Source organism: Candidatus Pelagibacter sp. HIMB1483 (genome assembly GCF_052048135.1).
Lineage (GTDB): Bacteria > Pseudomonadota > Alphaproteobacteria > Pelagibacterales > Pelagibacteraceae > Pelagibacter.
In genome coordinates this window covers 575,356-690,698 of the sequence record NZ_JBNAIM010000002.1, presented here as the reverse complement: position 1 = coordinate 690,698, position 115,343 = coordinate 575,356, and the positions used below count along the sequence as shown (strand labels likewise).

At 28.5% G+C, this 115,343-nt stretch carries 118 protein-coding genes and 6 tRNA genes (2 of these 124 only partly in view); 27 read left to right on the top strand and 97 right to left on the bottom strand.

The window, feature by feature from the left end:
• The 3 genes in view from ACTTAV_RS04295 to ACTTAV_RS04285 are tightly spaced (at most 14 nt apart) and all read right to left on the bottom strand, a layout consistent with a single transcriptional unit that may run on beyond the window.
• A protein-coding gene (locus tag ACTTAV_RS04295; protein WP_440670452.1) for an Ldh family oxidoreductase crosses the window boundary here: on the bottom strand, window positions 1-955 show its 5' portion. Its footprint begins 44 nt before the window's first position; the window shows 955 of its 999 coding nt (coding positions 1-955); the start codon lies at window positions 953-955; its stop codon lies off the left edge, out of view.
• A 14-nt stretch (window positions 956-969) separates the two neighbouring features.
• The gene (locus tag ACTTAV_RS04290) at window positions 970-1,434 is read right to left on the bottom strand and encodes a hypothetical protein (protein ID WP_440670451.1); all 465 of its coding nucleotides are present in this window, start codon (window positions 1,432-1,434) and stop codon (window positions 970-972) included.
• Entirely contained in the window at window positions 1,434-1,799 is a 366-nt protein-coding gene (locus ACTTAV_RS04285; protein ID WP_440670450.1) for a Fur family transcriptional regulator, read from the bottom strand. Before ACTTAV_RS04285 ends, ACTTAV_RS04290 begins: the two co-directional genes overlap by 1 nt.
• 88 nt (window positions 1,800-1,887) lie before the next feature.
• Between ACTTAV_RS04285 and ACTTAV_RS04280 the strand changes: the two genes are divergently transcribed.
• Window positions 1,888-2,109 (top strand): DUF6552 family protein, encoded by a 222-nt coding sequence (locus ACTTAV_RS04280; RefSeq protein WP_440670449.1) that lies wholly within the window; start codon window positions 1,888-1,890, stop codon window positions 2,107-2,109.
• Here ACTTAV_RS04280 and phoB read toward each other — a convergent pair.
• The 10 genes from phoB to ACTTAV_RS04230 form a co-directional block, all read right to left on the bottom strand.
• Window positions 2,106-2,786: a phosphate regulon transcriptional regulator PhoB gene (phoB, locus tag ACTTAV_RS04275; RefSeq protein ID WP_440670447.1), complete on the bottom strand. Its 681-nt coding sequence runs from the start codon at window positions 2,784-2,786 to the stop codon at window positions 2,106-2,108. The two genes, ACTTAV_RS04280 and phoB, sit on opposite strands and share 4 nt — an antisense overlap.
• A gap of 4 nt (window positions 2,787-2,790) precedes the next feature.
• Window positions 2,791-3,483, bottom strand: a complete 693-nt coding sequence (phoU, locus tag ACTTAV_RS04270; protein WP_440670446.1) for a phosphate signaling complex protein PhoU — start codon at window positions 3,481-3,483, stop codon at window positions 2,791-2,793.
• A 3-nt stretch (window positions 3,484-3,486) separates the two neighbouring features.
• On the bottom strand, window positions 3,487-4,248 hold the full coding sequence (pstB, locus tag ACTTAV_RS04265) for a phosphate ABC transporter ATP-binding protein PstB (protein ID WP_440670445.1): 762 nt from the start codon (window positions 4,246-4,248) through the stop codon (window positions 3,487-3,489).
• A complete protein-coding gene (pstA, locus tag ACTTAV_RS04260; protein WP_440670444.1) occupies window positions 4,249-5,511 on the bottom strand; it encodes a phosphate ABC transporter permease PstA in 1,263 nt (420 codons plus the stop codon).
• A complete protein-coding gene (gene pstC / locus ACTTAV_RS04255) occupies window positions 5,504-6,907 on the bottom strand; it encodes a phosphate ABC transporter permease subunit PstC (protein WP_440670442.1) in 1,404 nt (467 codons plus the stop codon). The genes pstA and pstC overlap by 8 nt, the downstream gene beginning before the upstream one ends.
• Before the next feature lie 114 nt (window positions 6,908-7,021).
• Window positions 7,022-8,041, bottom strand: coding sequence for a substrate-binding domain-containing protein (locus tag ACTTAV_RS04250; protein WP_440670441.1), 1,020 nt, complete (start codon window positions 8,039-8,041; stop codon window positions 7,022-7,024).
• A 108-nt stretch (window positions 8,042-8,149) separates the two neighbouring features.
• Entirely contained in the window at window positions 8,150-9,307 is a 1,158-nt protein-coding gene (locus ACTTAV_RS04245; protein ID WP_440670439.1) for an ATP-binding protein, read from the bottom strand.
• A gap of 3 nt (window positions 9,308-9,310) precedes the next feature.
• A complete protein-coding gene (locus ACTTAV_RS04240) occupies window positions 9,311-10,501 on the bottom strand; it encodes a sugar phosphate nucleotidyltransferase (protein WP_440670438.1) in 1,191 nt (396 codons plus the stop codon).
• Complete coding sequence (gene ilvD, locus ACTTAV_RS04235) at window positions 10,501-12,219, bottom strand: dihydroxy-acid dehydratase (RefSeq protein WP_440670437.1); 1,719 nt, start codon at window positions 12,217-12,219, stop codon at window positions 10,501-10,503. The genes ACTTAV_RS04240 and ilvD overlap by 1 nt, the downstream gene beginning before the upstream one ends.
• Window positions 12,219-14,846, bottom strand: coding sequence for a valine--tRNA ligase (locus tag ACTTAV_RS04230; RefSeq protein ID WP_440670436.1), 2,628 nt, complete (start codon window positions 14,844-14,846; stop codon window positions 12,219-12,221). Before ACTTAV_RS04230 ends, ilvD begins: the two co-directional genes overlap by 1 nt.
• 118 nt (window positions 14,847-14,964) lie before the next feature.
• Here ACTTAV_RS04230 and ACTTAV_RS04225 point away from each other — a divergent pair.
• Together ACTTAV_RS04225 and ACTTAV_RS04220 are read left to right on the top strand one after the other, a co-directional pair.
• Window positions 14,965-15,038 (top strand) — tRNA-Cys (locus tag ACTTAV_RS04225).
• A 50-nt stretch (window positions 15,039-15,088) separates the two neighbouring features.
• A tRNA-Asn gene (locus ACTTAV_RS04220) sits at window positions 15,089-15,164 on the top strand.
• Window positions 15,165-15,168: 4 nt separating this feature from the next.
• On the opposite strand, the gene ACTTAV_RS04215 is transcribed toward ACTTAV_RS04220, so the two are convergent.
• The 10 genes from ACTTAV_RS04215 to ACTTAV_RS04170 form a co-directional block, all read right to left on the bottom strand.
• A complete protein-coding gene (locus ACTTAV_RS04215; RefSeq protein ID WP_440670434.1) occupies window positions 15,169-15,540 on the bottom strand; it encodes a helix-turn-helix domain-containing protein in 372 nt (123 codons plus the stop codon).
• A gap of 164 nt (window positions 15,541-15,704) precedes the next feature.
• Complete coding sequence (locus ACTTAV_RS04210; RefSeq protein WP_440670433.1) at window positions 15,705-16,439, bottom strand: amino acid ABC transporter ATP-binding protein; 735 nt, start codon at window positions 16,437-16,439, stop codon at window positions 15,705-15,707.
• Between the two features lie 6 nt (window positions 16,440-16,445).
• Window positions 16,446-17,888 carry an amino acid ABC transporter permease gene (locus tag ACTTAV_RS04205; protein ID WP_440670432.1) on the bottom strand — a complete coding sequence of 481 codons (1,443 nt, stop codon included), beginning with the start codon at window positions 17,886-17,888 and terminating at the stop codon, window positions 16,446-16,448.
• Window positions 17,888-19,039 carry an amino acid ABC transporter permease gene (locus tag ACTTAV_RS04200; RefSeq protein ID WP_440670430.1) on the bottom strand — a complete coding sequence of 384 codons (1,152 nt, stop codon included), beginning with the start codon at window positions 19,037-19,039 and terminating at the stop codon, window positions 17,888-17,890. Before ACTTAV_RS04200 ends, ACTTAV_RS04205 begins: the two co-directional genes overlap by 1 nt.
• Window positions 19,040-19,113: 74 nt before the next feature.
• Window positions 19,114-20,154 carry an amino acid ABC transporter substrate-binding protein gene (locus tag ACTTAV_RS04195; protein ID WP_440670429.1) on the bottom strand — a complete coding sequence of 347 codons (1,041 nt, stop codon included), beginning with the start codon at window positions 20,152-20,154 and terminating at the stop codon, window positions 19,114-19,116.
• Between the two features lie 179 nt (window positions 20,155-20,333).
• A tRNA-Arg gene (locus ACTTAV_RS04190) sits at window positions 20,334-20,410 on the bottom strand.
• Window positions 20,411-20,442: 32 nt separating this feature from the next.
• A complete protein-coding gene (locus ACTTAV_RS04185) occupies window positions 20,443-21,729 on the bottom strand; it encodes a potassium transporter TrkG (RefSeq protein WP_440670427.1) in 1,287 nt (428 codons plus the stop codon).
• Between the two features lie 124 nt (window positions 21,730-21,853).
• Window positions 21,854-23,245: a Trk system potassium transporter TrkA gene (gene trkA, locus ACTTAV_RS04180; protein ID WP_440670426.1), complete on the bottom strand. Its 1,392-nt coding sequence runs from the start codon at window positions 23,243-23,245 to the stop codon at window positions 21,854-21,856.
• Between the two features lies 1 nt (window position 23,246).
• Window positions 23,247-24,602 carry a sigma-54-dependent transcriptional regulator gene (locus ACTTAV_RS04175; protein WP_440670425.1) on the bottom strand — a complete coding sequence of 452 codons (1,356 nt, stop codon included), beginning with the start codon at window positions 24,600-24,602 and terminating at the stop codon, window positions 23,247-23,249.
• On the bottom strand, window positions 24,577-26,376 hold the full coding sequence (locus tag ACTTAV_RS04170) for an ATP-binding protein (RefSeq protein WP_440670423.1): 1,800 nt from the start codon (window positions 26,374-26,376) through the stop codon (window positions 24,577-24,579). The genes ACTTAV_RS04175 and ACTTAV_RS04170 overlap by 26 nt, the downstream gene beginning before the upstream one ends.
• A gap of 26 nt (window positions 26,377-26,402) precedes the next feature.
• Here ACTTAV_RS04170 and ispF point away from each other — a divergent pair, with 26 nt between their 5' ends.
• From ispF to ACTTAV_RS04155, 3 genes are read left to right on the top strand one after another with little or no spacing between them, the layout of a single operon-like run.
• The gene (gene ispF, locus ACTTAV_RS04165; protein WP_440670422.1) at window positions 26,403-27,509 is read left to right on the top strand and encodes a 2-C-methyl-D-erythritol 2,4-cyclodiphosphate synthase; all 1,107 of its coding nucleotides are present in this window, start codon (window positions 26,403-26,405) and stop codon (window positions 27,507-27,509) included.
• Window positions 27,502-28,005: a phosphatidylglycerophosphatase A family protein gene (locus tag ACTTAV_RS04160; RefSeq protein ID WP_440670421.1), complete on the top strand. Its 504-nt coding sequence runs from the start codon at window positions 27,502-27,504 to the stop codon at window positions 28,003-28,005. The genes ispF and ACTTAV_RS04160 overlap by 8 nt, the downstream gene beginning before the upstream one ends.
• The gene (locus ACTTAV_RS04155; RefSeq protein ID WP_440670420.1) at window positions 28,005-28,466 is read left to right on the top strand and encodes a CinA family protein; all 462 of its coding nucleotides are present in this window, start codon (window positions 28,005-28,007) and stop codon (window positions 28,464-28,466) included. The genes ACTTAV_RS04160 and ACTTAV_RS04155 overlap by 1 nt, the downstream gene beginning before the upstream one ends.
• Here the strand turns inward: ACTTAV_RS04155 and ACTTAV_RS04150 are convergent.
• Genes ACTTAV_RS04150 through tpiA form a run of 8 tightly spaced genes read right to left on the bottom strand, consistent with a single transcriptional unit; the run spans window position 28,443 to window position 34,893 of the window.
• On the bottom strand, window positions 28,443-28,901 hold the full coding sequence (locus ACTTAV_RS04150; protein ID WP_440670419.1) for a type II toxin-antitoxin system RatA family toxin: 459 nt from the start codon (window positions 28,899-28,901) through the stop codon (window positions 28,443-28,445). The two genes, ACTTAV_RS04155 and ACTTAV_RS04150, sit on opposite strands and share 24 nt — an antisense overlap.
• Window positions 28,901-29,821 carry a lipoyl synthase gene (gene lipA / locus ACTTAV_RS04145; protein WP_440670418.1) on the bottom strand — a complete coding sequence of 307 codons (921 nt, stop codon included), beginning with the start codon at window positions 29,819-29,821 and terminating at the stop codon, window positions 28,901-28,903. The genes ACTTAV_RS04150 and lipA overlap by 1 nt, the downstream gene beginning before the upstream one ends.
• Entirely contained in the window at window positions 29,811-30,113 is a 303-nt protein-coding gene (locus ACTTAV_RS04140) for an FtsB family cell division protein (RefSeq protein WP_440670416.1), read from the bottom strand. Before ACTTAV_RS04140 ends, lipA begins: the two co-directional genes overlap by 11 nt.
• On the bottom strand, window positions 30,113-31,369 hold the full coding sequence (eno, locus tag ACTTAV_RS04135; RefSeq protein WP_440670415.1) for a phosphopyruvate hydratase: 1,257 nt from the start codon (window positions 31,367-31,369) through the stop codon (window positions 30,113-30,115). Before eno ends, ACTTAV_RS04140 begins: the two co-directional genes overlap by 1 nt.
• Entirely contained in the window at window positions 31,370-32,194 is an 825-nt protein-coding gene (gene kdsA, locus ACTTAV_RS04130; RefSeq protein WP_440670413.1) for a 3-deoxy-8-phosphooctulonate synthase, read from the bottom strand. It lies immediately after the preceding gene.
• Entirely contained in the window at window positions 32,191-33,807 is a 1,617-nt protein-coding gene (locus ACTTAV_RS04125) for a CTP synthase (protein ID WP_440670412.1), read from the bottom strand. The genes kdsA and ACTTAV_RS04125 overlap by 4 nt, the downstream gene beginning before the upstream one ends.
• Before the next feature lie 40 nt (window positions 33,808-33,847).
• A complete protein-coding gene (gene secG / locus ACTTAV_RS04120; protein WP_440670411.1) occupies window positions 33,848-34,150 on the bottom strand; it encodes a preprotein translocase subunit SecG in 303 nt (100 codons plus the stop codon).
• A gap of 5 nt (window positions 34,151-34,155) precedes the next feature.
• The gene (gene tpiA, locus ACTTAV_RS04115; protein ID WP_440670410.1) at window positions 34,156-34,893 is read right to left on the bottom strand and encodes a triose-phosphate isomerase; all 738 of its coding nucleotides are present in this window, start codon (window positions 34,891-34,893) and stop codon (window positions 34,156-34,158) included.
• A 55-nt stretch (window positions 34,894-34,948) separates the two neighbouring features.
• Here tpiA and ACTTAV_RS04110 point away from each other — a divergent pair, with 55 nt between their 5' ends.
• The 7 genes from ACTTAV_RS04110 to gltX all read left to right on the top strand — a co-directional run bounded on the left by ACTTAV_RS04110 (window position 34,949) and on the right by gltX (window position 42,362).
• Entirely contained in the window at window positions 34,949-36,367 is a 1,419-nt protein-coding gene (locus ACTTAV_RS04110) for a SurA N-terminal domain-containing protein (protein WP_440670409.1), read from the top strand.
• On the top strand, window positions 36,364-37,824 hold the full coding sequence (trpE, locus tag ACTTAV_RS04105; protein ID WP_440670407.1) for an anthranilate synthase component I: 1,461 nt from the start codon (window positions 36,364-36,366) through the stop codon (window positions 37,822-37,824). Before ACTTAV_RS04110 ends, trpE begins: the two co-directional genes overlap by 4 nt.
• Complete coding sequence (locus ACTTAV_RS04100) at window positions 37,821-38,390, top strand: anthranilate synthase component II (protein WP_440670406.1); 570 nt, start codon at window positions 37,821-37,823, stop codon at window positions 38,388-38,390. Before trpE ends, ACTTAV_RS04100 begins: the two co-directional genes overlap by 4 nt.
• Window positions 38,391-38,395: 5 nt before the next feature.
• Window positions 38,396-39,388, top strand: coding sequence for an anthranilate phosphoribosyltransferase (trpD, locus tag ACTTAV_RS04095; RefSeq protein WP_440670405.1), 993 nt, complete (start codon window positions 38,396-38,398; stop codon window positions 39,386-39,388).
• Window positions 39,381-40,172 (top strand): indole-3-glycerol phosphate synthase TrpC, encoded by a 792-nt coding sequence (locus ACTTAV_RS04090; protein ID WP_440670404.1) that lies wholly within the window; start codon window positions 39,381-39,383, stop codon window positions 40,170-40,172. The genes trpD and ACTTAV_RS04090 overlap by 8 nt, the downstream gene beginning before the upstream one ends.
• A gap of 89 nt (window positions 40,173-40,261) precedes the next feature.
• Complete coding sequence (gene lexA, locus ACTTAV_RS04085; protein ID WP_440670403.1) at window positions 40,262-40,939, top strand: transcriptional repressor LexA; 678 nt, start codon at window positions 40,262-40,264, stop codon at window positions 40,937-40,939.
• Window positions 40,940-40,961: 22 nt separating this feature from the next.
• A complete protein-coding gene (gltX, locus tag ACTTAV_RS04080) occupies window positions 40,962-42,362 on the top strand; it encodes a glutamate--tRNA ligase (protein WP_440670402.1) in 1,401 nt (466 codons plus the stop codon).
• On the opposite strand, the gene lpxB is transcribed toward gltX, so the two are convergent.
• The 42 genes from lpxB to ACTTAV_RS03870 all read right to left on the bottom strand — a co-directional run bounded on the left by lpxB (window position 42,339) and on the right by ACTTAV_RS03870 (window position 84,099).
• Window positions 42,339-43,475, bottom strand: coding sequence for a lipid-A-disaccharide synthase (gene lpxB / locus ACTTAV_RS04075; RefSeq protein ID WP_440670400.1), 1,137 nt, complete (start codon window positions 43,473-43,475; stop codon window positions 42,339-42,341). The two genes, gltX and lpxB, sit on opposite strands and share 24 nt — an antisense overlap.
• Complete coding sequence (lpxI, locus tag ACTTAV_RS04070; RefSeq protein ID WP_440670398.1) at window positions 43,472-44,257, bottom strand: UDP-2,3-diacylglucosamine diphosphatase LpxI domain-containing protein; 786 nt, start codon at window positions 44,255-44,257, stop codon at window positions 43,472-43,474. The genes lpxB and lpxI overlap by 4 nt, the downstream gene beginning before the upstream one ends.
• Window position 44,258: 1 nt before the next feature.
• Window positions 44,259-45,041 carry an acyl-ACP--UDP-N-acetylglucosamine O-acyltransferase gene (gene lpxA, locus ACTTAV_RS04065; RefSeq protein ID WP_440670396.1) on the bottom strand — a complete coding sequence of 261 codons (783 nt, stop codon included), beginning with the start codon at window positions 45,039-45,041 and terminating at the stop codon, window positions 44,259-44,261.
• The gene (lpxD, locus tag ACTTAV_RS04060) at window positions 45,041-46,018 is read right to left on the bottom strand and encodes a UDP-3-O-(3-hydroxymyristoyl)glucosamine N-acyltransferase (protein ID WP_440670394.1); all 978 of its coding nucleotides are present in this window, start codon (window positions 46,016-46,018) and stop codon (window positions 45,041-45,043) included. Before lpxD ends, lpxA begins: the two co-directional genes overlap by 1 nt.
• 51 nt (window positions 46,019-46,069) lie before the next feature.
• Window positions 46,070-46,519, bottom strand: a complete 450-nt coding sequence (fabZ, locus tag ACTTAV_RS04055; protein WP_440670392.1) for a 3-hydroxyacyl-ACP dehydratase FabZ — start codon at window positions 46,517-46,519, stop codon at window positions 46,070-46,072.
• Window positions 46,516-47,028, bottom strand: coding sequence for an OmpH family outer membrane protein (locus ACTTAV_RS04050; RefSeq protein ID WP_440670390.1), 513 nt, complete (start codon window positions 47,026-47,028; stop codon window positions 46,516-46,518). Before ACTTAV_RS04050 ends, fabZ begins: the two co-directional genes overlap by 4 nt.
• Window positions 47,028-49,274, bottom strand: coding sequence for an outer membrane protein assembly factor BamA (gene bamA, locus ACTTAV_RS04045; protein WP_440670388.1), 2,247 nt, complete (start codon window positions 49,272-49,274; stop codon window positions 47,028-47,030). Before bamA ends, ACTTAV_RS04050 begins: the two co-directional genes overlap by 1 nt.
• Window positions 49,275-49,279: 5 nt before the next feature.
• Entirely contained in the window at window positions 49,280-50,440 is a 1,161-nt protein-coding gene (locus ACTTAV_RS04040; protein ID WP_440670386.1) for a 1-deoxy-D-xylulose-5-phosphate reductoisomerase, read from the bottom strand.
• Window positions 50,440-51,096, bottom strand: coding sequence for a phosphatidate cytidylyltransferase (locus tag ACTTAV_RS04035; protein ID WP_440670385.1), 657 nt, complete (start codon window positions 51,094-51,096; stop codon window positions 50,440-50,442). Before ACTTAV_RS04035 ends, ACTTAV_RS04040 begins: the two co-directional genes overlap by 1 nt.
• The gene (uppS, locus tag ACTTAV_RS04030; RefSeq protein WP_440670383.1) at window positions 51,096-51,770 is read right to left on the bottom strand and encodes a polyprenyl diphosphate synthase; all 675 of its coding nucleotides are present in this window, start codon (window positions 51,768-51,770) and stop codon (window positions 51,096-51,098) included. Before uppS ends, ACTTAV_RS04035 begins: the two co-directional genes overlap by 1 nt.
• Window positions 51,767-52,318 (bottom strand): ribosome recycling factor, encoded by a 552-nt coding sequence (gene frr / locus ACTTAV_RS04025; protein WP_440670381.1) that lies wholly within the window; start codon window positions 52,316-52,318, stop codon window positions 51,767-51,769. Before frr ends, uppS begins: the two co-directional genes overlap by 4 nt.
• Complete coding sequence (gene tsf / locus ACTTAV_RS04020; RefSeq protein WP_440670380.1) at window positions 52,319-53,170, bottom strand: translation elongation factor Ts; 852 nt, start codon at window positions 53,168-53,170, stop codon at window positions 52,319-52,321.
• Between the two features lies 1 nt (window position 53,171).
• Window positions 53,172-53,981 carry a 30S ribosomal protein S2 gene (gene rpsB / locus ACTTAV_RS04015; protein WP_440670378.1) on the bottom strand — a complete coding sequence of 270 codons (810 nt, stop codon included), beginning with the start codon at window positions 53,979-53,981 and terminating at the stop codon, window positions 53,172-53,174.
• Window positions 53,982-54,111: 130 nt separating this feature from the next.
• Window positions 54,112-57,528 carry a DNA polymerase III subunit alpha gene (dnaE, locus tag ACTTAV_RS04010; RefSeq protein WP_440670376.1) on the bottom strand — a complete coding sequence of 1,139 codons (3,417 nt, stop codon included), beginning with the start codon at window positions 57,526-57,528 and terminating at the stop codon, window positions 54,112-54,114.
• Entirely contained in the window at window positions 57,521-58,198 is a 678-nt protein-coding gene (locus ACTTAV_RS04005; RefSeq protein WP_440670375.1) for an ABC transporter ATP-binding protein, read from the bottom strand. Before ACTTAV_RS04005 ends, dnaE begins: the two co-directional genes overlap by 8 nt.
• Window positions 58,191-59,423 (bottom strand): lipoprotein-releasing ABC transporter permease subunit, encoded by a 1,233-nt coding sequence (locus ACTTAV_RS04000; protein ID WP_440670373.1) that lies wholly within the window; start codon window positions 59,421-59,423, stop codon window positions 58,191-58,193. The genes ACTTAV_RS04005 and ACTTAV_RS04000 overlap by 8 nt, the downstream gene beginning before the upstream one ends.
• The gene (proS, locus tag ACTTAV_RS03995) at window positions 59,420-60,754 is read right to left on the bottom strand and encodes a proline--tRNA ligase (RefSeq protein ID WP_440670371.1); all 1,335 of its coding nucleotides are present in this window, start codon (window positions 60,752-60,754) and stop codon (window positions 59,420-59,422) included. Before proS ends, ACTTAV_RS04000 begins: the two co-directional genes overlap by 4 nt.
• A gap of 1 nt (window position 60,755) precedes the next feature.
• Entirely contained in the window at window positions 60,756-61,001 is a 246-nt protein-coding gene (locus ACTTAV_RS03990) for a DUF1467 family protein (protein WP_440670369.1), read from the bottom strand.
• A complete protein-coding gene (locus ACTTAV_RS03985) occupies window positions 61,001-62,659 on the bottom strand; it encodes a ribonuclease J (protein ID WP_440670367.1) in 1,659 nt (552 codons plus the stop codon). The genes ACTTAV_RS03990 and ACTTAV_RS03985 overlap by 1 nt, the downstream gene beginning before the upstream one ends.
• 1 nt (window position 62,660) lies before the next feature.
• Window positions 62,661-63,398, bottom strand: a complete 738-nt coding sequence (locus tag ACTTAV_RS03980) for a type III pantothenate kinase (protein ID WP_440670366.1) — start codon at window positions 63,396-63,398, stop codon at window positions 62,661-62,663.
• A complete protein-coding gene (locus ACTTAV_RS03975; protein ID WP_440670364.1) occupies window positions 63,399-63,935 on the bottom strand; it encodes a biotin--[acetyl-CoA-carboxylase] ligase in 537 nt (178 codons plus the stop codon). It abuts the gene before it with no gap.
• A complete protein-coding gene (gene nuoN, locus ACTTAV_RS03970; protein WP_440670362.1) occupies window positions 63,932-65,353 on the bottom strand; it encodes an NADH-quinone oxidoreductase subunit NuoN in 1,422 nt (473 codons plus the stop codon). Before nuoN ends, ACTTAV_RS03975 begins: the two co-directional genes overlap by 4 nt.
• On the bottom strand, window positions 65,353-66,837 hold the full coding sequence (locus ACTTAV_RS03965; RefSeq protein WP_440670361.1) for an NADH-quinone oxidoreductase subunit M: 1,485 nt from the start codon (window positions 66,835-66,837) through the stop codon (window positions 65,353-65,355). Before ACTTAV_RS03965 ends, nuoN begins: the two co-directional genes overlap by 1 nt.
• Window positions 66,837-68,750: an NADH-quinone oxidoreductase subunit L gene (nuoL, locus tag ACTTAV_RS03960; protein WP_440670359.1), complete on the bottom strand. Its 1,914-nt coding sequence runs from the start codon at window positions 68,748-68,750 to the stop codon at window positions 66,837-66,839. Before nuoL ends, ACTTAV_RS03965 begins: the two co-directional genes overlap by 1 nt.
• A gap of 1 nt (window position 68,751) precedes the next feature.
• Window positions 68,752-69,063: an NADH-quinone oxidoreductase subunit NuoK gene (gene nuoK / locus ACTTAV_RS03955; RefSeq protein WP_440670357.1), complete on the bottom strand. Its 312-nt coding sequence runs from the start codon at window positions 69,061-69,063 to the stop codon at window positions 68,752-68,754.
• Complete coding sequence (locus ACTTAV_RS03950; RefSeq protein WP_440670355.1) at window positions 69,056-69,685, bottom strand: NADH-quinone oxidoreductase subunit J; 630 nt, start codon at window positions 69,683-69,685, stop codon at window positions 69,056-69,058. Before ACTTAV_RS03950 ends, nuoK begins: the two co-directional genes overlap by 8 nt.
• A 3-nt stretch (window positions 69,686-69,688) precedes the next feature.
• On the bottom strand, window positions 69,689-70,174 hold the full coding sequence (gene nuoI / locus ACTTAV_RS03945) for an NADH-quinone oxidoreductase subunit NuoI (protein ID WP_440670353.1): 486 nt from the start codon (window positions 70,172-70,174) through the stop codon (window positions 69,689-69,691).
• Window positions 70,175-71,173 (bottom strand): NADH-quinone oxidoreductase subunit NuoH, encoded by a 999-nt coding sequence (nuoH, locus tag ACTTAV_RS03940; protein WP_440670351.1) that lies wholly within the window; start codon window positions 71,171-71,173, stop codon window positions 70,175-70,177.
• Window positions 71,174-71,176: 3 nt separating this feature from the next.
• Window positions 71,177-73,210: an NADH-quinone oxidoreductase subunit NuoG gene (gene nuoG, locus ACTTAV_RS03935; protein ID WP_440670350.1), complete on the bottom strand. Its 2,034-nt coding sequence runs from the start codon at window positions 73,208-73,210 to the stop codon at window positions 71,177-71,179.
• The gene (gene nuoF, locus ACTTAV_RS03930; protein WP_440670348.1) at window positions 73,203-74,531 is read right to left on the bottom strand and encodes an NADH-quinone oxidoreductase subunit NuoF; all 1,329 of its coding nucleotides are present in this window, start codon (window positions 74,529-74,531) and stop codon (window positions 73,203-73,205) included. Before nuoF ends, nuoG begins: the two co-directional genes overlap by 8 nt.
• Window positions 74,524-75,132 carry an NADH-quinone oxidoreductase subunit NuoE gene (nuoE, locus tag ACTTAV_RS03925; RefSeq protein ID WP_440670346.1) on the bottom strand — a complete coding sequence of 203 codons (609 nt, stop codon included), beginning with the start codon at window positions 75,130-75,132 and terminating at the stop codon, window positions 74,524-74,526. The genes nuoF and nuoE overlap by 8 nt, the downstream gene beginning before the upstream one ends.
• Complete coding sequence (locus ACTTAV_RS03920; RefSeq protein ID WP_440670345.1) at window positions 75,129-76,304, bottom strand: NADH-quinone oxidoreductase subunit D; 1,176 nt, start codon at window positions 76,302-76,304, stop codon at window positions 75,129-75,131. The genes nuoE and ACTTAV_RS03920 overlap by 4 nt, the downstream gene beginning before the upstream one ends.
• Window positions 76,288-76,893 (bottom strand): NADH-quinone oxidoreductase subunit C, encoded by a 606-nt coding sequence (locus ACTTAV_RS03915; RefSeq protein WP_440670343.1) that lies wholly within the window; start codon window positions 76,891-76,893, stop codon window positions 76,288-76,290. Before ACTTAV_RS03915 ends, ACTTAV_RS03920 begins: the two co-directional genes overlap by 17 nt.
• 1 nt (window position 76,894) lies before the next feature.
• A complete protein-coding gene (locus tag ACTTAV_RS03910; RefSeq protein ID WP_440670342.1) occupies window positions 76,895-77,410 on the bottom strand; it encodes a NuoB/complex I 20 kDa subunit family protein in 516 nt (171 codons plus the stop codon).
• A gap of 8 nt (window positions 77,411-77,418) precedes the next feature.
• Window positions 77,419-77,787, bottom strand: a complete 369-nt coding sequence (locus ACTTAV_RS03905) for an NADH-quinone oxidoreductase subunit A (RefSeq protein WP_440670340.1) — start codon at window positions 77,785-77,787, stop codon at window positions 77,419-77,421.
• A gap of 124 nt (window positions 77,788-77,911) precedes the next feature.
• Window positions 77,912-77,988: transfer RNA gene (locus ACTTAV_RS03900), tRNA-Asp, on the bottom strand.
• A 14-nt stretch (window positions 77,989-78,002) separates the two neighbouring features.
• A tRNA-Val gene (locus ACTTAV_RS03895) sits at window positions 78,003-78,078 on the bottom strand.
• Between the two features lie 50 nt (window positions 78,079-78,128).
• A complete protein-coding gene (gene lon / locus ACTTAV_RS03890) occupies window positions 78,129-80,507 on the bottom strand; it encodes an endopeptidase La (protein ID WP_440670339.1) in 2,379 nt (792 codons plus the stop codon).
• Between the two features lie 61 nt (window positions 80,508-80,568).
• On the bottom strand, window positions 80,569-81,837 hold the full coding sequence (gene clpX / locus ACTTAV_RS03885; protein ID WP_440670337.1) for an ATP-dependent Clp protease ATP-binding subunit ClpX: 1,269 nt from the start codon (window positions 81,835-81,837) through the stop codon (window positions 80,569-80,571).
• An 89-nt stretch (window positions 81,838-81,926) separates the two neighbouring features.
• Window positions 81,927-82,538, bottom strand: coding sequence for an ATP-dependent Clp endopeptidase proteolytic subunit ClpP (clpP, locus tag ACTTAV_RS03880; RefSeq protein ID WP_440670335.1), 612 nt, complete (start codon window positions 82,536-82,538; stop codon window positions 81,927-81,929).
• Window positions 82,539-82,570: 32 nt separating this feature from the next.
• A complete protein-coding gene (gene tig / locus ACTTAV_RS03875; RefSeq protein WP_440670333.1) occupies window positions 82,571-84,004 on the bottom strand; it encodes a trigger factor in 1,434 nt (477 codons plus the stop codon).
• A 10-nt stretch (window positions 84,005-84,014) separates the two neighbouring features.
• Window positions 84,015-84,099, bottom strand: a tRNA-Leu gene (locus ACTTAV_RS03870).
• An 89-nt stretch (window positions 84,100-84,188) separates the two neighbouring features.
• Here ACTTAV_RS03870 and ACTTAV_RS03865 point away from each other — a divergent pair.
• From ACTTAV_RS03865 to ACTTAV_RS03855, 3 genes are read left to right on the top strand one after another with little or no spacing between them, the layout of a single operon-like run.
• Window positions 84,189-84,440, top strand: a complete 252-nt coding sequence (locus tag ACTTAV_RS03865) for a DUF1289 domain-containing protein (protein WP_440670331.1) — start codon at window positions 84,189-84,191, stop codon at window positions 84,438-84,440.
• Window positions 84,433-84,603 (top strand): hypothetical protein, encoded by a 171-nt coding sequence (locus tag ACTTAV_RS03860; protein WP_440670329.1) that lies wholly within the window; start codon window positions 84,433-84,435, stop codon window positions 84,601-84,603. Before ACTTAV_RS03865 ends, ACTTAV_RS03860 begins: the two co-directional genes overlap by 8 nt.
• Window positions 84,590-85,012, top strand: coding sequence for a hypothetical protein (locus tag ACTTAV_RS03855; RefSeq protein WP_440670327.1), 423 nt, complete (start codon window positions 84,590-84,592; stop codon window positions 85,010-85,012). The genes ACTTAV_RS03860 and ACTTAV_RS03855 overlap by 14 nt, the downstream gene beginning before the upstream one ends.
• Here ACTTAV_RS03855 and ACTTAV_RS03850 read toward each other — a convergent pair.
• Both ACTTAV_RS03850 and ACTTAV_RS03845 read right to left on the bottom strand, forming a co-directional pair.
• Window positions 85,009-85,134 carry a hypothetical protein gene (locus ACTTAV_RS03850; RefSeq protein WP_440670325.1) on the bottom strand — a complete coding sequence of 42 codons (126 nt, stop codon included), beginning with the start codon at window positions 85,132-85,134 and terminating at the stop codon, window positions 85,009-85,011. The genes ACTTAV_RS03855 and ACTTAV_RS03850 overlap by 4 nt on opposite strands.
• 6 nt (window positions 85,135-85,140) lie before the next feature.
• On the bottom strand, window positions 85,141-85,698 hold the full coding sequence (locus ACTTAV_RS03845) for a histidine phosphatase family protein (RefSeq protein ID WP_440670323.1): 558 nt from the start codon (window positions 85,696-85,698) through the stop codon (window positions 85,141-85,143).
• A gap of 2 nt (window positions 85,699-85,700) precedes the next feature.
• Here ACTTAV_RS03845 and ACTTAV_RS03840 point away from each other — a divergent pair, with 2 nt between their 5' ends.
• Window positions 85,701-86,381 (top strand): uracil-DNA glycosylase, encoded by a 681-nt coding sequence (locus tag ACTTAV_RS03840; protein WP_440670321.1) that lies wholly within the window; start codon window positions 85,701-85,703, stop codon window positions 86,379-86,381.
• On the opposite strand, the gene ACTTAV_RS03835 is transcribed toward ACTTAV_RS03840, so the two are convergent.
• Window positions 86,371-86,793, bottom strand: coding sequence for a YbgC/FadM family acyl-CoA thioesterase (locus ACTTAV_RS03835; protein ID WP_440670320.1), 423 nt, complete (start codon window positions 86,791-86,793; stop codon window positions 86,371-86,373). The genes ACTTAV_RS03840 and ACTTAV_RS03835 overlap by 11 nt on opposite strands.
• A gap of 57 nt (window positions 86,794-86,850) precedes the next feature.
• Here ACTTAV_RS03835 and ACTTAV_RS03830 point away from each other — a divergent pair, with 57 nt between their 5' ends.
• Window positions 86,851-86,991: a hypothetical protein gene (locus ACTTAV_RS03830; RefSeq protein ID WP_440670318.1), complete on the top strand. Its 141-nt coding sequence runs from the start codon at window positions 86,851-86,853 to the stop codon at window positions 86,989-86,991.
• Here ACTTAV_RS03830 and ACTTAV_RS03825 read toward each other — a convergent pair whose 3' ends face one another.
• The 6 genes from ACTTAV_RS03825 to ACTTAV_RS03800 all read right to left on the bottom strand — a co-directional run bounded on the left by ACTTAV_RS03825 (window position 86,992) and on the right by ACTTAV_RS03800 (window position 93,213).
• Window positions 86,992-87,642 (bottom strand): DUF3047 domain-containing protein, encoded by a 651-nt coding sequence (locus ACTTAV_RS03825; RefSeq protein WP_440670317.1) that lies wholly within the window; start codon window positions 87,640-87,642, stop codon window positions 86,992-86,994.
• A 220-nt stretch (window positions 87,643-87,862) separates the two neighbouring features.
• Complete coding sequence (locus tag ACTTAV_RS03820; protein WP_440670316.1) at window positions 87,863-88,615, bottom strand: SDR family NAD(P)-dependent oxidoreductase; 753 nt, start codon at window positions 88,613-88,615, stop codon at window positions 87,863-87,865.
• 4 nt (window positions 88,616-88,619) lie between these two features.
• Window positions 88,620-90,077: a cytosine permease gene (locus tag ACTTAV_RS03815; RefSeq protein ID WP_440670315.1), complete on the bottom strand. Its 1,458-nt coding sequence runs from the start codon at window positions 90,075-90,077 to the stop codon at window positions 88,620-88,622.
• A 25-nt stretch (window positions 90,078-90,102) separates the two neighbouring features.
• Window positions 90,103-91,437 carry a TRAP transporter large permease gene (locus ACTTAV_RS03810; RefSeq protein ID WP_440670313.1) on the bottom strand — a complete coding sequence of 445 codons (1,335 nt, stop codon included), beginning with the start codon at window positions 91,435-91,437 and terminating at the stop codon, window positions 90,103-90,105.
• A complete protein-coding gene (locus ACTTAV_RS03805; RefSeq protein ID WP_440670311.1) occupies window positions 91,434-92,048 on the bottom strand; it encodes a TRAP transporter small permease subunit in 615 nt (204 codons plus the stop codon). Before ACTTAV_RS03805 ends, ACTTAV_RS03810 begins: the two co-directional genes overlap by 4 nt.
• Window positions 92,049-92,118: 70 nt before the next feature.
• Window positions 92,119-93,213: a TRAP transporter substrate-binding protein gene (locus ACTTAV_RS03800; RefSeq protein ID WP_440670310.1), complete on the bottom strand. Its 1,095-nt coding sequence runs from the start codon at window positions 93,211-93,213 to the stop codon at window positions 92,119-92,121.
• A gap of 132 nt (window positions 93,214-93,345) precedes the next feature.
• On the opposite strand from ACTTAV_RS03800, the gene ACTTAV_RS03795 reads away from it, so the two are divergent.
• From ACTTAV_RS03795 to ACTTAV_RS03780, 4 genes are read left to right on the top strand one after another with little or no spacing between them, the layout of a single operon-like run.
• Window positions 93,346-94,956, top strand: a complete 1,611-nt coding sequence (locus ACTTAV_RS03795; RefSeq protein ID WP_440670308.1) for a GMC family oxidoreductase — start codon at window positions 93,346-93,348, stop codon at window positions 94,954-94,956.
• The gene (locus tag ACTTAV_RS03790) at window positions 94,956-95,549 is read left to right on the top strand and encodes a TerC family protein (RefSeq protein ID WP_440670306.1); all 594 of its coding nucleotides are present in this window, start codon (window positions 94,956-94,958) and stop codon (window positions 95,547-95,549) included. The genes ACTTAV_RS03795 and ACTTAV_RS03790 overlap by 1 nt, the downstream gene beginning before the upstream one ends.
• Complete coding sequence (locus ACTTAV_RS03785) at window positions 95,549-96,316, top strand: SDR family NAD(P)-dependent oxidoreductase (protein ID WP_440670305.1); 768 nt, start codon at window positions 95,549-95,551, stop codon at window positions 96,314-96,316. Before ACTTAV_RS03790 ends, ACTTAV_RS03785 begins: the two co-directional genes overlap by 1 nt.
• On the top strand, window positions 96,301-97,104 hold the full coding sequence (locus ACTTAV_RS03780) for a M23 family metallopeptidase (RefSeq protein WP_440670303.1): 804 nt from the start codon (window positions 96,301-96,303) through the stop codon (window positions 97,102-97,104). The genes ACTTAV_RS03785 and ACTTAV_RS03780 overlap by 16 nt, the downstream gene beginning before the upstream one ends.
• A gap of 40 nt (window positions 97,105-97,144) precedes the next feature.
• Here ACTTAV_RS03780 and ACTTAV_RS03775 read toward each other — a convergent pair whose 3' ends face one another.
• Complete coding sequence (locus ACTTAV_RS03775) at window positions 97,145-98,449, bottom strand: NAD(P)/FAD-dependent oxidoreductase (RefSeq protein ID WP_440670302.1); 1,305 nt, start codon at window positions 98,447-98,449, stop codon at window positions 97,145-97,147.
• Between the two features lie 47 nt (window positions 98,450-98,496).
• The gene (xsc, locus tag ACTTAV_RS03770; RefSeq protein ID WP_440670301.1) at window positions 98,497-100,278 is read right to left on the bottom strand and encodes a sulfoacetaldehyde acetyltransferase; all 1,782 of its coding nucleotides are present in this window, start codon (window positions 100,276-100,278) and stop codon (window positions 98,497-98,499) included.
• Window positions 100,279-100,393: 115 nt separating this feature from the next.
• Here xsc and ACTTAV_RS03765 point away from each other — a divergent pair, with 115 nt between their 5' ends.
• Both ACTTAV_RS03765 and ACTTAV_RS03760 read left to right on the top strand, forming a co-directional pair.
• Window positions 100,394-100,678: a UxaA family hydrolase gene (locus ACTTAV_RS03765; protein ID WP_440670300.1), complete on the top strand. Its 285-nt coding sequence runs from the start codon at window positions 100,394-100,396 to the stop codon at window positions 100,676-100,678.
• Between the two features lie 4 nt (window positions 100,679-100,682).
• Window positions 100,683-101,849 carry a UxaA family hydrolase gene (locus ACTTAV_RS03760; RefSeq protein ID WP_440670299.1) on the top strand — a complete coding sequence of 389 codons (1,167 nt, stop codon included), beginning with the start codon at window positions 100,683-100,685 and terminating at the stop codon, window positions 101,847-101,849.
• A gap of 8 nt (window positions 101,850-101,857) precedes the next feature.
• On the opposite strand, the gene ACTTAV_RS03755 is transcribed toward ACTTAV_RS03760, so the two are convergent.
• The 12 genes from ACTTAV_RS03755 to mnmA all read right to left on the bottom strand — a co-directional run bounded on the left by ACTTAV_RS03755 (window position 101,858) and on the right by mnmA (window position 113,291).
• Window positions 101,858-102,943, bottom strand: coding sequence for a sulfite exporter TauE/SafE family protein (locus ACTTAV_RS03755; protein ID WP_440670297.1), 1,086 nt, complete (start codon window positions 102,941-102,943; stop codon window positions 101,858-101,860).
• Between the two features lie 203 nt (window positions 102,944-103,146).
• Complete coding sequence (locus ACTTAV_RS03750) at window positions 103,147-103,497, bottom strand: hypothetical protein (protein ID WP_440670296.1); 351 nt, start codon at window positions 103,495-103,497, stop codon at window positions 103,147-103,149.
• Between the two features lie 17 nt (window positions 103,498-103,514).
• The gene (aprA, locus tag ACTTAV_RS03745; RefSeq protein ID WP_440670295.1) at window positions 103,515-105,374 is read right to left on the bottom strand and encodes an adenylyl-sulfate reductase subunit alpha; all 1,860 of its coding nucleotides are present in this window, start codon (window positions 105,372-105,374) and stop codon (window positions 103,515-103,517) included.
• Entirely contained in the window at window positions 105,374-105,844 is a 471-nt protein-coding gene (aprB, locus tag ACTTAV_RS03740) for an adenylyl-sulfate reductase subunit beta (protein WP_440670294.1), read from the bottom strand. Before aprB ends, aprA begins: the two co-directional genes overlap by 1 nt.
• Before the next feature lie 34 nt (window positions 105,845-105,878).
• Window positions 105,879-106,673, bottom strand: a complete 795-nt coding sequence (locus tag ACTTAV_RS03735) for an adenylyl-sulfate reductase (protein ID WP_440671029.1) — start codon at window positions 106,671-106,673, stop codon at window positions 105,879-105,881.
• A 102-nt stretch (window positions 106,674-106,775) separates the two neighbouring features.
• Complete coding sequence (locus ACTTAV_RS03730) at window positions 106,776-107,174, bottom strand: HIT family protein (protein ID WP_440670293.1); 399 nt, start codon at window positions 107,172-107,174, stop codon at window positions 106,776-106,778.
• Window positions 107,171-107,950, bottom strand: a complete 780-nt coding sequence (locus ACTTAV_RS03725) for an aminotransferase class IV (RefSeq protein WP_440670291.1) — start codon at window positions 107,948-107,950, stop codon at window positions 107,171-107,173. The genes ACTTAV_RS03730 and ACTTAV_RS03725 overlap by 4 nt, the downstream gene beginning before the upstream one ends.
• Entirely contained in the window at window positions 107,913-108,470 is a 558-nt protein-coding gene (locus ACTTAV_RS03720; protein WP_440670290.1) for an aminodeoxychorismate/anthranilate synthase component II, read from the bottom strand. The genes ACTTAV_RS03725 and ACTTAV_RS03720 overlap by 38 nt, the downstream gene beginning before the upstream one ends.
• On the bottom strand, window positions 108,467-109,621 hold the full coding sequence (locus ACTTAV_RS03715) for a chorismate-binding protein (protein WP_440670289.1): 1,155 nt from the start codon (window positions 109,619-109,621) through the stop codon (window positions 108,467-108,469). Before ACTTAV_RS03715 ends, ACTTAV_RS03720 begins: the two co-directional genes overlap by 4 nt.
• Window position 109,622: 1 nt before the next feature.
• On the bottom strand, window positions 109,623-110,843 hold the full coding sequence (locus ACTTAV_RS03710; RefSeq protein ID WP_440670287.1) for an MFS transporter: 1,221 nt from the start codon (window positions 110,841-110,843) through the stop codon (window positions 109,623-109,625).
• On the bottom strand, window positions 110,840-112,015 hold the full coding sequence (locus tag ACTTAV_RS03705; RefSeq protein ID WP_440670286.1) for a trans-sulfuration enzyme family protein: 1,176 nt from the start codon (window positions 112,013-112,015) through the stop codon (window positions 110,840-110,842). The genes ACTTAV_RS03710 and ACTTAV_RS03705 overlap by 4 nt, the downstream gene beginning before the upstream one ends.
• A 157-nt stretch (window positions 112,016-112,172) precedes the next feature.
• Entirely contained in the window at window positions 112,173-113,291 is a 1,119-nt protein-coding gene (gene mnmA, locus ACTTAV_RS03700) for a tRNA 2-thiouridine(34) synthase MnmA (RefSeq protein WP_440670285.1), read from the bottom strand.
• Between the two features lie 41 nt (window positions 113,292-113,332).
• Between mnmA and ACTTAV_RS03695 the strand changes: the two genes are divergently transcribed.
• Both ACTTAV_RS03695 and ACTTAV_RS03690 read left to right on the top strand, forming a co-directional pair.
• Window positions 113,333-113,503 (top strand): DUF3553 domain-containing protein, encoded by a 171-nt coding sequence (locus tag ACTTAV_RS03695; protein ID WP_075519442.1) that lies wholly within the window; start codon window positions 113,333-113,335, stop codon window positions 113,501-113,503.
• Entirely contained in the window at window positions 113,496-114,275 is a 780-nt protein-coding gene (locus ACTTAV_RS03690; protein WP_440670284.1) for a 3'(2'),5'-bisphosphate nucleotidase CysQ family protein, read from the top strand. Before ACTTAV_RS03695 ends, ACTTAV_RS03690 begins: the two co-directional genes overlap by 8 nt.
• A gap of 127 nt (window positions 114,276-114,402) precedes the next feature.
• Here the strand turns inward: ACTTAV_RS03690 and ACTTAV_RS03685 are convergent, their stop codons facing one another.
• On the bottom strand, window positions 114,403-114,966 hold the full coding sequence (locus ACTTAV_RS03685) for a regulatory protein RecX (RefSeq protein WP_440670283.1): 564 nt from the start codon (window positions 114,964-114,966) through the stop codon (window positions 114,403-114,405).
• Window positions 114,967-114,994: 28 nt separating this feature from the next.
• On the opposite strand from ACTTAV_RS03685, the gene ACTTAV_RS03680 reads away from it, so the two are divergent.
• Window positions 114,995-115,343, top strand: partial view of an ABA4-like family protein gene (locus ACTTAV_RS03680; RefSeq protein ID WP_440670282.1) — the 5' portion only. It continues 125 nt past the right edge of the window; the window shows 349 of its 474 coding nt (coding positions 1-349); its start codon is at window positions 114,995-114,997; the stop codon falls past the right edge of the window.

The following is a 115,343-nucleotide window of genomic DNA, read 5'->3' as shown; positions in this document are numbered from 1 at the left end:
TTCGAGGACCTTTGTCTAATCTATTTTTGTGTCTTCTTTCACCTGGAAGTCTAACTCCATCAAAAGATTTCATCTTATCGAAAAATTCATCAGCATGTTTTTGCCAATTAGTACCAGAAGTTTTATCAGGTGAAATGGCAATAATAAATTCTCCTCCACTTGGTGGGCCACCATCATTATTATCTTTTGCAGCTGTTTCAAAACTAAAATTGTCACCAACTAAAGCACCAGCCATTAACTCAACCATCATCGCTATTGCTGAACCTTTGTAACCTCCGAAAGGAAGTAATACACCTCCATCTGCTATTGCTCCTGGATCAGTTGTCTCTTTACCATCTTTAGTTAAACCAGTTCCTAATGGAACTTTGTGTCCTTCTCTTTTAGCAACTTGAACTTCACCCATTGCCATTGATGCAGTCGCCATATCATAAACCACTGGAGTTTTTCCAGGTCTAGGCCATGCAAATGAAATAGGATTTGTTCCAAACAATGGTTTAATTGCACCAGCAGGTGCTACTGCAGGCTTGTATGATGTGCAGGCAAAAGCAACTAGACCTTCTTCAGCTAATTTTTCTGTTTCAGGCCACATCGCTGCCATGTGATGAGAATTATTGATCGCAAGGACTGCAACACCATTTTCTTTTGCTGCTTTTGCTAATTCAGGTAAACCCTTATTTAAAACAACAGGTGCCAAACAATTATTACCTTGAACTTTAATTACTGATGCTGAAATCTTTTTAACTTCTGGCTTTCCTTTACCATTTATTTTTCCACTTTTTAAACCACTTACATACGCAGGTAATCTAAATAATCCGTGAGATAAAGACCCATCACGTTCAGCATTTCTAATTAAATCTGATAGAATAGATGCTGTTTCTTCATCACATCCATTAGCTAATAAAGTCTTTTTAGCTAAATCAAATATTTCATCTAATGTTAGGGAAACCGTACTCACCCTTACATTAAATACTATCTATGTTTTCTTTTCAAATCTTTTTTTAGATCTTCGTGGTCACCAACAACTGTATGATATTTGCTCTTAGTGACATATTTTTCTAAAAAAGGAACTGCCAATAATGGAAGGAAACCACCAATAACAATTCCATATGCAGCACTTTGTAAATCTGGGTCGGCTAAAGCTGCTATAAAATCTGCAATGATGTGAGCTAAAACTATTCCAACTATACCAGCAATCGCTCCATTAGAGATAATTTTAAGAAATCTATTGATACTCCAACCAGTATAAAATCCAATTAAGGGTATTAATGTGTGAATAAAGCCAAAAGTTGCTCCTCTTAAAATGCTATGTTCTTCTATTAGTTCTTCCATAAAGTGAAGAAACTCTGGTAATTCATGTGAATGACCCTCTGCTGCTCTAACAAATGTAAAACTAAAAATACACATTGTTAAAGTTAAAAAACTTATTTTTTTCATTAATTGCACTCCTTACAAGTAGTTAAAACTTCCATGTTAAATGTATTAAAATCATATTTTTTTACGTTGTTTTTTTTAAATAAACTTTCAAAAAGACTAGATTTTAACTCCTCTGTATCTCCACATTTTTTACATATGGCGATTGCTGTACTGTGATTTTTTGAATGTAAATGATTGCACAGCATAAAAGTTTTTGTTTGATTAGATTTATGAATTCTTTCTTCTTCTATTAGGCTATCAAGAGCTCTGTAAACTGTCATAGGTTGTGTTTTTTTAACCTTTTGAAGCTTATCTAGTATCTCATAAGCAGTTAAATGCTTTGAAGATTTTTTAATAATATTAAAGACTAATTCCTTATTTGACATAATGTTATGTTATAACATCACAACAATAAGTCAAGAAAAATGATATAATAAATGCTGCAAATTAATTCTAAAAATAGAAAGGATAATAATGTCTAAAAATAACTATATTAAATGGATAAGTACATTTCTAGTTTTAGTTGGTATTCTATTAACAAACCTAAATATATATCCTTTAAATATATACTTTCACGGATTAGGTGTTGTTGGATGGACTATCGCTGGATTTGTTAGCAAAGATAAAGCGATACTTACTAACTTTGGACTGCAAATACCATTGTTCTTAATAGGAGTTTATAAAATTATTATTTAAACCAGAGAATAACCTGACGATCTAACTGTTCTTATTAACTCTTTTTTACCTTCAATATTTATTGATTGTCTAAGTCTTCGTATATGAACATCAATAGTTCTACTTTCGACGTTCACATTATTAGGCCAAACTATTTCTAAAATTTGATCTCTTGAATAAACTCTTTTGGGGTTCATTAAAAAAAATTCTAATAATCTAAATTCTGTAGGACCAATTTGAATTTCTTTATCTGCTCTAAAAACTCTTTTTTCTATTCTATTTAATTTTAAATCATCAAATATTAATTCATTTGCAACAACCTTAGGGTCGGATCTTCTTAGAACAGCTTTTATTCGTGCAGATAATTCATTAAAACTAAATGGTTTAGTAATATAATCGTCTACACCACTTTCAAGACCTTTGATCTTGTCTTCTTCTTCACCTTTAGCTGTAAGCATAATGATAGGAAGACTCTTTAAATTATTATCTCTTCTAATACTTTTACAGACATCTATGCCTGATAAATCAGGTAGCATCCAATCTAATAAGAGTAGATTAGGTTCAAATTTTTTTAGTTCTTTTAAACCTTCATTTCCGTTTAATGATGAAGAGACAACAAAACCCTCTTTTTCTAAATTGTGTTGGACTAATTGAACTATTGAAGCTTCATCTTCAATAATAAAAATTTTTCCTTTCATCAAATTATTCTTGAATTACTTTGCCCTTTGGCCTACTACCTTTTAGATATTCGCCTTTTACTAAATAACATACTGTTTCAGCGATATTTGTTATATGATCGCCTGCTCTTTCCAAATTTTTTGTAGCAAAAATTAAATGTGTTGAAAAATCTAAGTTTTTTTTATCCTTAGATAAAAAATCTATTACGCTTTCCATTGCAATATAAGTTAAGTCATCAACTTGTTCATCTTTTTCCCAAACTTCTTTTGCCTTATCAAAATTTTTATTTACATAACTATCAAGAACATCATTTAATTGTTTCATAACAAGCTCTCCAAGTCTTTTTAAATTTCCTAACAATTCATCAGGTAAATCTAGTGGTAAAGGCTTAACTTTTTTTGCATTACTCTTTGATAGATCTCCTATTCTTTCTAAATCTTGAGAGATTTTTAATGAACTTATAGTTTCTCTTAAATCAATTGCCATAGGTGCTCTTTTAACTAGTAAATTCATTATTTGTGTGTCTATTTTAGATCTAAATTTATTAATTTCTTCATCACTTTTAATAATTTTATCAATTGAGTCTTTATCAACTTTTATTACCGCATCCATTGCATCACTCAATTGGGACTCAGTTAAACTTCCCATTTTTATTAAAGAGTCTTTAAGAAATTGTAGCTCTTCCTCGTATGACTTTACTGTATGCTCATTGCTCATAATTTATCCAAATCTACCTGTAATATAGTCTTGTGTCATTTTATTGTCAGGATTTTTAAAAATTTTCTCAGTTTTTCCAACTTCAATTAACTTTCCTAAGTGAAAAAACCCTGTTTTTTGTGAAACACGTACTGCCTGGGCCATTGAGTGTGTCACTATTACAATCGTATAAGTTTTTTTTAATTCATCAATCAATTCTTCAATTTTTGCAGTAGCAATCGGGTCTAGAGCTGAGCATGGTTCATCCATAAGGATCACCTCAGGGTTAACCGATATAGCTCTTGCTATGCAAAGTCTTTGTTGTTGTCCACCTGATAAACTTGTACCTGGTTCATCAAGTCTATCTTTAACTTCATCCCATAAAGCAGATTTTTTTAAGCTGTTTTCAACAATTTGATCTAATTCACTTTTAGTTTCCCCTTTTCCATGAATTTTAGGACCATATGAAATATTATCATATATACTTTTTGGAAAAGGATTTGGCTTTTGAAAAACCATTCCAACTCTTTCTCTTAATGAGACAACATCTAAATTTTTATCATTTATTTCAATGCCATCCATTTCAATATTTCCAGTAACTTTACAAATATCAATAACATCGTTCATTCTATTTATGCATCTTATAAAAGTTGACTTACCACATCCTGATGGACCGATTAATGCGGTTACCTCTTTTTCATTTAAATCTAAATTGACATCAAACAATGCTTGTTTGTCACCATAATAAACATTCAAATTTTTTGATTTTATTTTAATATTACTCATTTAGTTCCATCGTTTTTCAAATTTTTGTCTTAAGTATACTGCAATAAAATTCATTAAAATTAAAAAGCTTAAAAGCATCATAATAGTTGCTGAAGTTTTTTCAACAAAACCTCTCTCTGCAGACTCAGACCATAAATATACTTGAACAGGTAATGAAGACGATGGGTCAACTGGACTTGAAGGTATATCAACTACAAAAGCCACCATCCCAATTAAAATAAGTGGTGCTGTTTCACCTAATGCTTGAGCTAATCCAATTATAGTTCCTGATAAAGTGCCAGGTAATGCTAAAGGGACAACATGGTGAAAAACAGATTGAAATTTAGATGCACCAACTGCAAGAGCACCCTCTCTTATTGAGGGTGGGACAGCTTTTAATGAAGCTCTACAGGGAATTATAATTCTTGGTAAAGTCATTAACGCTAAAGTTATTCCAGCAACTAATGGTGTTGATCTTGGTAATTGGATAGTTGCGAGTAAAATTTGTAGAGCAAGTAAACCGTAAACAATAGATGGTACTGCTGCTAAATTATTTATATTAATTTCAATAAAATCTGTAATTTTATTTTTTGGAGCAAACTCTTCCAAGTAAATTGAAGCTAGAACAGCCACTGGAAAAGCTAATAATAAACAAATTAAAATACTATAAAATGATCCGACTAAAGCTCCACCTATACCTGCTAGTTCAGGATCTCTTGAGTCACCATTGTTAAAGAAATAATTGTTAAAATTTTTACTTATCTTTTTATTTTCAACAAAATAATCGTATATAACTAATTGAAAATCAGAAATTCTCCTTCTTTCTTCAGGGAGATCTCTTGGATAATTACCTTTATGTAATTGATCAATGTCATCAGAAGCTGTTAAATCTAGCGTGATTGTTTTACCTATTAAATTATTATTTTTTAAAAAAGCTTTTTTAATCTCAATTTCAGCATCGCCACTAAATAATTTTAAAAGCTGATCCTCTTCTTTTCTATCTTTTGCTGGATAAGCCTTTATGAGATTTTCTATCATAATATCATAAAAATCAGCTTCCATTATTTCTTCTGTGGATGCACCATTTTGAATTTCTAGTAATTCCTGGTCAAAGAAAACTTCAGTGGTTATTACTGTTTTTTTAAAGGCTGAACTTCCTTTTGAGAAAATATTTTGAACTAAAATAGCAACAAATAACAAAGCAACAAAAATAGATGCTAAGCCATAAAACCTAAATCTTTTTTCTGCTTGATGCCTTTTTTTCAATCTTTCTTCTTTAGTCATACTTTTCTCTATATTTTTTAACTGCTCTTTGGGCGATATAATTCAGTATTAGTGTTGCTATAAACAATGTAAGCCCTAAAGCAAAAGCAGATTGGGTTTTTGGACTATCAAATTCTTGGTCACCAACAAGTATCATTACAATTTGAGTTGTAATGGTTGTGGTAGACTCTAAAGGATTAATTGTTAGGTTTGCAGCAAGACCAGCTGCCATTACAACGATCATTGTTTCACCAATAGCTCTTGATACTGCTAGTAGAACTGATCCTATTATACCTGGAAGGGCTGCAGGAATTACGACTTGTTTGATAGTTTCCGACTTAGTTGCTCCTACAGCGTAAGAGCCATCTCTTAGTGACTGTGGTACAGAATTTATCACATCATCTGATAAAGATGAAATATATGGTATAATCATAATACCCATAATTAATCCTGCAGCTAGTGCACTCTCAGACGAAACAGTTAATCCTAAATTTTCACCTAATTGTCTAAAAAAAGGTCCAACAGTTAATGCAGCAAAAAAACCATAAACAACGGTTGGTATTCCTGCCAAAATTTCAATAATTGGTTTAGAAATTCGTCTAACTTTAATTGAAGCATATTCAGCCATGTAAATTCCTGAAAATAGACCAATAGGAACTGCCACTAACATTGCAATAAATGCAATGAAAGATGTTCCTGCAATTAATGGAATAAAACCAAAAGCATCTTTTAACTCTTCAAATTCAGCTGCAGTTATTGATGAAGCATCTCTAACAAAAGCTCTTTGTGGACTCCAATTAGTTCCGAATAGATAATCAAACACATTAATTACTGAAAAAAACTTTATACTTTCGAAAAGTAGTGAAAATATTATTCCTAAGGTAGTTAAAATGGCTATTAAAGAAGATACAAATAATAAACCCTTTAAAATAACTTCCACATCATCTCTAGCTTTATTATTATTTTTTATTTTTTTTAATGAATAAACTACTGAAGCAATTATTATTGCAAAAATTAGAACTACTTTAGAATTAGTAAAAAGATTAATAAATTTAGCATATGCAAGAGCGCTTTCTTTTAAAATACTATCGATATCACCAAAATAAGTTCCTAAATGAATAGCTTTAATTTTTTCATAAATTAAATTAGCTTCATTTTTATCATTAAATATTGCCCCTTGGTTTGCAGCTGTCTCAATGATAATTGATTTTATTATTACTGGTTCAAATAATGACCACACTAATAAGAAAACTAATGAAGGTATTGAGCACCATAATACAAGGTAATAACCATAAAATTTAGGTAATGCATTAAGTTTGATATTTTTTTCAATTGAAATGGTTTTAGTTTTTGAACGACCATAAAAGAATAGTGAAAGAGAAAATATAGTTATTAAAAATATTAGAACGAAGTTCATTCGCTCAGATTGATATATTTCTTTTGTTACAGAAATGTTACAATTTAAATCAAAGATTGAATCAAAAAAAAAGGCCAGTATTTACTGGCCTTTTTTTGTGGATAAATAAAAAAATTATTTAATATTAATTGTATTAAGATCCATCGCAGCAGTTCTAGTGACTTTATATTTATCTGAAGCTAAAGGAACTAGTCCTATTTCAGCTAAATAACCTCTACCACCCATTGCTTTTTTAGATGTGAACTCTTTAAGATATTCTTGAATACCAGGAATAACGCCGATATGAGCTTTCTTTACATAAAAGAATAAAGGTCTAGCTATTGGATAAGAATAATCTTGAATACCTTCTAAAGATGGCTGTACACCCTCTACTGAAGATGCTTTAATTTTATCTTTATTAGCCACTAAGTAACTGTAACCAAAAAAACCAAAAGCATCAGGATTAGATGAAAGTTTTTGTACAATTAAAGTATCATTTTCACCAGCCTCTACAGCATATCCATCTTCTCTTATTTTAGCACATTCCTTTTTAGCTTTATCACCAAATAAGGATTTTGCTGTTTTAGAACAGCCTTTTACCATAACTAAAGAATTCCAAGCATCTCTAGTTCCTGAAGTTGGAGGAGCTACCAAGATTTCAATTTTTTTATTTGGAAGACTTGCATCAATGTCACTCCATTTTTTATAAGGATTTTCAACAAGTTTACCATCGACATCTACTTTAGCTGCTAATGCTCTCCATAGTTGTTCTTTTGTAAAATCTGCATCTGGGGCATTTACTGAGTGTGCAAATGAAATACCATCATTACCTACTACTATTTCAATAATTTCAGCAACTCCGTTTTTCTCACATAAAGCTTTTTCTTTAGGTTTAATTGCTCTTGAAGCATTTGTTATATCAGGATGATTTGCTCCTACACCTGCGCAGAATAATTTCATTCCTCCACCAGTACCTGTACTTTCGATTACTGGTGTCTTGAATTTTCCACCTTTACCAAACTTTTCAGCTACAACTGTAGCATATGGGTAAACAGTAGAAGAACCTACAATTTTTATTTGATCTCTTGCGTAACTAGTTGTTGTAAAACTAAGTACTAAAAGAAACCCTAATAAAATTTTTACTAATCTATTCATATTTCTCCTTTTTTAGATTCGTTATGCATTATTAATTAAATCTGAATCTTAAATATTTTATTAAAGGAAAGTTAAAGTTTTGTTACAAAGGCTAACTTTTTAGTTGAATTAAATTGAATTAAATTTCAAATCTATAGTAGTTCCTTGATTTTCCTCACTATTAATAATCATTTCGCCTCTATGTTGAGAAACAAGATGTTTAACAATAGCTAGTCCTAAGCCTGTTCCTCCAACACTTCGACTTTTGCTGGGATCAACAGTAAAAAATCTTTCGGTGATTCTATGAATAAATTCCTTGGGAATTCCTATCCCTTGATCTGATATAGAGACAATATTTAGATCACCCTCTTTTTTAGTAGCAATTTTAATTTCTTTGCCCTTCTCACTATATTTAATTGAATTATCAATAAGGTTAGTAAAAATTTCTATTAATTTATCCCGATCACCAATAATTTTAAAATTCTCAGTTTTTTGCAGATTTAAATTAATGTCATTTTTTTTAACAATGTTTTCATAAGTCTTAATCACATAACTAAGCACTTCAATTAAATCTATTTCGTGTGTAGGCCTTATATGTTCTTGAAGCTCAATCTTAGAAAGAGATAGCAAATCTCTTATTAAATTTTCCATTCTTTCAGATTGAGAGCTCATTACTGGTAATAAATTAGCAACTTCAGAATTCTTTTTTAAATCTGCATTATTTTCAAATGTCTCAAGTCCCATTTTAATAGATTGTAGTGGAGTTCTAAGTTCGTGGGAAACATTTGCAACAAAGTCTGATTTTAATTGTTGAAATTTATGAAATTCGGTTAAATCTCTCATAAAAAGCAAGCAAGATGGCTCATCAAAAAATAAATTATGATTATCTTGGTAAATTGTTACATTCATTCTAAGAACTGAAGGGTTTCGTAGCTCTATTTCAAGGTCATTAGAATTTTCTCCATTAAAAGCTTTTTCAATTGAACTTAACAAGTCGGGATTTCTTAAAAATCCACTTATATTTTCATTCAACTTTGTTTGAAATCTTTTACTGGCTGAACTATTACTAAAAATTATTTCCTTAGATTTGTTTAGAATTATAATACCTTCTGGAATGTAATTTAAAAGATTATAAATAGTTTCTCTATATTTTTTACTTTCATCTTCATCTAACTTTTTATCTTCAATTTTAACTTCAGTATTAATACCTAAGACTCTTTCTTTTTTTAAAAGAAAAAATAACAAAATAGCTATTATGATTAACAAAACAAATGTTAGAAGTTCCATAAATTACTTTACTCTTCCATATACATCCTGAAATCTAACAATATCTGTTTCTTTTAAAATTGAGCCTACTTGTGCTTCAATAATTTTCACTGGTTTTTTGTAGGGATTTTCTATTCTATGGATTGCACCTAATGGAATAAAAATAGTTTCATCAGGTTTCATTGTAAAATATTTCTTATTTAAAGTAATTTTAGGTTTACCTTGAGTAACAACCCAGTGCTCAGCTCTATGATGATGTTTTTGAAGACTTAATATACCTTTGGGTTTTACATATAATTCTTTAATTAAGAATTCCTTACCATTGAATAGATTAACATAACTGCCCCAAGGTCTATGGAATACATTCTTCTTTTTAAAATAATGTCTTTTATTTCTTCCATACATCTTACAAATTTCTTTCCAAGAACCTAAATCAGACCAAGGAATATCTAATTTGATCGCATTTATATCTTTAGTTTTTTCTAATATCGCATAGTCAAAAGACTTAGCTGTTGCTTTGGTAAATGCTTGTTTGTTTAAATAATACACATTACTTTTATATTTTGCTTTTGTTACAGCTTTATTACAGTTTCGGTAAATATTTGGCTGGTATTTCTTAAAGTTATTAATAATTGAGTCTTTTCTTAAATAAAACATTCCAGAATTCCAGTAACCTTTCTTCTTGATAATTTGTTTTGCTTTAGCCTCTTTTGGTTTTTCTACAAACCTAGAGACTTTATTATTTCTTGTTAAAAAATAACCAAATTGACTAGAAGGTATTGTGGGTTTAATCCCAAAAATAAAGATATTGTTTTGATTTAATTTCTTTTGTTGTTTTTTAATTGCTTTATTGAATAAACCAACCTTCTCTATCAAATGATCAGCAGCTAAGAACATTAAAGGTTGTTCGTTAGGAATATCCTTTATTAAAGCCGTACTTAATATAGCTGGTGCTGTATTTCTTTTAGCAGGCTCTAAAACTATCTTAAATTTTCTTATTCTATGTTTTTTTAAATGCTGTTTAACTTGTCTTAAATATTTTGCATTAGTGCTTATAATTGGGGCATCAAATATAGATGCTTTAACTCTCTCTAAAGTTTTACCTAATAAAGTCCAGTTACCAAAATCTATAAACTGTTTAGCTTGATGTTTTTTAGCATTAGGCCAAAGTCTTGTTCCTGCTCCACCACATAAAATAACTGGGCGAATTTTCATCAAATTTTAGAATATTCCTTAACTTCTTTTTTCTTACCCGGATGTGTTGGTGCCCCTAAATATGCAGGTCCAACAGTTTGTGCGTATTTCCAAAGTGTTCCTGATCCAAAATCAGATTTTCTTGCTTTCCATTTTCTTCTTCTTGAAGCTAATTGTGCTCTTGTTAATCGAACATTAATTGTTCCTTTTTTAGCATCAATATCAATCACATCTCCATTACGTAAAAGAGCTAAAGGTCCACCTAATGCTGCTTCTGGTCCAACGTGACCTACACAAAATCCTCTTGTGGCTCCTGAAAATCTTCCATCAGTTATTAAAGCAACTTTTTCTCCTTTACCTTGACCATAAATTGCACCCGTTGTTGAGAGCATTTCTCTCATACCTGGTCCACCAACTGGTCCTTCATATCTAATAATGATTACATCACCATCTTTATATTTTCTACTTTGAACAGCTTTCATAGCACTTTCTTCGTTATCAAAGCATCTTGCTTTTCCAGTAAATTGTAATTTCTTTAAACCAGCAATTTTTACAATTGCACCTTCTGGAGCTAAATTACCTTTTAATCCTACAACACCTCCATCAGGGGACAACGGTCTGTTATAAGCTCTTAAAACTTTTTGTTTTGGATTAAATTTAATTCCCTTTAAATTTTCTTTCATAGTTTTACCTGTAACTGTCATACAATCACCATGGATATAACCACCATCATATAAAGTTTTTAATAACATTGGTACTCCACCTGCTAACCACATATCTTTTGCAACATATTTTCCACCTGGTTTTAAATCTGCAAGATAAGGTGTTCTTTTAAATATCTTTGCAACATCCATTAAATCAAATTTAATTCCAGCTTCGTTCGCAATAGCTGGTAAATGTAATGCTGCATTAGTTGAACCACCTGTTGCAGCAACTATTGTTGCAGCATTCTCTAATGCTTTTTTTGTAACAATATCTCTTGGTTTAATTTTTTTTGCTAATAATTCCATTACCATTTTACCACTTGCTTTTGCATACTTATCTCTTTCTTCGTATGGAGCTGGTGTTCCAGCAGAATAAGGTAATGCTAAACCAATTGCCTCTGATACACAGGCCATTGTATTTGCAGTAAATTGTCCGCCACACGCACCTGCTGTAGGACATGCAACTAATTCTAATTTTCTTAATTCTTTTGCTGACATTTGTCCTGAAGAATGTTTTCCAACAGCTTCAAAAACATCTACAACAGTTACGTCTTTACCTTTATATTTTCCTGGAAGTATTGAACCACCATAAATAAATACACTCGGTACATTTAAACGTACCATTGACATCATTAAACCTGGTAAAGACTTATCACAACCTGCGATACCTACTAAAGCATCATAACAATGTCCTCTAACTGTTAGTTCAGCACTGTCTGCTATTACTTCTCTTGAAATTAATGATGATTTCATTCCCTCATGACCCATAGCAATACCGTCAGTCACTGTAATTGTACAAAATTCTCTTGGAGTTCCACCTGATGCTCTAACACCCTTTTTAACTGATTGAGCTTGTCTCATTAACGCAATATTACAAGGAGCAGCTTCATTCCATGTGGATACAACTCCTACAAAAGGTTTTGATACATCTTTTTCTGTTTCACCCATTGCATAGTAGAATGAACGATGTGGAGCTCTGTCAGGGCCTAGTGATGTATGTCTACTTGGTAATTTTTTTTTATTGAATTTTGGCATTATAAGCTTTCAATTGTTAAAGATATTTTTTTTATATTGTCTTCTAAATTACTATAGTTATTTTTTTCCTGTTCGACAATATTTTTTGGTGCTCGATCAACAAAACCTTTATTTGATAATCGTTGAGAGATCTTATCCAATTCTTCTTGGTATTTATTTTGTCTTTTCTGTAAGTTTTCTTTAATGAGATTTAAATCTACATTTTCATCAAAATAAACTTTAAAAATATCACCTGAAATAACGAGTGTTGCGGAAGGCTTGTCCTGATCTTTTTCAAAAAAATTATTGATACGACCAAGTTTCTTCAAAATCACCTCATTATTATTCATTAAAGATTTATTGTTTTTTGCAATCTTATTAATAGATACATCTACAAATGAACCAGGACTTACATTTAACTCATTTTTAAATGATCTTAACTCTGAAATAATATTAATAATCTTTTCAACATCTTTTTGAGATTTATCTTTTTTGGCTTTACCAGTTGGCCAGTTTTTATACATCAGAAAATTTTTATTTGATTTATCAAACTTATTTTTTAACCATATTTCCTCAGTCACAAATGGGATAAATGGGTGGAGCATTACGAGTATTTGCTTAAAGATATAAGCAGAAACTTCTTTTACCTCTTTTTGAGCTTTTTTATCGTCAGAATAGAGAATTGTCTTTGAAAGTTCGATATACCAATCACAATATGAATGCCAAGCAAATTGGTAAGCATTTTTAGCTGCCTCATCAAATCGATAATCTTCAATATTTTTTTGAATTTTGTTTTTTGTTTCTATTAATTCTGAATAGATCCATTTATTAATATTTAATGTTGTTTTTGGAACTTTATCAGTTTTAGTAAAATCACATTTATTGGTTATTAAAAAATTATTAGCATTCCACAATTTGTTTAAAAAATTTCTATAACCTTTAACTCTATCCTCAGAAAGTTTAACATCTGTTCCTGGTGACGCCATAGATAACAAAGTAAATCTTAAAGCGTCTGCACTATATTTTTCTATTAAATCTAAAGGATCAATAACATTACCTTTAGACTTAGACATTTTTTGCCCTTTTTCATCTCTTACTAAAGCATGAACATAAATATCTTTAAAAGGCTCTTTGTTTAAAAATTCCATTCCAAACATAATCATTCTAGCTACCCAGAAAAAAATAATGTCAAATCCTGTAACTAAAACAGTCGTTGGATAAAATTTCTTTACATAATCTTTTTTATCTGGCCAACCTAATGTAGCAAATGGCCATAGACCTGATGAAAACCATGTGTCTAATACATCTGGATCACGAGTAAGTTTCACATCTTTTTTATAATATTTCTTAGCTTGTTTAATTGCTTCTTTTTCATTTACAGCAACAAATATTTTTTTATCAGGCCCATACCATGCAGGAATTTGATGTCCCCACCACAGTTGTCTTGAAATACACCATGGCTCAATATTGTTCATCCATTGAAAATAAGTTTTAGACCAATTAGCCGGAAAGAAATTTGTTTTTTTGGACTTAACAATTTTTTTTGCTTTCACAGCTAACTTTTTTGCATCAACAAACCATTGCTCTGTCAGAAAAGGTTCTATAACAGAATTAGATCTATCACCGTAAGGAACTTTGTTTTTAATATTTTCTTCTTTTACTAAAAATTCTTTTTCATTTAATTCATTCAGTAGTTTTTTACGCGCATCAAATCTATCAAGACCTATATAATCCTTGGGCCCATTAACATTTATTTTTCCCTCTTCAGTGAAGATATTAATTATTTCTAGTTTATTTCTTTGTCCAACCTCATAGTCATTAAAATCATGCGCAGGGGTTATCTTTAATGCACCAGTACCTTGCTCGGGATCTGCATAATTGTCGGTAATAATTTTAATTTTTCTACCTACAATTGGTATGGTGGCAGTTTTACCTACAAAATCTTTATATCTTTTATCTTTTGGATTTACTGCGATGGCTGTATCTCCAAACATTGTTTCAGGTCTTGTAGTAGCAATAGTTATAAAGTCTGAGGAATTTTCAATTGAATATTTAATATAATAAATTTTAGAATTCATCTCTCTTTGATCAACTTCTAAATCTGAAATTGCAGTTTTAAGAACAGTGTCCCAGTTGACTAATTTTTCAGCCTTATAGATCAATTTCTTTTTATGTAGTTCTACAAAAACTTTAATTACAGATTTGGATAGATTTTCATCCATTGTAAATGCATTTCTTGACCAATCACATGAACAGCCAAGTTTTTTTAATTGGTTAATGATTATGTCACCATATTGGTTTTTCCAGTCCCATACTTTTTCAATGAATTTTTCTCTACCTAGAGAATTTTTGTTTAAATTTTCTTTTTCAAGTTTTCTTTCAACAAGTGCTTGGGTTGCAATTCCAGCATGGTCTGTACCAGGTTGCCACAAGGTTTCATAATTATTCATTCGATAATATCTAACTAATAAATCTTGAATTGAATTATTTAATGCATGACCCATATGTAAACTTCCAGTTACATTAGGTGGTGGAATTACAATAGAAAACTTTTTAGAGTTTTTTTTAGGTTTAAATAATTTATTTTTCTCCCAATATGCATAAATTTTATCTTCTACTTTAGAATGTATATATTTATCACTTATCATGGGTGTAATTAGTTTATAATTTAATAATCTAAATTAACAATAATCAAATTGGAACGTTATTTAATAGACTAATTGTAAATATTTTATATAAAACCCTTGTGGCTATCATCTAAAACAAGGCAACGTGGCGGAATGGTTACGCAGAGGATTGCAAATCCTTGTATCCCGGTTCGATTCCGGGCGTTGCCTCCAAAAAAAATCTTGTTTTAGGATGAAAAAAAAGTAAGTTGAGCTTTTTATATTCCTCGGTAGCTCAGTTGGTAGAGCAGTTGACTGTTAATCAATTGGTCGCAGGTTCGAGTCCTGCCCGAGGAGCCAAAAATTACCCAACCTTAGAAATATTATTACTTGCTACTTGTAAAGATTTATTAAACTTTAATTTTTGATCAGCATTTAACTCAGAATATAGTTTAACTAAAAAATTATAGTTAACATTCATATGGCCTTCTTGCGATTTTTCTAAGTTCACAAGATATTCTGAAAAATCTTCAAAAAAATAGTTAATTGGCACTTTTAAATAATTAGAAAGCTGTAATAATCTTATCGAGCTTACTCCATTAGTACCTTTTTCATATTTTTGTATTTGCTGAAACGTTACATTGATTGCTTTTGCGACTTTAGTTTGTGTTAAACCTAGAGCCAATCTTCTAAGCTTTAGCTTGTTGCCTAAATGCTTATTAAAATTATCTTCCATTAAGACCCCTCTTAATTTTTTTTAAAAAACTTATTGAACTAGTTTTTAATACCTACTGCAACTATATTTTTTTTAATTTTTAAAGAAAAAACAAGCAATATAGAAAATATGTCAAGCAATAGTTACAGTAAATATATAGATATATTTCTTGAAATTCAGGACAACTATAGTATCTGACTTAAGAAAAGTTTGGTCCTATCACTCTTAGGATTGGCAAAAAATTCTTTGGTATCAGCTTTTTCTACTATCATTCCTTCGTCCATAAATATCATTTGATCAGCTACTTCTTTGGCAAAACCCATTTCATGTGTAACTACTATCATTGTCATACCTTGTTTTGCTAAATTAACCATAACATCAAGCACTTCTTTAATCATTTCAGGGTCTAAGGCTGATGTTGGTTCATCAAAAAGCATTATTTTTGGCTCCATGCATAAAGCTCTTGCAATAGCTGCTCTTTGTTGTTGACCTCCAGATAACTGGCCTGGATATTTTTGAGCTTGATCAAGAATTTGCACTCTTTCTAAATGTTTTAATGCTAGTTCTTCTGCATCTTTTTTTGGCATTTTCTTTACCCAAATAGGTGCAAGTGTGCAATTGTCTAAAATTGATAAATGAGGAAATAAATTAAATTGTTGAAATACCATTCCAACTTCAGCTCTTATTTGTTCAATGTTTTTTGTATCCTCTGTTAATTCTGTTCCATCGACAATTATATTTCCTTCTTGATGTTCCTCTAATCTATTAATACATCTGATTAAAGTTGACTTACCTGAGCCTGATGGTCCACAGACAACAATTTTTTCTTTGGGTTTTACTTCCAAATTAATTCCTTTTAAGACTTGGAAATCACCAAACCATTTATTCATATTGCTTATTTGAATAATGCTATCAGACATAATATATTATCTATCAGTTTTATATTTAATTTCTAAATTATAGCTATATTTACTCATTGCATAACAAATAATCCAGAAAATTATTGCTGCAAATACATAACCCTCCATTGCAAAACCTAACCATTCTGGGTTAGTTTTAGCTAAATTTAACATTCCTACTATTTCTAAAAGACCAACAACAAATATTAATGGAGTATCTTTAACTAAAGCAAGAAATGTATTAGCTATTCCTGGTATTACTAGTTTTAATGCTTGTGGTAAAATTACAAATATATGCATTTTCCAATAACCCATACCCAAAGATTTTGCAGCTTCGTATTGACCTCTCGGAAGAGCTTGTAGTCCACCTCTGATTACTTCAGCAACATAAGCTGCTTCAAACAATGATATTGCTATTATACACCTTACTAATTTATCTATAAAGAAATCTGCTGGTAAAAACATTGGAAACATAACAGCAGACATAAATAAAACTGTAATTAATGGAACGCCTCTCCAAAATTCAATAAAACCAATTGAAATATATCTAATTAAAGGAAAACTTGATCTTCTACCTAATGCAAAAGCCATTCCAATTGGAAAACAGAATATCAGACAGAAAAAAGAAATTATAAAAGTAAGAGATAAACCTCCCCAAGCGCCAGTTTCTACCCAATTTAAACCTTCGAGCTTACCTAATTCAATATATTCTTCAAAGAAGAGAAAATATTTTAGTAAGATGTAAAGAGCGAACGGAACAATTAAGAAATAATAAAATTTAAATTTACTAGGAATAAAAAAACCAACAATAATTGATAAAATTGCAGCTATTATTCCATAAGAAAAATCAAAAAATACTGGACCACCAGAAATAAAGAAAAAAATGAATAAAAATGCAATCAAAGGATAAACTACGACGTAATAAAGTGTTAGATATTTCTTAAATTTATCTGTAGCAAAATATCCAACAGAACCAAGTAGTGCCAAAGCTATAAATGAAAGATTAATTCTCCATTGTTCTGCATTTGGATACATTCCATACATAAATCTTCTCATCCAAACTTTAATATAAGTCCAGCAAGCACCAGATCCTGAACATACATCTTTGCTATCACCTGCAAAACTAGCATCAATCACAAACCAGCTTAATATTGGTGGTATAGATTTAATTACTACAAAAATTATTAATAAAGAAAGAATAGCATTGAAGTTATTAGTATTAATATGCTTATTAATAAGATCTAAATGTTTTATTCCGCTATATTCAATTCTAACAAAGTAAAGGCCTATAAAACCAAGAATTAAAGGTAGTAAAAAACTTAATAAATTTGGTAAAAAACCAGTTAAATTTACTTTAAAGAATGAATTTAAGAAAACATCTAAAATACTAACAAAAAACAAAAAAGAACCTAAATACAAAAATGTGTTTAAATTTGATTTATCAGGTTTTAAAAAACTAATATTAGTCATTATTTTTCCTGTATAGCTATTCTTTTATTGTACCAATTCATTAAAATTGAAATTGATATGCTTAAGCTTAAATAGGTAAACATAGTTATAGACACAATCTCAATTGCTTTACCAGTTTGCATTAAAGCTGTGCCTGCAAAAACTAAAACTAAATCAGGATAAGCAATAGCAGCAGCCAAAGATGAATTTTTTGTTAAATTCAAATACTGATTAGTTGTTGGTGGTATTATAATCCTCAAAGCTTGTGGCATAATTACAAGTTTAAGAACTTGATTAGGATTTAATCCAATAGATGCAGCAGCTTCTTTCTGACCTTTGCCAACTCCTTGAATTCCAGCTCTAACACATTCAGCAATAAAAGTAGCTGTATATAACGATAAAGATAAAGTTAATGCTATTAATTCGGGTGGCAAACCTAAACCACCATCATAAATAAATGAAGTGGCTGCTAATTGTTTTAGCTGAGGAATTTCAAAAGATAAACTTACACCGCCAATTAAAAAACTCAAAAGAGGTAAAATAAAGATTAATCCAATTGAAATTAAAAAAACGGGTAATTGTTTACCTTGTGTTTCTTGTAATTTTTTTGCATGAATTCTGATTACAATAATTGCAATTATTGCTGCTACTATTGAATAGAAGAAAATATTAAAATTTTCCCAAATAAAAGCAGGAACATAAAGACCTTTAATTGTTAAAAAAAATACACCAAAAATTGCCTCAGCATCTTGAGGAAGTGGTAATGCTCTTAATGCTGCAAAATACCAAAAAAATATTTGTAAAAGTAAAGGTATATTTCTAAAAAATTCTACATAATAAGCTGCAAATTTATTTATTAAGTAATTTGGCGATAATCTTGCTACACCAATAATAACTCCAAGTATTGTTGCTATAATAATTCCAATTACAGAAACTAGTATAGTATTTAATAAACCAACTAAATATGCTCTAAAATATGAATGTGAACCGTCATATTCAATTAAAGAAAATTGAACATCAAAAGATGATTCTTGTGATAAGAAACCATAACCAAATTCAATACCTCTTTCCTCCATATTGATTTGCGCGTTATAAGTAAAAAAACCAAATATTAGAACTACAGCTATAACTGTAATTAATTGGGGGCCTAAATCTTTTAATTTAAAATTCACAGTGCGATAATATAAGAGTTTATAAAAAAAAGGGCTAGAAAAATCTAGCCCTTTTAAATTGTTTTAAACTACAATTATCTTGCAGGTGGAACGTAAAGTATTCCGCCTTTTGTCCATAATTGGTTTGGACCTCTGTCTGGTAAAATACCAGTGTCAGCTATATTTCTCTTATAACTTTCACCGTAGTTACCAACTTGCTTGATAATTCTTAAGCTCCACTCGTTATCAAGACCAAAAGCAGCACCTAATTCACCTTCAGCTCCAACTAATCTTTTGATTGCTGGGTTTTCTGAAGTTTTCATAGAGTCTGCGTTTGCTGAAGTGATTCCATATTCTTCTGCTTCAATCATAGCATTTAAAGACCATCTTACGATATCTTCCCATACTGAATCACCTTGTCTAACAACTGGACCTAGTGGCTCTTTAGAAATAGTTTCAGGTAATACAATGTGTTCATCTGGGTTACTCATTTTAGTTCTTTGAGCAGCTAAACCAGATTTGTCAGTTGTATATGTATCACATCTTCCTGAATCATAAGCAGCAACAACTTCATCTGCTTTTTCAAAAGCAACTGGTTCATAAGAAATTCCTCTAGAGTTAAAGAAGTCTCTCATGTTTAACTCAGTTGTTGTACCAATGTTAGTACAAGCTGAGATACCATTTTTGAATTGATTTACTGAAGTGATACCTGAACTTTTTCTAACCATAAAACCTTGACCATCGTAGAAGTTTACTCCAACGAAAGTAAGTCCAATATCAGCATCTCTAGAAAGAGTCCAAGTTGTGTTTCTTGATAAGATATCAATCTCACCAGATGTTAAAGCTGTAAATCTTTCTTTAGCACTTAGTGGTGTAAACTTAACTTTGTTCGCATCACCTAATACTGCAGCAGCTACCGCTCTACATACATCAACGTCAACACCAGTCCAATTTCCTGCAGCATCAGCATTAGAAAATCCTGGAAGACCTTGAGATACTCCACATCTTACAAAACCTTTCTTTTGAGTGTTTTTAAGTGTTTTAGATTTTTTAGCAGCCATAGACTCTGTTGTAAAAGTAAACAACACAGCTACTACAGCAACTAAAGAAGTTAATTGTTTTAAGTATTTAAACATTATTCTTCCTTTTGTTATTATTTATTTGTTAACAAATAATTCAAAACTATGTTTTGAATATTCATAATTTAATCATTTAAAAAAAAACTCTTCAAGAAAAAATTTAATAAAATAGTGTGATTTTTCAAATTCTAGTCAAGAAATTTATTCCCAAAAAAAAGCTAGAAAAACGTTAATAATGGCGCGCCCTGAAGGATTCGAACCTACGACCCTCGGTTTAGAAAACCGATGCTCTATCCAGCTGAGCTAAGGGCGCAATATTTTGATAAATATATATATAATAATAAATTAATTTTTAAAAAGGAATTTTTTCATTAGAAGTAAAATTGTTAACAGTTCAATTCTCCCAACAATCATAAAGAAAATTAGACAATATTTAGTCAAAAAGTAAAGATTATTAAAGTCAAAATCTTGTAACCCATATGAAGCTGAATTTACAGTATTCATTAATGTTAGAATTGATAATTTAAATGAATTTTCAAAACTAATTCCACTTATACTTAACAATATTGTTAATATAAACAAAGATATTATAAAAATTAAAACTGTAAGAAAATATTTACTTATTTCATTAAAATCAAAATTTATTTTTGTAAAAATTAATTTATTCATAAATACATTTTTTGGTCTACTAAATGAAAGTATTTGATTTAGAGAATATTTAAATAAAGAATAAATCTTAATAAACCTTAGTCCAGAGCTTGTAGAAAAAAAGGATCCTCCTATTATAACTAATATTAAATAAATAAAACTTAGATTAGATTCTTTTGACTCAAGTGAAAATCCAATATTAGACATACTGCTAGTAATTCCTATTAAATTATTTAAAAAATCTTTATTAAAACTAAAAAAAAGAAAAAAAATTGTTAAAACAATAAGTAGATAAGTTATGAGATGTAAATCTTCATAAAAAAAATTAATATTCTTATCTTTTGAAAAAATTATATTGTAACTAAAAAAAATACTAAAAAATGATACTAACATTAATAATGATAAAACTATAACTTGTGTATTATCTTTTATTATATTCGAAAGTTCATTTACAGGCAAAAAACCACCGGAAGAGATTAGTGAAAAAGCTAAGTTAAGAGAGTCAAAAGATCTTATTGAAAATATATTCAGAACAATAAAAATCAATAAAGTTATACTAGAATAAAGTAGAAAAATTTTTGTAGCTTGTTTTAATATTTCTGAACTGTTGAATGAAATATAATTTGTTAAAGTTTTTTTAAAACTTTCATCATATATATCTATCAAATAAATTATTGAAAATAAAAAATAAAGCCCACCTATCCACTGAGTTGTTGATCTCCATAAGATTAAGCTTTGATCTATATGTTTTATATTATCAAATATAGTAAAACCTGTTGATGTGAAGCCAGAAATTGCTTCAAAATAAGAATTCAAAAAAGTTAAATCATAAATACTAAAATAAAATGGAATGGATAAAATAACTGGTATAAAAATATAACCAAAAAAAACAGTTAAAATTTTCTGATAAATCGACAATTTATCTTTAGTGGTTTTAATTTTGTAAAATAGAATTCCTAATATAAATGATATTATTAAACTCAAATAGTAAGTATCAATATTTAGATATAAATTAAGATAATATGAGTAAATCAAATTAAAAAAAGATAAAATAGAAATCAGGCCGAAAAAAAAACTTAAATATCTAATTTGTAGTTGGAGCATTTAATTAAACTGAACTTAATCTAAAAATATTTTCAACAAATGATATAGAGTCTTTTTTTACTATAAATACAACTTTATCATCTTTTTTAAAAATAAAATCTGACCTTGGTATAACAACTTTTTTATCTCTTAAAACAGCACCAATTCTTAATTCCTCAGGCAAATTTGAATTTTTAATTTCTTTATTAATTAGTTCTGAAGTTTCAATTATTTCAGCCTCAATAACTTCATATTCGCCATCAGAAATAGTGTATGCATTTTCAATTGTTCCTTTGTGAATATGTTTTAATATACTTGATACTGTTGTCATTCTAGGATCAATTAAATCATCTATCTTAAGAGAAGATTGAAGAAGTGAATAATTTGGTTTATTTATTAAAGCCATAGTTCTTTTATCGTCAATATCTTTTTGATCTTTAGCAAACTTTTCAACTAAGACACTTACCATCAAATTATCTTCATCATCATTAGTAAGCGCTAAAACTGTTTCAGCTTCACCTAAATTTGCTTCTGCTAAAACTTCTTCGTCAAGTCCATCACCATTAATTACAATGGTATCATTAAGTTGGCTTGCCAAGTATTCAGCTCTATCTTTATTTTTTTCCACAATTTTTACTCTTACTGTTTCTAAAGTTTCTTCAATATTTTTTGCTAAATTGAATCCAATATTGCCACCACCAATAATAAGAATTTTTTTTGATATTTTTTCTTCATGACCAAAAGCTTCTAGTGTTTCTGCCATTTGAGATGAATTAATTATTACATATATTTTATCATTACTTTTTACTGACTCTGTTTTTTTTGGAATAAAAAATTTACCTTCTCTATTTATTCCAATAATATTTGCTTCAAGTTTTGGATATTTTTTTGATAATTCGTTAAATTTGATATTTATTGATTTACAATCTTTTTTTATAAGTATTTCTAATAATCTGATTTTATTATTTACAAATGGAACACTATCTAAAGCTCCAGGAGCTTCTAATTTTCGTTGTATAGATTTTGATATTTCTAGTTCAGGTGAAATTATTACATCAATAGGTAGATTTTCTTTATTGTAAACTCTAGTAAATTTTGGATTTAAATAATCTTGGGATCTAATTCTTGCTATTTTTTTTGGTATATTGAATATTGAAAAAGCAATTTGACAAATTAGCATATTAATTTCGTCATTTCTTGTAACAGCAATGATCATGTCGGTTTCAACTGCATTAGCTTTTTCAAGTATTGAAGGATATGTAGCTTTTCCTACTATTGCTTTAACATCCAAACTATCATTTATTTTTTGAATATCCTCACTAGATTGATCAATTACAGTAATAGAGTGACCCTGTTCACTCAATAATTTAGCTATAGTAAAACCTACTCTTCCAGCGCCACAGATTATAATATTCATTTCAATTAAATTCTTTAATTCCTAAGCCTTTTAGCTTTCTATGAAGAGCACTTCTCTCCATACCAACAAAGTTTGCAGTTTTTGATATGTTTCCATTAAATTTTTTCAATTGCATTGTTAAATACTCTTTTTCAAAATTTTCTCTAGCCTCTTTTAACGGTATAGAAAGGTTATTTTCAGTTAATTTTTCCTCAAAATTATCACTTTTCAATGATTCCTTGACAATGTTTGAAACTTTTTCTTTTGTATCAGGTTGTAAAATTGCAATTCTTTCAATTAAATTTCTTAACTCCCTGACATTACCTTTCCAAGTATGGTTCAAAATGTATGAATCATTATCATCTATTGTAAGTGGCTTAATGTTATAATTTTCTGAAATTTTTTTAGAAAAATATTTTATTAACAAAGGAATATCAGAAATTCTTTCATTCAGTGATTTTATGTTAATTTCAAATACATTTAATCGATGATAAAGATCTTCTCTAAAATTTCCAATCTTAATTTCTTCTTTTAGATCCTTACTAGATGAACAAATCAATCTTACATCAACATTTATGTCATTATTGCCATTTAATCTTTTAAATTTTTGATCAATAAGTACTCTTAAAATCTTAGATTGTATTGATAATGGAATTTCAGAAACTTGATCAATTAATAAAGTTCCTTTATTTGCTTTTTCTAATGCCCCGTATGAAATAGAACCATTTCCTTTTTCTTCACCAAATAACTCTAACTCATATTTTTCTGAGTCTAATAAGGCTCCATTCAAAATAATAAATGGTTTTTTGTTTCTTTTTGAATTTTTATGAATTTTTCTTGCTATTAATTCTTTTCCTGATCCAGAAGGTCCATTTATAAGAACCCTACTTTCAGTTAAAGAAATTTTATCAATTTGATCTTTTATATTCAAAATATTTTTACTATTTCCTATCAAATCATAAGATGAAAACAATTTACTTTCATATATTTTATTTTGGTTTTTTAATTCAACATTTTCAACAGCTCTACTAATAAAGTTTAATAATCTTGTTTGATCGAATGGTTTTTCAACAAACTCAAAAGCTCCATGTTTTAATGAATTAACAGCCATTTCAATATTGGCATGTCCTGTAATAATAATTACAGGTACATCTTTATTTTTTGATTTTATATGAGACAATAATTCAATACCGTCATTATCTCCCTTGTCTAACTTCACATCTAAAATAGCAACATCAGGCATTTTTTTATCTATTTCAGTTAAAGCTTGATTGTAATTAGCAGCTAATCTTGTTTTATAACCAGCATCCAAGATCAATTCATTTAGAATATTTCTTATATCTGCGTTATCATCAACTATGAGTATTTCTACTGACATCTAATCTAAATTTAATTTCTATCCTAGCTCCATCATTTATAGGGATAAATTCAATTTCACCTTTATGATCGTTTATTATTTTATTTACTATTGATAAACCTAATCCAGTTCCATTTTTTTTAGTAGTATAATAAGGATTTAAAATTTCATTAATATTACTTTTTTGATTAAAACCTATACCATTATCTACTAGTATAATTTTAATATGATCATTATTTAATAAAATTTCAATTGATATTTTTTTATTGAAATTAGTGTTTTTTTCAGCTTTTTGCTCAATACTTTCAATAGAATTTTTAATTAAATTAAAGAAAACTCTAGCAATTTGTTCTTTATCACATTCGAACAAAACTTTATCATTATCATTAATAATTTTAATTTCTGTTGATTTTGAAATTTCTGATAACAATTTTATGTTGTCATTTAAAATTTTAATTAAATCATTCTTTTTAAATATCGGCTTAGGCATTCTGGCAAAATCAGAAAATTGATTAACTAAATTTTCAATTTGTTTAATTTGTGCATTTATTATCTTTAAATTTTCTTTAAAAGATTCTTGGTCTTCATTTATAATTTGTTCTGAATATTTATCTCTTATTCGATCTATTGTTAATTGTATTGGTGTGAGAGGATTTTTTATTTCATGAGCAAGTTTTCTAGCTAAACTACCCCATGCTTCATATCTTTCATTTATTATTAATTTTTCTTGTTGATTTTTTAATCTACTTATCATTGAATTAAAATTTTTATTCAAAATTTCCATATCCTTATCAGTTTTTATTTCTGGAACTTTTGTATTTAAATTACCATGTCCTATTTCTGTAGATGCAAGAATCAAATTATTGATTGATCTAAAAAATCTTGATGAAAATCTTATTGCTATAGTAATTGATATAAATAATAATAAGGAAACTATAATTATATAAATCAAAATAAATGAAATTTTAATACCAGTACTTCTCTCTTCTACTGTATAATAAAAATTGATAGCCTCTTGTGATTCTTTTAAATAGTTAGAAATATTTTCATCTAAAAATTTTACAACATATAAAAAACGATCTTCAAACGACTGAAGTCTCATAATAGCCGCAGAAATATTAGCCTGAGTATTAATTATTTTCAAAGGCCTATCATCATCAAGAACTAAATTTAGAGCTTTATCAACTGGAGGAATATATTTTTCTTTACTTTCGGTTGAATATAAAAGTTTTTTATTTTTATCAATTATATGTATTTCATCAACATTTCTAATAAGTTTTTGTGTATTTAAAAATCTTAAATATTCTTTGGCATTTTCATTTAGAAAATTAGCACTCTTATTTGTATCAAAAGCAATTAAAATTATATCAGCCTCAATTTTATTTCTTACTTCCTGTACATAATTTTTTGCAAGCTCATAAGAATTATTAACAACAGTTGTTACTTTTTTGTCAAAATATTTTTCAAGAGCAAATGAAAATAAAAATAATGAAAATATTGAAATTAAAATTGATGGAATTAGAGTAAATAAAGAAAAATAAGTAATATATTTCTTATTTGAAGTTAAGCCATCTTTATCAATATCGTTTTTAATTGAATTTTTTATTTCAAAAAAAATAAATATAAATAGTAAAATTAGTAAAAAAATATTTAAAATTAATAAATATTGTAAATTATTTTGATTTAATTCAATGAAACTACGGTCAATGAATGTTAAAAATGTTAAAAATCCTATAAATAGTGTGATACTAGATAAAATAATAATGAATATATTTTTTTTGAAAAATTCTAACATGATTTAGAATTATAGTATTTAAATAAATGAACAACTATTTTGTAATATTAGCTGCTGGAAAAAGTAAGAGATTTCATAAAAATATACTTAAACAATTCTATAATTATAAAAATAAAGAAATTATTGATCATTCAATAGAGAAATCACTAAATTCTAAGCTTTTTAAGAAGATATTAATTGTCACAAACAATTTAAAACATTTTAAAAAAAAAAATTATCCTAAAATGATAAATATTATCAAAGGTGGAAAAGAAAGATCAGATTCTTCTCTTATTGCTTTAAAATATCTCAAAAAATATAAACCAAATAATGTGTTTATACATGATGCTGCAAGACCAAATTTTTCAATAAAACTGCTCCAAAATATGGTTCAAAATTTAAAAAAAAATAAAGCTGTAGTTCCAGTTCTTATTTCAAAAGATTCCATCAAATATAAAATCAAAAATCAAATATTTAATCTTGATAGAAATAATTCCTTATTAACGCAAACACCTCAAGCTTTTAGATTTAAGGAATTATATAATTTATCAATAAAAGAAAAAAATAAAGTAAGTGATGAAGCAACACTTTTTATAAATAATAATTATAAAGTGAAATTCATTAAAGGAGAAAACAAAAACAATAAAATTACATACTTCAATGACATCGAAACTTTCAAAACCTACTACGGCATAGGCTTTGATATTCATAAACTAAAGAAAAATAAAAAACTTTACTTAGGTGGAATAAAAATTCCTTTTCATTCTGGCCTTAAAGGACATTCAGATGGAGATGTAATTTTACACGCAATAATTGATGCAATTTTAGGTGCTACAAGAAAAAAAGATATTGGCACTTATTTTCCAAATACAAAGAAATTTAAAAATATAAGATCTCCAAAAATGTTAAAACCAATTATAGATAATCTTTATAATTCTAATTTTTCAATAAATAACCTTGATATAAATTTAATTTGTGAACAACCTAAAGTTTCAAAATACCGAAAAAAAATTATCAATTCGATATCTAAGCTAACAACTTTAAATAAAGAAAAAATTAATCTAAAGGGTAAAACAGTAGAAAAATTAGGTTTAATTGGAAAAGAAAAAGCAATTGCTTGTGAAGTAATAATTTCTATTACAAAACATGATTAAATCTTTAAATACATTATTTGTGACAATGTTTGGTCTTGGAAAAATTCCAAAAATTCCTGGTACTTTTGGATCATTGGCTACTGTTATTCTACTTTATATTCTTTTTCATATATTAAATTTGTCATCAAATATAATTTTATTAGGATTAATAATAATTTTTGTTTTTTCTTTTTCAGCGATTGCAACTCATATCAAAAATAATGAAAATAAAGATCCAAAAGAGATAATTATTGATGAACTTATTGGCCAATCTATACCAATTTATCTTTATGAAATTTCACATGGAACATCAAAATCTTCTGATGAAGCTATAATTTTTTATGGTGTTTGTTTCGTATTGTTTAGATTTTTTGATATAGCAAAACCATTTCCTGTAAGTTTTTTTGATAAAAACTTCAAAAACAGTTTTGGTGTAATCATGGATGATGTGTGTGCAGGATTTTATGTTGTTTTATTTTTAATTTGTTTTATGTTTTTAAGTAGTTATTTTATTTAATGAAATCTTTAATAAGACTGTTAACCAAAAAAAAACTTAAAATTTCATTTGCTGAGTCATGTACTGGTGGATTACTTGCAAGTTCAATTACCTCAATAAGTGGTGCATCAAAAGTATTCAACTTAGGTCTTGTTACCTACTCTAACCAAGCAAAAATTAAAGTTTTAAAAGTTAATAAAAATATTATTAGAAAACATGGAGCTGTAAGCCATGAATGTTGTTATGCAATGGTCAATAATTTATCTAAAATGTCAAAAGCTAATATTAACGTTTCAATAACTGGTATTGCAGGACCTAAAGGTGGTGCCAAACAAAAGCCTGTAGGTTTAGTTTATATTGGAATTAAAAGAGGTAAAAAAACATTAATAAATAAGTACTTATTTAAAAGTAAAAAAAGATCTTTAATTCAAAAAGCTACTGTTAAAAAAGCTTTAGATTTAGTTCTTAGAGCTGCCAAATAACTCTTCAGCTCTCTTCTGAAATGAATCAGCTATTTTCTCTAAACCAAATTGAAATGATACCACCATTAAAGAATTGAGAAATTTATTCTTAATTTCGAAATCAATATCAAAAGTCACTTCTGTAATACCATTTTTTTTATCAGTAAATGTCCAATTATTTGATAGATGATTTAAGGGCCCATCTATATTCTTTACAAATATTGAATCTTCCTTTTTATTGAAAACCACATCACTTTTATAAGTATCTTTAAAAGGTCCTTTGCCAATGGTTAAATCTGCTATTATCTTTATTAAATCACCTTCTTTTTGATTTTCATAAATTTTTGCATCGAAACAAAATGGAACAAATTCAGGATATTTTTCAATATCTAAAACTAAATCAATTAAATCTTTTTTTTTACATTCAATTAATCGCTTAACTGAAGCTTTTGGCATTAATGGTTATTAATTCTATTTTGTTGAAGCTTAGCAAAATCTTCATCTGCATGATAAGAGGATCTTGTCAATGGCGATGATGAAACTAATAAAAATCCTTTTGCTTTTGCAATATTTCCTAATTCATCAAACTCTTGTGGAGTATAATATCTGTCTAATGGATAATGTCTTACAGATGGCTGTAGATACTGACCTATAGTTAAAAAGTCTACATCAGCAGATTTTAAATCATCCATTACTTGTAAAATTTCATCTCTTGTTTCACCTAAACCAACCATTATTCCTGATTTAGTGAAAACATTTTTATTATTTTTTTTTGCATTTTTTAACAATTCAAGAGAAGAAAAATATCTCGAACCAGGTCTTACTTTTAAATAAAGGCTTGGCACAGTTTCAATATTATGATTAAAAACATCAGGATTAGCTTCTAAAACTTTTTTATATGAGTCACCTTTTCTTAAAAAATCTGGTGTTAAAACCTCAATAGTTGTATTTGGATTTGTTTTTCTTGTTTGATTAATTACTTCATAAAAATGATTAGAACCTCCATCATCTAAATCATCTCTATCTACTGAAGTGATTACTACATGTTTTAAATTTAATTTTTTGACTGCTTCTGCAATTTTAATTGGTTCAAGTACATCTAGTTTACCAGGTTTGCCAGTTTTTACGTCACAAAAAGCGCAAGCTCTTGTACATGTATCTCCCATTATCATAAATGTTGCATGTCTTTTACTCCAACATTCAGTAATATTTGGACAATTTGCTTCCTGACAGACTGTTACAAGATTATTATTATTAACAATTGTCTTTGTTAAAAAAAATTCTTTACTATTGGTAAGCTTAGACCTAATCCATTCAGGTTTTTTCTTAATTGGATTAATTGGTTTATTTTGTTTTTCTGGATGTCTAATTTTCATTCGTATTTATTATATAAATTTTTTCTTCTTTTTTTCCAAATATAAATCTTTCTCTAATTAAGGTTTCAATATAATCAAGATCAAGATTATCACTTAATAATGAATTTTTAAAATCCAAGTCCTCAATTTGACTTATCAGCAAAGATTCTTGTTGTTTAAGACTATTCAAAATTTGTTTTTTTTCAAAATAAGAAAAAAGTCCTCTTTGTCCTGATAAAAGGTTAAAGAAAAAATAGAAAATTAAAAAGGTTGAAACCAACAAGAAATAATTTTTTTTTAATCTTTGTAACATTAATGAATCTTATTCATTCTAGCTTTTTTTCCAAGCTGTTCTTCTATACGTAATAATTGATTATATTTAGCCACTCTTTCCGATCTTGCTAAAGAACCAGTTTTGATTTGATTTGAATTAGTTCCAACAGCCAAATCAGCAATAAATGTATCCTCACTGTCTCCAGATCTATGTGAAATTATTGTTTTAAACCCTATAGTTTGTGCAAATTTGATAACATCTAATGTTTCAGAGACAGTTCCAATTTGATTAAGTTTAATTAAAATTGAATTAGAGGATAAATTCAAGAAACCTTTTTTAAGTCTTTCTAAATTAGTCACATAAAGATCATCCCCAACTATTTGAATTTTATTGATAACTTTCATTAATTTATTCCATGACATCCAATCATTTTCAGCAAATGGATCTTCAATAGATTTAATCTTATATTTATTAATCATTTTTTTATATTCTGAAATTGATTTATCTACTGAAATATATTTTTTTGAATGAATTGAATATTTTCCTTTTTTAAATAATTCATTTGCTGCAACATCTAAACAAATTGAAACATCTTTACCATTTTTAAATCCTGATTTTTTAATTGCTAAAACAATTAAATCTAAAGCTTGATTATTATTATCAATCATAGGTGCAAATCCGCCCTCATCTCCAACTGATGTAGATAAGCCTTTCACTTTAATCAATTTACTTAAATTTTTAATTACTAGATAACAAATTCTCATTGCCTCAGAAAAAGATTTTGCTTTATCAGGTCGGATCATAAATTCTTGAATTCTTAGACCATTATTGGCATGTGCTCCTCCATTTATAATATTCATTAATGGATAAGGAAGTTGAAAATTTTTTGTTAAATAAAAAGACTTATAGAGAGGAATTTTTTTAACTTTAGCAGATAATTTTTTTGCAGCCATTGATACTGCTAAAATTGCATTAGCACCTAATTTTGTTTTTTGTCTTGTGCCATCTAAATTGATTAAAACTTCATCTATTCTTTCTTGATCATGTATATTTTTATTTTTTAAAGCTTTTGAAATTTTAGTGTTGACTAAATTGATTACTGAAAAAACACTTTTACCTAAATATCTTTTATTATTAGCATCTCTTTTTTCATAAGCTTCATAAGTTCCAGTCGAAGCCCCTGAGGGACATATTGCTTTTGCACTTTTGTTTTTAACATAGATTTCTGCTTCAACAGTTGGATTTCCTCTACTGTCAAAAACTTGTCGTGCTTTAACTTTAAGAATTTTACTCACTTAATTTTTAATAAGATTATCTATATCGTTTAATTGTTTTAATAGATTCTCTAATTTATTCAATGGTACCATGTTCGGTCCATCAGATGGAGCATTGTCTGGATCTTGATGAGTTTCAATAAATACACCAGCAACTCCAACTGCAACTGATGCTCTTGCTAAATATTCAACAAATTCTCTTTGACCACCACTTTTTTCTCCAAGACCACCTGGTTGTTGTACTGAGTGTGTTGCATCAAAAATAACTGGATAACCATTCTTGGCCATTATTGGTAAAGATCTCATGTCAGAGATTAAAGTATTATAACCAAAACTTGCACCTCTTTCAGTAACTAATATTTTATCATTTCCAGAGTCTGAAATTTTTTTAGTAACATTCACCATATCCCATGGTGCTAAGAACTGACCCTTTTTTACATTAATAATTTTATTTGTTTTTGCTGCAGCAATTAACAAGTCTGTTTGTCTGCATAAAAAAGCTGGAATTTGTAAAACATCAACATGTTTTGAAACAATTTCACATTGTTCAGCATTATGAATGTCTGTTAAAATAGGTACATTTAATTCCTTTTTAATTTTGTCGAATACAGGAAGTGATGCATCTAAACCTGCTCCCCTTTTACCTTTTAAACTTGTTCTGTTTGCTTTATCAAATGAAGTTTTATAAATAAATCCAAGGCCGAATTTTGAAGTAATTTCCTTAATTTTTCCAGCCATATCCATCGCATGCTGTTCTGTCTCCAATTGGCAAGGGCCAGCAATGATACAAATCTTATTGTTGTTTGAAATTTCTATATTTTTACAATTTACTTTAATCGCACTCATCTATAATTTTTTGCTGCTTTGATAAAGGAAGAGAATAAAGGATGTGGGCTCAAAGGTCTAGATTTAAATTCTGGATGAAACTGAACTCCTATAAACCATGGATGATTCTTAAGTTCAATTATCTCTGGAAGCTTATTATCTGGTGATAAACCAGAAAATATTAATCCTTTCTTCTCAAATTTTTCTTTATACGAAATATCCACTTCGTATCTGTGTCTGTGCCTTTCTTTAATTAATTTGGATTTGTAAATACTTCTAATTTTTGTTTTTTCTTTTAAAATCGCATCATAAGAACCAAGTCTCATTGTTCCACCAAGATCTTTATCTGTTCCTTTCATTTTTCTTCCACTTTTCTCCCATTCATGCATTAAACCAATTATATGAATGCCCTTTTTATCAAACTCAGAAGAAGTTGCATTTTTAATCTTAAGCTGATTTCTAGCAAATTCTATAATTGCCATTTGCATTCCATAACAAATTCCTAGGAATGGAATTTTATTAATCCTAGCATATTTGATGGCCTCTATTTTTCCTGCTGTTCCTCTTTTACCGAATCCACCTGGTATTAAAATTCCTGAAACATCTTGAAGTTTACTTTTAATTTCTGAAACTTTTAATTTTTCTGAATCAATCCTTACTAAATTTACCTTGAGATTGTTAGTAATTCCTCCATGAGTCAGTGCTTCATCTAATGATTTGTAAGCATCTTTCAATTCAACGTATTTACCAATAATTGCTATATTAACTTGCTTCTTAGTATTTAGTGTAATTTTAGTTATTTTTTTCCAAGGGGATAAATTATTAGATTTTTTAGACTTAAGTTTAAAATAGTTTAAAACCTGAACATCTAATTTTTGCTTTGCAAAACTGATAGGTGCTTCATAAATTGTTTTTACATCGACTGTTTCAATTACATTTCTAATATCAACATTACAAAACAAAGATATTTTTTTTCTATGTTCTAAAGGTATGGGTCTTTCTGATCTACAAATTATGATATCAGGTTGAACCCCAATACTTCTTAATTCTTTTACAGAATGTTGAGTTGGTTTAGTCTTAATTTCATCAGATGCTTTTAGGTAAGGAACTAAAGTTAAATGAATAAACAAAGCATTCTTTTTTCCAATATCATTTGAAAATTGTCTTATAGCTTCAACATATGGAAGACTTTCAATATCACCTACGATACCTCCGATTTCACAAATTACAAAATCTTCTTTAGATGTATCATGTTTAATAAATTCTTTAATTCTATCAGTGATATGAGGAATGACTTGAACTGTTTTACCTAAATATTCACCTTTTCTTTCTTTTTGAAGAACATCACTATAAATTTTTCCTGTTGTAATATTGTCAGTTTTTTTTGCTGTTACTCCTGAAAATCTTTCATAATGTCCTAGATCTAAATCTGTTTCTGCGCCATCATCAGTTACGAAAACTTCACCATGTTGAAATGGACTCATTGTCCCTGGATCAACATTTAAATATGGGTCTAATTTTCTTAATCTTACCTTATAACCTCTTGATTGAAGTAAATAAGCTAGGGATGCTGAAGAGAGACCTTTTCCTAATGATGAAACCACGCCGCCCGTGACAAAAATAAATCGCGCCATGGAAGTATCTTATAGCGAAGAAAAAAGAAAATTGAAAGTATTAATTATTATTTTCTGGAATTGACGGTGTGTCCTCAGTTTTTTCCTCAACTGTATCTAAAACTGAAGAAGTCGGGGCTAAATCGCCTCTGGATACAATTGTTAAACCAAGACTACAGATGATGAATAAAGTAGCAACAATAGCTGTTGCTTTTGTCATAAAATTTCCTGCTGATCTAGAAAACATAAAACTTTCTTGAGAAACACCTATTCCAAGAGCACCCCCCTCAGATTTTTGCATTAAAACAAGTAAAACTAAAATTACGGCAAATATGATGTTTAAAACTAATAATATATTTTCCATGGAGGTTAATTATATGTTTTTTTAATTATATCAATGAATTTTTTGGGATCTTGTGATGCGCCGCCAATCAAATATCCATCTATATTTGTTATAGTTTTTAATTCATTAATATTTTTTGGATTTACTGAACCACCATATAAAACTTTATAATTTTTCATTCTTTTTTTTATAAAATTTATTGTTTCATATAATTCCTCTGATTTTGGTATTAATCCTGTTCCAATTGACCAGACAGGCTCATAAGCAATTAAAATATTTTTATTATTCTTAATTTTATTTAGACCTAATTTCATTTGAGAATTTAAAACTTTTTTTGTTATTCTTTTTCTTTTCTCTTGTAAAGTTTCACCAATACAAAAAATTACTTTTAATCCAGATTTAAGAGCACTTTTAATCTTATTATTAATTAATTTATTTGTTTCACCAACTTGTCTATTTTCTGAATGACCTATTATTACATACTTGGCACCCACACTTTTCAACATCTTTGAATTTACAGAACCAGTAAAAGCACCATAAGCTTCATTCTCATGACAATTTTGAGCACCAACATCAATATTTGATTTTTTTAATTTTTTGGTCATGGGTCTAATTAACGTGTTTGGCGGACAATAAATTAATTTGATAGATTTATTATTTTTAAATGTTTTTAAAAATTTTAAGACTTTATGTAGTGAATTTAGTGAATTTAAAACACCAAACATTTTCCAATTTGCAATAAAATACATATATTTATTTGTCATCTGTTATAATTTAATCTATAGGTTTGCTTTTTATAGATCAATAAATTTATAGAGGATGATTAGTAGTTTTCGAAATTTTGCAAAAACTAAATTTGCCGGCTTATTAGTTTTTATTATAATTATTCCATTTGTATTTTGGGGAATGGGAGGAATGTTTAGCAGCGGAAATACCAACACTGTTGCAAAAATAAATAACAATAATATTTCAACACAAGATTTTATAGATTATTTAAATAAATCAGGAATACCTGAAAAAACAATAAAAGAAAATTTAGACAAAAATATTATTGAAGAACTACTATCAGGTCTTGTATCAACAACATTGCTTGATTTAGAAATTAAAGATTTTAATCTTATAGTTAGTGAACTAACTCTACTTAAAAAAATAAAAGAAAATAAAAATTTTCACGATGAAAATGGAAATTTTGAGAGAATAAAGTACGAGAAATTTTTACTTGAAAATAATTTATCAGCCCCAAGCTTTGAACAAAGATTGCGTAGTAGAGAACTACAAAAAAATTTATTTGATTATATTGGTGCTGGAACAACTTCACCACAATTTTTAATTAAAAAACTTTATGAAGAAGAAAATAAAAAACTTGAAATAGATTTTCTAGATTTAAAAGATTTTTATATAAGAAAAGAAGAAATTACAGATGTTGAATTAAAAAATTTTATAAATGAAAATAAAGATCAATTAAAAGTAGAATATGTTGATTTTAGTTATGCAGTAATAAACCCTAAAAATTTAATTGGAGTTGATGATTTTAATCAATCTTTCTTTGATAAAATTGACCAAATAGAAATTGATATATCTAATGAAGTAGATTTTGAGTCAATTGTATCAAATTTAAACATATCACCTGTAATTATCAAAGATTTTAAATTTTCAGTTAATAAAAATGAAATAGAGAAAAAAATTTATGAATTAAGAAATAATAAATTTGATATTTTTGAAAATAAAAATGACTTCATAATCTATAATATAAATAATATTTCTGAAAGAGAGCCAGATTTAAATGATAAACAGATAAAAGAAGAAGTTCTTACTTTGGTTTTGCAAAAAAATAAATTTGATTACAATAAAAATCTATTAGATAAAATCACAAGTAAACAATTTAATAGTGATGATTTTTTCAAAATGAGCAAAGGAAGGATTCAAACAACAAAATTAAATTCAATTAAAGATAATAAGAAATTTGAAATCAATGCAGTTCAAGTTTTATATAGTTTACCAATTAATTCATTCACCTTGATAAATGATGAAGAAAACAATATTTATTTAGCAAAAGTGAAAAAATTTGAAGAGATTGTTATAGATTATAACAGTGAAAAATTTCAGCAATATGTTGATAAACATGGATCAAATAATAAAAACACTTTATTAAAATCTTATGATTTATTTTTGAATACTAAATATAATGTCACTTTAAATCAAAAGACAATTGAACGTGTTAAAAATTTCTTTCAATGATAACTAATCGAAGCTTTAAAGAGTTCAAGTTTCGACATAGAAACAAGGAAAATCAAATTATCTATACATCTAAAAAAGTAAAAAATGATAAAGAGGTTTTAAATTTAATAGATAATTTTTTGGAAGAAAAAAATAGTTTTATATTTGAATCTGTTGAAAAAGGAAAAATTAAAGGTAGATACACAATATTTGGAAAAAATCCTGACAAGATTTGGGAATTCAATAATAATAACTCTTATATTGTTAAAAAAAATAAAAAGATTAGATTAAAAGATAAGCCTGAAAACTTAATTGAAAAAATTATAGAAGATTTCAATTTTAAAACCCCTAAAAATTTACCAAAAATATGCTCATTAATTTCAGGTTATTTTTCTTATGATTCAATTAGATATATAGAAAAAATTCCAAATAATTGTAAAAACGATCTTCAGTTACCAGATGTTAGACTTTTGAGGCCAAGAACTTTGGTAATTCATGATAATCTAAAGAAAGAGATATTTTATATTTGTAATATTTTTAAAGATGAGAAAATCAATAATTATCAAAAGAAATATAATGATATTCAATCTGATCTTTTTAGATTATCAATTCAATCAACAATACCAAAGATTGATTTAAGAAAAAATAAAAATTTAAATACGATAAAAGTTAAATCCAATACATCAAAAAATAAATTTTTATCAATGGTCAATAAAGCAAAGAAATATATAAAGTTAGGTGATATATTTCAGGTAGTTTTAAGTCAAAGATTTGAAGCAAAGTTAACAAAAAAACCAATTGATATTTATAAAAAACTAAGAGTCACCAACCCTTCTCCTTTTATGTTTTTTTTTAATTTTAATGACTTTCAAATAATTGGTGCAAGTCCAGAAATATTAGTAAGACTAAGGGATAATAAAATTACAGTAAGACCAATAGCTGGAACAAGACCAAGAGGTAAAACTGTAAAAGAAGATCTTTATTTTGAAAAAGACTTACTCAAAGATAAAAAAGAGCTATCTGAACATTTAATGTTATTAGATTTAGGACGAAATGATGCCGGAAAGGTCTCAAAAATAAATACTGTAAAAGTGACAGAAAGCTTTATAATTGAGAGATATTCTCATGTGATGCACATAGTTTCTAATGTCGTTGGACAATATAATAAAAAATTTTCTAAATTTAAATCACTACTAGCCGGTTTTCCTGCAGGAACAGTCTCTGGGGCTCCAAAAATTAGAGCTATGGAAATAATAGATGAATTAGAAACAACAAAAAGAAAAGTTTATGCAGGTGGTATAGGTTATTTTTCAGCAAATGGGGAATTTGATACTTGTATAGCTCTAAGAACAGCTGTAGCTAAAAAAGATAAATTTTATGTTCAAGCTGGAGCTGGTATTGTTGCAGATAGCAAACCTATAAAAGAATACGAAGAGACAGTAAATAAAGCAAAAGCTTTAATTAATGCGCTGAAATGAAAAAAATAGTTTTAATTGATAATTACGACAGTTTTACTTTTAATCTTTATCATTACCTGTCCTCATTAAAGATAAATGTAGATGTAATTAGAAATGATAAAATTACTACAAATGAAATCTTAAAAAGTAACTATAATAAAATTGTAATCTCGCCTGGTCCAGGTAATCCTAATCAATCAGGTAATTGTCTTAAAATTGTAAAATCTTTATATAAAAAAATACCAATTCTCGGTGTTTGTTTAGGTCATCAAATAATTGGTCAGGTATTTGGTTCAAAAATTATTCAGGCAAAAAAACTGATGCACGGTAAAACTAGTAAAATAATATCAAAAAAAACTGGTATATTAAAAAATCTTCCAAAAATCTTTGAAGCAACTCGTTATCACAGCCTAATTATTGATAAAAAATCATTATCTGAAAATCTGGAAATTACAGCTGAAACAAAAGATGGTTTAATAATGGGTGTAAAACACAAAAAATACCATGTTCATGGAGTGCAATTTCATCCTGAAAGTATTAAAACTAAATTAGGTATTAAAATTTTAAAAAATTTTATTAAAATTTAAGATTAATGAAAGAATTCATAGAAAAAATTAAGAATAAAGAAAATTTATCTTTTAATGAAAGCAAAGGAGCTTTTGAATTATTAATGGAAGGTAAAGCAGAAGATCAAGAAATATTTGATTTTTTAACATTTTTATCAGCTAAGGGTGAAGCATCAGATGAAATAGCTGGTGGTGTTTATGTTCTTAGAGATAAATCAAAAAGAGTAAATGTAGAAAATTGTATAGACACATGTGGTACAGGTGGAGATGGCATGAATACACTAAATATATCTACAGCATCTGCATTATTACTTGCAAGCATGGGTGTTAAGGTAGCAAAACATGGGAATAAAGCTGTATCTTCTAAATGTGGATCAGGTGATGTTTTAGAAGCTCTAAATATTAAAATTAATTTAGACCCAAAGGATATCGAAGCTCAAATAAACAAAAATAATTTTGGTTTTATGTTTGCACCTAATTACCATAGTGCAATGAGATTTGTTGGTCCAACTAGAAAAAAAATTGGTAAAAGAACTATATTTAATTTGATTGGACCATTAAGCAGTCCCGCCCTTGTAAAAAGACAAGTAGTTGGTGTTTTTGATAAAAAACTATTAAAAATATTTGCAAATGCTTTAAATAATTTAGATATTAAATTTGCATGGATTGTAAATAGTGAGGATGGCTTAGATGAAATTTCACCTTATGCCAAAACAAATATCATCCAATTAAAAAATAAAGAAATTACTGAATTTGTTATTGACCCTAAAGAATTAAATGTAAATGCAGATAAATTTGAAAATCTTATCGGTGATGATGCAAAATTTAATGCAGATAAAATGATTGATATATTTAAAGGTCAAGATAATGATTTTTCTAAAGCTGTTTGTTTAAATGCTGCAGCAGGATTAATAGTTAATGAAACTTATCAGAATTTTAGTGATGCTTATAAAAATGCAAGAGAACATATTTTATCAAATAGAGTTATTAACCATTTAGAAAAAATTCAAAATGCCTGAAAATGTTCTTGAAAAAATTATTAAAAAAAAAAGTGAAAAATTAGAAAATTTAAAAAAAAATATTTCGCAAGACTCATTAGATAAATTAATTGATACAAATAAAACATTTATTAATTTTAAAGAAAAAATCGAAAATAATTTAAAAGAAAGTAAATTTTCAATTATTGCTGAAATTAAAAAAGCCAGTCCTTCTGCGGGTATAATTATTAAAGATTATGATCCTGTTCAAATAGCTAGCACATATAATAAGAATAGAGCTACTTGTTTATCAGTTTTAACTGAAGAAGATTTTTTTTTAGGAAACCTGTTACATATTAGTAAGATTAAACAAAAAATTAATTTACCAATTCTATGTAAAGATTTTTTTGTAGATAAATTTCAAGTACCTTTAGCAAAAAGTTATGGGGCTGATGCTGTTTTGATTATTTTAGCTGGTGTTAGTGAAAGCCTCGCAAATGATTTGTATGAAGAGGCATTAAGATTTAATATGTCTGTTATTGTCGAGGTGCACACCGTTGAAGAAGCTAAACAAGCTCTTAAATTTAAAGAAGCTTTGATTGGAATAAATAATAGAAATTTAAAAACTTTAAAAACTGATATAAATACAACTTTTGATATTCATGATGTTTTAGTTGATCACCCTGGTCCATTAATTTCTGAGAGTGGAATTAAGACAAAAGAAGAGTTGTTGGATCTCTCAAACAAGACATCTATTAAAACTTTTTTAATTGGTGAATCACTTTTGAAGGATCTTGACAATAATTCTATTTTTTCTGTTCTATAGTCGAATAATCCCCTATTTTATTGCCTTTTTTTACTATTGTGAATTGTAGAGAACTTTTGTAGAACAGATTTTGTACGATATTTGTTCTTATGTTAACAAAAAAACAAAAAAACCTACTTTTATTTATCAACAAAAAGTTGAGAAGCTCTGGCGTATCTCCTTCTTACGAAGAAATGAAAGAATCATTAAATCTAAAATCTAAGTCAGGAATTCATAGATTAATAAGTGCTTTAGAAGAAAGGGGATTTATCAAAAGACTTGCTCATAAAGCAAGAGCATTAGAAGTGATTAAATTACCAGAAACAGCTTCAGCAAATGATATTTATAATAGTTTTTCACCTAGTGTTATCAAAGGTGGTTTGGATGAGGAAAAACCAACGTCTGATGATGTTGAGGTTCCAGTTTTGGGAAAAATAGCTGCTGGAACACCTGTAGAAGCTATTCAAAATGAAGTTTCAAGAATTCCTTTACCGAGTAACTTAGAAAAAAATGGTGATTATTTTGGTCTTAAAGTGCAGGGAGATTCAATGATTGAAGCTGGTATTAACGAAGGTGATACTGTTATTATTAAAAGAACTGATACAGCAGATAATGGAAAAATAGTTGTTGCATTAATTGATGAGCATGAAGCTATGCTTAAAAGAATTAGAAAAAAAGGTAAAGTTGTAGCACTTGAAAGTGCTAATAAAAACTACGAAACTAAAATTTTTGGCCCAGATAGAGTTAAAGTACAGGGCGTTTTAGTATCTTTATATAGAAACTTCTAGTAAAATAGTCTAAACATTTTTAATGAAAAAAGTAGCAACAAGATTTGCTCCATCTCCTACTGGACCTTTGCATATTGGTGGGGTTAGAACAGCTTTATTTAATTGGCTATATTCTAAAAACCAAAAAGGTGATTTTTATTTAAGAGTAGAAGATACAGATAAAGAAAGATCAAAAGAAGAATATAAAGAACAAATAATTAAATCTCTAAAATGGATTGGTATAAATTATGATGGAGAAGAATATATACAATCGAAAAAAATTGAAGATCACATAAAAGTTGCAAATGAATTACTCAAAAATGGTCATGCATATAAATGTTATTGTTCAAGTGATGAAATAGAAGAACAAAAGAAAAGAGCAAGACAAAAAAAGATTCCTTATATCTATGATAGAAAATGGAGAAACAAAAAAGAAACAGAAGCTCCAAAAGGTATCAAACCAGTCATAAGATTTAAAAGTAAAATAGATGGTACTTCTATATTGAAAGATCTAGTTCAAGGAGATGTTGAAATTGATAATAATACTATTGAAGATTTTATTATTTTAAGAAATGATGGAACTCCAACATATAACTTGTCAGCTTCAGTTGATGATCATCAAATGAATATGACTCATATAATTAGAGGTGATGATCATAAGATAAATACTTTTAAACAAATACAAATTTATCAAGCTATGAATTGGGAATTACCTTCATTTGCTCACATACCTTTAATTCATACAATTGAAGGAAAAAAACTATCCAAGAGAGATAAAGCTTCTACATTAGATGATTATTCAAAGATTGGTATTATGCCTGATGCTCTTAGAAATTATCTTTTAAGACTAGGATGGTCTTTTAAAGATAAAGAAATATTTAACTTAAATGAAAGTATTAAATATTTTAATCTAGATGGGATTGGTAAATCTCCTTCTAAGTTAGATATGAGTAGAATTCTATCGATGAATGAACACTATATTAAAAATATTGATGAAAGTGATTTATTTGATCAATTAGTTGAATACTGTAAATTATATAAAAATGAAATTAAGTCAGATAAAAAAAACAAGATCAAAAAATCTCTAACCTTCTTAAAAAATAAGGCTAAAACTTTAGAAGATATATTTAATAATGGTAAATATATTGTGGCAGATGAAATTGATTTTAATAAAGAAGATATTAAGTTAATTGATGATAAAGCCAAAAAAGTCATTTCTGATTTTACCACTAAATTTAATACAGTAGATAAGCTTAGTAAGGAGACTTTGGAACCGATAATAAACGAGCTTATTAAATCTAATGATACTAATTTTAAAGGTGTTGGACAGCCTTTGAGAATAGCTTTAACTGGTTCTAAATTTGGACCAGGTATTTATGATATAATTATATCTTTAGGCAAAGAAGAAGTTAATAAAAGGTTAGCTAATAAGATACTTGCTTAAAATTGAAGCAGCTTCTGCAGAAGATGAAGTTTTTGATCTAATGCCTTCTAAAGTTTTTTTACAATCATCTAACTGTTTTTTCATATAATCAGGATTTTTAAGAAAAAACACAACAGATTTATAAATTTCTTGAGCATTACACTCTCCTTGTAATAATTCAGGTATTACTTCTCGGTTATTAATAATATTTATAATATTTGCATATTTTACATTTACCAATAATTTAAAAATCATAAAATTGATAAAGCTCAACTTATATACAATAATTGACGGTACATTCGCATTACACACTTGCAATGAAGCTGTTCCTGATTTGCAAACGGCAAAAATTGAATTAGATAAAATTTGAGATTTAATATTTTCATCAGAGACAATATCAATATTTTTTAGATCAGCAGTCTCAAAATGATTCATAATTATTTTTTTATTTTCATCAGTAGAGTGAAATACATAAAAATAATTAGGATCTTTATTATTCATCAATTTGATAAATTTCAATTGAATAGGTAAAAGAACATTTATTTCAGATTTTCTACTTCCAGGAAAAATTGAGATAATCTTTTTATCTCTTGTAATGATATTAGTTAGATCAGTTTTAACTTTTTGATCTTTTTCAATTAAAGGATGACCTACAAATGTGTTTTTTATATTTTCATCATCAAAATATTTTTTTTCAAAATTAAAAAGTAAAAGTATATGGTCAATAAATTTTTTAATTTTTTTAACTCTATTTTTTCGCCAAATCCAAACTTGTGGAGCAACATAATGAATAGTTTTTATATTTTTATTTAGTTTTTTTACTTTTTCTGCAACTCTTAACGTAAAATCAGGACTGTCTACACTGAAAAGTACATCTGGATTAAATTTTATAATTTCATCCACAGTAAAATCTATTTTTTTTTTAATTTTAAAAATATTTAATAAAACAGTAGTAAATCCTAAATAAGTAATATCTTTAAGATCAAAAATAGATCTAATACCTAAACTTTTTAGATATGATCCGCCAACAGACAAATATTCTATATTAGTATTCTCTTTTTTTAATTTTGAAATAACTGATGTTGCTAATCTATCTCCAGAAGCCTCGCCTGTTAATATAAATATTTTTTTCATATAACTTTAATAAATATCTTATTCTTGTTAGCGAAATTTATGCATTTTTTTCTATCTAGAAAAATATTTTTTTTTGATTTAAGAACTATTCCTTTTAAACCATACTTTTTACAATCCTTTAAGGTTCTCAATCCAATGGTTGGTAAATCCATCCTTAAATCTTGTTTTTTTTTTGGAAATTTAATTAAAATTGAACCTGTTTTCTTTTTTAATTTATTAAGCATCATTTTTGTTCCTTTGCTACTTTCTTTGGAGATGATTTTTTCATCCTTTACTATTAAAGCTTGTATATGATCAAGACTATTTGATTTATTAAAATAACTAACACCTTTTTTAATTGTTTTTAGATCAAAAATACTTGGCTTTGATCTAGTAAGATTTCCTTTTTTTGCTGCTAATTCAGGGTTATACGAAATTGAGCTTATAACTTGAATATGTTCGTCATTTAATATTTTTATTATAGATTTAATAATTGCAGCATCTCCCAATTTTGCAGCCCTAATAACGCTGGGCATATAGTAAATACCTTTTAAATCTAATCTTAAGGTAGAGAATTTTGGTTTTGCTATTTTTCCTGCAAATAATACTTTTTTTGATTTTTTTTCTTTTATTAAATCTATTATTTTTCCAAATTTACCGATACTTATTCTGTAAGAATTTTTCTCTTTTTTGAATTTATTATTTTTAGAAAAATCAATAATAAAAAACTTTTTCTTAAGTTTTTTAACTTTTTTCAATACTATACTTGAAAAATCAGTATCTCCTAAAAATAACCCTATCATTCTACTTCGAAAAAGGGGTGCAAATTGGTCTTTTTTTATCTTTTTCTAAAAAATTCACCACATCTTTTACTAAATCATTTTTTTTTAAATCACTATTCAAATTTTTTAAATTTTCTGTCAAATTTTCATTTTTAAATATTTCTTTGTATGCGTCAGTTAAAATCATAATTTCTTTATTTGGAATATTTTTTCTTCTTAAACCTATTAAATTAAGTCCTTGTAGAATGCTTCTATTTCCATGAACCATCGCATAAGGAATTATGTCTCTCACTACTCCACACATTCCACCAATCATTGCTGATTTACCTACACGGGTAAATTGTTGTACGGCAGAATTTCCACCAATAATTACATTTTCTTCAATATGAGCATGACCACCAAGAGGTACATTATTTGCTAAAATTACATTATCTTCAACTAAACAGTCATGAGCTATATGCGACGAGACCATAAACAAACAATTGTTACCAACTTTTGTTAGTCCACCTCCTCCTTTTGTTCCTGAGTTTATGGTAACATATTCTCTAATTTTGTTATTGTCTCCTATTTCTAATTTTGTCTCCTCTCCAGAAAATTTTAAGTCTTGGGGATCATTACCTATAGATGCAAAAGGATATATGTTATTTTTACTCCCTATTTTAGTATTTCCAACTATACTTACATGGGATTGAACAATTGTATTGTCACCTATTTCTACTTTTGGACCAATTATTGAATAAGCTCCTATTTCAACACTAGGTGATATTTTTGCCTTTGGGTCTACAATAGCAGTTTTATGTATCATTATTTATTATCTCTTAAAAATTCTCTAATATTTTTAGCTGGATAACCCATTACTTTTACATTATCGGGTATATTTTTTATAACACCACTACCACCAGCAATTTCAACATTATTTCCTATTTTGAGATGCCCAGATATACCAGCTTGACCACCTATTTTTACATTATTTCCAATTGTTGAGCTCCCTGCAATTCCAACTTGACCAGCTATAATAGTATTGTCACCAATTTTAACATTATGAGCAATATGAATTTGATTATCTAAAAAAGTATTTTTGCCTATTTCAGTATTTGACATTGATCCTCTATCAATAGTAGCTCCACAGCCAATTTCACTATTTTCATTAATTATAACTATCCCTATATGAGGATATCTAATATTTTTTTCAGAAATTGGAAAAAAACCAAATCCCTTTTTTCCTATAACGCAATTATCTAAGATAGAAACATTATCTTTTATAATTGAATTTCTAATTATTGTATTTGAACCAATTTTACAATTATTTCCAATCTGAACATTTTTTTCAATAATTGAATTATGTCCAATTAGACAATTGCTACCAATTTTAACATTTTGCCCTACAAGTACATTTTTACCAGCATTTATTCTTTTTGCAAATTCAGATTTATTAATTTCGATTACAGTATTGTCATATTCATCTTCAATAGAATTAGGGTAAAACTTTTGAGTTACAATAGAGGTGGAAACTAAAACATTTTTAACAATAATTGGTTTACAATTTTTTGGTAAATAGTCTTTTAAATTTTCAGTAGTAAGACAATAAGATGCTTTGGTTTTATTTGCTATTTCTTGATATTTCTTAGAATGAAAAAAAGTAATACTTTTTTTATCTGCACTAAAAAGATCTTTAATATTTTCAATCTTATCATTTTCTCCAATATTTGAATTAATATTCAAAATTTGAAGAATTTCATTTACATTGTATGGACCACTATTAATTAAAAAAGGATTAGACATGATTGCTTTTACCAAAGCAAATCTTCATATGTTATCAAAAATTATTGCTAATTATTTCTTGTCTACTATTGTGGCAGACCATATTGCATCAGCCATTTTTTTTTCATCTACGAAAGCTTCACCCTTATACTTCCAAACACGTCCATGAGATCTAATTGCTTCTATTTTTAAAATTAACTTACAATCAGGTATAACTGGATTTCTAAATCTTGCTTTTTCTACCCCCATTAAAAAAACAAGTTTATTTTCATAAGTAGATTTATCTAATCCGTGTGCTGTCAAGGCTGCAGCAGCTTGCCCAAAAGATTCTACAATTAAAACTCCTGGCATTACTGGCTGACCAGGAAAATGACCATCAACAAAAAAGCTATCTTTTTTTACATTTACAACAGCCGTAGCGGAAAATAGTTTTTTTATGTCATATAATTCGTCAATAAGTAACATTGGTTCTCTATGTGGTAACAATTCAATTATTTGTTTTTTATTTAATGTAGTGCTCATTTTATTTTTGAGTCTATAAGTTTTATTATTTCATTCGTAATATCTTTTTTTTTGCTTGCAACAAATATATTTTTTCTATCTAGAACTATTTCAATATTTCTTTCACTTACATAGCTTTGGATTATTGGAGTAATTTTTTTAAAAAAATTATTAAATTCATCTATCTTTTTTTTATTAAAATCATTTATAACCATTTGCCGCTCATTTTGAAAAATTGCAATCTCTTTTCTAAATTCAACTAGTTTTTTTTTTAATTCCTCTTGAGACAAAATATTTTTTTGTTTATTTATGTCATCTTCAATTTTTTTTAATTCTTTTTCTTTTTTTTCAAATTTAGATAGTGCTATTTTTTTTGATTTTTCAAGGTTACTTATAATTAGTTTTCCAGCTTTTGTATTACTTACAACATAATCAAGATCTATATAAACAATTTTTTCTTCGCTTTGAGCAGAAGATATATTTATAAACAACACTATAAAAATAGTAATTAGTTTATTTGAAAAACTCATTAAAAAGTTGTTCCTATATTAAATCTAAATGTTTCTTCTATGTCGGTCGGTTCTTTTGTAATTGGGTGAGCTAATGAAAAAGTTAGAGGACCAACAGGTGTCAGCCAATCTAAACCTATTCCTACAGAACTTCTGACACCACTTTTATCAAGTGAACTATCGTAGTCTACGCCCCAAATATTGGCAACATCTGCAAAAGCAACAATATCCACAGTTTGTAAATTTTCTAAAAACATTGGAATTGTTGTAGTGGCATTAATTGATGTTAAAAAATTACCACCAATAAAATCACTACCATCTTTAGGACCAACTTTACCTGGCTCAAAACCTCTTAGTCTGTTTCCAGGTATATATAATCGTTCTGATAATTTTATATCATCACCACTTATAGAATTGGATGATCTTAACAATATTGAAAAGGTTGAAACATTATTTTCATATAATTCTTTAAAAATTTTGAAATCATATGCATTTCTTAATGTGTTAGTATCACTAATAATTGGTAAATCTAATCCGTAATTACTAAAGAAACCATCAGTTGTTTGGAATTTTTGATTTCTTTTATCATAAAAAAAATCTAATCCAATAAAACTATCAAAATAATTACCTGCTTGTTTTTTTTGTCTTGCAGAGGCTGAACTATCGGTTGTAATTTCTTCAATAGAGTTTTTAGTGGCTAGTCCAAATCTTAAGTCATCTAAATATTCAAACTTAGTACCTAAATCAAAACCTATAACATTTGATTTATAGCCAGATGTAGACAATTGATCGACAGCTGAGGATTGTATTGTTAAATCAAGGCTTTTGTCTGAATTTTTATAGTTTGGATTAGAGATTAATAATTTTCCTTTCACCCTTGTTTCAGATAAACTTAAATTACTGTCGACCAAAACACCTCTTCCTAAATAATTATTCTCTTTAATTCCAAAAGAAATATTTGAACCAGTTGTACCAGTTCCTACACCGGCAAAAATTTCACCAGTAGCTTTTTCTGTAACTGTAAAGTTGATTATTTTTGAATTAAACTTAATTCCATCTATAACTTCACCTTCAACTTCTTCAAAAAAATTTAATGATTTAATGTTATTTACAGATTTTAAATATAAAATTTGGTTAAATGGATCACCTTCATCTATTTCGATTTGATTTCTAATTACTGATTCCCGTGTAATGTTATTTCCGTAAATATTAATTTTTTCAATAAAAATTTTTTCAGTTTCTTCAATCTTAAAAGTGATATTAATTTTATTTGATACTACATTTTCATTTACTGAGGCTTTTATAGACTCATACTGTTCGTTAATTGTAATTACTTCAATTTGTTCCAATATATTTTCTACTCTATTTAAAGAGTATGGTTCATTTTCTAGTTTACTAAAAAACTTTTCTATACTTTCATAATTTGATTTTGAAAAATCAGTTGGCAAGTCTAATTCTAATTTACCAAAATAAATTTTTGGATTTGCATCAATATTAAAAATTAATTCAAATTCCTGATTTTCTAATATTTTTGCATATGATGAATTTATTTGCACATTATAAAAACCTTTATTTAAATAAAAATTTCTTAATAATCTTTCGTCATATTTAATCATTGCTTCATTCAGAAATTTTTTACCTGATAAAAATTTCCAACTTTTGTATTCTTCACTTAAAATTATATTTTTAAGTTTTTTATCTTTAAAAATTTTATTTCCAATAAATGAAATCTTTTTAATTTTAGCTTTATCACCTAATAAAATATTATAAGTTAAATTGACTTTGTTATCCTGAAGTTCTTCTATAGAAATATCAATTTCAGAAAAATAATAACCTAATTCTTTTAAAAATTTTGCAATTTTATCTTGATCATTTTTTAAGATTATTTCATTAAATGAAGATCTAGACTTTAAAATTGCATTTTTTTTTAAATCAGACAACATTGTATCTGATTTTATTCCATTATATTCAATATTTTGAATAATTGGATTTTCTTTTACAGTAATTTGAAGAATATTATTTTCTAATTTAACATTAACTAGTTCAAAGAAGTTTGAATTATATAAATTTTTCAATATACGATTTAAATCATTTTCATTTAAATCATCCTTTGTTGATACTTCAGAAAACATTTTAATAGTTTCTGATGAAATACGATCATTACCTTTAACTTCTATTTTATTAACAATTTCTGCATTTAAAATTGTATTAAATGAAAAAAATAAAATAATAAATAAGATCTTTATTTTAAATATTTTATTAAACATAACTATTATTTAGAAATTAAACTAACTCTATTTTTAATTAAATTATTCAAATTAATAATTTCTTTAATATTCATTACTTTTTTTATCTTGTATTTTTTAAAACTATTTAATCGAAGCATATTATGCATTTTTTTGGAAATATCAGTATATTTAATTCTGTTATCTAAAAATAATTCTACTAATTTGTCATTTATAGAGACCAAAATGGTTTCAAATAATGAGGATTTTTCAGGCAAAATGTTTAAGATTTTAGTTAAAGGAAATCTCTTATAATCAATATTTTTAAAATCCAAATTATTCAAAATTTTAAGATCAATTTTTTTAGAGATAATTGTTTTTGATGATGAATAAAGAGAATTATAAATTGGTATTTTCATACTAGTATCGTGAACAACGATCTTTGTTAAACCATTCTTTAATTTTATTATTGCATGAACATAAGATTTAGGATGAATTAAAATTGATAATTTTTTATAAGATATATCAAATATTTTTTTAGCCTCTATTGTTTCAAATACTTTGTTCATCATTGTTGCTGAGTCAATTGAGATTTTTTTTCCCATCTTCCAATTAGGATGTTTAATCGCTTGTTTATAATTTACGTTTTTTAATTTACTTAATGGTTTATTTAAAAAAGGACCTCCTGAAGCAGTTAAGTAAATTTTTTCTATTAAATCTTTATTGATATCTTTTAATGCGTACCAAATGGAAAAGTGTTCAGAATCTACAGGAATAAATTCTGTTTTATATTTTTTCAACTCTTTATGAATCAAATCCCAACCGCATATAATTGCTTCTTTGTTGGCTATGGCGATCTTATTAGAGTATTTTATAATTTCAATCGTAGGTTTAAGCCCCTGTATCCCAGAAATTGAACTCATTGTATAATCAACTTTTTTTCTAAAAATTTTTCTAAAATTGTTAAAATTATTATAAATATTTATTTTTTTAGAAAATTTATCTTTTATAGCTTTATTGTAACTATTCTCATTAGTGATAATTAAATTTTTAACTTTAAAAAACTTAGCTTGTTTTAATAGCTCTTTATAATTTTCATCAGCAGATAATAAAATTATTTCAAAATTTTTTTTATCTTGTTTAATTATATTAATTAAAGTTTTTCCTATAGAGCCAGTTGAACCTAAGATAGCAATTTTTTTTTTCATTAACCTAAATAATTAAATAATAAATAAGAAATTGGCGTAGCAAAAATTATTCCATCAACTCTATCTAACAATCCACCATGTCCAGGTAATAAATTGCCAGTATCCTTTACTTTCGCTAATCTTTTAAAATAAGAAATAATTAAATCACCTGTTTGACTTATTCCTGAAATAAATAAAATAATCAATATATGAATTAAATCATTTTTTTTTAAATCATATAAATAATCATATAATGAAATATAATTTTGATATTCAGACAAAACTAAGGCTGCTATTATTGATAAGATAAAACTTCCTATCATACCTGAATATGTTTTATTAGGACTGATTTTAATAAGTTTTGGACCTTTAAACATCTTACCAAAAATATATCCGCCTAAATCAGTGAAAATACAAATAATTATTACAAATAAAAAAGCATTTAATCCATAATCAATTCTAAATAAATAAGCAGAGTAAAAGGATAAAAGTAAAAACAAAATTCCTAATAACTTTACTAAATCATTTTTACATATTTTTAACCATTCATAAGATGTGGCTAAAAAGAAAACTCCTAAAAAAAATAAAAAAAAGACTGAACCTTTTATTATAAAAAAAAGTGCTATAGGAATAATAACAAACGAACTTAGTATTCTTTTTTCAATTTCTTTAAGCATTAGATTTTCCCAAAATTTCTTTTAATATTTTTGTACTCTTTGATTATTCTATTATAGTCTTTTTCATTAAAAGCAGGCCATAATTTTTTTTCAAAGAATATTTCTGAATAAGCGAGCTGCCATAATAGAAAATTACTTAATCTTTTGGTATTTCCTGTTCTAATTAGTAAGTCAGGATCTGGAATATTTCTGGTTTGTAAATTTTTACTTAAATTTTTTTCACTTATAATGCTTTTGTTTTTTCTCATCTTTTTAAAAGCATCAATTAGTTCTGATTTGGAGCCATAATTTAATGCAAGGTTGATTTGTAACTTATTATTTTTTGATGTTTTTTTTTCAGACTTATTTAAGAGTTTATTAAGTTTTGAAGAAAATTTTTTAGATCCTAAAATTTTAAGTTTAATATTTTGCTTATGTAAATCATCAATCTTATTAATTAAAAAATTTTCTAATAGATTAAATAAATAATTAATTTCTTTTTTTGGTCTTTTCCAGTTTTCTGTAGAAAAAGCAAACAATGTTAGATAGCTTATTTTATTTTTGATTGACTCTTTTATTATTTTTTCAACAGTATTTAATCCAGCTTTATGTCCTGCGTTTCGAGAATTCTTGTATTTAAGACCCCATCTTCCATTACCATCCATGATAATGGCTACATGATTCAAAGGGTTCATATGGTCATTATTTCTTTTTCTTTTGCTGAAACTTTATCGTCTACAATTTGAATATGTTTATCTGTTATATTTTGAACATTTTTTTCAAAAGTTTTTTCTTCATCTTCACCAATTTCTTTAGATTTTAAAAGTTTTTTTAATTCATCATTTGCATCTCTTCGTATATTTCTGATTGAAACTTTACATTTTTCACCCATTGACTTGATCATTTTTTTTAATTCAGTTCTTCTTTCTTCGTTCAATTCCGGAATTGGTAATCTTATCAACTGACCATCAATCTGAGGATTTAATCCTAACTCTGATTTTTTTATTGCAGCATCAACTAAAGGAACATTATTTTGGTCCCAAATTTGAATATTAATCATTCTTGGTTCTGGTGTTGTAATACTTCCAATTTGATTAATTGGCATTTGTTGACCGTAAACATCAACTTTAACAAGATCTAACATTGCTGCATTAGCTCTTCCAGTTCTAAGTGACGAAAGCTCTTTAGTAAAAGCTTCTATTGATTTATCCATTTTGAGGCTATGTGATTTTTCATCAAACATTTATTCCCCTATTTTAATTCTGCTAAACTCCTTGATCTTTAAATCATTAATAGCAAGTTCTTTTAAAACATCTTGAACTTTCTTTTTTGGTTCCATTACCCAAGCTTGTGTTAAAAGAGCATTTTCTTCTTTAAACTTATTCATCTTACCTAAACTAATTTTTTTAGCAATCTCTTCAGGTTTTCCAGAATTTTTAAGTTCTTCAGTAATTAATTCCTGCTCTTTATCAATAATAGTTTTATCTATTAAACTCGACTCTAATGCTAAAGGATTAGAAGCAGCTATATGCATTGATAATTGTTTACCAAATGTTTTAACAGTATCTGAATTTTCTTTAGTTTCTAATGAAACAATTACAGCTAGTTTAGCTAAATTATCTTTTACCACTGTATGTAAATATTGATAATTATTTGAAGAAGAGTTAGAAATTGTTTTTGTTTTTCCAATAGTAATTTTTTCTCCAATTTTTGCTATTAATGCTACTAGGTTTTCCTCAACAGTAATATCATTTTTCATTTTTGATTTTTTTAATTTATCAAGATCAGAGTCGTTTTGATTGTTTAACTCACTTAGCTCTTTTACAAAATTTATAAAATCATCGTTTTTAGCAACAAAATCTGTTTCACAATTAACTTCAATTACTGATGTTTTTTTTTCGTCCCCACTGATTGCAACAACTCCTTCTTTAGCATCTCTTGACATTTTTTTTGATGCTTTAGAAATTCCCTTAACTCTTAAAATTTCAACTGCCTTATCTAAATCACCACCAGACTCTTTGATTGCTAAGTTACAATCTTTAAAACCAGCTCCTGTTGCTTCTCTTAATTTTTTAACTTTTTCTATGTCACTCATATTAGTTTAACTTTTCCTCTTTTTTTTTTGAAAATTTTTTTTCTAATTTATCTCGATCGATTTCAGCAACAGTTTTGTCTGATTTTTCTTTTTTTTCTGGAGCCTTTTTAGTTTCAGTTGCTGGTGCATTTTTTTTAGCATCAATAATTGTTTCTTTAATTAGATTACAGTAAAGATCAATTGATCTTCTAGCATCGTCATTTCCAGGAATTGGATAATCTATACCATCTGGATTTGAATTACTGTCTAATATCGCAATTATTGGGATACCTAGTTTAACAGACTCTTGTATTGCTAAAGACTCATAATTGGTATCGATAATGAAAACTAAGTCAGGAACTTTTTTCATCTCAGATATTCCACCTAAAGATCTTTGAAGCTTGTCTTTTTTAACACTCATCTTGAGTAATTCTTTTTTTGTAAAACCTCTATTCTCAGCAACTAGATCTATTTCAAGTTTTTTTAATTTTTTTATTGAATTTGAAATCGTTCCCCAGTTCGTCAACATTCCACCAAGCCATCTATAGTTTACATAATATTGATCTGTTTCTTTTGCTATCTCAGCAATTGCTTCTGATGCTTGTTTCTTAGTTGACACAAACAAAATTTTTCCATTGTTTGCTATTGTTTCATGGACTTTTTCCAGAGCAACTTTAATTAATTCTAAAGTTTGTGTTAAATCAATAATATGGATTGAATCTCTTTTGCCAAAAATATATTTTTTCATTTTTGGATTCCATCTAAGAGTTTTATGACCTAGATGTACTCCAGCTTCTAATAATTGTTGTATTGTAACGTTAGGTATCTTCATATTTTTTCCCGGTTAAGCCACCACAGTAATTTCCAATTAAGGACCGGAGGTATAAAACCAACAACTGTGTGCGTGTTAATTTAAAATTGAGGATTATTTACAAAGATTTCTACAAATTAACAAGCATAAATTAACTTATAATTGCAGATATTTCCTTATTTCTTAAGAGATTTATGGTTTTTCGATCAATATATCTCTTATTTTTGAGTTGGAAACTATAATCATTATTTTTGTCACTAATCTTTATTTTGATAATAGTATTTCCTTTTTCAGGTAAAAATTTTGATATTTCGTCTATTTCTTTAGATGATTTAAGATTAAGTGTAACTTCTTGAATAGGTTTGTTCAACAAGTCTTTTAAAGATACTATTTTTTGAACATTAATTCTTTTAAATCTATTTTCAGATTCTGAAATTGATTTAACTAATGTCAAAATAAGAGAGCTCCCTTCTTTTAAAATCCCACGATTTAAATCTAAAGTGTCTGAAAAAATAAATAACTCAAATACACTTGATAAATCTGTTAATTTTAAAACAGCATAAGAATTGCCTTTTGCAGTTTTTCTTTCCTGAATTTTTAATAATGTTGCTGCTATATTAGTTTCTTTTAGATCGTCATTATTATTAAAAGTTGAATAGTTATTGATGTTATAATCTTCAAATATATCTTTAAATTGATTTAATGGATGATCTGAAATAAAAAAGCCAACAGCTTCAAATTCTTTCGAAAGTCTTTCTTCAAATTCCCAGTCTTTGATGTCTAAAGTTATTTCATTTTCTTCATTTATATTATCACCAAATAAATCAATTTGATTAGCTGATTTATTTTCAAAATTATTTTTTGATTTAGTTATAAATCCTGGTATTGAATTAAATAAAGATTGTCTATTGATATTCAAACTATCAAAAGCTCCTGCTTTAACTAATCCCTCTAATTGTAATTTATTTATATCTTTTGGATTTACACGACTCAAGAAATCTGTAAGAGACTTAAATTTACCATTTTTCAATCTTTCTTTTACAATATTTGAAACCGCTTCATATCCAACTGCCTTAATGCCTCCTAGAGCATAATAAAATTTATTATTTTCAGTTCTAAACTCTGCAAAACATTCATTTATATCAGGTCTTATGACATTAACTTTTAATCTTTTCAATTCCTCATAAAATTCACCTAATTTGTTTTGATTAGATATATCCATGGTCATTGATGCTGCAATAAATTCTTTTGGATAATATGTTTTTAAAAATGCTGTTTGATAAGAAATTATAGCATAAGCTGCAGCATGACTTTTATTAAATCCATATTCAGCAAAAGGTTCGATTTTTAAAAATATTCCTGCTGCTTTTTCTTTGCTGATACCATTTTTAACGGCTCCTGCTATAAAATTTTGTTTTTGTTTTTCTAACTCTGCCCTTTTTTTTTTACCCATTGCACGTCTTAAAATATCTGCCTGTCCGGCTGTAAAACCAGATAACTTTTGAGCAATTTGCATTACCTGTTCTTGATAAATAATAACTCCATAGGTTGGTTTTAAAATATCTTCTAATAAAGGATGAAGATAATCAGGCTCTTGTCTTCCATGCTTACAATCATTGTAAGTTGGAATATTACTCATAGGACCTGGTCTATATAAAGCTACCAAAGCAATAATATCTTCAATATGGTTGGGTTTCATTTGAGTTAATGCCTCTCTCATTCCAGAACTTTCAATTTGGAATAAACCAACTGTTTTGCCAGATGATAATAGATCAAAAACTTTTTGATCCTGAAAATTAATATTTTCAATATTAAAGTCTTTTTTATTTTCTCTTATAAGTTTCTGAGTATTGTTTATAACAGTTAAAGTTTTTAATCCTAAAAAATCAAATTTAATTAAACCTGCATTTTCTGCTGAGTACATATCAAATTGTGTTGATGGTAATAATAAATCTGCTGTGGCATCTTTATATAACGGAATAAAATCGGTGAGTTTTCTATCAGCTATAACAACACCTGCTGCATGAGTAGCAACATTTCGATTTAAACCTTCTAATTTTAATGAGAGATCTGTAAGTTTTTTAACTCGAGGATCTTCATTAATTAATTTTTGAAGTCTTGGTTCTCCAGCAATACATTCTGTTAAACTTTGAGGTCTCGAAGGATCAAAGGGGATCATTTTAGATATAGCGTCAACAAATCCATAAGCTAATCCTAAAACCCTACCTACATCTCTTATGACCATTCTAGCTTTTAATTTCCCAAAAGTTATAATGTGTGCAACACTATCTTGGTATTTACTGGTCAAATACTTAAATACTAAATCTCTTTTTTCTTCACAAAAATCAATATCAAAATCTGGCATTGAAATACGGTCTGGATTCAGAAATCTTTCAAATATTAAATTAAATTTAATTGGATCAACATCTGTAATAGAAAGACACCAAGCTACTAGCGATCCAGCACCAGATCCTCTGCCGGGTCCAACTGGTATATCATTTTTTTTTGCCCACTTAATATAATCAGATACAATTAGAAAATAACTGGCATATTTCATCTCAATAATAATGTTAAGTTCATGTTCTAATCTATCTTTATACTCTAAATATTTTTGATTATTAGAGAATTCAATTTCGCTTACACCAAAATGAGAATTGAATTTTTCTTTTAGACCTTCAAAAGAATTTTTTTTTAAAATTTCATCAGCGTTACCATCTTTGTCAGAACTTATATTTGGTAGTATAGGTTTTGAGTATAAGGGTCTAAAATTGCAGCGAAATATAAAATTATAATTATTTTCTAATGCTTCAGGTAAATCAAAAAATAATTCCAACATTTCAGAATTATTTTTTAAATAATGTTGATTTGAAAATCGTATTCTGTTTTTTTCATTTACATAAGTTTTGTTTTTAATACAAATTAATGCATCATGAGCTTCGTGCATATCTTTGTTTAAATAAAAAACTTCATTAGTAGCTATAATTGGTATTTCTAATTTTAAAGACTGAGATAAATTAAATTTTTCAAAAGTGACTTCATTTTGATCTCCGTGTCTCTGAATTTCAATATAAAATCTGTCATCATATTTTGACTTTAATTTTTTATATAGATTTGTAATTTCAGTAAATTTTCCTTTATCAAATAACTGACCAAATAATCCATTAACAGTGCCTGAAAATAGAGCAACGCCTTCTGTTTTTTCAAATAATTCATCAATGCTTAAATGTGGATCTGTAGATTGGTCGTTTTTAAGATATGATAAAGAAGATAATTCAATAATCCTTTTATAGCCATCTTCATTTAATGCAAATAAAGGTAAAAGACCTGTTGTGTCTTCAAATTTAAAATTAATCTGGGTTCCAATGATTGGTTGAGTTCCTGCTTTTGATATTTTTTCAGCAAACTCTAGTGCTCCACACAAATTAGATGTATCACAAAGAGCTAAAGATCTAATTTTATTTTCTTTAGAAAATTCTTTTAAATCATCAATTTTAATTGCTCCTTCACAAATTGAATATTGAGAATGAATTTTTAAATGATTAAAATTTTGAATTTTAGACTCAGCCATTAATGGTTTTTATACTACCATTAACTATTTCCAATAAGCAATCTGACTTATCTGCAAAAAATCTATTATGAGTTGCAAATATAATTAATCTATTTGGATTTATTTGTTTTTTTAAGATTTCAAAAACACCTTTTGCAGTTTCTAAATCTAAACTACCAGTTGGCTCATCGGCTAAAATAATTTGAGGGTCATTAATCAATGCCCTAGCTATAGAAACTCTTTGTTTTTCTCCTCCTGATAATTGTGATGGATAATGATTTGCTCTACTACTAAGACCAACTTTACGTAATAAAATTTTAGATTTAGCTATAGAAGACTCTTTATCATTTCCAGCAGCTAGATTTGCTAAATATATATTTTCTATTGCTGTAAAATCTGAAAGTAAATTATCTTGTTGATAAATTATCCCAATTTTTTTTGCTCTTAAAAGATCATTTTTTTTAGAATTTTTAAAATCTATATTGTTGTTTTCAATTGAAATTGAACCAGATGATGGACGATCAATTAATGATAATAAATTTAAAAGAGTTGATTTACCCGAACCAGATGGCCCCATAAGAGAATAAATTTTACCTTTTTTGAATTTGTAGTTAATTTTTTTTAAAACATTTATTTTTTTTTCAGTAACAAAAGTTTTATTTAAGTTTGAAAGTTGAATTAAATTATTCATATTTAAGTAATTTAACAGGATCTAATTTTGCAGCTTTTAAAGCTGGAAATATAGAAACGATTATTGTTATTAATATTGAACATAAAGATATTATAAATATTGAAGATATATTGATTTCTGAAGGCATTGTGCTTAAAAAATAAATTTCTTCTGGAAATAAGCTAATATCAAATACGTTACTTAAAAATTGTCTAAAATTTTCAACATACATTGAAAAAACTACACCTAATAATATACCAAAAATTGTAGCAGAAGTTCCAATAATAACACCTACTAAAAAAAATATTTTGATTATAGATTTATTTAAGACACCAATTGATTTTAAAATGGCTATATCGCGTGTTTTGTTTTTAACTAATATAGTTAAACCTGAAATAATATTAAATGCTGCAACAATTATAATTAAAGACAATATTATAAACATTACATTTCTTTCTACTTTAAGAGCTGAAAATAATGAGCTATTGGTATCAGCCCAACTATATACAAATTCATTAGGAAATATTTGCTGAACAATAAATTTTTGATTTTCTATGTTTTGAGGATTCTTTAAATAAATTTCTAGATTTCTGTCTTTTTTATCTAAATTAAAAAATTCATCTAATGTTTCTAGATTAATAAAAGCAATATTATTGTCAAAATCAGCTAACCCACTTTCAAAAAATGAAATTACAGTAAATGTTTTCTTTTTAGGCAAATTACCAATAATTGTTTCAACTCCTGATGATGACATTATCGTAATATTATCACCTATTTTAAGTCCAAGTGTGAAACTTAATTCTTTTCCAATAGATATGAAATTTTTTGTTAGATTATTTCTATTGCCTATAAAAGTTTTATCTTTAATTATTTTTAATTTTGAAAAATCATTTTTAGAATATCCTCTTAAAACAATTCCTTTAGAAATATTTTTCTGAATTATTACTGCTTCTCCTGAATTGCTTAAAATTAAATCATTTGAAATGAAATTAAGATTTGTTTTACTTAAATCATCAATAACAATTTCTTTTTCATAAGGTTTTACTGTAATATGTGCATTAAAACCTACAATTTTATTTATTAACTCAGATCTGAATCCATTCATTACAGACATAACAATTATTAAAACTGCTACTCCCAAACTTATTCCAATAAATGAAAAGATTGAAATGATATTCAAAAAACCATCTTTTTTTCTGGCTTTAAGAAATCTAAATGTAATCTCTTTTTCTAGTGTAGATATCAATTTTTTTCTTTTTGTTCAGAAATTAGATTAATAATATCATTCAATTTAAGCTTTTTGGAATCTTTCCCAACTTCTTTAAATTCTATTAAATCACCATCTGTTTGCTTACCGATGATAATTTGATATGGGGCACCAATTAAATTCATCTTTTTTATTTTTGATGAAAAATTTTCGTCGGTATCATCTATTATTGAATCGATATTATTTTTGTTAAGTTCCAAATTAATGTTATTTGCTTTTTCAAGTGCTGAGATATCATTTTTATTTATCATTGGAATAATTCCTACTTCATATGGTGCAACTGAAATTGGCCATTTCATGACTTCATTTTTTTCATCATATTTTGCCTCAATTATTGCACCAACAAGCCTTGAGACTCCTATTCCATATGAGCCCATTTTAACAAAATCTTTTTTCCCTCCTGGTAAATCAACTGATGCTCCCATTGGTTTAGAATACTTGTCACCAAAATAAAAAATATGTCCTACCTCAATACCTTTGGTTATCAATCTATTTTGTTCTGTCACTTTATTTTCAAATTCTTCTTTATTAAATTTTTCATCAGTCACAGAATAATATTCTTCAAATTTCTTCCTCATATTTTCTAATGATTTTTTTTCTAATTTTGTATCTTCAGTAGTTAAATCAAAAATTCTTTTATCAGTAAAAATTTTACTCTCTCCTGTTTCGGCTAATATAATAAATTCATGAGAGAGATTTCCACCAATTGGACCAGTATCTGCTGCCATTGGTATAGCTGTTAAATCTAATCTATTGAAAGTTTTTAGATAAGATAAGAAAAATTTATTATAAGAAAATTGAGCTTCCTCATCTGATATGTCAAATGAATATGCGTCTTTCATATAAAATTCTCTGCATCTCATAATTCCAAATCTTGGCCTTATCTCATCTCTGAATTTCCATTGAATATGGTACAAAAGTTGTGGCAAAGATTTATAAGATTTAATCGAAGATCTAAATATATCTGTTACTAGTTCTTCGTTTGTTGGCCCATAAAGCATTTCACGATCTTGCCGATCTTTTATTCTTAACATTTCCTCGCCATAATCTTCATATCTTCCACTTTCTTTCCATATTTCGCTAGATTGAATTGTTGGCATTAATATTTCTTGGACCCCAATTTTATTTTGTTCTTCTCTAACTATTTTTTCAATTTTTTTCATTACTTTAAAACCAAGTGGTAACCATGAATAAATACCTGCAGAAGATTGCTTAATCATGCCAACTCTTAACATTAATTGATGAGATTTAATTTTAGCCTCTGATGGGTTATTTTTTAAAATTGGGATAAAAGATTTTGAAATATACATGTTAACTGATTATATTTCTTAAGTTCAAATATTCAAACTTCATTAACAAATAAATTGCAATGAACAAAATAGTTGTAATTCCTGTACAATAAATGAACTTTTTTGGCATTTTAGGATTTTCTGGAGAACCTGAATCTTCACCTTCAATCTTTTTGATCTTAATTCTATCTACATCGATAGGTAATATTGCAAAAAAAACAATCCACCAAATAATTATATAAATTATTGCTAAACCGGTAATACTCATTAAATCTTAACTAAGTTGATGTTGGTGAAAGGTTTTTTACCAGTTTTTTCTTTAGTAAATTTTCTTAAAGCTATTTTCAAAGCATCAATAAGATTGTGTTCTTGACTTTTGTTACCTAGTTTAAAAGTTTTAGTTGTTTTTTCTATCTCCTCTTCAAGTCCATAAATAAACTCATCAGTTTCATAAACAGGCAAACCTCTAAAAGTTATTATTGGATTATTGTGGATATTACCTTTGGATGTAATTAAAATTGTAACTTCTAAATAGCCATTTGCACTTAAATTTTTCCTATCTTTTATTGATTGAGAATTCTCTTCTACACTTATATTCCCATCAAGATATAATCTACCACTCGGTGCTTTGTCATAAACTTCAGGATAATGCCCAGGTGCTAATTTAACAATATCACCATTTTCTACTTGAACTGGATAAGGCACTTGCATTTCTTTTGCAAAGTTTACATGCTCTATCATATGTCTATGTTCACCATGAACTGGTATTACACATTTTGGTTTAACCCAATTATACATATCTTTCAGATCTTCTCTATTCGGGTGCCCTGAAACATGAATAAATTCACTTTCCTCTGAAATAACTTCAATTCCATCTTTTACTAATTGATTATGGAGTTTATAAAGTTTCTTTTCATTTCCTGGTATGATTTTAGAAGAAAATATAACTGCATCATTTTTTTCAATAAATACATCTGGATGTGTATAGTTAGAAATTCGCATCATAGCACCCATAGGCTCTCCTTGGCTTCCAGTGCAAAGATAAACTATTTTTTCTCTAGAAATATTTTTTGCTTCTCTTGGGTCTATAGGATCAATTGTATTTTGAAGATATCCACATTGTCTAGCAGCTTTATATATTCTGTGCATAGATCTACCAACTAAAGAAATTTGTCTTCCAGTTTTTTCAGCACAATAAAAAACTGACTCCATTCTAGCTACATTTGATGCAAATGATGTAATTACTATTCTTTTTTTTAATCTACTCATAATATTGAGCATATTTTTTCTTACATCTAATTCAGATCCTGATCTACCTGCACTAAAAACATTAGTAGAGTCACATATCATTGCTAGAACTCCTTCATCACCAATTTCTTTTAATCTTTTTGAATTAATTTTATCTCCAATTAATGGATTTGGATCTACCTTCCAATCACCAGTATGTAATACAACTCCTGCCGGTGTTTGAATTTTGAGACCATTAGGTTCTAATATTGAATGTGTTAAAGTAATATATTCAATTTCAAAAGGATCTAATTTTACTTTTCCATTAAGTTCAACAATTTGTAAATCTTTTGTAATATCGATATGTTTTTCTTTGAATTTTTCTTTAATTAATACTGCTGTAAAAGGTGTGGCATAAATTTTGCAACCTAACTTAGGCCAAAGATGAGCAACAGCACCTATGTGATCTTCATGGGCATGTGTTAGAATTATACCTAATAAATTTTCTTTTCTTTCTTGAATAAATCCAGGATCAGGATAAATCAAATCAATCCCTGGAATAGTATCATCCGCAAAAGTTACTCCAATATCGACCATAATCCATTTATGATCGCCTGGTTGTCCATAGGCAAATAAATTCATATTCATCCCAATTTCACCAGAGCCACCTAAAGGGCAAAATAAAAATTCATCTTTCATATTATTTTATAAGTTTTGAAGCTTTAAGAAGACCATTAATTGTTATATCTAAATCTTGTTTTACTTTTGTTTTAATTGAGTTTTTAAATAATTTTGAAAAACCACCTGTAATAACTACTTTAAATGGTTTTTTTGTTTCTTTCTTAATTAAATTTATAATATTGTCAATCAATCCAGCATAACCCCAAAAAAAACCAGATCTCACAGCTGATTTTGTATCTTTGCCAATAACTTTAGACATTTTTTTTAAATTAATTTTAGGAATTAAGGATGCTTTATCAGAAAGTGTGTTTAGTGAAATATTGATACCAGGAGAAATAATTCCACCTTTATAATCTTTTCCTATCAAAACATCAAAAGTAGTAGCTGTACCAAAATCTAAAATAATAAAATTTTTATTTTTTGCAGAAACACAGATTGCATTTGCCAATCTATCAGATCCTACCTGTTTGTAATTAACACCTATTTTTAAAAAATATCTTAAATTTAATTCTTTTAATTCAAAACATTTTATTGATGTTTTTTTTTTAAAATAGTTTTTTAATTCTTTATAAGAAGATGGAACAACACTACAAAATAATATTTTTTTTAATTTAGCAAAATTAAATCTTTTAAAATGTTTATTTAAAATATGTATTTTTTTTCCGTTTGTTGGAATAAGTATTTTTTTGATAATCTTATTATTTTTTACTAAACAAATTTTTGTTTCAGTATTTCCTATATCGCCCAAAATAATCATTTAGCTGGCTTTATAGTACTTTGATAAAAATTTCTCAAAAGTTATTTTAAGTTCTTTCACGAATTTTTTCTTATTTATCTTTTGATTTGTAATTTCAAACAAATTAGTAGTAGGATAATTTGGTATAATAGGACTTTTGATCAAATTAAGTCCAACTCCAACAACAAAATATTGCTTTTTAGATTTTTCAATTTTTTCCTGTAAGATTCCACAGATTTTTTTTTTATTAATTAATAAATCATTAGGTGATTTAAAAGTAATCTTTTTTTTATAATATTTCGATATAATCTCTTTAACTAAAAAACAGTTTATTTTAGTTAACGAACTTAACGATAATTTAATATTTTCTAATTTGTAAAAAAAAGATAAAAATACATTTCCTTTATAAGAAATCCATTTTCTTCCATATTGACCTTTTCCATTTGATTGTGACTCTGAAACAATTAAGCCAAATTCATTTTTTGAGGACTTAATTAATCTAATAGCAGTTTGATTTGTACTTTTTACTTTTTTAAAATTAAATTGTTTTAGTTTCATTGAATTATGTTAATTCTTGAAACTACTTCAATTAATTGACTCGGGAATATAAAGTATATCAAAATTAACAGTGTAGAAGCTGCAAGAGAAAATTTTAACCAAACACTATGGTCTGTATCATATTTTTCCTTTTCTTCATCAAAATACATTATCTTAATTAGTCTTAAATAATAAAATGCTGCAATTACGGTTGATAATAAACCCACCACAGCTAAAAAATACATTGATTGTTCAATAACTGATTTAAAAACATAAAATTTAGCAAAAAAACCAGCAAGGGGAGGAATTCCTGCTAAAGAAAAAAGAATAATTAATAATGATAAAGACAACATTGGATGATTTTTTGATAATCCAGATAAATCATCAATATTTTCGTAGTATTCATCTTTTCGTTTCATCATTAATAAACATGAAAAAAGTCCAAGATTCATCAATATATAAATCGTTATATAAATTACTGAACTTTGTATTCCATCATTAGATCCTGTTGCTAATCCTGCCAAGGCATATCCAACATGACCTATTGAGCTATATGCTACTAATCTTTTTAAGTTAGTTTGTCCTATCGCTGCGACAGCTCCAAAAAGCATTGAGGCAATCGATAAAAAAATTAAAATCATTTGCCACTGTTCAATTAAATTTAAAAAAGGAACATATAAAAATCTTATAAAAACTGATAATGCTGCTATTTTAGGAACCATAGTAAAAAACAATGTTACTGAAGTTGGTGATCCTTCATATACATCAGGTGCCCACATATGAAATGGAACAGCTGAAATTTTAAATGCTAAACCGACCAATATAAAAACAATGCCGAATGTTAAAGCATATTCGTTTGAGTTTAATTGGGTAGCAATTACATCAAAATTAGTTGATCCAGTAAAACCATATATTAACGAACATCCATACAATAATAAACCTGATGATAAAGCGCTTAAAACAAAGTATTTTAATCCTGCTTCTGAAGATTTAATATTATCTCTATTGAATGTTGCCAAAACATATAAAGCTAACGATTGAAGCTCTAGTCCCATATAAAATACAATTAAATCGTTAGAACTTATCATTATCATCATACCCAAAACTGAGCTCAAAATTAGTATGGGATATTCAATTTTAAAAATCTTGAATGTTTTAAGATAGGTTGAAGAAATTATTAAAACTAAGAAAGCAGCTAATAAAGTTATTATCTTCATAAATGATGATAGATAATCAATTATCAAACTATTATTAAATAGTTTTACTTCACTAATACTTATTGTTTCGTTAAATGTAATTACAGCTGTAATTAATAAAATAATTAAAGAGATATTTTGAATAATTATTGAGCTATTTTTTTTAAATACTCCTAATATCAATAAAAACATTATAGATAACGACAAAAAAATTTCTGGAAATACCAGTTGCAAATTTTCCATTAAAATTTACTCACAAGTTTATAATTATACGTTTCAATTAAATCTGAAATTGATACTTCAATTGTATTTATTAAAGGATCTGGGTAAAAACCAAAAAATAAGGTAGGTATAGCTAAACAACATAAAATAAATAATTCTGATTTGTTTAAATCAATCATTTGTTTTAAATCACTATTTACTAATTTTCCAAACACTACTCTTTTATATAACCATAACATATATGCTGCACCAATGATTACACCTAAGCTTGCAATAACAGCCACTAAAAAATTATCTTTAAATGCTGCCATTAAGATTAAAAATTCACCAACAAAACCACTTGTACCAGGAAGACCTAAAGCTGCCAAAGTGAATAACATGAATAATACTGAGTATTTAGGAACTATACTTACAATCCCTCCGTATGTATTAATCAATCTAGAATGCATTCTATCATAAACAACACCAACACATAAGAAAAGTGCTGCCGAAACAAGGCCATGACTTATCATTTGAATAATACTTCCTTCAATACCTTGTTGTTGAAGTGTAAAAATTCCTAATGTGACAAATCCCATATGTGCTACAGATGAATAAGCAATTAATTTTTTCATATCTTCCTGCATTAAAGCAATAAAGGAAGTAAAAATAATTGCGATAACACTTAATAAATAAATTAAAGGTGTAAAAACCTCTGAAGCATCAGGGAATAAACCTAAAGAAAATCTTATAAAACCATAGCCTGCCATTTTTAATAAAATTGCTGCTAATAAAACAGAGCCAGCTGTTGGCGCTTCAACATGAGCATCAGGCAACCAAGTATGAACTGGCCACATCGGTGTTTTTACAGCAAATGAACTAAAAAAAGCTAGCCATAGAAGATTTTGATATTTAACATCTATACCTATTTCATATAGCTGTACTACATCTGTTGTGCCTGTTATCCAGTATATTGAGATTATTGCAACTAACATCAATACTGATCCTAACAAGGTATATAAAAAGAATTTAAATGCAGAATATACTCTTCTTGTTCCACCCCAAATCCCTATGATTAAAAACATTGGAATTAAACCAGCTTCAAAAAATAAATAAAATATAACAAGATCTAAAGAACAAAAAACTCCAATCATAAAAGATTCCATTATTAATACCGCTATAAGAAACTCGCTTAATCTATTTTTTATAGAATTATTAATTGATAAAACGCAAAGAGGTGTAATAAATGTTGTTAATAAAATAAATAAAATTGATATTCCATCAACGCCAACTTTATAATTAATAAAATTTTCAATCCAGACTCTATCCTCAACAAATTGAAATTCAGAAGTTGTTTGATCAAATAAGGTCCATAAATAAATAGACAAAAAGAAATTTACAAATGAAGTAAATAAAGCAACATATTTAACTGTGTTGTTATTTTTTTTACTACTTCTAGTGAAAAATATAAATAAAGAGCCAATAGTTGGAAGTAAAATTAAAGATGAAAGAATAGGAAAATTCATTATTTAACAATTAAAAAGGTTAATAGAGCAGAAAATCCAAGAAGCATTACAAATGCATATTGATAAATAAACCCACTTTGAAATTTATTGGCTTTAATAGAAAATTTTTTAATGATTGCTGAAATGCCGTCAGGACCAAATCCATCAATTATTTTCAAATCAAAAAACTTCCACAAAAATAATCCTATTTTTTTTGATGATCTCACAAATAAAACATCATAAAGCTCATCAAAATACCATTTGTTTAATAAAAAATTATATAAAGGTTTATTAATTAACACTATTTGTTCAGGTAATTTTTTATTCTTAACAAATAAATAATAAGCAATTGGAATTGATAAAATTACTAAAGTTGGAGTTAAAATTAAAAACCAAAATGGTGGATGATCACTACTTAAAGGCTCCAAAAAAAAGATTGAGTCTTTCCAAAAATTATTAGCCGACTCATAACTAATAAATAATTCTTTAAAAACAAAACCGGCAAATACTGCTCCAATTGAGAGAAAGATTAAAGGTATTAACATCACTAGAGGAGACTCGTGAGTTTCCTCTATTTTGATATTTTTGTTATTATACTCGCCATGAAAAGTTTTAAACATTAGTCTCCAAGAATATATTGAAGTAAGAAAAGCTGTAAAAATTCCAATACCAGCTGCATAAAAACCTGTTGTATTTCCTCTTAAATATGCAAACTCAATAATTGCATCTTTAGAGTAAAAACCAGACAATAAAGGAAATCCAGTTAAAGCTAAGGTTCCTATAATCATTAATGCGTAGGTATAGGGAAGCTTTTTCCATACACCACCCATATTATTTATATTTTGTTCATCTTTAAATGCATGGATAACTGATCCAGATCCTAAGAATAATAAAGCTTTAAAAAAAGCATGGGTAAATAAATGAAACATTGCCACATTATATGCACCTACTCCAGCTGCAAAAAACATATAACCTAATTGACTACAAGTTGAATAGGCAATTATTTTTTTTATATCATTTTGAACTAAAGCTACAGATGCAGCAAAGAAAGCTGTACACATACCAACAATAGTAATGATATTTAATGCTAATTCTGAATACTCATAAATTGGAGAACATCTTACAACTAAAAAAACACCCGCTGTCACCATAGTTGCTGCGTGTATTAGGGCTGAGACCGGTGTAGGACCTTCCATAGCATCTGGCAACCAAGTGTGCAGTAAAATTTGCGCAGATTTTCCCATTGCTCCAATAAATAAAAGTATACAAATTAAATTTATTGCATTTATTTCAATGCCTAAAAAAACTAACTCTTTATCTTTAATTGATGGGATTTGCTCAAAAACTCCAGAATAATTGACAGTTCCAAATAAATAAAAAATTAAAAATATTCCTAAAGCAAAACCAAAATCTCCAACTCTATTTACTACAAATGCTTTGATTGCGGCTGCATTAGCTGTTTCTTTTTTAAACCAAAAACCAATCAAAAAATAGGAGCAAAGACCTACCCCTTCCCAACCAAAAAATAGTTGTATAAAATTGTCAGAAGTTACCAACATTAACATTGCAAAAGTAAACAATGATAAATAAGCCATAAATCTAGGTTTGTGTGGATCATGAGACATATATCCAATTGAATAGATATGGACTAAAGCTGAAACTGATGTGACAACTACCAGCATCACTGCTGACAAAGCATCAATTTTCATAGACCAATTAACATCCAAAGATCCAGAATTAATCCAAGTGGCAATAACTATATTATCTTGATATTGATTAAATATTACTTCGTATAAAACCAACGCAGAAAGTACCGCTGATATTGAAACCAGTAAACTTGTAACAATTTCAGAATTTCTATCTCCAATAAATTTTCCAAAAAAACCTGAGATAATTGAAGCTATTAAAGGCAATGTAATAATTGAAATTTCCATTTTATCCCTTCAATTTATCTATTTCCTCAACACGTATTGTTCCAGAATTCCTATAGTAAACAACAATTATTGCTAACCCTATTGCAGCCTCAGCTGCAGCAACTGTTAGAATAAATAATGTAAATACTTGCCCAGATAAATCGCCTAAATAGATAGAGAAAGATACCAAATTAATATTAACTGCCAACAATATTAGTTCTATGCTCATTAAAATTACAATAATATTTTTTCGATTTAAAAAGATTCCTATTATTCCAATACTAAAAATAACAGCACCTAATGTCAGATAATGTCCTAAACCTATCTCAGTCATCTATTTTGACTCCCTTATTAGAAGCAACCTCTAATACTTCTACTCCCTCAGATCTTTCTCTTGAAATTTGTTTTAAATAACTTTGTTTTTTGACTCCTTCTCTTTGTCTAAATGTAAGTACAATTGCTCCTATCATTGCAATAAGCAAAATCATTCCACTTATTTGAAATATATGAATATAATCAGTGTATAGAACTTGTCCTAGAGAATGAGTATTGCTAATTTCATTAGTGACAATACTGCTAGCTTTAAATAAATCAGGTTTATATTTCCAACCACCTATAACAATTATTAGTTCAAAAAAAATAATTGTACTAATCAATAATCCCACAGGTATATGTCCTGAGTTTTCCTCTGAAATAAACCATTGATTTTTTTGTTGAGCAACGTTCAACATCATTACAACAAATAAAAATAATACTGCTACAGCACCAACATAAACAATTAACATTATCATGCCCAAAAATTCAGCACCAATCATAATGAAAAGACAGGATATGCTTATAAAATCAAGAATTAAAAAAAAGACAGAATGAACTGTGTTTTTAGAAACTGTTACCATAATTGCAGAAACAACAGCAATTATTGAGAATACATAAAAAAATATTGCGTGTGCTATCATAAATTATCTATATGGATTATCAGTTTTAATATTTGCGGCTAAAATATTTTCCCACCTGTCTCCATTATCAAGAAGTTTTTCTTTTGTATAATAAAGTTCTTCACGAGTCTCTGTAGAAAATTCAAAATTAGGTCCTTGCACTATTGCATCTACAGGACAAGACTCTTCGCATAAACCACAATAAATACATTTCATCATGTCTATATCGTAACGAGTGGTTTTTCTACTTCCATCAGATCTTTGTGCTGACTCAATTGTAATTGCTTGCGCTGGACAAACAGCTTCACATAATTTACAAGCTATACATCTTTCCTCTCCATTTGGATATCTTCTAAGCGCATGTTCTCCTCTAAATCTTGGACTTATTTTACCTTTTTCAAACGGATAATTTATTGTTTTTTTTGATTTAAATAACTCTTTTATTGCAATAAAAAGTCCTGCTATGAAGTCTGTCATCAATATAGTTTTAAGAAATCTAGTAATTTTCATTTAAATTGTTGGTAAGAGGTTAAAATAAAAAAGATAACTTGCTGTCAAAACAACATAAGTTAAAGATAATGGTAAAAATATTTTCCAACCTAATCTCATTAGCTGATCATATCTATACCTTGGAACAATCGCCTTAACTAAGGCAAAAAGAATAAACAATAATAAAATTTTAATAATTAACCAAAGTGCACCTGGTATTAAATTAAAAGGATAAAGATCGATTGGTGATAACCAACCACCTAGAAAAAGTATTGAACCAAGGGCGCACATTAGTAAAATATTTGCATATTCTCCTAACCAAAACATTGCATACATCATTCCTGAATATTCTGTTTGATAACCTGCTACAAGTTCAGCTTCAGCTTCAGGTAAATCAAAAGGTGGTCTATTTGTTTCGGCTAATGCAGATATAAAAAAAATTACAAACATTGGAAATAATGGTATTACAAACCACATATTTCTTTGAGCAATTACAATATCATTTAAATTTAATGATCCCACACATAACAAAACATTAATAATGATAATTCCAATTGAAACCTCATAAGATACCATTTGTGCTGCTGATCTAATTGATCCTAGAAAAGGATATTTTGAATTCGATGCCCATCCACCCATGATTATTCCATAAACTCCTAGTGATGAAACTGCAAAAATATATAATATTCCAACATTAATATCAGCTAGTACTTGATCAACACCAAAGGGAATTACTGCCCAAGCTACTAGAGCTAATGTCATAGTGATAATTGGCGCGAGAATAAAAATTATTTTATTTGAACTAGCAGGAATAATTATTTCTTTAAAAATATATTTAAGTGCATCCGCAAGGGATTGTAATAACCCAAATGGGCCAACAACATTTGGACCTTGTCTTTTTTGAACAAAAGCCCAAACTCTACGATCCAACCAAACAATCATTGCAACAGAAACTAAAACAGGAACGAGTAAAAATAAAATCTTGTATGTTTCTTGAAAAATAATATTTAAATATTCCATTAGTTAACCTTCTGTACCAGTTTTTTTAAAATTTATTTTTGAGTTGTTACATTCAACCATAGTTTTTGATGAACGAGCAACTACATTAGAAAAATAATAATCTCTAAATTTTACAATCAAGTGTTCATTTTCAAAATCATTTTGCTCTATCTTGTTTGTTAAATTGGGTATATTTTTTTCTTTTTTAAGTTTCAAATAATTAAACATACTACTTTCAAGTTCATCTTTATCATTAAAAAGTTTTCTATTATTCATTACTTCAGCAAGATCATTTATTATTTGCCAATCTTCTTTTGCATCACCTGGGGGATATGATGCCTTGTAAGCTTTTTGAATTTTACCCTCTAAATTCGTATAATGTCCAGACTGTTCAGTAAATGCAGCACCTGGTAGAATTAGGTCTGCAATCTCTGCTCCTTTATCTCCATGACTTCCTTGATAGATTACAAATTCATTTTTTTTTTTAAAATTCAAATTATCTTGTCCAAGTAAATAAACAATTTCAAATTTATTTTCTTTTAAATCATCTATGAGTTTATTATCTGAATCAATTATATCTAAATCATAACTTCCAACAGTTGCTGCATCTACAGATAAAACATTTACTGGATTCCAATCATCTGTTATTTTGTTATTTTTAAATAAAAAATCTTTAAATAAATTAAATAAATATTTTGCTGATTTAATATTAAAAAAGGATTCACCGAATATAACCATGGGTTTTTTGGAGTCTATGATTAATTTTGAAATATCATTTGTATTTTCAGCAATATTCTTAATGGTTTGTGTTTTTCCATCCAAACTTTCATAATTATAAGTTAAGTCTCCAACGTTGTTTAATGAAATTATTTTTGTGTTATTATTCACATAAGCTTTTCGAATTCTTGCATTAACCATTGTTGCTTCATATCTTGGATTTGCTCCTATTAATAAAATTAAATCAGATTCTTCGATTCCATTTATTGAAGAATTAAATAGATAATTTTCACGTAATTCACTGTTAATAAAATTTTTAACTGCTCTAGATTCATATTTTTTTGTATCAATTGTTCTCTCTAAAAATTCTTTAAAAATAAAACTTGCCTCCATATTTATGAGATCTCCAACAAAACCACATATTTTTTCTTTATTTGTATTTTCTATTTTTGACTTAATAATTTTGTAAACTTCATCCCATGAAGCTTTTTCAAATTTATTATTATATTTTACATATGGTGTGTCTAATCTTTGGTTTAATAAGCCATCACATGCATATCGTGTTTTGTCAGAAATCCATTCTTCATTAATATCTTCATTAATAATTGGCAAAATTCTCTTTACCTCCCAATCGTATGTGTCTACCCTAATGTTTGATCCAACTGCATCCATTACATCTATGGTTTCTGTTTTTTTTAACTCCCAAGGTCTAGCTTCAAAAACATAAGGTTTTGAAGTTAGGGCTCCAACTGGACAAAGATCAATAACATTTCCTGACAATTCGGATTGTACAGATTGTTCAAGATATGTAGTAATTTGCATGTCTTCACCTCTTCCAATAGCACCTAACTCAGGAACACCTGCAACCTCTGTAGCGAATCTTACACATCTTGTGCAATGAATACATCTTGTCATTTGAGTTTTGATCAAAGGACCCATATTCTTATCAGGCACTGCTCTTTTATTTTCTTTAAATCTTGATTTATCTATTCCATAAAACATTGACTGATCTTGAAGATCACATTCACCTCCTTGGTCACAAACAGGACAATCCAATGGGTGATTTGCTAATAAAAATTCCATAACACCTTTTCTAGATTTTTCTATTTTTGGAGTATTTGTTTTTATAACCATTCCATCTGCGGCAGGCATTGCACATGAGGCAATTGGTTTGGGAGATTTTTCCATTTCTACTAGACACATTCTACAATTACCAGCTATGGATAACTTTTCATGATAACAAAACCTTGGTATTTCAGCTCCTGCTTTTTCACAAGCTTGAAGAACTGTTAGTCCTTCTTCAACTTCAACGTCGATATCATTTACTTTTAATTTAAGCATTTTTATCTAGTAAGTGCTGATCCACTAAATAGGGAATATTTTTATTCTCTTTTACGATTGGATCAAATTTATTTCTTCTTTTAATTTCATCTTTAAAATGTCTTAATAAACCCTGAACTGGCCAGGATGATCCCTCACCAAAAGCACAAATAGTATGACCTTCAATTTGTTTTGTTACATCACCCAACATTTCAACTTCATCTTGTGACGCCTCACCTTTTGCCATTCTTTCAAGCATTCTCCACATCCATCCTGAACCTTCTCTACAAGGAGTACATTGTCCACAACTCTCATGTTTATAAAACCTTGCAATTCTAGCCATACATTTAATAATATCTTGATCTTTATTAATGACGACTACCCCAGCTGTTCCTAATCCACTTTTTTCAGCTATTAAAGAGTCAAAATCCATTGTTAAAGTTTCACATTTTTCTTTTGGGATTAATGGCATTGACGATCCACCAGGTATAACTGCTTGTAAATTGTCCCATCCACCAATAACTCCTCCAGCGTGGAATTCTATTAACTCTTTTAAAGGTATATTCATTTCTTCTTCAACATTACATGGATTATTTACATTGCCAGAAATACAAAAAATTTTTGTACCAGTATTTTTTTCTCTACCTAAAGAAGCAAACCATTTACCACCTCTTCTAAGAATTGTTGGAACTACAGCTATAGTTTCAACATTGTTAATTATTGTAGGACATCCATAAAGACCTATTAATGCCGGAAAAGGTGGTTTTAATCTTGGTTGACCTTTTTTTCCTTCTATACTTTCAAGTAAAGCTGTTTCTTCACCGCAAATATAAGCCCCTGCTCCATAATGGATATAAATATCTAAATCCCAACCAGTTCCGGCTGCGTTTTTACCAATCAATTTTTTTTCATAAGCCTCATCAATTGCAGCTTGAAGTTTTTGTCCATCAACAAAATATTCACCTCTTATATAAATATAACAAACGTGTGCTTGAATAGCATAAGAAGCTATCAAACATCCTTCGATTAATTTATGTGGTTCAAATCTTAATATATCTCTATCTTTACATGTTCCTGGTTCTGACTCATCTCCATTTATCACTAAGTAATGAGGTCTAGATCCAATTTCTTTAGGTGCAAAAGACCATTTTAAACCTGTTGGAAATCCTGCTCCACCCCTACCCCTCAGTTGTGAGTCTTTAATTTCATTAATGATCCAATCTCTACCTTTGTCAGTGATGTTTTTAGTATTTACCCAATCGCCTCTTTTTTGAGACGAAGCTACATCTGATCCTAGGTCGTTATATAAGTTTTTAAATATTCTATCTTGATCTTTAAGCATTTTTTACATCCAAAAGCGTTTTTCGATTATTTTCAGGTTCATTATTTTTTCTTCCTCTGTAAGAACCTGGTTTAGGTGTTTCACCTTTTAAAATTTTATCTAAAATTTTTAAAGTTTTTTCTTTGTCTAAATCCTCATAATAATCATCATTAATTTGCATCATAGGAGCATTTACACAAGCTCCTAAACACTCAACTTCCATCCATGAGCAACTTTTATCAATATTTAGTTCAGTTTCATTTTCTGAAATCTTTTCCTTACATGCTTCAACCAATTTGTTAGCACCTCTAATCATACATGGTGTTGTAGTGCAAACTTGTACAAAATATTTTCCAACAGGGGACAAATTATACATTGTATAAAATGTGGCAACTTCATAAACCTTTATGTAAGGCATATCTAAAAACTTTGCGATATACTTCATTGCTGCAAGAGGTATCCAATTATTATTTTGTCTTTGAGCTATATAAAGCAATGCCATTACTGCACTTTGTTGTTTACCTTCGGGATATTTGGCAACAATATTTTTAGCTGCCTCTAATGAAGATGAATTAAACTCAAAGTTTTCTGGTTGGTCTTTTGCTGGTCTTCTTAAACTCATCTATCAACCTCCCCAAAAACTATATCTAAAGAGCCAAGGACTGCAGGAACGTCTGCAAGCATATGACCTTTGATTAAATAATCCATAGATTGTAAATGAGAGAAACCTGGCGCCCTAATTTTACATTTATAAGGTTTACTTGAACCATCAGAAATCAAATATACACCAAACTCACCTTTTGGAGCCTCTACTGCTGTATATATTTCATCTTTAGGAACACGGTATCCTTCAGTGAATAATTTAAAATGATGTATCAAAGCTTCCATTGATTGTTTTATATCTTTTTTTGGTGGTGGAGATATTTTTCCATCAAAAGTTTTTATTGGACCTTTTTCCATTTTTGCTAGGCATTGTTTGATAATCGAAACACTTTCTTTCATTTCTTCAATTCTACATAAATATCTATCATAGCAATCACCATTTTTGCCTACAGGTATTTTGAATTCTAATTGATCGTAACAATCATAAGGTTGTGATTTTCTTAAATCCCAAGGAACACCAGAGCCTCTAATCATCACTCCACTGAAAGAATAATCTAGGGCATCCTCTTTTGAAACAATACCAATATCAACATTTCTTTGTTTAAATATTCTATTGTCAGTCAATAAATTTTCTAAATCATTTATTATTTTTGGAAAAGTTTCACAAAATTTTCCAATATCTGTTTCTAAACCTGCTGGTAAATCTTGATGAACACCACCAGCTCTAAAATAATTTGCATGTAGTCTTGATCCTGACGCTCTTTCATAAAAGGTCATTAATGTTTCTCTTTCCTCAAATCCCCACAAAGAAGGTGTTAAAGCTCCAACATCCAAAGCTTGTGTTGTTACATTAAGAATATGACTTAAGATTCTGCCAATTTCACAAAACATAACTCTGATATATTGTGCTCTAATTGGGACATCTATCTCTAGTATTTTTTCTATAGCTAAAGCAAAAGCATGTTCTTGATTCATTGGAGCCACATAATCAAGACGATCAAAATAAGGAACTGCTTGCATATATGTTTTGTTTTCAATGAGTTTTTCTGTTCCTCGATGTAACAAACCAATATGTGGATCTGCTTTTTCAACAACTTCACCATCTAACTCCAATATAAGTCTTAAAACTCCATGAGCAGCAGGGTGCTGTGGTCCAAAATTTAAATTTAAATTCTTAATTTTTTTTGTCATTATTTTCTGATTGTTCTTTAATATATTTTGTTCCTTCCCAAGGACTTTCGTAATCAAAATTTCTATAATTTTGTTCTAATTTTACTGGTTCGTTGACAACTTTTTTTTGTTCTTCACTATATCTGACTTCAGTGTGTCCAGTTAAAGGAAAATCTTTTCTCAATGGATGGCCTTCAAAACCATAATCTGTAAGAATTCTTCTTAAATCTGGATGGTCTTTAAAATTCACTCCATACATATCAAAGACTTCTCTTTCCATCCAATTGGCAGAGGGAAAAATTGATGTAAGAGATGAAATAACTTCATTTTCATTTATTTTATAACTCAAGATCATTCTTTGATTAAATTCATGACTTAGAAATAAATAAACAATTTTAAAACGTTGTGTTTCCTCAGGATAATCTACAACAGTTATATCAATTAGCTGTCTAAATTTTGTATCTTTATTTGTTTTAATAAACAAAGTTACATCAATTAAATCTTCTTTATCAATTTCTACATAAATTTGATTATGTTTAATTAAAGTATTATTTATTTTAGTACCAAGTTCAGAATTAATTTTCTTCTCTAGATCGATTAAATTTTTCATCTTATCTATTTAGTGATCCTTTATTTCTAATCTTTTTTTGTAGTTGCATTATCCCATATAGTAGCGCTTCTGCTGACGGCGGACATCCAGGTACATAAATATCTACAGGTACTATACGATCACAACCTCTTACAACTGAGTAAGAATAATGATAATAGCCACCACCATTTGCACAACTACCCATTGAAATAACATATCTTGGTTCTGGCATCTGGTCATAAACCTTTCTTAAAGCGGGTGCCATTTTATTAGTTAAGGTGCCTGCAACAATCATTACATCAGATTGTCTTGGTGATCCTCTAGGTGCAGCTCCAAATCTTTCAAGATCATATCTTGGCATTGCAGTTTGCATCATTTCAACTGCACAGCACGCAAGTCCAAAAGTCATCCAATGTAAGGATCCCGATCTAGACCAGTTTATTAAATTATCTAAAGAGGTAGTTATAAAACCATTTTTACTAAAGTCCTCAGCTAATTGTTTAAACTCCTCAGGAACTTGATCTAATTTATTATTCATTGAATTTTTTATTCCCAATCTAAAGCACCTTTTTTCCATTCATAAATAAATCCTACAGTGAGTATGAATAAAAAAATCATCATTGATATAAAACCTAAAATTCCAATTTTTCCTAATGAAACTGCCCAAGGAAATAAAAATGCTATTTCAAGATCAAATATAATAAACAATATTGCTACTAAATAAAATCTAACATCAAATTCCATTCTGGAGTCCTCAAAAGGTTCAAATCCACATTCATATGCGGATAATTTTTCAGGATCTGGATTTTTTGGGGATAAAATAAAGTTAATTAAAATAAACGCACAACTTAAACCTAAAGCAATAATAAGGAATAAAATTATAGGTAAATACTCTTTTAAAAAATCAGCTGTCATGCTGGAATATATATCATTTTTTCTAGCATGATGAAGTGTAGATAAGTCACATTATTCGAAATATACAGTAGAATTGATAATAATTATCATCATTAAATTAGAAGTTTTTGATTAATTTTCTAAGTGGCGGGAGTGAAGGGACTCGAACCCTCGACCTATCGCGTGACAGGCGATCGCTCTAACCAACTGAGCTACACCCCCACTTCAAAACTTTTTGGTGGGCAGTAAAGGACTCGAACCTTTGACCCCCTCGGTGTAAACGAGATGCTCTACCAACTGAGCTAACCGCCCCAAAAAGATGTTTACTAATACATCAACGTTTAGATAATGTAAATTGATTATTATTGAATACTAGCTTGAGATTTATCGTCATTTTTAGACATGTCGACCTCAACCCATTCTGTCTTTTTAAGTTCTTTTGTTAATGCAATTTTTAAAACTTCATCAGCATATTCAACTGGTGTAATTTTAATTTCGTCAATTATTTTTTTTGGCATATCAACTAAATCTTTTTCATTTTCTTTAGGAATTAAAACTTCTTTTATTCCAGCTCTATGAGCTGCAATCAATTTTTCTTTTAAACCTCCAATTGGAAGTACTTGTCCAGTTAAAGTAACTTCTCCAGTCATCGCAACATCTCGTTTTACAGGGATATTGGTAATTGATGAAACAATTGAAGTTACCATACCTATTCCCGCTGAAGGGCCATCTTTTGGTGTTGCTCCTTCAGGGACGTGAATGTGAAAATCTTTTTTTTCAAATAATGGCGGAATTATTCCATATTCTAAACACTTAGATCTAACAAAAGATTTAGCAGCTTTAACAGACTCCTGCATCACATCACCAAGTTTTCCAGTAATTTGCATTCTTCCTTTTCCTGGCATTGTAGCAGTTTCAATTTTTAAAATTTCTCCGCCATATTCAGTCCAAGCAAGACCTGTCACTATTCCTATTCTGTTTTCTGTTTCAAGTTCGCCAGACTTAAATTTTGGAACTCCTAAAAAATCAGATAAATTTTCTTTATTGATCTTAACTTCCATTTCTTCACCTGAAACAACCTTTTTTACAACTTTTCTAGCAACTTTTGAAATTTCTCTTTCTAAATTTCTTACTCCTGACTCTTTTGTGTAACTTCTAATAATTTCCTGAATAATATCATCATGTAAATTCATTTCATTTTCTTTTACACCATTATCTTTTATTTGTTTGGGTAACAAATATTTATTAGCAATGTTTATTTTTTCATCCTCGGTATAGCCAGCCAATCTAATGACTTCCATTCTGTCTAGTAAAGGTGGAAGAATATTTAATGTATTAGCTGTAGTAACAAACATAACGTCAGACAAATCATAATCAACTTCAAGATAGTGATCATTAAAAGTTGTGTTTTGTTCTGGATCCAATGCTTCTAATAGTGCTGATGATGGATCTCCTCGATAATCATTTCCAATTTTGTCAATTTCATCTAACAATATAAGTGGATTTTTTGTGCCAGCTTTTTTCATCATTTGAATTATTTTGCCTGGCAAAGATCCGATATAAGTTCTTCTATGTCCTCTGATTTCTGCTTCATCTCTCATACCACCAACTGACATTCTAACAAATTCTCTATTAGTGGCTTTTGCAATTGATTTTCCTAAAGATGTTTTCCCAACTCCTGGGGGACCAACTAAACATAAAATTGGACCTTTAATTTTTTCCATTCTCTTTTGAACTGCAAGAAATTCAATTATTCTCTCTTTAACTTTCTCTAAACCAAAATGATCTTTATCAAGTACCTCTAAAGCTTTTTTTAAATCAATATCAACTGCACTCTTTTTGTGCCATGGAAGCTCTGTCATCCAATCTAAGTAATTTCTAACAACTGTTGCTTCAGCAGACATTGGACTCATGTTTTTTAATTTTTTTAATTCTTGTAAACATTTTTTCTCTACTTCTTTTGGCATTTTAGCTTTTAATATAGCTTTATTTAAACTAGTGCTTTCATCTTTGCCATCCTCAATTTCTCCTAACTCTTTTTGAATAGCTTTTAATTGTTCATTTAAATAGTATTCTCTTTGAGTTTTCTCCATTTGTGTTTTAACTCTACCCCTAATTCTTTTTTCAACTCCAATTATACTTGTTTCATTTTCCATTATTTTGATAATTGCATTTAATCTTTTCTTTACATCTACCGTTTCAAAAATCTGTTGTTTTTCTGAAATTGTTGCAGTTATGTGTGACGCAATATTATCTGCAATTTGAGAAGGATCTTTTAATTCTTTAATTGAACTAATAGTTTCGTTTGAAATTTTTTTGTTAATCGATGTAAGTTTTTCTAATCTTCTGACTGCAGTTACAGCAAGAGGGTATAAATCCTCATTTTTGGCAACTTCATCATTATAAGGTGTAAAATCACACATTATAAATTTGTCATTATCTTTAAAATCTAAAATTTTTACTCTTTTAATACCTTCAACTAAAACTTTAACAGTGCCATCAGGTAATTTCAAAAGCTGAAGTATGCTACCTTCGCAACCATACATGAAAATGTCTGTCTTTTTTGGATCATCAATCTCAGAATTTTTTTGCGTGACTAAGATAATTTTTTTATCTTTCTTCATCACCTCGTTTAAAGCTGAAATTGATTTATCCCTCCCTACAAAAAGTGGAATAACCATACTTGGAAAAACCACAATATCTCTTAGTGGAAGTAAAGGTAAAGAAATTTTGACGTCCATAGGTTAGAATATGGATATTATAATTTATATTGCAATACCTTTTTCTGGTTTATTAAGGATATTAAGCCGCTGTTGTCTTGTTCGGTTTGGACTTATTGTCCGTTTTTGAGTGAACTATTATTGGCTGAGAATGCCCTTTTACCGAAGATGCATCTACAATGACTTCTTCAATATTTTCTTGGCTAGGTAAATCATACATAGTTTTAAGTAAAATATTTTCTAAAATTGACCTCAAGCCTCTGGCACCTGTTTTTTTTCTAATTGCTTTTTGAGCAATCTCTTTTAAAGCGTTTTCTTTAAAAGTTAATTTAGCACCATCTAATTTAAATAATTCTTGGTATTGTTTAGTTAGAGAATTTTTTGGTTCTTGTAGTATTTTTATTAAAGATTTTTCATCTAAATCCTCTAATGTAGCTATCATTGGTAATCTCCCAATAAATTCTGGTATCAAACCATATCTCAACAAATCTTCTGGCTCTAAACCTTTCATCCATTCGCCGGTTTTTTTATCTTGTGTGTTTTTAACATCAGCGCCAAACCCAATAGATGTGCCTTTGTCTCTTTGTGATATAATTTTATCTAGACCAGCAAAAGCTCCTCCACAAATAAATAAAATATTTGTAGTATCAACTTGCAAAAATTCTTGTTGTGGGTGCTTTCTTCCACCTTGAGGAGGCACACTTGCAATTGTACCTTCCATAATTTTTAATAAAGCTTGCTGAACACCCTCACCTGAAACATCTCTAGTAATTGATGGGTTTTCAGATTTTCTACTTATTTTGTCAACTTCATCTATATAAACAATACCTCTTTGTGCTTTTTCAACATTATAATCAGCTGCTTGTAATAATTTTAAAATTATATTTTCAACATCTTCACCAACATAACCAGCTTCTGTTAAAGTAGTTGCGTCTGCCATTGTAAAAGGGACATCTAAAATTCTTGCAAGAGTTTGTGCTAATAATGTTTTTCCACATCCAGTTGGACCAACTAAAAGAATATTTGATTTTGCCAATTCAACATTTTTACTAGTTTTGTTTTCATAATTTAATCTTTTGTAATGATTATGAACTGCAACAGATAAAACTTTTTTGGCATGCGATTGACCAATTACATAATCATCTAAAACTGAGCAAATTTCTTTTGGTGATGGTAAACCATCCTGATGTTTAACAAAAGTGTCCTTGCTTTCTTCTTTAATAATGTCCATGCAAAGTTCAACACATTCATCACAGATAAAAACCGTTGGACCAGCTATAAGCTTCCTAACCTCATGTTGACTCTTTCCACAGAAAGAGCAGTAAAGAATATTTTTATTATTAGTGTTCATAATATTTAAAACGAATCAATTACAATACTTTATTATAAGTGACTCATACTAATCAAGTTTCTAATATGTTAACTTCAATATATTGTGTTTTAAGATCTTTTTTCTACTACTTGATCTATTAGTCCAAAAGATTTTGCGGCATCAGCAGTCATAAAATTATCTCTTTCTAAGGCTGACTTTATTTCATCAACTGATTTACCAGTGTGTTTTGAATAGATTTCATTTAATCGTTTCTTTAATGACAAAACTTCATTTGCATGAATTTCTATATCAGTAGCCTGTCCTTGAAAACCAGCTGATGGTTGATGAACCATTATTCTTGAATTAGGCAATGAAAATCTTTTTCCTTTAGTTCCTGCTGAAAGTAAAAACGAACCCATTGATGCAGCTTGACCAATGCATAAAGTAGAAATATCAGGTTTAACATATTGCATTGTGTCATAAATACCAAGACCAGCTGTAACTAATCCACCTGGGCTATTGATATATAAATAAATTTCTTTTTTTGGATCTTCTGCTTCTAAAAATAAAAGTTGTGCAGTAACTAGAGAAGCTACGTTATCATTAATTTGTCCGGTTAAAAAAATTATTCTCTCTTTTAATAATCTTGAGTATATGTCGTAAGCCCGCTCTCCTTTACTGGATTGCTCAACAACCATTGGTACTAAAGTACTCATAAATTCAGAAATTTTATTTGTCATAAGTTGATTCGTCTTACTTATACAACTTGAGATTACTTTTTGCTAACTTTTTTTGATTTTTTGGCTGGTGATTTGGTTTTAGACGATTTTACTTTAGTTTTATTAGATTCTGATTTTTTTGTCTCAACCTTTTTTTTAGGTTTTTTATCATGATTATGATCATGGTTATGTTCTTGATTTTGAGATTGTTTTAAAATTTTCTCCGCTTCATCTTTGGAAATTTCTTTTTTATTACCTTTTGCTTTTTCTTTAACAAGTTTTAATATTTTTTCTTCATAAACTGTTCCTCTTAAACTTGAAAGAGCTGAAGGATTTTTTTTATAAAAATCCATGACCATTTGTTCTTGGCCTGGCATCATTCTGATTTGCTTTTGAACTTCAGCTTGCAATTCTTGCTCTGTAACTTTTATTTGATTTTGTTCTCCAAATTCATTTAACACCAAACCAACTTTAATTCTTTTTTTTGCAATTTCCTCAAAATTCTTTCTGCTTTTTTTTGCATCTTCATCTGACATGCCTTGTGATAGAATTTTAACCTCTTCATCAATTAAGTTTTCTGGTATTTCAGATATTTTAAATTTTTCAATTTCTTTTAAGATTTGGTTTTTAGAGAGTCGATCTAATGAATTTTTATATTCATCATTTATTTGTTTTGATATTAATGATTTTAAATCTTTTAAGTCTTTAGCACCAAGATTTTTTGCAAAATCATCATCGATTTTTGTTTCTTCAGGATTTTTAATTGTCAAAATTTTACAATTAAATTTTGCTTTTTTATTTATTAATTCTTTTTCTGGAAAATTTTCAGGTAAAGTTGCTTCAACTAATTTTTCATCACCTTTTTTTACACCTATCAATTGTTTGTCAAAACCTTTTAAAAATAAATCTTTACCTAATGTTAACTGAGTATTTTTTCCTTCTCCACCTTTAAAAGGTTTATCGTCAATAGTTGCATTGTAATCAAAAGATACTAGATCACCCTCTTTTGCTTTAGTGTCTTCTGTTGCTTCTTTAAAGCTTGGTTGATTTTTTGCAATTTCTTTAATTCTTTTTTCTGCTTCATTGTCATCAATTTTTACTGAGTATTCATCAAATTTAATATTTTCAATTGATTTTATTTCAACTTTAGGAAGTTCGGTCACTGAAATTGTATATTCAAGATCTTTATCTTCACCATAAGTTTTAAGATCTAATTTTGGTTGTCCAGCTGGCTTGATTTTATTTTCTTGTAAAGCTTTAGTCGTTGAGTCTTTCAAAACTTTATCTAGCACCTCACTAAAAACAGCTTTACCAAATTGTCTTTTTAAAATTTCTTTAGGGACCTTTCCTGGTCTAAAACCTTTTAGATTTACTGTGCCTTTGATCTCTTCATATTTTTCATCCATATATGAATTCATAGTTTTTTTATCTATGAATACTTTTAGATCTTTATTGAGACCTTTTTTATTTTCTACAGTAACTTTCATAATATATTTATGGTAGGGCGAAAAGGACTCGAACCTTCACAGATTGCTCTATCGGTTCCTAAGACCGACGCGTCTACCAATTCCGCCATCGCCCCACAAATTCAAAAGGTTTATATATTATTGAAACTATTTGTCCAACGACAATTGTTGCAAATTATATTAATTTTACTCTATATTAATAAATATGATTATTTCACCTTGTATAAGTATTTGTAAAACTGATCCTAAAACTGGCTATTGTTATGGTTGTGGAAGAAATAATGAGGAAAAAAAAATTTGGAAACTTGAGAATACTTCTGATCAATGGAAAAAAGGAAATATTGAAGTTATTAAAAAAAGATTAACAGGTTGGCAACTAGAAAGTTTTGAAGAATCCTATACATATAAAATTGAAAATGGTATTTCTTTATTTAAAAAAAACTTAAAAAATGAGTAAATCAACATTAATAATAATTATATATATTTTAGGACTAGTATTTGGTGCTCTAGTGCTTGATATTTGGAGTGCAGAAACAAGCCCTAAAGCTTTACTCGGGATTGGTTGGACAGCTTTACTTTTAATAGGTTTATTTTTTGCTGAAAAGAATGAAAGAAATTAAATTTATAATTCTTATAATTTTTATCTTTTTACCCTTTCAAAATTTAAAGTCAGAAATAATAATTATGAGCTTATGTGATGATAAGCAGGATGAATTCTTAAAAAATGAATACATTCTCAATCTTAATGAATTAATAATGACCAGAAATTATATCTACAAAGAAAAGACATATCAAAAATACAGGCTCACCGATCTAAGTGTTAAAAAGTCAAATACTTATATTAGAAATATCTATGAGGAAAATGGAAAAATTCTAACTCATAAACATGGATACCCTCAATTTTACACTCAAATTCAATTTGAAAAAGGTAAAAAAGAAGTTTTTATGAAAACTGTTTTGAATGACCAAGAGGGCTTTTCAAAGATTTCAACCTGTAAAAAAATAGAAAAATTTGAAAATGAAAGTTAATTTTTTTTGTTTTTCTTTATAAAGTTTTTATTTTTTTTTCCAAATCGATTATTGGTAATATTACTTCTATGCTTTGCATAAGCTTGTTTTTGTGCTTGCTTCATGGCTCTTTTTGATGACATAATTTTTTAATAATCTATTTCTATATTACCTATCTTTTTAAATTTTGTATCTGCAATTACTATCTCACCTGAGTTTGGTGCATAATCAAGAGCTTCTAAAATCACCACATAATGAGTAACAAAAACTAGATTTTTATTTTTATTCCAACTATCCACGTACTTTTTTAAGTTTTTCATTTGTGATTTTCTATTTTTTTCAAATTTTGCACTATAAAATGAATTTAAAAAATTTTTTGTTTCGAAATTCTTAAATGCAATTGAGGCTGTTTCTTTACATCTACACCATTCACTTGAAATAACTAAATCAATAGGAATTTGATTCCTTTTAAAAAAATTTCCAATTTTATTAGATTGCTCCCTCCCTAAGTCATTAAGATTTCTTTGTTTAGAACAATCATTGATGTCAAAATTATCTGGGTCTCCACCACCAGGAGCATATGCATGTCTTATAAAAATAAGATGACCTCCTGATTTAAGATTATCTATAAGTTCATCATTGGAATCTGCTTTGATTTCAATTGTTAAAGTTATAAATATAATTAATATAAATTTTAATAATTTCATTAATGAACATTAAATTAAAAAAATTAAATAAAACAATAATTAAATGCAAAAAATGTCCTCGATTAACTCAATTTATAAAAAAAATATCTTTAGAAAAAAGAAAAAAAAATATAAATGAAAAATATTGGGGTAAACCCGTTACAGGTTTTGGAGATACTAATGCAAAACTAATGATTATAGGATTGGCACCTGCAGCTCATGGAGGTACGAGAACTGGAAGGGCATTTACTGGAGATAAATCTGGAGATTTTCTTTTTAAAAGTCTTTATAAACTTAAAATATCTAATCAAAATTTTTCTGATAATAAAAATGATGGTCTAATCTTAAAATTTACATACATAACAAATATTTTAAAATGTGTGCCACCAGGAGATAAACCTCTTAATAATGAATTAATTAATTGTTCAACTTATTTTATTAGAGAATTAGATTATCTTAAAAAAGTTAAAGTAATTGTGGCATTAGGAAAAGTTGCTTTTGATAATTGCTTAAAAATCTATAAAAAAAATTTCAATATAAATATGAATTTTAAATTTAAACATGGAAAAAAATACTTATTACCTGATAATAAAATTTTGATACCTTGTTATCATCCAAGTCCAAGAAATGTTAATACAGGAGTTATTACCCCTCAAATGATTAATCTATTATTTAAAAAAGCAAAAAAACTCTCTAAGTTTTAATAGTGTCACAGAAATAAGGTTTAAATTTAGAATATATTTCCTCTGGTATCTTAACTGGTTTGCCTTCATTATTAACAAAAACTAAATGAACTTGCGCCTCAACAATAATTTCATCTTCTCTTGATATTATTTGATTCATAAAAAAAGATGTTTTAGTTATCGATTTAACAAAAGATCTAACTGTCAATTCATCTTCTAGATGAGCTGATTTTTTATACTCAATATTACAAGACTTAACAATTATGAGTAACTTGAACGTATCCAAAATTTTTTTATTACTATAATTAATTGAAAATAAAGCTTCAGTCCTTGCTCTTTCTAAATATTTTAAATAATTGGCGTAATAAACTACTCCACCAGAATCTGTATCTTCATAATATACTTTAAGTTTATGAAAAAAGTTATCATGCATAAGTAAATTATATCAAATAATTAATTATTTTACAGAATCTAAGGTATAAAGATTTTTATGAATATTTTTGTTATTTGGTTGATAATGGTAATTGCTTGGAACTTTGGTTATCCTGAAGCTAGCCCTTTTGAAGATGTTTTGGTTGCTGTAATTTTGGCCCTATTTAATATCTTTTTAAAAAAATACTTAAAACTCTAATTATTTCTCAGAAAAGTAAATATTTTGAAAATAAGCTATAGCTTTCATCTCTGAATTATCAGTATCAGACATAATGGCTAATCCATCTAATTCATTTACGTCAAGATCATGAAATTTTTTGAAGTCCTCTTTTACATTGGCTTTGACTGTGACCCATTCATTTAAATTATCTATAGTAGTTGATAAAACATTATCTATTGATTTTTTAGTGTAAGGACTTGGTGAATTATAACCAATTTCATTATTACTTGAAAAAACATAATTTATCGCTCTATTTGAAAGTGGTGTTGCACCTGTTTTTTTAACTGCAAAAACTCTAGCAGCAAAATCATGTCCTTTTTTGGTATTTTCCTTAATACCTGATAAGTCCTTTTCAATTTTCCATGTAATGTTAATGAAAGGTGTTTTGTTAAGATCAATTTTTACCTCTTTGCCTAATCCTGAAGCAGCATTATCAGCTACAGCTTTTAAAAAATTGCCATTTTCATTTGATCCGACTGTATATACAGTATTGTTGTCAGCCCCTCTTACCTTTCTAACCTCTAATTGAGATAATTCAGTATCAGTAAATTCAAATACTTTTACATCATTTGCATGACTAAAAACAGTCAATGTAAAGATAGTAAGTAGGATTTTAAAAATAAAGTTCATGTAAAATTTTTTAAAAAAATTCTTAATACATTATTTTGACAAAATTTAAACATCCAAAAATCAACTTTTGTATCTAAATCTAAATTATGAAGACAATTTCCATTTTTATACTATTAATTTACTGGTCAATCATGATTTTTGCACCAGTTATGTCTAAAGATGTAAAAATGAGTAGAGCTAAGACAAATAACGCTAAAATAATTGAGCTAAAACCTCGTAGTTAATAAGTTGAACGACCACCACTAATATCAAAAACAGCAGCTGTAGAGAAAGTATTTTCCTCTGAAGAAAGCCAACAAACTAGAGAGGTAAACTCTTCAACTTCTAAAAATCTTCCTCTAGGCACTTTTGACAACATCCTTTGCACATGTTCTTTGGTCATTTGATCTAAAATTCTTGTTTTTGCTCCTGCTGGGGTGACTGCATTTACAGCTATATTCTTATCGGCAAGCTCTTTACCCAAGGATTTTGTTAATCCTATAGCTCCAGCTTTCCCAACACTATAAGCGCTTGCATTTGCATTTCCATCTTTGCCAGCAACTGATGCCACATTAACTATTCTTCCATAATTATTTTTGATCATATTTGGTACAATTGTTCTGCAGCAATTAAAAGTTCCCATTAAATTTATATCAACAACCTTTTTCCACATTTCAAGGTCATATTCCCACAATGTAGCTGTTGGACCAGTGATACCAGCGTTATTTATTAATATGTCAATGTTGTTTTTTTTTGTAATTTCGTTAACGCAGTCCTCAACCTCTTTATAATTTGAAACATCAATAATATTTGAACTTAAATTGGGATTATCCAAATCTTTGTGGGCTTTTTCAATCATTTTAGGATCGATATCCCAGATAATTACTTTTGCTCCAGACTGTAAAAATCTTTTAGCAATATCTAGGCCAAAACCTTGAGCGCCACCTGTGACTACAGCTGTTCTATCCTTAAAATCGAATTCAATTCTATCCATTTAATTACTCTTTAGCTAAAAGATAATAAACAAAATAAGAAACAATAGCCCCAATTATCCAAGAATAAGATTGAAGAAACATTAAATTAGAGTTCCAAATTGTAGAGGCTGAAAAAATAAATCCCAAAAACAAAGCATAAACTCCTTTTAAATGCCAGCCACCTGAATAATAATAGGTGCCATTACTCTCAAGTGAATAAATATCCTTATTATTAATGTTTCCTTTTCTTATCATATAGAAATCAGCAATAATTAAACCAAATAACGGTCCAAAAAAAGCACTGATAGTATCTATATAAGATAATGCTCCAATTTGACTAAAATAAGTTAACCAAAAAATTGATACTAAAAAACCCAAAACAACTATTATAAAGCTAGAACTTTTTAGTGAAAGTGATGAAGGTATAAGATTAATCAATGTGTATTGAGAAGGAATAAAATTTGCGATTAGATTTGTGGATGCAGAAGCGATTACAATAAAAATTAAAGCTAAAATTATAACTAGTAAGTTATCTAATTTCCCAATTATATCATTAGGGTTTGTAAGGATTCTATTTAAATTTTCAGGATCTTGTTTTAGAAAAGCATCTGCTCCAGTCACAATGAATAAAGTAAAAATTGAAAATAGGATTAAATTTAATAATAAACTTAGGTTTCCTTTTTTTAGCTGACTCTCATCCTTTACATAACGAGAAAAATCACCGTAACTTAATATTATTATAGAAAAAAATGTAAATGTTGTTCCTGCAACAGTTATTAATGGAGCAACATTGCTTTTATCTAAAAAATTATTGTAATCTAAAAATGAAACAAAAGCATTCGAAGAAACTTTGACGTCATTAAGTAATACTGAAAAGAAAAAAATAATTATTCCAAAATAAACACTTAATGCTGAAAATTTTATTATCTTTTTATTAAAAAGCATTCCAGAGCTAAATAAAAAGCCCTGAATAACAATTGTTATTACAACAGAAAACCAATCAATAACGTTAAGTCCAAGAAAAAATGTTAAAAAAATTTCTTTATCTAATAAAGATGGATCATAAGTGAATATTCCTATTCTGATTAAATAAACTATAGCTTTTGATAAAAAGTAAGTTTGAACCCCAAATATAAAAATCCCAACTACACTTCTCAACAAACCAAAAAATTTTGCTCCATTGATTCCTAATGAGGATCTTAATAAAACTACAAAAGGTAATCCAAACTTTTGAGAAGGTTTACCAATCCAATTAGAAAAAAAATAAACTAGCAAAGAACCAATTAATGTTCCAAAAAATACAACTAATGAATTCATGTCGTAGATTAAATAAAGAGAGGCAATTAGTGAAAAACCAATTAGGCTTTGAATATTTACTCCCCAAAAACAAAATAAATCTTTCCAGTCCCAATTTTTATCATTTGGATTTACAGATACTAAATCCCAATTTATTAATGTTTTTTTTGATTTTTGCTGACTCACTTAACTAATATAGAACTTAAACTTTCTACTGTCCATATAAGAGAGTTGGTAGCCAAAGTGCAATTTTTGGAAATATAATAATTAAAATCAGACCAATAACTTGTAAGACCATAAATTGCATCATTCCATAATATATATCTTTAAGGTCCCATTCTGGCACAACACCCTTTAAAAAATATGCAGAAAGTGCGACTGGAGGAGAAAGCCAGGCGGTCTGTAAATTCACCGCCACCAATATTGCAAACCAAGTCAAATTAAACCCTAAAGCTTCTACCAAAGGTAAGATTATTGGTACAATAATCATTACGATTGGGACCCACTCCAAAGGCCACCCTAATAAAAATATCATTACCATTATCATTGCAAGGATTAAGTACTTATTCATTTCTAAGCCTAATAAAAATTCTGTTAATAAAGTTGGTGTTCCTAATCTTGCAAAAACAGCACCGAAGAAATTTGAGGCTGCAACTAAAACCATTATCAGAGCAGTAATTTCTAAAGTTTTTACTAACGCTTCCTGTAATTTAGGAAGAGTTAATTTTTTGTAAGCTAATGAAAGAAGCAAAGCACCCATTGCACCACAACCTGCTGCTTCTGTTGGTGTAGCAAATCCAAATAAAATACTTCCAAGTGCAGCAAAGACTAAGGCTGCTGGTGGCACTAACCCTAAGAAAAATTCAACCCAAACATCTTTCATGCTTGCAGCTCTCATTTCCTCTGGAAGAACTGGACCTAATTTTGGATTAATCATACATCTAATTGTTGTGTAACCAGCGTATAAACTTGCTAGGAGAATTCCCGGAAGAATTGCTGCTGCAAATAAATCTATAACTGGAATTTCCATTATTGGACCCATTACAACAAGCATAATACTTGGAGGAATTAATATTCCTAAAGTTCCACCTGCAGTAATTGTTCCTGCAGCAAGTTTGACATCATAACCCGATCTATTCATTGATTTTGCAGCCATAATTCCAAGAATTGTTACAGAAGCACCCACAATTCCTGTTGCTGCAGCAAATATCACTGAAACAAATAAAACTGCATAATATAAAGAACCTTTTACTTTTGCGAGCATCATTTGAAATGCTGAAAATAATCTTTCCATTAATCCAGCTTGTTCCATCATAATTCCCATAAAAACAAAGAGTGGGACGGCGGCGAGTGTTTGCTCCGTCATGACCATAGAAAATTGGAGCGTCATTAAATAGAAAACTAATTTTCCAAATCCAAGATAGCCAAATACAAAACCTAAAAATATTAATGTAAATGAAATTGGAAATCCTACAAAAATCGCAAAAAGCATTACGCCAACAAGAATAAAACCTAGAATTGCTGGGTCTATAAACTCAGCTATCATTTATCTTCTCCTGGCCACTCACCTTTTTTTGCAGCCCAATAACTTTTAAATAATTCAGAAACACCTTGAATAAGCAAAAATATAATACCAATTAATAAACAAGTTTTAATTGGCCACATATATGGCATCCAAGTAGTATCCATTCCTCTTTCACCTCTTTGTATGGACTCACCTACAAAACCAATTGTCATATAAAGAAAAACAATTAATCCGGGGAAGTAAAATAAAAGGTATAACCAAAAATCTATGAGACCTTGGTTTTTAATTTTAAAATTTCTGTATAAAAAATCTGCTCTAATATGTACTCCTCTTGAAAGAGCATAGCCTGCTCCTAACATAAACAATGCACCGTATAAAAAACGACTAATATCATAAGCCCAAATGGTTGGAGCTAAAAAAAGTTTTCTTGCAAGAACTTCATAAGTCATTGCAAAAATTAATGGCATCAATATCCAGCAAACAATATTGCCAATCCATTTACTAAACTTATCAATATTGATGATAGATTTGGCCATCCATGATGGCATGTCTTCAGGCATTTTTCCCGAACCACCTCGCCTTTCGGCAATCATTTCATCTGATATATCAAGTTTACCTGGTTCGTCTGCCATAAAATTCTAGTTAAAAAAATTAGAGCGGACTGTAAAAGTCCGCTCTAATAAAATCAAGATTAATTACTGATTACTTTAATGTTGCAGCGTGAGCCATTCCTAGCTTCGCATTTGACATTTGAGCACCACTCCAGAAAGGAACAGCAACATCAGCAAATTCTTTCATTGAATCATATACTTTTTTGAAGAACTTGTTTTGTTCAGCATTTTTATTCAATGTAGCTTTTGCAGCAGCCATATATTCTGTGAAGTAGTCAGAAGGAGTATCTTCTAATTTAACTCCATGTTTAGTAGTTAGCTCTTGTAAAGCTTTTCCATTTTCATAGATTCTGTAACTTAAAGATTTAGCTAATGAAGCATTAGCAGCAACTTCAAGAGACTTCTTCTCATGAGCAGTCATAGCTTTATAAGTTTTTCCAGTAATATAAAAGTCAGCATTTACCACTACTTGGTGTAAACCTTGTAGATAGTAGTGCTTTAATACTTTTTGGAAACCAAATGTTAAGTCTGGTTTTGGACAACACCATTCAGCAGCATCGATAGTTCCTGCTTCAAGAGCTGGTAGAATATCTCCACCACCCATTGCAACAGACGCTATACCAATGTCTTTATAAGTTTGTCCTGGAATTCCTGGAGGAGTTCTGAATTTATATTTTCTAAAGTCAGCCATATCTTTAATTGGTTTTGGAAACCAACCTAAAGCTTCTGGACCAACTGGTTGAAGCATAAATCCTTTGATATCTCTTCCCATTTCTTTCCAAAGTTGGTCATATAATTCTTTACCACCACCATATTGGAACCATGATAAGAATGCTAAGTTGTCAATACCAACTCCACCACCAGCTACTGGCGAACCAAATAACATAGCAGCAGGGTGATCCCCTGACCAATAGTGAGTCCATGCGAAACCACAATCGATCAAACCTTTGTCAACAGCATCAAGAGTTTCTTTAACTCCTACAACAGCACCTGCAGGTAAAATTTCAAATTTTAACGAACCAGATGTTAATTCTGTTACTGTGTCAGTAAAGTCCTTTAACATTTTAACTTCATCAGCCTTCGTGTTAAGAACTGTTTGACATTTAAGTGTTTTTGCAGCGTTAGCACTAGAAGTAAATCCAAGCACCAAAACAGTTGCAAATAACATTGAAATGATTTTTTTCATTATATTTCCTCTTGTTAGTTAAATTTAACTTGATGCATACAATCAGAAAAACAATGTTGACACAAGTGACAATTGATAAATATGAGTGTAAAAACAATAAAATACTTAAACTAAAAAAAGATTCAACTATTAATGGAAAATTTTGATTACATTATTTTAGGAGCAGGTTCTGCTGGCTGTGTTCTTGCAAATAGACTTTCTGCAAATCCATCAAATAAAGTTTTGTTAATCGAAGCTGGCGGTAAAGATAATTATCCATGGATACATATTCCAGTTGGTTACTTTAAAACTATGCATAATCCAAAAGTTGATTGGTGTTTTAAAACTGAGCCTGACGAAACAATGAATAATAGATCGATTAGATATCCTAGAGGAAAAACTTTAGGTGGAAGCTCTTCGATTAATGGACTTTTATGGATTAGAGGTCAAAAAGAAGATTATAATGTTTGGAGACAACTAGGTAATACAGGTTGGGACTGGGAAAATGTTTTACCCTATTTTCTTAAATCAGAGAATAATGAATTAGGAAAAAGCGAATTTCATAATGATAGTGGTCCAATTACTGTAGCAAATAAAAAAATAAATTTAAAACTACTTGATGAGTTTCAAAACGCAGCTGAAGAATATGGAATACCTAAAACTAATGATTTTAATACTGGAGATAACTTTGGTGTAGGTTTTTTTCAATTCACTACAAGTTTTAATAAAGCAGGATTAAAACTTAGATGTAGTGCTGCTAAAGGATATTTAAATCCTGTAAAAAAAAGATCTAATTTAAAAATTGTAACTAACGCACATGTTCAAAAAATAAATTTTGAAGGTAAAAAAGCTATAGGTGTTAATTATTATACTGGAGAAAAAATTAATACTGTGAATGCCAATAAAGAAGTAATTTTATCAGCAGGATCAATCGGATCTCCTCATATTTTGCAAGTATCTGGAATTGGTGAAGCTAACAAACTTAAAAACTTAGGTATAGAGGTTGTTCACGAGTCAAATGGTGTAGGTAAAAATTTACAAGATCACTTAATGTTTAGGCCAGTATATAAAGTCAAAAATTTAAAATCTCTAAATAGAAAAGTTGAAAGTTTATTTGGAAGATTTTTAATGGGACTTGAATATTTGGTTAATCAAAGTGGGCCTGTAACCATGGGAGCTAGTCAAGTTTGCGGGTTTGTTAAAAGTGATCCATCAAGAGCTACTCCTAATTTACAATTTCATGTATCTCCTGTTAGTACAGACATATTAGGTGTTACTCCGATGCATGACTTTGAAGGAATTACTCCAACTGTTGCAAATGTTAGACCTACAAGTAGAGGTGAAATAAATATAGTAAGTAATGATAGTAGAATTTATCCTAAAATTAAAATGAACTATTTATCTACTGATGATGACAGAAAGGTTGCGGCTCAAGGATTAAAAATTGTCAGAAAAATAATGCTAGAAACTAAAACATTCAAACAATATGAACCAGAAGAATATAGACCTGGAGTTCATATAACTGATGATGAAGAATTAGTTAAAGCTGGTTCAGATTTTACTCAAACGATTTTCCATCCTGTTGGTACCTGTAAAATGGGACAGGATGATATGGCGGTTGTTGATGAAAAACTTAAAGTTAAAGGTATTCAAAACTTAAGAGTAATAGATGCTTCAATTATGCCAAACATTACTTCGGGAAATACTAATGCACCCACAATAATGATTGCAGAAAAAGGTGCTGATATGATACTAGGAAGTTAATGTTTGCCGAATTATTTACTCCAGAACAACTAACAATATTAACTCAAATCATTTTAATTGATTTAGTTTTGGCTGGAGACAATGCAATTATAATTGGAATGGTTGCATCAAAATTTCCATTAGAACAAAGAAAAAAAATTATTTTTTTTGGTATTGGTGGAGCAGTTATTTTAAGAATTATCTTAACTTTGCTTACAGCATATTTGTTGCAAATAACTGGCTTAAGGCTTCTTGGCGGAGTTCTTTTACTTTATATTGTCTACAAACTTTACACTGACGTAATTAAAGGTTCTGATCATGAGGAAGATGTAAAAGTTGATAACTCAAGTTTTCTAAAAGCTATTTGGACTATTTTATTGGCCGACTTTACAATGAGTTTAGATAACGTTTTAGGAGTTGCGGGTGCAGCAGGTGACCATTATGGATTGTTAGTATTTGGTTTAGTTTTATCAATTGCATTAATGGCTTTTGCTGCAACATTAATTTCAAATTGGATTAAAAAATATAAATGGATTGCTTGGGCTGGTTTATTAGCAATATTAATTGTTGCTATTGAATTGATTTACACGGATATTCAAATATTATTTTTATAATGTATTTAAAAAATTATAACCTTAAAAATAAAACAGCTGTAGTAACTGGAGCTGGTAAAGGACTTGGAAGAGCTTGTGCAATTGCTCTTGCTGAAGCTGGTGCTAATTTAATAATTATTAGTAGAACTCAAAAAGATTTGAATGAAGTTTCAAAAAAAATAAAGAAACATAAAGCAAAATGTAAATCTTATGTCTGTGACATCACGAATTACAATGAAATAAAAGAAATAATCAATAAACAACCTAAGATAGATATATTGGTTAATAACGCTGGAAATAACATTCCAGAACATTTTACAAAAGTTAAAACAAAAAATATGGAATACTTAGTTAAGATAAACACAATAGCGACATTCAATCTTGCACAATTATGTGCTCTTAAAATGATTAAATCAAAAAATCGAAAAAAAGTTGGTGGTGCTATTGTTAATATGTCCTCACAAATGGGACATGTGGGTGGACCCATCAGAAGTGTTTACAATATGACCAAATGGGGATTGGAAGGATTAACGAAGGGTATGTCTCTAGATTTAGCAAAATATAATATTAGAGTTAATACTGTGTGTCCTACTTTTGTGGTTACCCCAATGACTAAAAAGTTTTTAAAAAATAAAAAATTCAAAACAGAAACACTAAATAATATTCCTTTAGGAAGATTTGCTGAATTATCCGAAGTAGCATCAGCTGTTGTTTTTTTAGCTTCAGATGCGGCCTCAATGATTACGGGAACTTCATTACTGGTCGATGGCGGATGGACTGCAAAATAATATCTAGGTTATTTTTCTTAATAATCTTTTTTACTACAACACAATTAAATGCAATTGAATTTAAAGGTAAATTTTTACAAGGTCATTATATTATTGGAATTACTGATCCAGCTGCAAAAATCATAATAGGTAAAAAAGAAGTTAAAGTTTCAAAAGATGGCTATTTTGTATTTGGAATAGACCGAGATAGAAAATTTGATATCAGTGTCACTAAAATTATTAACGGTAAAAAAGAGATAATAACTAAGCAAGTTTTAAAAAGGAAATATAATATTCAAAGAATTGATGGCTTAGAAGAGAGTAAAGTTACTCCACCTGAATCTGTTTATAAAAGAATTAAAGAAGAAAATAATAAAATTGGAGAAGCAAGAGCAATTAATTCTGACTTACCTTTTTTCAAAAATCAATTCATTATGCCAGTAGAAGGAATAATTAGTGGTGTTTATGGAAGCCAAAGAATTTTAAATGGTAAACCTAAATGGCCTCATTACGGGATTGATATTGCAGCTAAACAAGGAACTCTGATCAAGTCTTCCGGTTCAGGTGTTGTAACAATGGCAGAAGATGATCTTTATTATACAGGTGGTACAATTATTATGGATCACGGTCATGGTATATCTACTATATATTCTCATCTTGAAACTGTAATGGTTTCTGTGGGTGATAAAATTAATCAAGGGGATATCATTGGAACAGTTGGATCAACTGGTAGATCAACAGGACCACACTTAGATTTTAGAGTAAATTGGTTTCAAACTCGACTTGATCCAATGTCGGTGATAAATTAAACTAAGCTCTTGTGGGACACCTGGCAACAGAACGCCCGGGTTAAATTTCAGATCTAGCTCTTAATCTTTCATACATGAGCCTTGCTTTAACACCTAGATTTAAAAAAGGTTGAGGTGGTAACCATGTTGGTTTGTTTCTTGCTTCAATAGTTTCAATCTCCTTTGTATTTTCATTGCTTGCTTTAATAGCAATTTGCTCTCCAAATAAAGTACCAACTCCAATACCTGAGCCATTATAACAGCCTGCAACAAATATATTTTCATTTATTTTTTCAAAAATTTGAGAACTATTTCTGGTTCTTGAAACTATTCCAGACCATGTTGATTGAATGATGTCATCTCGTAATTGGGGAAATCTTTTTTTAATCCCTATCTTTTGTTTTATTGATCTTTTATCTAACTCAGATTTAGACATTTGGTAAGGATTATAAACTTCTGCAGTATTTCTAATTAAAATTCTTCTATCCTTAGTCATTCTTATAGTGGCCCCCATTGGTCTAACCGGTAACACTCCCCACTCCTTTGGTTGGCCAATTGACTCGAACTCTTCATCCGTTAATGATCTGGTCATACTAGCTGTTAAAGTAATAGGAAAATTATAATTAGATTTAATTCCTAGAGATTTTAAAAATCCGTTTGTAGCAAATATAATCTTTTTGGTTTTTATAGATCCATTTTTAAAATTACAAATGACTATATCATTAAGCTTCTTCCAATTTAATAGCGAGGAATTTTCATAAAGGCTTACATTTTCTGGCAATGTATCGACCATAGCTCTAACCAATTTACCTGGATGTAATAAAATTCCTCCTTTAGTGTGAAGAGCAATGTTATAAAAATTAGTTCCTAATCTTTTTTTTAAATCTTTATTTGATAATAAATTATGCTCGAAACCTAATTTAGATAAAGTGTCAGAGAAATTTTCTAGAATTTTTTTATCTTCTTCTTTAGATGAAGCAAAAAACTTTCCACATTCGTTCCAATCACAATCTACCTGATGTTCTTTAATAAAACTTTTAACGGCTTCTATTCCCAATTTATAGATGTCTGCTTTTTTTTTGTAATTATCCAATTCTTTATTGGAGGTAAAACCATCATTAAGTGTTGTATCTACTAGATAGCCTGAGTTTCTTGAGCTAGCACCTTCACCAGCTAACTGAGCATCTACTAATAATATTTTTTGATTTGGATATAATTGACCTAATTTTCTTGCAGCAGATAATCCTGTGTAACCTGCACCTATAACTAACCACTCGCAATCTAAATTTGACGTAACTGATTGGATATTACTTCTCGGAGTTAGATCATTAATCCAGCTACAAGTATTATCATTTACAACTTCCATAAAGGAAGATTACGATAATTGAATACTATTTTAAAGATTTTATGAGACTAAACCAAAGAAGGTTGTTTTTTCATATCTGCTTTGTTGATCCCAGCTACTTTAACTGGTTTCTTCATAGCATCTCTTCTAAACGGTTCACCTAATTCTTGGTTTAATATAACTTCAATAAAAGTTGTAATGCCTTTCTTTTGATCTTCACAAGATTGTTTGATAGCACTAGTAGTTTCTTCCATAGTTCTTACGGTTACTCCTTTTAAACCGCAAGCATCAGCAACTTTTGCATAACTTAATTCTGGATCTAATTCTGTCCCAACAAAATTATTATCAAACCAAAGTGTTGTATTTCTTTTTTCTGCGCCCCATTGGTAATTTCTAAAAATTACCATTGTAATTGCAGGCCACTCTTCTCTTGCACAAGAGCTCATTTCATTCATGCTTATTCCAAAAGCTCCATCACCAGCAAAACCTATAACTGGGGTATCAGGACATCCAATTTTTGCACCTAAGATTGATGGAAAACCATAGCCACAAGGTCCAAATAAACCTGGTGCCAAATATTTTCTTGGTTTTTCAAAAGTAGGATACGCATTTCCAATCGCACAATTATTTCCAATGTCACTTGAGATAATTACATCATCTGGCATTCCAGCTTGTATTGCTCTCCAAGCTTGTCTTGGTGACATTCTATCAGCATCTCTTTCTCTTGCTTCTTTGTTCCAAACTGTTCCTTCATCATCATCTTCATGATCTAAACTTGATAATTTTTGTAACCAAGCTGATTTAGTTTGATGAATCAAATCTTTTCTCTTTTGTCTATCAGTATCTCCTGCATTAGAAGATAGTTTTTCTAAAATTTGCTTAGCTACTAATTTTGCATCACCACTAATACCAACAGTAACTTTTTTAGTTAAACCAATTCTATCTGGGTTAATATCTACTTGAATAATACTTGCTTTCTTTGGCCAGTAATCAATTCCGTAACCTGGAAGAGTTGAAAAAGGATTTAATCTTGTTCCTAATGCTAAAACGACGTCTGCTTTAGAAATTAATTCCATAGCTGCTTTTGATCCATTATACCCTAGAGGTCCAACTGCTAAAGGATGACTTCCCGGAAAACTATCGTTATGTTGATAACCAGAACAAACTGGTGAGTCTAATTTTTCAGCAAGTTTTTTTGTTTCTTCAATTGCTCCACCAATTACAACTCCCGCTCCAGATAAAATTACTGGAAATTTTGCTTTCGATAATAGGTCTGCTGCTTTTGAAATTGCTTCAGCGCCTCCACCTTGTCTTTCTAATCTTACAATTGGAGGAAGATCAATATCAATTACTTGACACCAGTAATCTCTTGGAACATTAATTTGTGCTGGTGCTGAACCTCTAATTGCTTTTTCAATTACTCTATTTAGTACTTCTGCCATTCTTGAAGGATCTCTAACTTCTTCTTGGTAACAAACCATATCTTTAAATAAATTCATTTGTTCAACTTCTTGGAAACCACCTTGTCCCATTGTTTTATTTGCAGCTTGTGGTGTTACTAATAATAACGGAGTATGATTCCAATAAGCAGTTTTAATTGGTGTAACTAAACCTGTTATACCAGGTCCATTTTGTGCAATAACCATTGACATTTTTCCTGTAGCTCTTGTGTAACCGTCAGCAATTAATCCACCATTTGTTTCATGAGCAACATCCCAGAAAGTAATTCCTGCGTCAGGGAAAATATCAGATATAGGCATGAACGCAGATCCTATAATTCCAAAAGAGTGTTCAATTCCATGCATTTGTAAAACTTTTACAAAAGCTTCTTCTGTTGTCATTTTTGTCATTAATAGAACCTTTCTAAATTAGTAAATGAATAATTTTATAAAAACTAATTGTTAATTTTTGCGATTAATATATAAGATTTTAGAAAATTCAAATAAACAAATCGACACTATATATATGGCAACCGATATTATAATCCACGATCAAAAAGACAATGTGGGAGTGGTTGTTATTGAAAAAATAACTCCAAAACAAGACTGTAATTGCTGGATTATGGAAAATGACAGCTCTGTCAATATTCAATCAGTGGACGAAATTCCTTTAGGACACAAAATAGCAATGGTTGATTTAAAAGAGGGAGATACAATTCTTAAATATGGTCATGATATAGGTAAGGTTGTTAAAGCAATAAAAAAAGGTGAGCATGTACATGTTCACAATGTAAAAACAAAGAAGTGGTAATTATATGGAAATCCCAAAAAGTTTTTTAGGTTATAAAAGAGAAAATGGAAGAGCTGGAACAAGAAATCATGTAATTATTCTTCCTGTAGATGATATTTCAAACGCTTGTGCAGAGGCTGTAGCAAACAATATTAAAGGAACCATTGCTCTACCTCACTCATATGGAAGACTTCAATTTGGTGCAGATCTTGAATTACATTTTAGAACTATGATTGGAACAGGAAGTAATCCAAATGTTGCCGCTGTTATAGTTATTGGAATTGAACCTAAATGGACAAAAAGAATTGTAGATGGAATAGCTAAAACTGGAAAACCAGTTGAAGGTTTTCATATTGAAAGAACAGGTGATATTGGCACTGTAATGAAAGCTTCTAAAAAAGCTCAAGAATTTGTTATGTGGGCATCAGAAAAACAAAGAGAAGAGTGTCCAATCAGTGATTTATGGATATCTGTAAAATGTGGAGAGTCTGATACTACATCAGGTTTAGCCGCTAATCCTACAGTTGGAAATTTAATGGATAAACTTGAGCCTCTAGGAGTTCATTTGTGCTTTGGTGAAACTTCAGAACTTACTGGTGCTGAAAAAGTTTGTGCTACCAGAGGAGCCACAAAAGAAGCCTCAGACAAATTTATGAAAACCTGGAGTTCTTACAATGATTTTATATTAAAAGAAGCAACAGATGATTTATCAGAAAGCCAACCTACAGCTGGAAATATTGCTGGTGGTTTAACAACTATTGAGGAAAAAGCTTTTGGAAATTTCCAAAAAATTGGAAACTGTAAATTTGTTGACGTTCTTGAACCTGCTGAAGAACCAAAAAAAGGGAAAGGTCTTTATTTTATGGACACATCGTCAGCAGCAGCTGAATGTGTAACTTTACAAGCAGCAGCTGGATTTAATATTCATTTATTTCCTACAGGCCAAGGAAATATTGTAGGTAACCCAATAGAGCCTGTAATCAAATTAACAGCAAACCCATTAACAGTTAAAACTATGGGTGAACATATTGATTGTGATGTATCAAAAATTCTTTCAAGAGAAATGAATATGTCACAAGCTGGTGATGAACTTATCAAAACAACTTTAAAAGTTGCTAACGGTAGACTAACTTGTGCTGAAGCTTTAGGTCATAGAGAATTTGTTATGACTAAACTTTACAGAAGTGCTTAATATAAAAATTATTTAGCAGGTTTACTAAAGTGTTTTTTTCTTAAATCAGATAAAAATCTTCTAATAAATGCTGCAGCTACACCTAATGCTACTGCAAAGAATATAGAAAATAAACTATATGCTATTGGCATTTCTTTCGAAAACTTCTGAACTAAAGTTGATAATGGTGTTAAATCTTTGTCACTAACTTTAACTTGACCATTTAATACATGTTCAGCAAAAAATGTGTCATAAGCTATAGCGATACCTACTATTAATAATAAAATTGCAAGAAGAGCTTTCAAGCCAGAACTATCAATTGATTGACCAATTTTTTGACCTGTTTGAACTCCAATTATAGAACCTATCACTAACATTAAAACCAAAATTAAATCTATAGATCCATAATTGAATGCATGAAGGAAAGTTACAATCACACTTACAAAAATTGTTACAAACAAAGATGTTCCAGGTACTAATTTAGTGGGCATCCCAATGATATAAATCATTGCAGGAACCAAAATAAATGCGCCGCCTATCCCCATAATTGCAGCAATAAAACCTACAAATAATCCAATTATAATTGGTGTAAATGCACTTTCATAAAGTTTTGATTTAGGAAACCTCATTCTAAACGGAAGTCCGTGTATCCAATAATGAACGTGTAATTTTTTTTTAATTAAAGTATTTTTTCTTGCTTTATCTATTTCTCCTAGACTTTCAACAAGCATAAGAGTTCCAATAATTGCAAGAATATACATGTAGGCAAGAGAAATAACTGTATCGATCTTACCAATGCCTTTAAAATAAGAAAAAGTATAGATACCTAATATAGTTCCAATTGCTCCACCAATGACAATCATAAAGCCCATTTTGTAATCTAAAGTATTTTTTAAATAATGCGTTGTTGATCCAGAAACTGAGGTTGCTAGAATATTATTTGCTTCATTTGCAACTGCATAAGCAGGTGGTACTCCTAAGAAAATTAAAAATGGTGTCATCAAAAAACCACCACCAACACCAAATAAACCAGATAAAACTCCAACTATCGCACTCAATAAAATTATTTCTAGTGCACTAACATATACTTGAGCTATTGGTAAAAAGACTTCCATAATATTTAACTAATTTCTAAAAATTAACTTAGTTAAATGTAACAAATGTGCCAATTATTATGATGCACCAATAAGTTAATAATCCGAAAAAAATTCCTGTTTTTAAAATATTTTTTTTTATAAATGAGATTTTGTTGAAAATATTTTCTTTTGAAATTAGCATCTAGCCACTCAATAACACTAGAGCAAAATTTGTCAAACTTTTAATAGATAGTAGCTCCAAAAACTTTTACAGAACCATCTTCGATACCCAGGACCAATCTACCTAAAAATTCTCCAGGTATCTCTTTATTAGTTTGTTTAATTAAGACTGTAATGTGTTCACCTCTTCTTAGACATCCGAAAGGCTCGAAAGTCTCTTTTAAATTAGTAATTAGCTTATTATTAGCCCATTGTTTGCCAAGCTCTACCTCATTTGCTCCAAATAACATTTGAGTTGAGAAATCTCTAGTAAAACCTCCATAGTCCTTCATGTTCGAAGCTTTAACAAGGTTGTCCCAAATAGGTTTAGCGATTGCAAAAATCTCTTCGTCTGATTTTGCCAAAAGATCCATAATATGACTTTAAATGACTATGATGCCTTCTTCTTCTCTTTTTCGTCCACAATATGATAAACTGGAACTTTTTCCATTGTAAATTTCCCAGTTTTAGGGTCTCGTCTTGAAACGGTTAAACAGTGCCAATTATCATCATCGAGCTTCATGTGATCTCCTCTATAATAATAACCTGGCCAACGAGTTTCTTCTCTAAATAAAGTATGTTCAGTTACACATTGAGAAGTCAATGTTCTATGTTTTAACTCCCATGCTCTCATTAGCTGATGGTAATCTTCTGCACCTACATTCTCTAGATCCTCTTGAAGCCAATCTAATAACTCAAGAGCTCTTTTTAACATATTACCATTTGTCATGTAATTTGAAGTTATACCACCTACATACTCATCCATAATTTTTTGAAGTCTTTGTAGACCTTGAATTGGAGAAATGTAACTAGGTGAAACAGTTCCACCTGTTATTTCATTTTGTGCAACAGTAAAAGTTTCTAAAGGCTTATAAACAGCTTTTTTGAAATCATCACATTGTTTATCTGAAACATTGATACCGTCTGCTTTTTGATCTTGAATATATTTTACAGCTGCTTTTGCTGCTAGTCTTCCTTCTGTGAAAGAACCAGATGAAAATTTATGAGCACTTCCTCCAACAGTGTCACCTGCTCCGAAAAGTCCATCAATTGTTAACATTCTGTTATATCCCCAGAAATATTCTGGTGGAGATAAATCCTCTGGACCACTTACCCATGCTCCTGAACAAGTTGCATGTGAACCCATAACATAAGGTTCTGATGTTGTTAATTCAGGATTCGTATATTTTGGATCAATATTTTGTGAAGCCCAAACCACCGCTTGTCCAACTGTCATTCCTAAAAAGTTTTCCCAACCTACTGTTTCTAAATGTGGGTCTTGGAAAGCTTCTTTTGTTACCATATGAATTGGTCCACCGCCTGCAGCTACTTCTTGAATAAATGCATGATTTCTTAAACAAGTAGGTGTTGGATGATGATCTATATATTCACCGACTAATTCTTTTGTTTGATCATACCATTTCTTTTCATAATTCTCACCATTAGCATTTTGCGTATATGTTTTAAGATGTAAAAAATATGCTCCAACTGGACCATATCCATCTTTAAATCTACATAAAACAATTCTATTTTCCATCTGAGTCATCTTTGCACCAGCTGCTATTGGTAATGCATATGCTGAACCATTACTCCAAGGAGCATACCAAGTTCTACCCATACCTTCTCCAACAGCTCTAGGTTTAAAGATATGAGAAGCTCCACCTGCTGCAACGATTACTGCTTTTGCTCTAAATACATGGAAGTCTCCTGTTCTCATATTAAAACCAACAGCTCCACCAATTCTGTTTTCTTTAGCTTCATCCATCAATAAATGAGTTACCATAATTCTATTGTAAATTTTATCTGCTGATTTCTTTGCAGCTTCAGCAACTATTGGTTTATAACTTTCACCATGAATCATGATTTGCCATTTTCCTTCTCTTAAGTATCTTCCAGTCTTTTCATTTTTCATCATTGGAAGACCCCATTCATCAAACATATGAACTGTTGAGTCAACATGACGAGCCATGTCATAACCTAAATCTTCTCTAACCATTCCCATTAAATCATTTCGAGCATATCTTACATGGTCCTCAGGTTGATTTTCATCCCATTGCATACCCATGTAACAGTTAATTGCATATAAACCTTGTGCAACTGCTCCACTTCTATCTATGTTAGCTTTTTCAACACAAACAATTTTTAAATCTCTGCCCCAGTGCCTTGCTTCAAAAGTAGCACCTGTTCCAGCCATACCACCACCAACAACTAGTATATCACAATCTTCAAAATGAGTTTTATGTTTGGCCATTAATAGTAAACTCCTTTTTTAAAAGAATCTTTTGGAACTGAAGGTAATTCTTTGTTTGTATTTAAACCTTCTGGTTCACTATATAATCTTTGAGAATTTATTTCACCTTGGTTTGGTGTGTCTCCATCAGCAAGTTTTGGTATAAATTTGCCCCAAGGTTTTGTTGTAATTGGTGAAACAAAGTTTTTCTCTGTTCCATTTCTAAATTTTATTTTCCAAGAGATTGTTCCTTTCTCCTCTTCTCTTCTAACTCTTACGCTATGTCCCATGGGAGCAAAATCAGCATATCCTCTTACATCGATTGCATGATTAGGACAGGCTTTAACACATGAATAGCATTCCCAACAAAAATTTGGTTCAATATTTTTTGCTCGTCTTATATTTTCATCAATGTGCATAATATCTGACGGACATATATCTACGCAATGACCACAGCCATCACATCTAGTCATGTATACAAAAGTTGACATAATTTTTTATTTTTCTCCTTTTTCTATTAACATATTAATAATGCTTTGGCTCTTCTCTTTTTATACCTAGGCCAAATTGCTCAGGTGCATCTGCTGGTGGAGGAAGATTGTCTCTTGAACCATCAGCCTCTGCCAAATTTTTTTGAATTGCTGCTCCTGGTTTGTAAAACATATGTGCAAATTTAGACCAGTAAACACCACCAAATAAAATTAAATTAGCTGCTATAAATAATATTAAAAATAAATATGAAAAGCCTATTTGACCATTAAATTGTGTATAAGACCAAAGTAAACCAAAAGTAGCACAAGCGAGCAATGCTAGCACAAATAAATCTGCTTTAATAACTCTATACCAAGGATGAGCTTCTGCTGAAACATCAACTCGAAGAAAAAACCAAAACCAATATCCACCTAAACAAGTTAAAATTGCCCCCACATGCCAAAGCATAGACCAAGTCTCAGAATTTGATTTATCAGCGCCAGTATAACAAAAAACTAAAACTGCAGATGATAACCAAAATAAAATTGTTCCATACATACCAAGAACATGTGCAAGTCTTCTCTTACCAAATCCTAATTCAGATGTTGTACCTATATCAACCACTGTAGTTTTTGCTATGATTGAAGTCTTTTCTCCTATTCCTAATTCTTTTGTTGCAGCGAGCTTTGCTTTTTTTGCGTTATTAAAAAAGTAAGTTAAATTTTTATGGTTTATCATTTGTATGATTGTTCCAACTGCTATCAATAATACCATTGCAATAATAAAATATTGCATAGCAAGTGGTGAGACTGTCTCGGCTAGAATTGAAAAAGGATTGTTACTTAATATTTCCATCTTTGATTAAATTTTTGAATTATTTTTTGTAGTTTTATATATAGTTGAATCAATAGTTCAACCTCAAACTCCAGTCAATTTGTCTTTAATAACAGGCTATTTCTTTCTTTTATAATGTTGTTTGTTTGGTATTACTGACCTAACTCCTCCTTGGGGATTCTCTACATCATCTTCTCTTCTAGGAATCAAATGAAAATGACAGTGTAAAATAGATTGACCAGATACTTTTCCTATGTTTGTTCCTAAATTAAATCCTTTTACTGATTTATCTTTTGTTAATATTTCATCTTTTACAATTTTAATTAGTTCATGACATGCTGTTAATTCATCTTTTGTTAATTCAAAATAATCTTTCATGTGTCGTTTGGGGATTATAAGGCAATGATGTTCTGACACTGGATAGCTGTCATAGCTAGCATAAGCTAAAACATTTTCATGAGCGCAACCACTTTCACTGACATTACAAAATAAGCATGGATTATTTGGATCTCTCATTGATTAAAATTTGTTAAATTACTGTTTTTAATGGCTGAATTATAATATTTTGTGAGAATATTGAATTTATTAAGATTTTTTCTTTTCCAATTAATATCTTTAATTGTTTTTACTGAAGCAACACCTTTGCCAGATCCAATTAATATAATTTCATCATAAGTATTCAATTCTTTTACAAATATATCTTTTTTAATTATTCTTTTTATTTTTGTTTTAAAATATTTAAATGTATTGCCCTGATAATAATCTTTTTTAGGTGTAAAAAATTTATTATCTTTTACAAAAAATAAATTGGAAGTCCCCGTTTCTAAAAGTTTTTTATTTGAAACTAGACCAATATCAGATCTAGAATTATCCATTTTAGATAAATAAGATAAAATTTTCTTATATTTCAAATTTTTATATTGAGGTTTCTCTCTTTTTAAATTTACCAATTTCAAATCAAAATTTAATTTAGGTTTAATTCTTTTTCTTAAAGAAATTGAAATAATTTTTTTATTTAAAGCTACTCTTAATAAATGATTATATTTCTTATTTTTTGTTAAATTTTTATTTATCAATTTGAGGATATCTTTTTTAATAGATTTTTTTGTTATGCCATAAGTTTTAAGTGATTTGATTAAATTTCTAATATGACTTTCAAAAAATAAAATTTTTGATGGTTTGCCAAAAATCCACATTGTAGTGAAAACACCATGATCTCCCCAAAGATCTTTAAATTTAGTTTCTTTTAAATCTTTAAGCTGAAAGGATTTTTTTAATAAGTAAGTTGCCATTGATTGTTAAAAAAGACTCTGGGTGAAATTGAAATCCATAAATTTTATCTTTATAATTTTCAAAAGACATTGCTACTTTTGATTCTAAACATCTCATAGTTATCTCAAAATTGTTTATTTTAAAAGGTTCTTTTAATTTTAGGGAATGGTATCGACCAACTTTAAATATTCTACCTTTTTTAAATAAGGAATGATTACTAATAACTTTAATATTTGATTGAAATCCATGATAAATTTTTCTTTGTTCAATAATTTTTGCACCTTCACTAAATAATATTTGCTGAAATCCCAAACAAATACCAATAATTTTTTTTTTTCCTTTATATTGTTTATAAATTTTTGATGTTAATGGATAGTTTTTAGGGTTGCCAGGACCTGGTGAAAAAATAATTACAGAAGCTTCCTCAAGTTTTTTTTTATTCAATTGATTGTAATTATCACAATGAACTTTATCAAATAATGAAAATTGATGAACTACGTTGTGTGTGAAAGAGTCGTTGTGATCTATTACGTAAATCATTTAAATAAATCAATTAATGCTTTTGCTTTAATATAATTTTCACTGAATTCATGCTTTGCGTTACTATCTACAACCACACCTGACGCAACAGATATTTCAGAAACATTTTTAAAATTTAAAATTGATCTAATAATTATATTAAATCTCATATCTCCATTAAATTTTATATATCCAAAACTACCAGTATAAATATTTCTATTTTCTTTCTCTTGGTTATTTAAAAGATTTAATGTGTTTATCTTTGGACAGCCAATTACGGATCCTCCCGGCATCATGGCTTTAATAATATCAATGTTTTTTATTTTTTTTTTTAATTTTCCTTTTATGAGACTAACATAATGAAAAAGATCTTTATATTCCTCTACAATTTTTTGTTTTTGTAACTTAACGGAACCAACTTTACAAATTCTAGATAAATCATTTCTCTCCATGTCAACAATCATATTATGTTCTTTTGTCTCTTTAAGATTTTTTTTAAAATAATTTAAAGCTCTAATCTTATTTAAAGCCTTAGTCTTTTTAACTGTTCCAGCTATTGGTTTTGTAGATATATTAGAACCTTCTTTAGTAATTAAATTTTCTGGGGAACAGCTAATTATTGAGTAATTCTTATCCCTAATCATAAAAGCCTCGGGAGCTAAATTTGTTTTTGATAATCGAGAAAAAAAATCTAAAGGATTGATTTTGGATTTTGTTTTATATTTAGTACAAATCTTTATTTGATAGGTTTCACCACTTTTTATCTTTTTTTTAAATTGATTGAAAATTCTTTCATAAGAATTTTTATTTATATTTATCTTAAATTTACTTCCTTTAAATTTATCCTCATTTTTATAGTTAAGTTTGTTACTAATTTTAAGTATTTTTTCAGGTTTATAAAAAATTCCTTTTGGAAAGTTTATATTTTTTTGATTTGGTATTTTAATATTTATTAAATTGTTTAATAATTCATAGCCAAAAAAACCAATAAATAAATCAGTTTCTTTTTTTTTATTTTTATATTTTTTATTTAAAAAACTGCCTACATTTTTGTTATTAAGAATAATCTTTCTTGAAAAATTTGTATACAAATCAAAACCTTTTTTAGACTTATAAATTATATAGGGTTTCCCTGAATGGTGTATGTCTGCTAATTGTTTTTGTGTGTTCAATTTATTCTGTTTTTAATCTCAAAACTGGTTCTTCTTTAATTGGTAAATGTATTATTGCTGCGAATACAGATAAAGCAATTGCTAAATACCACGCATAATCATATGAACCATAGAGATCGTGAAACAAACCTCCCAAATATGCACCAAAAAAGGATCCTATTTGGTGACTTAAAAATACAATTCCATATAAAAGACCTAAATATTTTGTACCAAACAAATGAGCTACAATTCCACTTGTTGCTGGAACTGTTGAAAGCCACAAGAATCCAAAACTAGCTCCAAACAAAAAAGCACTCATATTACTTGCTGGTGTGAATATAAAAAGAATAATGGAAACACCCCTCAAAAAATAAATTCCACTAAGAATAATTTTTTTACTTATTTTAGCTGAAAGATACCCACTCAATAATGAGCCAAAAATATTAAACAAACCAATTAAAGATAAAATAGCAGCTGCAGTCCAATCTTCTAAACCTCTATCTATTACATATTTTGGAACATGTGTTCCAACTAAAGTAATATGAAATCCACACACAAAAAAACCTGATACAAGTAGAATATAACTTTTTGTTTTAAAAGCTTCTGTTAGGGCTTCCTTAAATGATTGATCTGAAGCTTTCTCAACACTTTCAGCTTTAGAAGGAGATCTCACAAAATAGGCAGCTATCAATCCAGTTAATAAAAATAAGAAAAAAACAAATAAAGTATAATTCCACCCAAATTCTTTTAAAGAATAATTTGTAAAAATTGGAGATAAAAAATAACCAAAAGATCCAACAGCAGTAACTATGCTCATCGCAATAGTTCTTGTTGATAATGGGAAATGTTTACCCACAACTGACATTGGAATACTTATAGCAGTACCACCTAAACCAATACCTATTAATAAACCCATATGAATTTGAAAAAATATTCCAGTATTAGGACCAGTGTATAAAAAATATATTCCTAACGTATAAAATATAAAAGCAGATATAATCGCAATATGTCCACCATAACGGTCCGCCACTGCTCCAAAAATTGGACCTGTTAAACCCCACATTAACATTTGAATTCCGATAGCAAATCCAAATGCTGTATTACTAATATTTAGGCTTTGATTAAAATCAATAAAAAATAAACCAAAAACTTGTCTTACCCCAAGAGAAATTAAGACAACGAAGCATGCAGCAAACAAAGTTATTATTGCTGTTTTTGATTTAAAAAAATTATCCAAAATCATTTTAAATGTCTTAATGCTTGCTTAATATCTGCAATTAAGTCATTTGGATCTTCAAGACCAATATGTAATCTTACAAGGTGTTCGTCTTTAGCAAGATTCATATATTTTCTATTGCCAGTTTCTCTAAATTCTTGATGTAGAGCTAAACTTTCAAATCCACCCCAACTATATCCATAACCAAAAAGTTTAAGTGAATTAACAAATTTTCTAACTGAATTAATATTTTTTGCTTTTATTTTTAATCCCATTAAACCTGAGGCGCCAGAATAATATTTCTTCCACATTCTAAAATTATGTGAATCTTTTTTATATGGATAAAGCAATTTAATTTTTTTGTTTTTTGATAAAAAAGATGCAACTTTTTTTGCATTCTCTCTATGTCTATCCAATCTTACATCAAGAGTTCTTAGTCCTCTTGTTATTAAGTAAGCATCATCAGGACCTAATCTTAGCCCTGTAATTCTTTCAGCGGCTTTAACTTTTTGAAAAACTTTTTTATTTACTGCTAAACTGCCTCCCATTACGTCAGAATGACCTGAATAATATTTTGTAGCTGAAACAATCGCCATATCAAAGCCAAGTTTAATTGGCTTAAGGTAATATGGTGTACCCCACGTATTATCAATAGCTGTGTAAATTTTATGTTTTTTTGCGATTGAAATTATTTTTCCAAGATCTTGGAAATCAAAAGTATTACTTCCAGGATTTTCAACAAAAATAAGTTTTGTTTTTTTTGTAATATTTTTTTCTAAAGTTTTAAGATCACTAGGGTTATAAAAAATAGTTTTAATACCAAATTCTTTTAGATAATCTTGTGTTAATAATCTTGTAGGACTATAAACAGGATCAGCTGCTATAATTTCATCTCCAGGTCTTACCACACTAAATATAGCTAAAAAAACAGACCCAAAACCTGTTGGCGTTGTGAACACATGGTAACTCTCTTCAAGTTTGGTTAGAATTTTTTGTAATATATAAGTTGTAGAAGTTCCTTGTCGGCCATAATCATAATGACCACCAGTAGGATTTTTTTGTGCCTTAGCCTGAGTCTTTCTAATATGTTGCATAGATTTAAATATTATTGTTGAGGCTCTTACAACTGGTGGATTTACAGACTGATTATGAAAATCTTTTGCTGTATGTTTTAAAAATGTTTTAAAAGATTTTGTCATAAAATATTGATAAGCTTTTAAGACAATGCTATATCCATAACAAAAATTCAATAAATTAATAAAAAGGATTTAATGAGCTACCCAAAGAAACATAGAGGCCGAAGAAAAATGGGCTCTAAAAAAAGACGAGCTAGAAAAAAGAATAAGAAAAAGTAGCTTATTCCTTTATCCAGCCACCCCCTAGAACTTTAAAACCTAGATTATCTTTATTATAAAAAACACAAGCTTGACCAGGTGATATTCCATCCTCTGAGTCTTTTAAATCTACAGTAGCACCATTTTGGTCACTTAAATTCACTTTGGCCTCTAAAAGTTTTCCAGTTGATCTAACTTTTACAAAAATATTTGAATCAAGTTCTTTTTTGTCAGCTAATAGATTAATATTTTTTAATATGATCTTTCTTTTTCCTAAATGCTCCTTAGGACCTACTATGATTTCATTTTTTTCAGAATTAATTTTTATTACATATAAAGGATCTTTATCTGAAACTTTAATCCCTTTTCTTTGACCAATAGTAAAGTTTATAATTCCATCATGTACCCCTATAACTTTACCGTCTAAATTTTTAATATTTCCCTTTTGAAAGGAGTCGGGTCTAAATTTTTGAATTACAGATGCGTAATCACCATTAGGCACAAAGCATATATCTTGACTATCTGGTTTATCCGCAACATTTAAATCTAATTTTTTTGCAATATTTCTAGTTTCATCTTTAAGAAGACCTCCAAGTGGAAATCTTAGGTAATCTAATTGTTCTCGAGTGGTATTAAATAAAAAATAACTTTGATCTCTATTTTCATCAATAGCCCTATACATATTAGTACTATTATTCGAGGTTATGCTTTTTACATAATGACCAGTAATAAGTGCATCAGCTTTTAAATCTTTTGAAACCTCAAACAAATCTTTAAACTTTACCGTTTGGTTACATTGAACACACGGAATGGGTGTTTCACCTTTTAAGTAGCTTTCAACAAAATTGTCTATAACGCCTTGTTTAAACTTATTTTGATAATATAAAATTTTATGTTCTATATCTAGTTTGTTTGCAACTCTTTTTGCATCCATAATATCTTGACCAGAACAACACTGTTTAGATGCTGCCACTTCTTTTCCATCATCATAAAGTTTTAGTGTGATACCAACTACATTATAACCATCTTTTTTCATCATTCCTGCAACTGTAGAGGAATCCACACCTCCAGACATAGCAACTACAATTTTTGTGTCTGATGGTTTCTTATTTAAGCCTATTGAATTTAATTCTTTATTCATTTGATGGTATTTATACTTATTTCTAATATAAGTTAAATTAAATGATATTAGATTATGAACCAGGAGACAAAGTAGTCAATCCATCAAATAAAGAATGGGGAATTGGTCAAGTTCAATCAATTATTAAAGAAAAAGTGACAGTAAATTTTGAAAATGTTGGAAAAAAAGTAATAAATACAAAAAATATAGAATTAATAAAAATAAATGACTGAGTTAAATATTAAAAAAATAGTCGAAGAATTAATAGATACTTTTTATTACGCTGGAAAAGTCTCTTTAGATTTAAGAGAAAAAGGATTAATTAAAGAAATTAAATCAGACAATACACCAGTTAGTAATGGTGATTTAGAAGTTAATAAAATTATTACACAAAAAATAAAAGATATTACTCCAAATTTACCAATTATTTCTGAAGAAGCATCAGACAATAAATCTCTCAAAAACCTAAAAAATTTTTGGTTGATAGATCCTATTGATGGGACTTTTGATTATATTAATAATCTTGAAGAATTTACAATTAATGCTGGATTAATTATTAATAAAATTCCTGTAGCAGGACTAATATTTGCCCCTTCAAAAAAAAGAATGTTTTACTCTTATGGTCCAAATTTTGCTTTTGAGATTTCTAATGATGAAACTGTAAATTTAAATTGTTCAAAAAATTTTAATAAAGATGAAATTAAATTTGTATCCTATTCAAACAAAATAAAACCAGAAATAGAAAAAATACATAAAGAATTAAAAGTTAAAAAATTTGTTAGGATGAAAAGTTCTTTAAAATTTTGTGTTATCGCTGCTGGTGAATATGATGGGTATGTAGCTGAACCAAGAGCTTATGAGTGGGATATAGCTGCAGGTCATGCTATCTTAAAACATGCTGGTGGAACTGTTACTGATTTTAAGGGTAAAGAAATAGAATATGGGAAAAAAAATTTTAAAAACCCAAGTATAATCTTAAAAAGTAAAAATATTATAAATGGATGAGCAATTAAGAATAATACTGATCATTATAGTGTCTGTATCAATATTTGGATTATTGGTATTTGTGTTTGTTAAAAATTATATCAAAAATAAAATTAATAACCTCGTAGAAGACCAAAAAAAGAAAAAATTAAAGTAAATTAATTATTTTTAAATAATCATCTTTCTTAAGTTCCATAACTTTTTTGGATGTTTCAAAGTCAAAACCATTTCTAGCTAAAAGTGATATATCTTTTTTATAAAATAATGGACGATTATCTTCTGTTCTAGCTGGACCTATTCTTTTTTTTTTACAAATTTTAATCGCTGAAAAAAAATCTTGATCAGAATTATCCTCGTGAATTTTTTCAACAGTATCTTTTATGAATTGATCATTGATTCCTTTTCCAATTAAATAATTTCTAATCTTATTTATTGAGTTGCCTCTTTGAATCATACTTTTGGCTTTACTTTCAGAATAAAACTTATCATTTATGAACCTACTCTTCTCTAAATCAGAAAGTACGACATCTATTAAACTTGCGATATCTTGTTTTTTAACATTAGGAACAGAAGATTTTAGATATTTCTTTAATAAATATGTTCTCAATTGTTGTTTAGATGGAGCATATTTTTCAACATACGATAGCGCAAAATTTCTCATTTCATCGACTGTGACTTGTAATGTTTTTTTTCTATTTCTTATAGGAATCATCGTAAGATTTAATATAATATAATTTCAAATGATCGAACAAATTTATGCTTACTTTACAATTGAAATTCTCTACTTTTGGGTGAATTTAGGTGTATTGCCATTTTGGCTTATACTTATATTTTTTCCACAATCTAACTTAAGTAAATATTTTGTAACATCAATTTTTCCATTTTTGTTATTAAGTGGAGCATATGTGTTTGTGTTATATAAATCTTATATAAATGTTTATGATTTTGATAGTAACTTTGAATTATATTTAAGCATTTCAAATTTATCTAATTTATTTTCAAACGATTTATTCCTGATGTTGTTTTGGATACATTTTATTTCAATAAATTTATTTGTTGGAGGTTGGATCGTTAAAGATTCTCAAAAAT

Coding starts and splice junctions, on each gene's coding strand:
- xsc (WP_440670301.1), bottom strand. CDS start 100,278: ATGACAAAAATGACAACAGAAGAAGCTTTTGTAAAAGTTTTACAAATG.
- ACTTAV_RS04140 (WP_440670416.1), bottom strand. CDS start 30,113: ATGTTACAAAGATTAAAAAAAAATTATTTCTTGTTGGTTTCAACCTTT.
- ACTTAV_RS03805 (WP_440670311.1), bottom strand. CDS start 92,048: ATGGCAGACGAACCAGGTAAACTTGATATATCAGATGAAATGATTGCC.
- ACTTAV_RS04050 (WP_440670390.1), bottom strand. CDS start 47,028: ATGAGTTTTTCAAATAAACTAATTACTATTTTTATAGTGTTGTTTATA.
- ACTTAV_RS04205 (WP_440670432.1), bottom strand. CDS start 17,888: ATGACTAATATTAGTTTTTTAAAACCTGATAAATCAAATTTAAACACA.
- nuoN (WP_440670362.1), bottom strand. CDS start 65,353: ATGGAAAATTTGCAACTGGTATTTCCAGAAATTTTTTTGTCGTTATCT.
- ACTTAV_RS04245 (WP_440670439.1), bottom strand. CDS start 9,307: ATGGAACTTCTAACATTTGTTTTGTTAATCATAATAGCTATTTTGTTA.
- ACTTAV_RS03835 (WP_440670320.1), bottom strand. CDS start 86,793: ATGCATGATAACTTTTTTCATAAACTTAAAGTATATTATGAAGATACA.
- phoB (WP_440670447.1), bottom strand. CDS start 2,786: ATGAAAGGAAAAATTTTTATTATTGAAGATGAAGCTTCAATAGTTCAA.
- ACTTAV_RS04040 (WP_440670386.1), bottom strand. CDS start 50,440: ATGAAAAAAAAAATTGCTATCTTAGGTTCAACTGGCTCTATAGGAAAA.
- ACTTAV_RS03755 (WP_440670297.1), bottom strand. CDS start 102,943: ATGGAAGTCTTTTTACCAATAGCTCAAGTATATGTTAGTGCACTAGAA.
- nuoG (WP_440670350.1), bottom strand. CDS start 73,210: ATGCTTAAATTAAAAGTAAATGATATCGACGTTGAAGTTGAAGAAGGA.
- ACTTAV_RS03860 (WP_440670329.1), top strand. CDS start 84,433: ATGAGTAAATCAACATTAATAATAATTATATATATTTTAGGACTAGTA.
- aprB (WP_440670294.1), bottom strand. CDS start 105,844: ATGTCAACTTTTGTATACATGACTAGATGTGATGGCTGTGGTCATTGC.
- ACTTAV_RS04110 (WP_440670409.1), top strand. CDS start 34,949: ATGATTAGTAGTTTTCGAAATTTTGCAAAAACTAAATTTGCCGGCTTA.
- ACTTAV_RS03750 (WP_440670296.1), bottom strand. CDS start 103,497: ATGGATCTTTTGGCAAAATCAGACGAAGAGATTTTTGCAATCGCTAAA.
- ACTTAV_RS04170 (WP_440670423.1), bottom strand. CDS start 26,376: ATGTTAGAATTTTTCAAAAAAAATATATTCATTATTATTTTATCTAGT.
- nuoF (WP_440670348.1), bottom strand. CDS start 74,531: ATGCTTAAAGATCAAGATAGAATATTTAAAAACTTATATAACGACCTA.
- proS (WP_440670371.1), bottom strand. CDS start 60,754: ATGTATATTTCAAAATCTTTTATCCCAATTTTAAAAAATAACCCATCA.
- tpiA (WP_440670410.1), bottom strand. CDS start 34,893: ATGACAAATAAATATATGTATTTTATTGCAAATTGGAAAATGTTTGGT.
- ACTTAV_RS04280 (WP_440670449.1), top strand. CDS start 1,888: ATGTCTAAAAATAACTATATTAAATGGATAAGTACATTTCTAGTTTTA.
- ACTTAV_RS04250 (WP_440670441.1), bottom strand. CDS start 8,041: ATGAATAGATTAGTAAAAATTTTATTAGGGTTTCTTTTAGTACTTAGT.
- ACTTAV_RS04160 (WP_440670421.1), top strand. CDS start 27,502: ATGATTAAATCTTTAAATACATTATTTGTGACAATGTTTGGTCTTGGA.
- pstA (WP_440670444.1), bottom strand. CDS start 5,511: ATGACTAAAGAAGAAAGATTGAAAAAAAGGCATCAAGCAGAAAAAAGA.
- ACTTAV_RS03830 (WP_440670318.1), top strand. CDS start 86,851: ATGAATATTTTTGTTATTTGGTTGATAATGGTAATTGCTTGGAACTTT.
- ACTTAV_RS03765 (WP_440670300.1), top strand. CDS start 100,394: ATGGCAACCGATATTATAATCCACGATCAAAAAGACAATGTGGGAGTG.
- ACTTAV_RS04195 (WP_440670429.1), bottom strand. CDS start 20,154: ATGTTTAAATACTTAAAACAATTAACTTCTTTAGTTGCTGTAGTAGCT.
- clpX (WP_440670337.1), bottom strand. CDS start 81,837: ATGAACACTAATAATAAAAATATTCTTTACTGCTCTTTCTGTGGAAAG.
- ACTTAV_RS04230 (WP_440670436.1), bottom strand. CDS start 14,846: ATGATAAGTGATAAATATATACATTCTAAAGTAGAAGATAAAATTTAT.
- frr (WP_440670381.1), bottom strand. CDS start 52,318: ATGTTTGATGAAAAATCACATAGCCTCAAAATGGATAAATCAATAGAA.
- tig (WP_440670333.1), bottom strand. CDS start 84,004: ATGAAAGTTACTGTAGAAAATAAAAAAGGTCTCAATAAAGATCTAAAA.
- ACTTAV_RS04125 (WP_440670412.1), bottom strand. CDS start 33,807: ATGGCGCGATTTATTTTTGTCACGGGCGGCGTGGTTTCATCATTAGGA.
- ACTTAV_RS03725 (WP_440670291.1), bottom strand. CDS start 107,950: ATGGCAACTTACTTATTAAAAAAATCCTTTCAGCTTAAAGATTTAAAA.
- lipA (WP_440670418.1), bottom strand. CDS start 29,821: ATGAAAATTAGACATCCAGAAAAACAAAATAAACCAATTAATCCAATT.
- ACTTAV_RS04290 (WP_440670451.1), bottom strand. CDS start 1,434: ATGAAAAAAATAAGTTTTTTAACTTTAACAATGTGTATTTTTAGTTTT.
- trpE (WP_440670407.1), top strand. CDS start 36,364: ATGATAACTAATCGAAGCTTTAAAGAGTTCAAGTTTCGACATAGAAAC.
- ACTTAV_RS03690 (WP_440670284.1), top strand. CDS start 113,496: ATGACTGAGTTAAATATTAAAAAAATAGTCGAAGAATTAATAGATACT.
- fabZ (WP_440670392.1), bottom strand. CDS start 46,519: ATGAGCACTACATTAAATAAAAAACAAATAATTGAATTGTTACCACAT.
- ACTTAV_RS03910 (WP_440670342.1), bottom strand. CDS start 77,410: ATGAATAATAAATTAGATCAAGTTCCTGAGGAGTTTAAACAATTAGCT.
- lexA (WP_440670403.1), top strand. CDS start 40,262: ATGTTAACAAAAAAACAAAAAAACCTACTTTTATTTATCAACAAAAAG.
- pstC (WP_440670442.1), bottom strand. CDS start 6,907: ATGAACTTCGTTCTAATATTTTTAATAACTATATTTTCTCTTTCACTA.
- nuoH (WP_440670351.1), bottom strand. CDS start 71,173: ATGGAATATTTAAATATTATTTTTCAAGAAACATACAAGATTTTATTT.
- aprA (WP_440670295.1), bottom strand. CDS start 105,374: ATGGCCAAACATAAAACTCATTTTGAAGATTGTGATATACTAGTTGTT.
- ACTTAV_RS04150 (WP_440670419.1), bottom strand. CDS start 28,901: ATGCCAAAAGCTTCAGTTAAGCGATTAATTGAATGTAAAAAAAAAGAT.
- lpxD (WP_440670394.1), bottom strand. CDS start 46,018: ATGTCTAATCCTTTTTTAATTAATAGTGGTCCATACAATGTAAATGAA.
- ACTTAV_RS03720 (WP_440670290.1), bottom strand. CDS start 108,470: ATGATTTACGTAATAGATCACAACGACTCTTTCACACACAACGTAGTT.
- ACTTAV_RS03695 (WP_075519442.1), top strand. CDS start 113,333: ATGATATTAGATTATGAACCAGGAGACAAAGTAGTCAATCCATCAAAT.
- ACTTAV_RS03730 (WP_440670293.1), bottom strand. CDS start 107,174: ATGAGAGATCCAAATAATCCATGCTTATTTTGTAATGTCAGTGAAAGT.
- ACTTAV_RS03795 (WP_440670308.1), top strand. CDS start 93,346: ATGGAAAATTTTGATTACATTATTTTAGGAGCAGGTTCTGCTGGCTGT.
- kdsA (WP_440670413.1), bottom strand. CDS start 32,194: ATGAGTGCGATTAAAGTAAATTGTAAAAATATAGAAATTTCAAACAAC.
- ACTTAV_RS03825 (WP_440670317.1), bottom strand. CDS start 87,642: ATGAACTTTATTTTTAAAATCCTACTTACTATCTTTACATTGACTGTT.
- ACTTAV_RS03685 (WP_440670283.1), bottom strand. CDS start 114,966: ATGATTCCTATAAGAAATAGAAAAAAAACATTACAAGTCACAGTCGAT.
- ACTTAV_RS03760 (WP_440670299.1), top strand. CDS start 100,683: ATGGAAATCCCAAAAAGTTTTTTAGGTTATAAAAGAGAAAATGGAAGA.
- uppS (WP_440670383.1), bottom strand. CDS start 51,770: ATGAACCCTTTGAATCATGTAGCCATTATCATGGATGGTAATGGAAGA.
- ACTTAV_RS03850 (WP_440670325.1), bottom strand. CDS start 85,134: ATGTCATCAAAAAGAGCCATGAAGCAAGCACAAAAACAAGCTTATGCA.
- ACTTAV_RS03840 (WP_440670321.1), top strand. CDS start 85,701: ATGAACATTAAATTAAAAAAATTAAATAAAACAATAATTAAATGCAAA.
- ACTTAV_RS04175 (WP_440670425.1), bottom strand. CDS start 24,602: ATGTCAGTAGAAATACTCATAGTTGATGATAACGCAGATATAAGAAAT.
- ACTTAV_RS03865 (WP_440670331.1), top strand. CDS start 84,189: ATGATTATTTCACCTTGTATAAGTATTTGTAAAACTGATCCTAAAACT.
- ACTTAV_RS03705 (WP_440670286.1), bottom strand. CDS start 112,015: ATGACAAAATCTTTTAAAACATTTTTAAAACATACAGCAAAAGATTTT.
- lpxB (WP_440670400.1), bottom strand. CDS start 43,475: ATGAAAAAAATATTTATATTAACAGGCGAGGCTTCTGGAGATAGATTA.
- rpsB (WP_440670378.1), bottom strand. CDS start 53,981: ATGAAGATACCTAACGTTACAATACAACAATTATTAGAAGCTGGAGTA.
- phoU (WP_440670446.1), bottom strand. CDS start 3,483: ATGAGCAATGAGCATACAGTAAAGTCATACGAGGAAGAGCTACAATTT.
- gltX (WP_440670402.1), top strand. CDS start 40,962: ATGAAAAAAGTAGCAACAAGATTTGCTCCATCTCCTACTGGACCTTTG.
- lpxI (WP_440670398.1), bottom strand. CDS start 44,257: ATGATAGGGTTATTTTTAGGAGATACTGATTTTTCAAGTATAGTATTG.
- nuoK (WP_440670357.1), bottom strand. CDS start 69,063: ATGACTGAGATAGGTTTAGGACATTATCTGACATTAGGTGCTGTTATT.
- pstB (WP_440670445.1), bottom strand. CDS start 4,248: ATGAGTAATATTAAAATAAAATCAAAAAATTTGAATGTTTATTATGGT.
- nuoI (WP_440670353.1), bottom strand. CDS start 70,174: ATGAAAATTACTAGATTTCTTAAAACTATATTGATGACAGACTTCATA.
- ACTTAV_RS04035 (WP_440670385.1), bottom strand. CDS start 51,096: ATGCTTAAAGAAATTGAAAAAAGAATACTAAGTTCGTTTGTTATTATT.
- ACTTAV_RS03965 (WP_440670361.1), bottom strand. CDS start 66,837: ATGAATTTTCCTATTCTTTCATCTTTAATTTTACTTCCAACTATTGGC.
- ACTTAV_RS04215 (WP_440670434.1), bottom strand. CDS start 15,540: ATGGAAGATAATTTTAATAAGCATTTAGGCAACAAGCTAAAGCTTAGA.
- ACTTAV_RS04005 (WP_440670375.1), bottom strand. CDS start 58,198: ATGAATAATTTAATTCAACTTTCAAACTTAAATAAAACTTTTGTTACT.
- ACTTAV_RS03785 (WP_440670305.1), top strand. CDS start 95,549: ATGTATTTAAAAAATTATAACCTTAAAAATAAAACAGCTGTAGTAACT.
- dnaE (WP_440670376.1), bottom strand. CDS start 57,528: ATGGCTGAGTCTAAAATTCAAAATTTTAATCATTTAAAAATTCATTCT.
- ACTTAV_RS03915 (WP_440670343.1), bottom strand. CDS start 76,893: ATGAAAAATTTAATCGATCTAGAGAAGAAAATTAATTCTGAACTTGGT.
- lon (WP_440670339.1), bottom strand. CDS start 80,507: ATGGACGTCAAAATTTCTTTACCTTTACTTCCACTAAGAGATATTGTG.
- ACTTAV_RS04285 (WP_440670450.1), bottom strand. CDS start 1,799: ATGTCAAATAAGGAATTAGTCTTTAATATTATTAAAAAATCTTCAAAG.
- ACTTAV_RS03775 (WP_440670302.1), bottom strand. CDS start 98,449: ATGGAAGTTGTAAATGATAATACTTGTAGCTGGATTAATGATCTAACT.
- ACTTAV_RS03780 (WP_440670303.1), top strand. CDS start 96,301: ATGGACTGCAAAATAATATCTAGGTTATTTTTCTTAATAATCTTTTTT.
- tsf (WP_440670380.1), bottom strand. CDS start 53,170: ATGAGTGACATAGAAAAAGTTAAAAAATTAAGAGAAGCAACAGGAGCT.
- trpD (WP_440670405.1), top strand. CDS start 38,396: ATGAAAGAATTCATAGAAAAAATTAAGAATAAAGAAAATTTATCTTTT.
- ACTTAV_RS03855 (WP_440670327.1), top strand. CDS start 84,590: ATGAAAGAAATTAAATTTATAATTCTTATAATTTTTATCTTTTTACCC.
- ACTTAV_RS04210 (WP_440670433.1), bottom strand. CDS start 16,439: ATGTCTGATAGCATTATTCAAATAAGCAATATGAATAAATGGTTTGGT.
- mnmA (WP_440670285.1), bottom strand. CDS start 113,291: ATGAATAAAGAATTAAATTCAATAGGCTTAAATAAGAAACCATCAGAC.
- bamA (WP_440670388.1), bottom strand. CDS start 49,274: ATGTTTAATAAAATATTTAAAATAAAGATCTTATTTATTATTTTATTT.
- ACTTAV_RS03920 (WP_440670345.1), bottom strand. CDS start 76,304: ATGACAAAAAAAATTAAGAATTTAAATTTAAATTTTGGACCACAGCAC.
- ilvD (WP_440670437.1), bottom strand. CDS start 12,219: ATGCCAAAATTCAATAAAAAAAAATTACCAAGTAGACATACATCACTA.
- ACTTAV_RS04100 (WP_440670406.1), top strand. CDS start 37,821: ATGAAAAAAATAGTTTTAATTGATAATTACGACAGTTTTACTTTTAAT.
- ACTTAV_RS03790 (WP_440670306.1), top strand. CDS start 94,956: ATGTTTGCCGAATTATTTACTCCAGAACAACTAACAATATTAACTCAA.
- ACTTAV_RS03845 (WP_440670323.1), bottom strand. CDS start 85,698: ATGAAATTATTAAAATTTATATTAATTATATTTATAACTTTAACAATT.
- clpP (WP_440670335.1), bottom strand. CDS start 82,538: ATGACAAATAAAATTTCTGAATTTATGAGTACTTTAGTACCAATGGTT.
- nuoE (WP_440670346.1), bottom strand. CDS start 75,132: ATGAGTTTAAGAAGACCAGCAAAAGACCAACCAGAAAACTTTGAGTTT.
- lpxA (WP_440670396.1), bottom strand. CDS start 45,041: ATGATACATAAAACTGCTATTGTAGACCCAAAGGCAAAAATATCACCT.
- ACTTAV_RS04090 (WP_440670404.1), top strand. CDS start 39,381: ATGCCTGAAAATGTTCTTGAAAAAATTATTAAAAAAAAAAGTGAAAAA.
- ACTTAV_RS03975 (WP_440670364.1), bottom strand. CDS start 63,935: ATGAAACTAAAACAATTTAATTTTAAAAAAGTAAAAAGTACAAATCAA.
- nuoL (WP_440670359.1), bottom strand. CDS start 68,750: ATGGAAATTTCAATTATTACATTGCCTTTAATAGCTTCAATTATCTCA.
- ispF (WP_440670422.1), top strand. CDS start 26,403: ATGAACAACTATTTTGTAATATTAGCTGCTGGAAAAAGTAAGAGATTT.
- ACTTAV_RS04155 (WP_440670420.1), top strand. CDS start 28,005: ATGAAATCTTTAATAAGACTGTTAACCAAAAAAAAACTTAAAATTTCA.
- ACTTAV_RS03980 (WP_440670366.1), bottom strand. CDS start 63,398: ATGATTATTTTGGGCGATATAGGAAATACTGAAACAAAAATTTGTTTA.
- ACTTAV_RS03710 (WP_440670287.1), bottom strand. CDS start 110,843: ATGATTTTGGATAATTTTTTTAAATCAAAAACAGCAATAATAACTTTG.
- trkA (WP_440670426.1), bottom strand. CDS start 23,245: ATGAATATTATAATCTGTGGCGCTGGAAGAGTAGGTTTTACTATAGCT.
- ACTTAV_RS03820 (WP_440670316.1), bottom strand. CDS start 88,615: ATGGATAGAATTGAATTCGATTTTAAGGATAGAACAGCTGTAGTCACA.
- ACTTAV_RS03800 (WP_440670310.1), bottom strand. CDS start 93,213: ATGAAAAAAATCATTTCAATGTTATTTGCAACTGTTTTGGTGCTTGGA.
- ACTTAV_RS03810 (WP_440670313.1), bottom strand. CDS start 91,437: ATGATAGCTGAGTTTATAGACCCAGCAATTCTAGGTTTTATTCTTGTT.
- ACTTAV_RS03990 (WP_440670369.1), bottom strand. CDS start 61,001: ATGAGTATTACCGGTTTAGCAATAATTTATATAATTATTTGGTGGATT.
- ACTTAV_RS03950 (WP_440670355.1), bottom strand. CDS start 69,685: ATGATAGCACACGCAATATTTTTTTATGTATTCTCAATAATTGCTGTT.
- ACTTAV_RS03905 (WP_440670340.1), bottom strand. CDS start 77,787: ATGACAGCTGATTTTTTAAAAGAGTATTTACCTATAATTTTATTCCTT.
- ACTTAV_RS04240 (WP_440670438.1), bottom strand. CDS start 10,501: ATGAAAATTCGCCCAGTTATTTTATGTGGTGGAGCAGGAACAAGACTT.
- secG (WP_440670411.1), bottom strand. CDS start 34,150: ATGGAAAATATATTATTAGTTTTAAACATCATATTTGCCGTAATTTTA.
- ACTTAV_RS03985 (WP_440670367.1), bottom strand. CDS start 62,659: ATGAAAGATGAATTTTTATTTTGCCCTTTAGGTGGCTCTGGTGAAATT.